Below are 108,680 nucleotides of genomic sequence, written 5' to 3' on the forward strand. Positions count from 1 at the left end.
GCCGAGGGTCGAGGCTTCCGGCGAGCGGCCCCACCGGTCCTGGAAGCGGACGACCGCGGCCTTTACCATAGCGTTCTGTCCCCCGTATTGAGGCTCGTCCCGCCGGTTGCGAAGCCGAGCCCGCCCGCCTGATCGAGAGCCGAGACGGGCGTGTAGCCATATTCCAGGACATCCGCCTTCGCGGCCTGATGGCCGAGGCAGAGCGCGACGGCGAAGTCGCCGTGCCGCTGGCCGCCGTCGGCGCCCTTGGTGCGCGCATCGTTCGGCACCATGGGGATGCCGCGAACCATCTGGATCTGCCGCAGGTCGCCCTTCAGGTCGACGTCGCGCGGGATGAGAAGCGTGCGGTCCTCGATCGCCGCCTTCATCGGCGGCATGTTATCCAGATACCAGGCCTGGCTCAGCATCACCGCCTCGATCGCCAGCGCGCCGTAGCGCTGGATGGCGTATTCGGCGAGGAACTGGCCGTTGCCGCGGGCGTCGTGGCGGCCGTTGCCGAAGCGAGGCAGGCGGTCGACGATCCAGAACAGCAGCTGCTCCTGCTGGCGGAACGGCACGTTGCGCAGCTCGACGACGAAAGGCACGCGCCGGACAAGATCGCGCTGCTCGACCACAGGCACGAACACCGAAAGATCACCCGATCGCCCGAAGTCGAAGCCGTAGTGATGGCGCAGCCGCCGGTCGAGGGCGTCGAGATGCGGCGCGACCGTCTGCTCGAGCCATGCCTGGACATAGGCAGCGCGCTCGTTGTCCGGCTTGAGTTCAAAACCGATGGGGCAGGAGAGACGAGAGACCGGCGCGTCCGCCACCATCACCGCCTCGATCTGCGCCGAGGTGAGATAGACGCCGGAGCCTTGGGCGGGGATGCAGTCGAGTTCCTCGGCCGCGCCGTCGCCGTAGAAGGCGCGGATCTCGGCACGGAACGTCGCCTCGGCTTCGGGCGACCATTCGCGGCTGCGGATCAGGCAGATGCGTTGATAGAGACCTTGCTCCAAGGCGTCGTCGAAGGTGCATCTTACGACGTTGCCTGGGCGGCGGCCTTCCCGGATCTCCTGGATCAGGAGGTTGTAGGGATTGTCGACACCGTTGTGCGTCGAGATGACGAGCACCTTGCCGCCCCAGATGAGCAGCGCCATCGCCGCCTTCAGCAATTCCTCGGCATCGTCGTGAAAGGCGAACTCGTCCAGGATGACGTAGCCCTGACGGCCGCGAAGCGATCGGGGCTTCGACGACAGGGCGACGATCTCGAAGCCGGAGGCAAAGGAGATCCGGAACGCCTGAATGGCCCGATCTTCGCCCCGCTCGCCCTCCTCGAGGAAGAGGAACTCCTGCACGGTCGACGACACGCGGTTGAAGGCTCGCGCCCACATGGCGCAGGTGTCGATGAACTCCCGCGCCATGTCGAGGTTGTAGCCGATATAGAGCGTGTCCATGCCGCCCGCGGTGCGCGTTGCGCCCGATGTGAGAACAGCATCAGCACCGACCCCCCAGGTGGCACCGATACGGCGGCTCTTGTCGACGACGGTCAGGGCAAAGAGCGACGTCGAAGCGAGGATCTGCTGCTGGTAGGACAGGAGCACGTCGGGGACGTCGAGATCCTTCAGGACATCCGGCATCACGGCCAGCGCCTCCCGGCGGTGCCTTGCCCACTCCGCTTCGGTGACGGGTGCCGTCATGTCTGGATTCCGAGGATCTTGCTCTTGATGTCGGCGACGGTCTCCTTGGAGAAGCCGCGCTCGGTCGACACGGCATCGATCGCGGCATTGGCCTTCTCGGTGAATTCCTTCTCGAACCCGCGGCGACCTTGCGTCGACAGCCCTTGCGCTGCCGCCAGGTCCTTCATCGCCCGCGCGATCTCCATGAAATCCTTCGGCACCAGATTTTCGCCCTTCTCGAGCAGCTTCAGGACGAGGTTCTTGATGACCTGCGCAATCGCCCTGACCATCTTGTCGTCATCCTCGGGACGCAGGTGATCGACCAGCGTGCTCGCGATCGCTCGCGTCCGCTCCAGATCTCGCGTCAGCTTTGCCAGTCGCACGGTGTGCCGGCTGAAGGCACCGCTGCTGATCGGGGCGATCCCCCGATCGGCGAGCCGCGAGTTGAACTCCTTGAGGATCGCCGCCTGCGTCATCGAGCGATCGCGCAGCTGCTCCATCGCCCAGTCGATGTCCGGATCGGCATCGTCAGGCAGGAGGTCGATCGAGGAAAGGCGCCCGCGTCCTGTCGCCATCGTAGCGTCCTCAGCGCCTGGACGGGCGCGCGATGCCCTCGATCGTGGTCACACGCTCGACGTGGCTCGCCCCGGCTTCGGTAATCTTGGCGATGACGAATTCGCCGACGCGGTCGAGCCGCACGGCGCCGAGATCCTCCATGACCCGAAGCTCGGTCCGCACCCATTCCTTGGTCTTGCGGTAGCCAAACGCTTTCAGCGTCGTCAGAAGCATCGTTTCGTTGAGGGTGTCGTCCGGCTGCTCGTGCAGTGCGCGCAACATGACGAGGCGGGCGTCCTGCCGCTGGTGTTCCGCATAGTCCATCATCGACCCTCGATTCGCTTGGCGCTCTGCCCCATCAGGAAATCGTCGATCCGCCCGACGCTCGCCGCCAGCGGCCGCATCCCCTCCGACAACACCCGGATGTCGCCGCCCATCCTCTCGACGAGCGTCCGCAGATCGGAGACCTGATCGGCGCTCGGCGAATGCTTGATCGTTTCCTCGACCCGGCCGATCCGGTCGCGCAGCTGCTCGAAGGTTGCCTGATGGATCTGCGCCACCCGCAGCCGGTCCTCGCTGATCCGATCAACCTGGCCCTCGATCTCGGCCCAGCGGTGGGCATCGCGCTCCAGCGCCATGACCCGGCCCTCGTTGCGCTGCGAGCGCTCGCCGGCCTCCTCAGCTTCCTTGCCGATCGTCCTCAGATCACGCACGATGCCGGACAGCTCGCCGAGGCTTGCCTTGAGCCCGTCGACGTCTTCCCGCTTGATCGCGGTCCGCTCCAGAGTCGAAAGGCGGCTGTCAAGCTTGTCGCTCTCTTCTTTCGACGCCCGTGAGCGAGCCGAATTGATCGTGAACACGAGGGCGGCGATCGCGACGAGCGGCGACAGCAGTCGAAGAGCGAGGTCATACCATTCCATCAAAGCACGCGAGCGTCAGGAGACCTCGACCGCGCTGCGCCGTTCCGTCTCCGGATCGACCAGCCAGTCGGTAAGCCGCGCCTCGATCATCTCGGCGAGCCGGTGGTCGCCCTGGTCGGTGATCCCGAAATGCTTGAGCGCCCCGGGCAGCTTCTGCGCCGCATAGCCGGCGGCGATCCTGATGGCTTCGTTCTTCATTGCGATCGGAATGCCGCCGGCGGCGCGGTCCTTCAGCTTCTCCGCCGCGTAGTCGACGGCCTTGGTCAGTCCCTGGTCGACGATCTTGCCGACCTCGCCGTTGATCTGCCAGCCGGTCTTCTTGCGGAACAGCGCGAAGGCCCAGGCGGCGAGCGCCGAGAGGAAAGCCAGCACCACCGGCACCAGGATTTCGATCATCGCCCCGGCAATCGGGCCGAGGTCGATCGGCGCTGGCGCAGCCGTCGCGACCTCGGCATGGGCGATGCCGGCGAGGACGAGGACCGCGAGGAGCGCGACCAGGCCGGCAAGGATCGCCCAGGACAGCCCGCCAGCGACGAGCCGCCAGAAGCGCGAGGCCGACAGGTCGACGGGGTCTGCGACGATCACCGTCGGCCGCGGGGCTGAAAGGAGCGCCCCGAGCAGGGGCGAGAGGAAAGCCAGAAAGCGCATGGGAGACCTTTCGAAGGCGGTTTGAAAGAGAGGCGAAGGGACCTGCGGGACGCGCCTAGCGCGTATCGCCGAGCGAACCGACCGAGGGAGCCGAGCCCTGCAGCGCCGGGTACTGCTTGATCGGATAGGTCTCCGGCCAACGGAAGGCGATGAACTTCGAGCGATCGAACGAAGACAGCGTGATCGCGTTCGACTGATTGCCGCCGAGCAGGATGATCTTCGACCCGTTGACGCCAGCCACCGGCCCGACATGGCCGGAGCTCGCCGACCAGCGAATGACGCCGATCGCCCCGACGATCGCCGGAACCTTGATGCCGAAGGTCGCCCAGCCCTGCGCCCAGAACGGGTTCGACGGCAGCGGCTCGTCCGGCAGTGTCTTCGCGATCGCGCTTTCGATGGCATCGCCGCACCAGGGCAGCTTGGCCGGGTTGCCGAGATACTTGCCGATCTTGAGGAATTCGATCAGCGACTTGTTGTTGCGGGTCTCGTGCAGGCCCATCCGGCGGTGAAGCTCCGCCATCCACGGCGGCATCGCCTCGATCGGGGGGACGCTATGCGTCCCGGTCGCCTCGGCAGGAGCGAGCTTCAGGGCCGTGACCGTCTCGCTGGTCGACGTACCCGTCACCCGGAGCCCGCGCGCTGCCTGAAACGCCTTCATCGCGGCGATCGAGTTCCGGCCCCAGTCGCCATCGACGGCGATGCGTGCGCCATGGGCGTTGAGCCGGGCCTGCAGCCATTTGATGAATGTCATCGGATTGCCTCTCGCGGATGACGATGAGGCCCGACCATGCGGGATGGGACGGCGGAGTATCAGCCGGGACATGTCCAGAGGGAGGGTCAGTTGCCGGGCGAGCCGAAGAGATCGGTCTGGCGCGGGTCGGCCTGGCGCCGGCGCGGCGGCCGGGCGGAGGGGCGTCGGCGAAACAGCTTCTCGACGCCGTTGACGCTGATTCCGAGCTTTCGGGCGATCTCGCGGTTGTTCAGATCAGCGGCGCGATAGTGTCTTGCCCGGAAGACGCGGGCAAGAGGGATCGAAATCTCGTCGCCGCCGAAGCGCTTGGCCAGCCGTCCGGCGACTTCGTCCCCGAGCTTCCCGGCGATCTCCGTGCCGGTCTCGCTCTTGGGCACGTAACGGCGCTCGCCGCCATAGGCCTCGACCAGGCGAATGAAGTCCTGAGGCCCGAGCAGCTCGATCAGCTCGTCTTCCAGCCGCTCGCTCATACGACCTCGCTTTCGGCGGGCCATCCGAACAGATCGATGTCGCGCTGAAAGGTCAGGCGCGAGCGGCAGGGGCGGATCCACTTGTTGAGGGGATCTGTGACCGCCCGGTCGAGCCGCCAGATCAGCCAGCAATAGGCCGTGAAGGTGCCGCCGTCCGGCTCCCAGCGCCCCTTGTGGCAGGGCGCCCGCTCGACGAACTGGGCGATCGTGTGCGGCGGATTGGTCTCGTAGACGAAGCGATGGCGGTTGATCCCGTCGAGCTTCACCGTCGGCATGTAGATCGCGACGCCGGTCCTCGCCCGCGCAAGCGCCCGGCGCAAGAAGGCGAGGAGCTTCATCCCGAAGGGCGGATTGGTGATGATCCAGTCGGGCCGGTCGATCCCGTCCCAGGTCTCTGGCTCCAGGAAGTCGCGCAGAGCGAAGTCGCCGCCGAGCCGATAGCCGTGATCATAGACGTCGCTGGCCCGGACCGTCCCGAAGACCTCCTGGAGCACATAGACCATGTGGCCCTCGCCGCAGGCGGGCTCCTCGACGCTGAGGTCCCGAAACGGCTTCGTGCCGAGGATCTCCGCGAACAGCGCCCGGGTCGCCCAGGGCGGCGTCGGGAAGTAGTCGAGCGAATCCGCCGCCTCGAGGCGCGGGCCGCCCACCGAGCGAGGGATCGCCGCCTGCGTCATGCGAAGCGCAGACCCTTCGAAGTCAGGATGATCCTGTCCTTCGGATCGTCAGGATTGGTGTAGACGAACCGCCCGGTCCAGCTACCGTCCTTGCGCTCCCACAAGCGGGTGGGGCTTTGCAGGTGGTATCCGGCGACGAGCCCCGCGAACTCCAGCTGCGCGGCGATCGGCGCGGCCTTGGTCTCAGGCAGGTCGACGATGCGGAGCTTGCGACGGCGTGCCATCAGACACCTGCCTTGCCGGCGCGGATCCGCTTTCCGAATTCGTTCATCACCGTGATCCATTCGGCGTCTGTCGGTTTTTCCGAGATCACCGGACGCTGCAAGACGCGCGAAACCTCGTGCCAGAATCCAGACATGTTCTCGTCGTCAGGGTTCGACTTGCGATACTGCGCGCGGGCGACCTTGTAGCCGTCCTGCGCGACGAAGCCTCTCCAAAGCCCCCGAGGCACCAACCACTCGACGCCCTCGCGGGCGCACCAGCTCTTCAGGGCCTCGATGATCGCTCGGCCGTCTGCCGCATCGAGGATCCACTCGGTGCGCTCGATCCCGGTCTGCCGGTTCACGAAGGCGAGCAGTGCGGAGTCGCGCCGGTCCTCGACTGCGCCAAGGTTCCACAGGTCTTTCCACAGCGCCTGCGCCTTCTTTGCGTAGGGGCCGGACAGGGGCCTCGCCGCCTTTCCGCGCCTCGTCGAAGCTGGCTTGAACCCCTGCCGCACGAACTCGTCGATCACCGCCTGGCGCTCGCGCTCGCTCATGTCCTTCGACGAGCGTTTGCCCGTCACCCGGACGAGCACGGCCCGATAGGTGTCGTCGTCGAGGCCGAGCTCGCGCTTGGCGACGTGCATCTTCGCCAGCGCGGTCACGCATCCTCTCCCTTCGCCTTGCCTGCGAAGGCGACGTTCACCTCGAAACGATCGTCGTCGACCTCGAAGAACCACTTTGCCCGTGCTCCCGGCACGGCCACATCGAGCTTGCGGACCCTCTCGGCCATCTCGACGATCTTGCCCGCGATGTTGAACGCGTCATCGACACTGAGGTCGGAATCGAAGGGGTCGCTCATCTCACACCTATCGCGTCGAGCTCAGCCGCGATCGGCGACGGAGCCTCAGGAGCTTCGGGAACTGCGGAGACTGGCGCCCAGCGGATCAGCACGCCGACGAACCAGCCCGCGGGCTGTTCGGGATCGGCATGCGTCTGGGTCCAGAACAGCTTCATCGAGCGCCAGCCGGCAAAGCCGTCGGCCTCGGCGAACCGATCCCTGTCGATGATCTCCTTGGCCTCAAATTGCGGGCCTTCGTCGAAGGAGATTGGGAACGTGCGTTCGTGATCGGCGCCGACGGCCGCCGAGATATGGCCGACGACGATCCGCTCATCTTCCACCGAGATCGCGATCGGATCGACCGAGAGGCACCGCCTACGGCCGATCAGCCGGCAGTGCCGGGTGCGCATGCCCTGGTAGAGCTGTAGCTCCTCGCCATACCGGGCATGACGCTTGCGCAGCCCCCGGATCGTCTGCCGCTTCTCGTCGGCCTCGATTGCGTCAACGAACCGCTTCTGGAAGGAATAGGCGACCATCAAGCATGGCCTCCGGCAAAGGAGGCAGGGTGAGCCGAAGGGAGGCCGCGATGGCAGATCCTGAGCCTGCATGTGTCCAGTTCGGCAACCACCGGATCGACGCGCGGCCCCACTTCATGCAGGTGATCGGCGACGGCAAAGTCATCCGACCAGAGCATTTCGAAGCCTTTATCCAATTCGCTGCGGACGTCTTCGAGAGCGGGGAAGAATTCACTTCCATTCGGCGACGAGTGCGCCTGTTTCCAATGCTGACCGACCGTTGGCGAAATCGGACGTTGGAAGACATCGAAGATCGCCTCTCGCCTATGCTCAGGCTGGTTTACCGCGAAGGTCACCGTCTGAGCTTCGAAAGTCAGCACGCCATCGAGACCGAGCGGGGCCGCGCCCTGGTCGTTCGCTTCGTCCCCGGCGTTTGGGATCTCTGCGACGCCGCCGAGGCCGCGAAAGGCAAGCTCTTCGCCTGGCCGGACGCCCCGAAAATTCCCCTGAAGGGCTGCCGCAAGAGAGACTGCGGTTGCTCCTGGACGGGCACCAGCCGCGCAGAGCGCGATGCCTTTCTTGCGCAGCAGGGCAAACGCGAAAGCTGAAGCGCTCATCTCGTCACCCCATCCGTCAAAAGCGCCGCTGCGAGGATCCGCAGCGTGCCGGGCGCCGTCACCACCCGCTCGTCGCCGGCGAGTACCCGCCGGGCGATCTCGCGGGCCATCTCGGCGGTGAAGCTCTGCTCAACCGTCTGCACGTCGCTTCCAGTTTCGACTTTGCAGACGTGGCAGACGCCGCCCTCATCGACAGCCACCGCCCGGCTACCGCCGCCCTTGGCGAGCGGCACCGCGGCGATGATCCGGGCTTCCGGAAGGGCGGTCATTTGGCACCGCCTTCCGACGACGCCGACGCGGCCTGCATTGCGGCCAGGCGGCGAGAGGCCGCGTTGACCCAGTTGCGCAGCAGGCCGGCATCGCCGCCGGTGCAGGTGGTCGAGATTCCGGCCAGGGCCAGACGGTAACCGTCGCCCGAGCCGGAGCGATAAGCAGCGCCTTCCTCGGCGACCAGATCGTCGATGATCTTGCGGTAGGCGCCCTGGTGGGCCCGCCAGCCTTCGTAATCGCTCATCGCCGGCACTGGGCCGACCTGTGCAAGCTCTTCGTCGATGCGGCCCATCAGGCCGGCGACTTTGACCGTGTCGATCGCCATCACCGCCCCCTCACGCGCTCGCCAGATCGATGGTGACGGCGCGCCAGGCGCCCTCCGGCGTGTCGCGCTCGTAAAAGCGGACATATTCCTTCGAGCCGACGGCCCGGGCGGCGTCGGCGATTGCCTGCATCGCTCGCTGCCAGCGCGCGTCCTCGATGTCCCAGCGCCGCAGCCGGTAGAGCTCGGTCCGGTTCACCTGGCCGGCCTTGTCGGTGTTGAAGGCACGCAAGACGATCGCCTTCAGCTCCGGCCGGGCGTCGGCCGCCCATTCGTTCAGGCACTCGTCGATCAGCTTCTTCGCGGTCTGCAGCTGCGGCCCGAACTCGATCAGGTCGGCGACCTGGACCTGCACTTTCAGGAGGCCGTCATAGGAGAGGAACGTCACGTTCCCCTTCGCGCCGCCCTTCTGGGCGCCATACTCCTGGTCGAGCACGGCCTGGAAGTCGCCGATGTCGGCGAACGTGTGGGCCTTGAACCGGGCGATCTGCGCGGACAGCTCCTGCGCGTGGCCGAGGATCTTGCGGACCATCTCGTCCTCGATCCGGTCCTCGGGCTTGATCATCTCCTCGGGCGTGAACCGCCCCTTGGAATCAGGCCAGAGCACCTTGCCGGCTGCCTCAATCGCGCCGGCAGGGCGGACCTTCTCCGGCTCGGTGGTTCCAGTTTCAGGGCGAGTGGCTGCGGTCGCGCTCATGCTGCGATGTCCTTCTGTTCGACGGTGGTTTGAAGAGCCTTCAGCGCTCGATCGAGCTGCTGCTGGGCAAAGCGCTCGCGGCCGCTGTAGCGGTCGCTTTCGAACTGCCGGTAGGCGGTGAGGACAGCACTGACCGGCTCGCGCATGGTCAGTGAGTGGATCTGCGCGAGTTCCGCCAGCTGTGCGGCCAGCGCCTGGACGCACGCCTCCAGCGCCGCGACGCGGTCGACCAGCGGTGTTCGGACGGGAACTTCGGCGCATCTCAGGCGGGGCATGATCGCGGCACCCATCGCCTCGAGCTCGTCGCCATAGCCGACGACGTTGTCGATCCGGCGCTCGATCGAGTGGATGGCGTGGCACACCGTCGAATCGTGACGGTTGATGCGGCGGCCGATCTCCACATTCGCTTCCAGTGTCAGCTTCCTGGCGAGATACATCGCCTCCTGGCGCGGCTTGGTCAGCGCCTTGGCTCCGCCACTGGCACGAAGGTCGTTGAGGGAGACGCCGCGCATTGCCGCGACCTCCTCCAGCACGATGTCGATGGCGTTCACGACACCACCTCTTCGCGCTGAAGGTTCCCCGCGACGATCTCGACACGCGCGTGGACCAGAACGGCGATGGCGGCCTCGATCGACGCGGCGGCTTCCTCAGCCTTGATCGGGACACTGACGGTGCCGATGATGCGCTTGCGAGTAAGGCGAACGATGCTCTCCGCCTCGAGGAGATGATCCACGCCGCGGCGCAGGATGGGCTTTCCCTGCGAAGGCATGATCGCGCCAGGGTTTGCTGGCTCGATCATCGGGCCGCTCCCGTCGCCGTGCTGGCGTAGCGCCGGGCGATCTCGGACATGGGGCGCGCGGCGGCGATACCGGCCCGGGTTCCCGTCTCCAGGTCGGCCGCGTCGATCTCGAAGCTCCGCAGGCGCTCGGCCAGGGCATCGACGGCGACGCCACCGAGGACGACGCCGGCGCGGTCATATTCGCCGAAGAACGTCCGCAGCTCGCGAATGCGCGCCGACAGGCGCGCGGGCTTCTTATCCATGGTCGGTTCCTTTCGTGGGCTTGGCCGAATGCTTGGAATGCGGGCAGCCGGATCGGCAGGCCCGGTGGATCGCGACGCGGAGCGACGACGTCGCGGCGAAGGGCTTGGCCTGCCAGTCGAGGCAGACGTCCCGGCGCATCTCGTCGAGGACGGGGCAGATCACGGTCTGCCGCATCAGCGCGCCGCGCACCCGCTCCTCGATGTTGGAGATCACCCCGGGATAGCTCTTCGACAGGACCTGGCTGACGGTCGAGCCGCCGACGCCGATCTTCTGGGCGGCGCCCTTCAGTCCCTGCGCGTCGGCGAGATCGGCAAGCTCCTCGACCCAGTCCGGCAGCGGCGTCCAGCGCTCGCGGGCCTTCGCAAGATGGCTCACGGCCGGTCCTCCTCGGCTTCGAGAGGGCTTTGCGCCTCGCGGCGGTTCTGGTCGAAGACCACTTTGGTCTTCAGGATCAGCGGCGCGAGTGGGCCGGTGTTCATGTCCGGTTTCAGCTTCCAGAGGCCGTGCTTGACTTGGGCGAGGTAGCCCGCCGCGTTCAGCCGCTTCAGGAAGGCCTTCGCCGTCTCGACCGTGACCGTGACCTCATCCGTCGCGGCGCGCAGCGCGAGATCCTCGGCGGAGATGCCGAGGCGGCTTTCGGGGCCGCGCAAGACGTTCCACATGTGCTGCTGGCCGCGTCCCTGGACCGCTTGTGTCCCGTCGCGGTTGATCCGCGGCGTCGCCAAAGGTCTCTTCAGGAGCCGGTAGAGCGGCTGCGGCCGCTTCCTGCCGGCATATTCCCGACATTCGCCGGTCTCCTCGGCGATGCCTGCCTTGACCAGCCGCTTGACGTAATCCGCGACGGTCGAGCGATCGGTGCGGTTCGTCCGCAGCCAGATGTCATAGACCGTGAAGTCTTCGCCCCCAGCGGCGAGCGACTTCATCACGGACCAGAAGAAGGCGTGGCCGCGCAGCACCGGCTTGCCCGGCGCCGTCTGGAATTCGAGGATCGCGCTCATTTCGCCGACCTCACCGGCACATGTGCCGTGTCGATCGGGCCCTGGTAGGTTTCGACGTCGAGCGTATCGGTGCCTGACCGGCGGGCGAACTTGCGCACGTCGTTGAGCGTGTTCACCAGGCGCTGCGTCCGCCCCTTCGTCTTGTCGAGGAATTGCTGCAGGAGCCCGTCCGAGAGATCGAGCTTCGGGCAGAGAAGCCGCGCCAGCGTCTTGGCGTCGTCGAGGTCGCAGGGCACCGCCAGCACCCGTTCGAGGACGCGGTTGTCCACCTTCTCGATCAGCGCCAGCTTGCTCGGCAGCTTCTCCTCGCCGATCAGGATCACCGGCACGCCGGCACTGTCGCCGAAATCGCGGGCGTATTCGACGAGGCCCTTGTCGAGGAGATAATCCGCTTCGTCGATGATCAGCGGCCGCATCGGGTCGCTGCCGAGGCGCTTGACGATCTCGAGATACATGTCGCCGCAGGTGCCGCGCGGGTTGTTCTCGCCGAGCTCGATCAGCAGCGACGTCAGGAAGATCTTCCGCGTCCAGCCGAACTTCACCTCGACATAGATTCCTTGCGTGTAGTTCTGGGCGTAGCGGGCGGCGAAGCTCTTGCCGTAGCCCGACGGGCCGCTGAACACGGCAAGGCTCGAGGAGTGCTGATCGCGTGATCGCATGGCGTCGATCAGCACCATCATGTTAACGACGTTCTTCAGTGGTGCCGTCGATCGGTTGACGTTTGCTGTCTGCATGTCCATTCTGGTCTCCGCTCTTGATAATGGGCCCCGGTTCGCCGGGGCTCTTTTTTTGCCGCCTGTTCAGCGGCCGTCCCGGTTCAGAAGCTGAGGGCGCTCCCATGCTCGGCGCTCATCTTCTTCATCACCCGGTATTCGGGGTCGTCGCGGTATCCCATCAGCCAGCGCGCATCCTCGGCGGAGATGTCCGAGCCGGCTTCCATGGCCGCCTCGATCGCGAGTGCGCGGCGCCAGCGGGTCTCGCGCGTCTCCAGCTGGACGACGGTCGCCGAGGGGCGTGAAGGCGCCTCGGCACCGAGATCGCGCTGGATCTGGTCGCGGATTTCGGCCGCGCGTCCTTCGAGCGGCTTCTCTGCCTTCGGCTTGCGCGTGCCGTGCTCGGCCGCCGCCAGTGCCGCGGCGATCTGCGGGGTCGTATGGGTGACCTCAGGCTTCGGCAGGGGGGTGACGTTCGACATGTCGCGGATCGCCACCTCCAGCGAGCGCTCGTGCAGGGCCGGCCCCTTGGCGATGTCCTTCGAGGCTTTCCGGATCGGCGCCGTCTGCTCGCGCAGATACTCAGCCTGCAGTTCCTTCTTCGCCTTCAACCGGGTCTTCATGTCGATGCCGGCGATCGCCCCGCAGATCGCTTCGTCGAGGAATCGTCCGTCGGCAGGATCGAAGAGCAGGATGCGGCCGACGTCGTTCGGGTCGCGGCGCACGAACACCTGCCGCCCGGGCAGTATGGTGCCGCTTTCTGCCTGGTAGAACTCGTCCTCGATCCGGACACCGAACTTGGTGACCTTGCGCAGCCCGTCCTTTCCGGCGACCGGGGAGAGCAGAATGTCGAGGATGCGAGGATCCTTGAGGCGGCGGACGGTGTGATGGCTCGTTGCGGCCACCTCGAACGGCGTCTTGCCGCCGAGCCCGGAATGCGGGCTGTGCTGATAGTCCGTTTCGGCCCACCGATCACAGATCGTCTGCAGCTCGGAGCCGGACAGCTTCACGTCGAAGATCGCGGCATCGTCCTCCTGCCGCCGCTTGGCAAAGCTCTTGCGATTTTCGATGACTTTCCGGTCGGCGACCGAATGGCCGACATACCCGGGAAGGGTCGCAACGAGGCTGTGCTGGAAGGTCTTGATGACCCGCTCAACGAAGCCTTTCTGCTCGGGAGCGTAAGGGTCCGACGGGGTCAACGTAATATCGAGGGCTGCCAGGAGCCGTTGCGTCGCCACGGCCATGAAGTCGGAGCCGTTGTCGCACTTGATCTCTTCCGGCACGCCCCATGCAAGGATGGCGCGGCGGATCAATAGCCCGACGGCCTCGGCCGTGGGCGTCCGCGAGATGTAGAAGAGCGCCCGTCGGGTCGCGATGTCGATGCAGGCATAGACCGTCTGCCGACCGTCGGTGCAGATCTGGTCGACCGGCGAAGCATCGATCTGCCACATCTGGTTCGGGTCGGTGACGTATGCGAGGGAGCTTGTTCCTGACATCTTCATCGTGGACCGGAAGGCGTCGGGATTGGTGATCATCAGGAGTTCGGCCCGGTGCGCTTCCTTCTGCACCTTCAGGAAGTGCTGGAAGGTGCGGACGGGCGGCACCGCAATGGCCTTTGAAACGCCCTTCGAAACGGCTTCGAGCGAGTCGCCGAACTGACCTCTGACCTGCTTTCGGACTTCCTTGGCCGAAAGGTGCGGCGCATGCGCGATCAGCCCGAGGATGAAGAGCTTCACCGCACCGTCGTTTGCCGTGTCGAGGACGCCCTTGCCCTTGCGGGCCGCGGCTCGATCGACGGCGAGCCGCTGACCGCCTTTCTTCGCTTCCGCCTGCCAGCGCTCCAGCGAGCGCTGTGTCAGCTTCGGGACGAGCTCGACGATCCAGTCCTCGATGGCGAGCGAGCGGTTATTGTATTTGCGCACGAACTGATCGTGCGCGCCGTAGTGGCCGAGCGTCAGGCCTTTGCGGAACGACTGGAAGTGCTTGACGATGGCAAGCCGGGCGTCGCGGCGGCGGGCGGCTCGCTCCGTGACCGCATCCGACCGGGACGCCTCGTCGTTCGCGGCAGGCGGCAGATCGACGAGACCGATCAGCAAGTGCCGACGCTTGTATTCGATCTGCGCCAGCGTCGGCAGGATGCGGCAATGGTACTCCATCCCGCCCCCGCGCCCTGATCGGGGTCGCGCAAAGGCCGGGTGGTCGTTCCAGAATTCGCGTTCGGCGAGCTTCTGAATCGCACGTTCCGTCGAACCAATCTGCGGCAGGTTCTCCGCCGCAATCTCGCGGGCCGTCAGCCATTCCTTCATGACCGCGCCTCCCGCCGTGCTTCGACGAAGGCGCGGATGCCCGCCTCGTTGGGCTGCAGCCATTCGAGCGTGGCGAGGACCGCCTCCATCTCGTCGACGTGCCGGTCGGCCTCGACCTGGCGCATCTTCCGGGTCGCGACGAGGCGCGGATAGACCCTGCGCCGCTGGGTGATTTCGCGCCTCACGCAGGCGATCTGGCTGGCGAGCGAGAGCTTCATGTCCGCGCCCTCGCTTTGGCCTTGAGGGTCGCCATCCGGGCGTCGAGCAGCCGCTGGTGATCCTCGATCTGTTTCATCTCGATGATCTCGACATACTTCTCCTCGACCACCGCGTAGCCGAACAGCGAGGGCACGAAGCCCAGCGCCTCGTAGCCCTTGGTCTCAGCGATGAGGGCGATGAAGGCGTCGAGCGGGATGCGGTTCTCCTCCGCCGATTCCGACGCCCACTTCTCGATCGAGGTTTCGGAGACCGGGCGGCCGAGCCTCGCGGTCAAAAGCTCCGCCAGATGCCGGCGCGTCATCCCGGATTCCTCGCGCGCGTCCTGCGTCGTCCGGCTGACGACCCGGGCGATCTGCGAGGCGAGCGAGCCCCGGCCGGTCACCTCCGGTCCGAACCCGACCGAGACGGGCTCGGGCGCGGCAAACAGGTCGCGTGTGTGGGTGTCGCGCCGGCGGCTCATCAGGCGGCCCGCCCGCGCTTGGCCGCGCGCTTGGCGAGCCACGCATCGATGGCGTCGGCGTTCATCTCGAAAAACGCCTCCTTCTCGGGCGCCTGCAGGCGGACGAAGCGCTCGTAGATCCGCTGATGGGCCGCAACCGGCTTGACGGCAGGGGCGTGGTCGATGATTGCGATCGCGCCTGCGATCGTGTCAGTCTTCGGATCGTCGGCGAGGAGGACGTCCGCGATGGCCTTCTGGCGCCAGGTCGTTTCGTCCGCGAGAGCCAGCAGCTCCTTTTGGCTCGATGCGATCCGGTGAAAGGCAATCCGGGCGCGGACACCTTGGTCGATCTTCCGGGCCACCTTCAGGTGCCTGAAGAGCGTCTTTTCGCCCAGTTGGAGAGCCGCCTGAGCGGCGTCCGACCAATTCACTGTCATCGTGACAGTAAACTCCGCCAGAGCCTCGTCCGAACCGCCGTCGATGACCTCGAGCTTCGGCTTCGGGCCCCGCTTTGCCGCCCCGTGCGCCGCCTTGTACAGGTCGCACCAGGCCGACACGGTGACCGCACGATCGAGCGCAGTCAGCTCGCCCTGCAGCATGTGCCCTTTGATCTCGGCGAGCCGAACGGCGGCATCGTCGGGAAGCGCCTCCTCCGGCTCGATGCGCGCCTCGATCTCGCTCCAGCCGAGCTGCAGCGCCGCCGCGATCCGGCGCGCGCCCTTCACCAGCTTGAAGCCGTTCCCGCGGGCGACGACGCGGATGGCGTCCGTCTGGCCGTCCCGGGCGAACTCCTCCGCCAGAACGCTCACCCATACGGGGTCGAGGGCGCGAAGCCGGCCTTCGGTCTCGATCGAGGCGAGGGAAATCATCGAATGCTTCGTCATGCGGTCAGTCTTTCTGGCGTGGTGAAGAGGTCGGGATCGGCTGCGCCGTCGCTGGCGATCGCCGCGGTGCGCAGGGTGAGTTTGGCGGTGGTGATCATCCGCTTGCGGGCCTGGAGCACCGTCGTTCGGACGTGACGGGCGGAGGCTCTGGGATCGACGGCGAGTTCCGGTGCGGCCATCTCCAGCACCGCCGCCGGATGGCGACGGGCGAAGGAGGCACAGGCGCTGAGGAACTCGCTCGCCGTCATGAATCGGGCGCCCGAAAAGCCGGACGGCCCGCCGAAGCGAAACCGGCCGCAGTTCTGGAGGAAACACGGGTAGCCCCGCCGCCCCACCACTTACGCAGGTGGCGCGTTTCCCTCATAGTCGACGCGCAAACAACCGAACTAAAGAGGGAAGACGTGAAAAACGAAACTGAGCGTAAGGTGGCCTCGGAAGCGCGATTGCTGGCGATCGAGACTGCGATCCGCCTCATCATTGAACAAGTTGAGGCGTTGTCGGATGGAGAGCCGTTCCGGGAGAGGTCCAGACAGCGTGCCGATGAAGTCGCCGTTTGGGTGTCTGAGAGGGCTCGCGCTGACCTCCTCAATCCGGCGTCCGAAGAATTTTGTCTGCGGTTGCTGGAAGCGATGAGAATCCATCTGCGCGATTTGTTCGATGCCGAGAGATCAAGCACCGACGCACCCTGATATTTGGATGCCCTGCCGGACAGCTTCTCGGACGTATGTCTCGATGATTGCGCACTGCTTGGCTCTCTCACCGATTGACAGATCATCCCGCTCGTCTAGCAACTCGAGTTCGATTTTTGCTGCCAGATCGGCACGACGACCGAACAAGTGCCATCCGCAGCGCCGTTCGCGGCAGATGGCACCCCAGACGTGAACCTCTCCGTCGTGCCGGATGCGCACATCGAGGTTGCCCTTCGAAAGAGCGTAGTTTCGGATCATCCGGTCCGTGATCTTCGACATCACGCAGCGTCCTTTGCTGAGAGGCCGACAAGCGCCGCCTCGATGTGAATGAGGGTGTCGTGGCCGACCGCAGCCTGCAGCCGCTGGCGAAAGACCGCGTCGAGGATCGCCGGCTGACCGGCATCCAGCGCCGGCGCCAGATGAGGGCGCTTGATCGCCCCCTCTCGGACCAGCAGGCAGTAGCGGTTGAAGCTCGACGAGCTGATCGGCGGAAGCCCAGCAGCGCCGAGCAGCCGGTTGAAGTCAGCCAGGATGTCCTGCTGCGTCATCCGGTGATCGACGATGCGATCGAACGCCCACTGCACGGCGTCGAGGCCGGAATCGGGGATCAGCTCGACCTTGGAGAGCCGGCGGGTCATAGCGCGCGATCCCTCCAGACCAGCGCGAGCCCGAGGGCGATCATGCCGAGCCCGTAGGCCATCGCCAGCATGATCATCTCCGGCCTGGTGACGGCCGTGGTTAACGCCGACAGCCAGCTCATGCGGATGCCCTTTCGCTGGCAGGCGCCGCCTTGCGCTTTTGCCGGGACGTGGCGGGATTTTTCGGGTTAGGTTTGGCGTGGCTCGAACGCGAACGGACGAACATGTCCGCCGGAAACAGCGTGTCGAACGGGATCTGGAGAGCGGCCGCGATGGCGTCTGCGCCCTTGCGGCTGAGGCCCATCAGGGCGTGCCGGCAGGCGCTATCCGGCAGACCGGCGTCACGCGCGATCCCGGACAGGGACATGCCACGCGAATGGACCTCCGCCTTGATCGAATGGCGGTTCCATTCGGATGGCGGCCTGGCAGCGTCTCGCTTCATTCGGGCTCCTCGGGAGAGGCTGGCTGGCAGGCCGGCCTTTTTCTGGGGTGGATTTAACGGTTAGTGACACGGAAATTCGCACGTTAGTACGGTTAACGCAACCGGTTTTCGTGGAATTATCCGTTTCGGAGTTCCGATACGCGCAAACCTACGCGAAAGGCGAATTTCCTCTGAGTTCTCAGGGGGTTGACGCGTTTCGCGTGCGTTTCCGGAACTCCGAACAGCATTCGGAGTTCGCAGTTGTCTACGTTTCAAGATCGGTTGGCGGAGCTGATTGGGGGTGATCGGCAGAAAACTGCGTTTGCCCGAAAGGTCGGCATCTCTGAGGGGTCTGTCAGGCAGTACCTTGAAGGCTCGCTTCCGAGACTGGATGCGCTTGTTCAGATTGCCGAGCGCGCTGGCGTCTCAGTAAATTGGCTCGCGACAGGCTCCGGACCGAAGGAGGCTGCCGAATCGACGCGTGACTCGTCCGCAATTTCGAGTCATGGTCCGACCGGAACACAACAGGAACAAAGCAGACCGCCCATGCTGCAAATCGTTGATACTGAGGCCCTTCAGGAAGGAGCGTTTGTCCTCATTCCCCGCATGGATGTCCAAGCTTCGGCGGGATCGGGCCGGATCGCGCATTCCGAGACGGTGGACGCTTTCGTAGCGTTTCAGGAGGCGTTCCTGCGCTCGATCGGCGTCAATCCGGCCTTCGGCACCATCCTGCCGGTCTCAGGCGACTCAATGTATCCAACCCTCTCGGACCAGGATCAGGTCCTGATCGACACATCCATCGACCACGTCGTCGACAACGCCCTCTATGCCGTCGTTTACAGCGATCTAGTGCTCGTGAAGCGGGTGCAATTGATGCGGGATGGGTCGATCATTCTGTCGAGCGACAACAAGTCTGCCGGCTATGTCGACGAGCGCGTCGAGCCGCACGAACTGCCAAGCCTGCACATCGTCGGCCGGGTGAAGGCGCATCTGCGCTATATGTGAGAAAATCCGTCGAAACAAAAAAAACGATAATTTTGCATGCAGACGAAACTAAGTTACCACTCGGGAACATCTAGTTCGTAATGCATTTTAGCATGATATCTCATGTGTTCCTGCGTTGCAGCTTTGATAATCAGCCGATGCGTCTCCGGGTAGGCTATAGAAAGCTCCGTCACCAATCGCAGGCGTCCTTTTTCTTCAATAACAAAGCAGTCTCCATACCTGTCGTTACTCCACCGTGCCAGAGCGCGAGCCGGCGCTTTCTCAAAGGACTGCAAATCGTATACAGCAGTTGGAACAGACCGACGCTGACTGCTATTGAGAGAAATATATTCCTTTGCGGTATTAATATCTATTGGAATCGCATTGTCAGCAGCTGCAATCAAATCCTCGCTAGTATGACCTGGAGGAAAATGTAGCGTTACATCCACACCCATATCAACTAAAGCTGCTATAAGCGGCTTGAAGTCCAGATCTCCTGTGACCAAAGTTAAACTAGAAAATAATCCTTTACTGGCGGCATTCATGGCATCAACGGCGAGTTGGACATCAACCATCTTTTGCTCGTTGCCCCGTGTCTTTCGATGCTTCATATCTCCTGTTCTGACATGGCAAGCAGGCTCTCGCTCGATCGCACTCAGTTCATCTCGCTTTGGTCTTACACGCACTGCGTAGGCATTTTCGTCTTCATCTGCGCGTTGAACGGGTACCGCATCATAGTAGAAGACTTTCTGGTGTCCTTCTCGTAAACGACTCCAATCCACTTTGATGACTGCACGATCAAAATATATACTTGATATATCTACTAAGGCATGCCTGAAGCTCTCCGCGTCTACGAAAAGGTAGCTGCTCTGCTTACGGTCATGCGGGTTGTAGAGGGGCATTCTTTGGCTACCCGATGTGTCACGAAACGCGGACCACAACATGACTCGGCGGAGGAATCGACACAACCTCCAGAAGTCCATTCGCCGAACCGCCGCCATTTTGAAACTTGCGCCCGAATCCTCAATCCACGCTATCTCTACGCCACTCTGATCTTGCGCGTCGCCGCCACGAACGACGCTCTGCCGCCACTTTGATGTTGCGCGCCGGTCGCGGTTATCCCGTCGTCTGCCGCGTCCATGTCCCCGCAGATCAGCCCTTTGCGACGGTTATTGACGGTTTCCCACGGGGCTTTCCACATCCGCCATGTGTTCTTGCGCGTTACACCATGTGCCATGTTCCCACGGAAGTTCCCAAATCTTCGACACGACGACGCCGTCCCGCGGAGCGGGCGCGAACCATCGTCCCCTATATGAGCCGGCACGGACAGGGGTGGCGCTTTGCCTTCCGACTCCCAGCTGAGATCAGTGATACAATCAACCGCACCGATTCTCTCAGTGAGAGGCGGAGCGGCCTCCTTCGGATCAACTGCGGTCCGATGACCAGACGGGACGCTCGATCAATCGGTCCAAGGTTGGCTGCGATCTGCCGCGATTATTTCGCTGTTGCAATCGCAGAACTGGAGGCGTTGCATATGCAGGCGGAGGGAACGGAGCATGTCCCGAAGATCGACGATCTTCCCGCTCGGGAGCGACAGATCGTGGAACGAGCAATCGGAGGCGCGCACGCTGCCTTGGCGGCTATCGCAGCCGGTAAGTTCAAGTCAACGATCCCGGCCCTGACCGGCCTGTTGGACCGCGCTAAGGCGCTTGAACTGCTATCTCGAACCGATCCCGCAATGGCGCCCGCTCTCCTGAACGGGGCATCGGACCTTGTCGGAGACCTTGCGAGCAAGTTCGGATCTTCTCATCGGGACCAGGCAGTCTCTGCATCGTCGCAGACTTCGGGTTCCACTTCGCAATCGAACGATCTAGTGGAGAAGGATAAAACACGAAATCGACAAACCAAGACGAAAATGATGCCGACTTTTTCGCAGGCTGCGGGGCGCTACCTGTCGAAGCACCGTGAAGATGGCAAGATGGGTGAAAAAGATGTGCGTCGGTACGAGAAAATACTCAACGCTTTTACACGTTTGTATGGGGATCGGCCTATCGACCAATACGAGACAGATGATCTCGACGATTTTCTTGATCTGATTGAGAACGTCCCCCTATATACCGATCTTTCAAAAATCACTCTGGATGAGCGTGGAGAATTTGTTGTTCCACCGGCCAGCCATGTTAAGACATTGAGCGCAGCGTCAATTGTCTCGACCCTTGCTCCAATACGTTCGGTCATGTCGAGTGAATGTCGGAAGCTGAGGATTACAGATCCTTTTGCGCCCGTTCGCTACGATCGTCCGAAGGCAAACGCTCCATACCGCCCCCTCAAAGTCGACGTCATCAACCAGGCTATCCATCTTGGGGTCGAGCGCAGAAACCTCCTGTCGTCTCTTATGATCCCGCTCTCCATTCTGACTGCTAGACGTATCGGCCTTCTATGTTACCTCAATGCGAGCTGGCTTGAGAAGACCGGCGACTATTACATCGTCCGACCTACGCGTGAAGTAGACTTACCTAATGGCGAAGGCCGGGTACCGGTTAAGACGGACGAAAGCCTAATGGCATTCGCTTTGCATCAGTATCTGGTCGAGCGCGGTATTGTTCAGTTCATGAATGAAACTAGCTTCCTGTTTCCGGACATCCTGACTACTGAGAACCCTGCCGCGGCAGCTTCCAAGAGAATGAACCGGATCCTTCGCTCCGCTGGGGCCGGAGGCCGCGCAGTTGGCGAGACATTCCACTCGATCCGCACGAGGGCAATTACGCATTATCGGCGCCACGTTCCCGATGCGGTACGTATCCAGGCCGGTCACGCCGCCGCTGATGTCCACGAGAGTTACGATTGGGCCGAGGTGACGCCGGAGCTCGTACCAAGAGTCGCAACCTGTCCTTTGCCGGAAGGCATCTCCTTCGATCCGATCGGCGCGTGGGACTTTTCCGTTTTAAAGAAGCTTGCCGCTGACGAACCGAGAAAGCAGACGTTTACCGGTTATAGAAGAGGAGTGCGGTGAGGCAAAGTCGATCGTCGTTCAAGGTGTTTAGCCGATATACTATCATGCTTCGGCCTTCTGTCAGTCCGATGATATATGGACACGGCGACGGCGCTCCAGCTGCTGGAGGGCCTCGACATCGTCGTCGCCAGGTGGACGCCGCCCAAGGCAACCTCGCCTCGCTGGCCCGTTTCCACAGGGGCGCCCCGATGGCAGGGCGGACGCATCTGCAGCACGCCCTTGCTGGTAACCTTTGGCTACAAGGCGGCCGTCTGGCTGTCTGCCTTCGACCGGCATGCCGAGAGGCTGGAGGAGATCCTGCGGCGGCTCCTCGTCGTCCCGGCGGCGATCGCCGAGGTGCTGGACCTCAGACATCCGGCGATCACTTGGCATCCGATCCGCCATACGCCACCGAAGTCGTCCAGCTCTTCGCCCACGTCTCCGCGAGCCTGCTGAATTGTGTTTCGGCGCAGTGATGGGACTCCGGTCAATGGTCAGCTCCGCTGATATTTCAGATCCTTATTTGAGGGACCCCACGCCGATCGGCGCCGAAACCCTTGCCGATTCACACTTCAACAGGACCTACGAGGAATTCGGCCTCTTCGCCAAGGCATTCAGCGACCTCTTCGAAAGACTACATGAATACAAGGACGAACTCAAAAGTCTCATCACAGACAGGTTCCACTTCATCGGAAACGCTGAAAACCGAATTCCGTCGGCGTAGGAGTATATGATGATGGACCAACACTCCGGTTACATGGGCTGGATGCCTCTTGGCATGGGGCTGTGGGGCCTTCTCGTCGTAATCATCCTTGTCTTGGTATTCGCGGCGCTGGTGAAATACCTGCGCCGCTGACAGCCATGGCTCAGAAGATGCCGCTCGCTTTCTGGACCTCGCGGACATAGGCGACGATGTCGGCGACTTCCGCAGACTTACGGCCTCAAGCGGCAGCAAATTCCCAAGGCCCAGTGGTGGGCTTGGGCGCCCTGCGTCCCTGCAATCGGGAATGACTGCCTTTGCACAAAGCAGACACCCGTCGTGCAAAGCTCAGACGGGAAGGCTCACCTCATCAACCGGCCAGCAAGGGTCCCGCCGCCGCCAGTACACGCTCCCGCACCGCTGCCCCAAGCGGGAGGATCGGCCGCGGCGGCTCCATTTTTCCGAGGCCAAGGAGATTGAGGAGCACGTACATGACGCGTAGGCTTCCGAAGGTCCTAAAGACCTCCCAAAGCGGCGACAGCTCGGCATCGATGCGACGTGCGTCCTCGGCATTGCCCGCCCGCGCAGCGCGAGCGAGGGCAACGACCGGAGCGGGCAGCATGCCGCCGAGGACGCTGTAGAAGGCATCTGCCCCAGCCAGTAGCGCATCCGCGGTACCCCAGTCGCCGCTGTAGCCGACCGCAAGCGCCGTCCGGGCGCGCAGGGTAGTGATCTCGCCCGCGTAGTCGCCGTCCGAAGGCAAGGGCATCTTAACGGCTTGGATCGTGGAAAGGCGGGAGAGCCGCTCCAGGAGATCGAGGCCGAAGGTGAAGTGGGTGGTGCCAGGATTGTTGTAGATGCAGAGCGGCAAGCCGGAGGCGTCCGTCACGGCCCGGTAATGCTCGAAGGCTTCGCCCTGCGTCAGGGGCGTGTAGGAGACCGGCGCCATGAGGAGCGCGTCGGCGCCTGCGGCCTCGGCGTCCCGGGCCAGATCCCGCGCCCAATCCGTGCGGAGCGCCCCGACGCCGACGACGAGCGGCACGCGCCCTCGTACGCACTCCACTGCGGCTTCGACCGCCCGGAGCCGCTCGTCTCGTGTCAGGTAGGCGTAGGTGCCGGTCGAGCCGAGGAGGCCGATTGAGTCGACGCCCGCCTCGCACAAGCGGTCCAGAAGCCTCGCGAGCATCTCGACATCGACGCGCCCGTGTTTGTCGGCGGGCGTGATCGGGAAGGCGCATAGGCCGTGGAAGGGAGAAGGACCGGGCATAGTCGGCTCCGTTGCAATGATCATTGAGATAGGAGCGGCGGATTGCCCGCAAAGTAGACTGCGCGCACGCCCTCGGACCAGCGCTGGGCGCCGTCATGGACGAGGAGTAGATCGGGGACGGTCATCGGTGGGGTCAGCCTAACTGGTTGAAAGTGCCGAGCACGAGCGAGGCCGCAAGCGTCAGCATGACGATGCCGACGCCGGCGTCGAGGATGCGCCAGGCAGCGGGGCGTGTGAAGACCGGTTGCAACAGGCGCGCACAATAGCCGAGTACCGCGAACCACGTGAAGCTCGCCATCGCTGCCCCCAAGACAAAGACCGGGCGCAGCGCTTCCGGCTGCGCCGATCCTGCCGTTCCCATGAGCAGGACTGTATCGAGGTAGACGTGCGGGTTGAGGAACGTGAAGGCGGCACCCGTCGCCATGGCGCGACCGAGCGACAGACCGCCAGTTGCCGCGACCGCCATCGCACCAGGCGATGCCGTCCGGCGAAGGGCGGCGATGCCGTACCATGCGAGGAAGGCTGCGCCGCCTAGGGCCAAGACCGTCGTCAGCTGCGGAGCAGCCGACAGGAACGCACCGACACCGCCGACGCCCGCAGCGATCAACAGGGCATCGGACATCCCGAAGAAGAGGACGATGGCTCCGACATGCTCTCCCCGCAGCCCCTGTCGCAGGACGAAGAGGTTCTGGGCGCCGATCGCCATGATGAGCGCGGCCGAGAGCGCGAAGCCGGACAGGAAGGGTGGGAGAAGGTTCATCATGATGGTGTTCGTGCGCGTCAAGCGACGCGAAGTAAAACTTGTTCTCCTTAGCGTGATGAAGCATTGCTTCATTCATGCTGGACTATTCCGCCCTTGCCGCAGTCGGCGCCGTGATCCGCGAGGGGAGCTTCGAGCGGGCCGCCTTCGCGCTTGGCATTACGCCATCCGCCGTCTCGCAGCGGGTCCGGGCGTTGGAGGAGCGGCTCGGCGCGATCTTGGTCGTGCGTGGTCAGCCCTGCCAGCCAACCGATCTCGGCCGCATCCTCTGTGCCCATCTCGACCGGGTGCGACTGCTGGAGTCCGATCTCGCGCCCGATCTCTTCCATGATGCCGGGACCGAAACTACCCGCGTCGCTCTGAAGGTGGCGGTGAACTCCGACAGTCTCGCGACATGGTTTCCGCTGGCGGCGACGGCATTCGGGCAGTCGACAGGCATCCCGCTCGACCTGACGCTGGATGACGAGGCGCACACGGCCGACCGACTTCGCTCGGGCGAAGTCCTGGCTGCGGTGACCGCCGACGCGAAGCCGGTTCAGGGATGCCGGACGTTCGCGCTTGGCGCGCTGCGTTATGCCGCCTGCGCGAGTCCAGACTTCGTAGCGCGATTCTTTGCTGACGGCGTGAACGCAGAGGCGCTGTCGAGGGCACCCTGCTTGCGCTTCGACCGGCGCGACGGACTACAGCGGCGTTGGGCCAGGGAGACGCTCGGCATCGAGTTCGACGCCCCGACCTACACCGCCGCGTCGACACATGCCTTCCTCGATCTCGCGTTGGCGGGACTAGCCTGGGGCATGCAGCCGGTTACGCTCGCAGAGCCGCATGTCGCCGCCGGGCGCCTCGTCGAGCTTAGGCCTGGCGCGCGGATCGACGTACCGCTTCACTGGACGGTTGCCCGTCTCCCAGTAGCATCTCTCCGCCATCTCACTGAAGCCGTGCGCACAGCGGCGCATGCGGCGCTAACCTGACACTTCATGTGCACGATGCTTGTCCCGCTTCGAAGCCGACCGTCCCCTCGGCACCGGATCAGGAGTAGTTTCTGCCTGTTAGAGCGGTCCGAAAACGGACTGACTCGGGTCCGCCTGGAACTTCTCAAGGCAGCCCTGCGAGCAGAAGAAATAGGCCTTCCCGTCTGCCTTGGCTCGATATTCCGTAATGTCTGCATCGACCGTCATTCCGCACACGGGGTCGGTGACCTCGCCTGACGGGCCCTCGGCGACCTCGTGGTCGCGGCACCGATGGTCGGGCCCATGCCGATGCCCGGAATGGTCGTGAGGAGCGGAATGTGTGGGTTTTTGAAACGATCCGGACATGTCTCTTTTCCCGATTCGGAGTGATCGGGCAAACGTGCGCCTTCCCACCGTTGGAGGGTCAAGGCCCAAGGTGTCCTTCTCGTCACAAAGGCGGTTGCAGCCCAAATAAGAGGAAAACGCCTTGTGAATCGGCGCCGGGGTTCGACGCCAATCGGCGTGGGGGGCACGCTGGTAAGCGTCTGAAATAGCAGCGGAGCGTATTATGAACCGGGGTCATGGCGTCGCGCCGAACCACAGGAGAACGCACATTCCGTTCACTCTGCTGAACGCCCGCTCCCAACAGGGCGGCTAGCGTTCGCTTCATCTAAGCTAGCAGGCAGATACCAGCTAGCTAGAGACTGCCAGCAGGCAGATGGCAGCTAGCCAGCTTCTAGCCAGCAGCCTGCCATTCTCATCCATCGGGCACGCTTCTTACTTTCATGGAATCGGTCAACGCTCCGAGGACGATCAACCAAGGAGCAGACACTATGCAAGTGCTCGCATCCGTTTCATTCAAAGGCGGCTCCGGCAAGAGTACGATAGTGCTGGCGCTGGCCAGCGCCTTCGCCGACGCTGGCGCGCGCGTTCTCGTCATTGATGCCGATCCCAATGCGCCGCTCATGCGCTGGTCGCACATGGCCGGCCGGCCCGATACGATCCGCGTCCTTCCTGCCCTGGATTCCGCTCAGCTGGAGAAGGCCGCCCAAGGTGGACGAGCCTATTTCGACGTCGTCATTATCGATTCGGAAGGGAGCCGCCGCTCACTGGGAATGCAGTCCGCCGTGCTCGCCGACGCCGTTCTGGTTCCCTGCCGTCTGTCGGTCCTCGACGCTATTGAGGCGATCGGCGTCGACATTCTCCTGAGGTCGACGACGGGGCGCTCCACTATTCCGCTGGCCTATGTGCCCTCGGCGACCACCATGCTGTCCTGGCGGGAGAGAACGGCCCGGGACGCCCTGGAGCAACTCCAGCAAATGCAGCGGCCGGTCCTTCCCGGTCTTCCGGACAGGGCGGCGCATCGGGCTGTTTGGTCTTACGGCGGGACGGTGCATTCCCTGGACGATGCCGCCGTGTCGGGCCTGCCGAGCGCGCGGGCCGATGCGGAGGCCCTCGCCGCAGCCGTGATGACGAAGCTCCTCGACCGGGGCTCACACATGGAGATGCGTCATGGCTGAGGACAGAACCTCCAAGGGCGCTGGGCACCAGCATCCCGATGCCCGGCTTGATCTTCTGCAGGCAGCACGCGCGTCCCTCGGCCCCGAGTTACACCGGATCGGCTTGCCGCCGGCACAGGCAGCCAGACAGCACGCGGAATCACCTCCGCTGCTCGACGGGCGAGCCTTGCGCCGAAAGGGCCGGACGGAGCAGTTGAACATCCGGATCACGCCGGAGCTCAAAGCCGCCTTGATCGGGAAGGCCGCCGATTGTGGCATGACGATTGCCGATCTGGTCATCCTAGCCCTGGAGAGCAGCCTCGGAAGCGGAGATATCAAGCGGTAGCTCGCGATCTCACTGGGACTTCGTCCGCCAGTGATCTGACCCAGGCATCGAGCGGAGGACGCCTCAAGCAAGAATGCCTGCCCTATTGCAGATCGTTTCCCGCGGGCACGCCGAGGCGATACAGGCGCGAGAGGGTGCGGCCCCAGGTCAGCGATCGATCGACGTGCCAGAGCGGCGAGGTCATCACGAAGCCAGGCCCGCAGTCGGGATGACCCTCGACATGCCCAGCCATCCTGAATGCCGGCTCTGCCACAAGCCCCCAGCCGGTCAGAAGCGGAGCCTCGGAAAGCTCGGTCTCACTCGGTCCCTGGCCGGCGGCGATGCGGTCAAGATCGTCAGCAAGCGCGCGCAAACGGCGGGTGAGGTCGGCCGTTACCTGCGGCGGGATAAAGGGCAGCATCATGGCCCTCCTCTATCATTGATGGTTCTGATGGCGACCCGGCGAGGTGTCTCGCCCGCCGGGTTGAAGGTGGAACTGGGATCTACGCCTGATCGGAGGCTCGCGTGCCGGCGGGTCTGTCCCCGCCGATCAGGACAGAGGTTGGCGACGTGCCTCGCAGGCGTAGGTTCCGGCCCGGTGCTTTCCCGTCTTCGGTGCGCTTCGCGGCCTGTCGGGATACCGCCTCCTTCATCCCGGCCTCTCGATCCGGACCCTCCGGGCCGGAATTCCCGAGCTTTGCCTCCTCGGCCCCATCGATGATCGCTAGCACCTCGGACGGCTCCAGCACGCTTTGCCGCATAAGCGCGTCCGCCAGACGCATCACCGTCTCCCTTTCGGCCATGATGACCGCCTTGGCGCGGGCATAGGCTGCGTCCAGCATCGCGGAAATCCGCCGCCGCAGATCTGGGTCCCCCCCAAGGCGCGCGAGCGCCACGTCTTGCGCCTCCCACACCAGACCGCCGTCATCCCCAAGCCCCAGCCCGGTCTCGATCGAGAGAGCGAGCATCGTGGCGCGGGCCAGGTCGCTTTCCTCGCTCCCGCCCGATCCCGCGCTCGGAGCGCCCAGGATCGCTTCCTCGGCGGCGCGCCCGGCCATCAGCATGATCACATGCCGCCGGAGATCCTCCTTCGATGGGAAGGCAACTCCTGCTCCGCCACGCATCGCGATATATCCCCCGTGCGGCTGATCGATCGCCAGCGTGATGTCGCTCGCCCCTGTCTCGCGCATGGCGACGATGGCATGACCTGCCTCGTGCATCGCCTCGATGCGCCGCGCCTCCTCGGGCCGGCGGGGCCGCTCTTCGGCAATCGCCGCCGCCAGATCGTCGATTGCAAGCGGCCGGCGCGCCCGCCGCGCGATCCGCTCGGCGCGCCGCACGTAGGCCGCCACATCAGCGCCCGTCGAGCCAAGACACTGCCGTGCGACGCCCCGAAGGTCTTCTTCAGCCAGGGCGTCGCTCAAATGCGAGCGCAGGATCTGCTCGAGGGCGGGGACATTCGGTAGGGGAATGGTGATATGCCGATCCAAACGGCCGGAACGCCGCAGGGCGGGATCGATACGGTTGGGATGGTTGGTTGCGCCGACGATGACGACGCCCTCGCCGGAGCAAACTCCGTCGACGAGCTCCAAGATGTTGTTCACAACCTGTTCCCAATACTCGACGTGTTCACCCGTGAGGTGATCGCGCCGGCCGATGCCGTCGAGCTCGTCCAGGAAAAGAATCGCAGGCGCCTTCGCCCAGGCTTCCTCGAAGACCGCCTTCATCTTGCCTAGGACCTGGCCGAGGTGGCCGTCGCCCTGCTGCCACTGCGCTACCGAGGAAGCGATCAACGGTACACCGCAGGTTCGAGCCAGAGCCTTGGCATAAGTAGTCTTGCCGGTTCCCGGTGGGCCGGACAGCAGCAGACCTCGATCTACCGCGCTCCAGCCAATCCGTCCGGCCTTCCAGTCGGCAAGATCGCGGGCGAGATCAAGGCCCCAGGCGCGCGCCGGACCGTAGCCCGCGAGTTCTTCCAAGCGTGGCCCGGACGAGGCATGTTCTCCAGAGCCGAGACGGGCGGCGGCCAGACGCTCCAGGCTTCTGACAGCCTGCGCCGCCGAGACGCCCGGCCGTCCCGCGAGCGCCAGATCGGTCAGGGTCAGGACCTTCGCCTGCCCAGCGGGAAGCCGGCGGACGCGCCGGACATTCAACACATTGCGCAAAGTGGAACGGATGGTCTCCGGATCGAGCTCCGGCAGGATTGCGTCCATCTCGGCATAGGGACTTGCCGCATCGGCGAGATCACTCTTGCCTCGGCTGGCGATGACGATCACCGGGGCAGCGCAGGCGAGTGCCGAGGCGATCAGAACGGATGGACCATTTCTTTCCGCCTTGCGGCCCGGCTTGGGGGCCTCCTCCGTCAGAATGATCACTGCGGTCCGGGCGGTCCGGCGGAAGAACCCGCGCAGATCCGCGTTGCGGAACGGCTGATGGCGATCGGGCGAGAGTACACCGTTGCTGGCGAAACGCGCCATGCGCTCGGCAATCGCCTCGGGGTCGGCGGCGCGCAGCAGAAGCACGGGGGCGCCGCAGGCGAGCCGGTCCAGGATGGCGGGCGCTGGCAAGGCGCGGCCGAGCAGCAGCGCCACGGCGACATCATCCGCTGCAGGCGGGATCACGGCTGGCGCCGGCTGAGCATCGCTGCTGGCGGACGCGACGGGCCCATCCAGCAGGCCATCGTCGTCCTCATAGGAAGCAGTGAACGTAAGCACGGCTCTTTTGCCCTGGCACGCCCACAGGCGCCTGACGAGCTCGCGCCCGGTGGGCGTCACCGCCGTGCCGGTCTTCGGCAGCGCGGGCGCCGGCTTGGAGCGAGCCTGCTTTTTCGACGCGTGTGGCTCCGTGAGCCCGCGCTTGCCGGTGGTCTGCTTCGGGGGGCCGGAAATCGGGCGCTTGGTCATGTCGATCTCCTGTCGGTGGAGGAATTCAGGGACTGCGAGTTGCCGATCATTGCGGCCGGGCGGGAAGCGGGCGGACTGGCGTCCGGCAGTCGGTGCTGGCGGGCGAGAAGGAAGCAGGCGACAACCTGCGCGGCGGCATCACCGCTGGCGAGCAGGCGGCGGATGAGCCTGTCCGCCGTGGCGACATCCAGCCGGCCGGAGCGATGCGCATGCAGCGCATAGGCGATCAGCAGGACGGGAGGTGTGGGAATGACAAGACCCGCCTCAGCCGGTTCACTCTCTTCGGGTTGGACCGGCTTGCAGCGCAAGGCGGGCCTGCCGGAACGGATCAGGTGCAGGGGGATGATGGTCATCACCGGACCCTCCCGAAGGAGCAGACCGCCCCGCTCGCCGCCATGGCCCGCCGCTCGGTCGGGCCGACAAGCCGCGCCGGCAAGGTGACGGCCGGGAAGTTGGAGCCCGCTTCCTGCCCTGCATCTCCGTCGTCTGGCTCCGTCTTGGGCGCCGGCCGCGGCCGGGAAAGGGCGACGATCGAGGCCGCCAGCGGCCCAAGCTGGGCGGCGAGCATTCTGCCAAGGATCACGTCGAAGGCATCGAGTGTCTGCCGAAGCGGCACGCCAAAATGCTCATCCAACTTGTCCGGGCCGATCGTGCGGGTGGGATCAGCGCCGGTGCGCCCATATCGGTCGATGATGCCGTAGGAGACAGTGGCGACATCGTAGCCGATGCCGCGCAGGGCGCTCGCGCCGGTCAGCGCCGCCCCGCGGAGCAGGTCTAGGACCCCCTTGCATGAGGAAAGGGCGGCCGCTCCCCTCTTGGAATCGTAGAGCATAGCGTGGCGGTGTTCCTTCTCGATCACCACCAGATCGACGATGAAGCGCCGGGCGATGGCCTCCTCATGCGAGAGGAGGACGGGATGATCGTCTGCGTTCTGCCGGATGATATCGGCGGCCGTCCGGGTGATCGGCATCTCGACCTCCCTCAGGACCACGAGGCGCTCGTCCGTCCTGAGGCCTTCTGCGATGACGACCGGGATCGCCTGACCGGCCCGGGTGGTGATGGAGCGCGTGATCGAGCCGATGGTGGAGAAGGCGCCGAGCACGGCATCGTTGGGCAGGGCCATGGCTGCGCAGACCGCCTCGGCAACGATGCGGTTGGCCTCGCTTTCAAGGAAATCCGAAAGGCTGATCGGGAGCTTGCCCGGTCCGGAGTCGTTGACGTCGCCCGAGCAAGCGGGCTTCTGAATGCTGGACATACAAGGTCTCCATGCCCGGCCGTGAGCCAGGTCAAAGGGGAAAAATTGGAGGGACGCGTCGCTGAAGATCGGGGCGCGGCGTAACGCGCCCCGGTCACTCAGGCGGATGCGATCAGCGGCGGCTGACGAGCATCCCGATCTCGTCGGGGATGGCGTCGATGAGACCGACCATGACAAGCCGGGGGACGAGATCGCTGTCGACGTAAATACCGTCCGGCGTGGTGAGCCCAGCGGCGGGCAGGGTCAGAGTGCCGACCCTGTGAAGAGTGGCCATGAGCCATCGGCTGGCGCGAATGTTCGCGCTCGAGAAAATCGGCCCGAACGCCTGCATCGGGCCGAGCGACGGAGCGCGATCGGTGATGGCCACCATCGTGGTCGCGGGCGCATCGGTCACGGAGGCGGCGAGGCCGGCGGTCGAGTCCAGCACGGGCGGGATCGCCCGATCCGAAAGAGCGGGCGCGCAGAGGCCGACGGAGCCGTCGGGTTGCCGCAGTGTCGGCGCCACCGGCGCCGCATCGCCCGGATCACCCGAAGCCCGGCATTCCGGAGCCGGGACGGCCGAAAATTTACGGGAACTGAAAAAGTCATTGCGCGGAGTCTCCGCGCGCGCCATCAGGGGCGTAGCCATGCTGATCTCCTTACCCGAGTCAGTGTGGTCAGGCTGCTGGGAGAGCGCCAACTCTCCCGGTGGCCGCTTGTCTGGCGGTCACCTGCATCCGGCTTATCGCCGCCGGGACCATCCCAAGCGGTAGACATCAATCTAGAACTGTCACGCCAGCCGAAAAAGAGCGTCACCTCGGCAACTGTCGGTATGCTTAATATCTGATGTCTTCGTCGAATCCGACCTTGACGGAAGTGGGCGTGTCCCGGTGCGTGTTAAATCTCTAGCAGGCTGCTGAAGAACGCGACAATTCAGCGCGACATGAGATGATTTTTGCGGTTTGGAGGCTGTTGCTCGTCTCGACGCAAGGGCCATAGCCTGGATCGCTCGTCCATTCCCTTCAAGATGGGGCACTTTGGTGCTGTATCGGCCAAAATGTCCCGTTCATCTCGGTGTCTGGGCCAGGAGCTTGGGGATCCGGACGAGGTTGTAGGCGATGGCGGCGAAGGTGAAGACGGCCTCGACCCTGGCTTTCGAGCGGACCTTCACCTCGGGATAGCCGGCCTGGGCCTTGATCCATCCGAAGACCTCCTCGATCCGTTTGCGGCAGCGCTGGCTGATCTCATAGCCCGAGTGGCGGGTGGTGCGTCCGTCGACGGCTGTCTTGCGGACTTTGCCGGTCGCCGATACCGAACCGTTGACGGCGATGTGCGGTGTCACGTTGCGGCTGCGCAAGTGGCCGATGAAGTCCTTGACGTCATAGGCCTTGTCGGCGCCAAGCGTGATCCGGAGCCCTTTGGTCCTGCGTCGATCGCGCATGGCGAGGGTGGCTTCGCGCTCGGCCGTTCCGGTCGCGTGGGTGAGCGTCGCATCGACCACCAGGCCGTTGCGGTTCTCCATCAGGGCATGGCCCATGAAGCACAGCCGGCTCTCGCGGCCAGCACCCTTGCGATACAGCCTTGCGTCCGGATCGCTTAAGGAGGCGTGGGTGTCGTTGGAGCGCGTCTCCTTCCTGAAGTTGCGCTCGCCGTTGCGGCCCGGCGCCGGTGGCTCGCCCGAGCCATCCTTCGGACGGAAGCTCTTCATAGACGCCCACGCCTCGATCAAGGTGCCGTCGACCGAGAAATGATCCGAGGACAAAAGCCGCTTGACCGGGGCAAGGTCGAGAAGGCCGCAGAGAAAGGCCCGCGCCACATCGCTCTCCAGAAGCCGGTCGCGGTTGTGGGTAAACACCGTCGCATGCCACACGGACGCATCCATCGACAGGCCGACGAACCAGCGGAACAGAAGATTGTAGTCGATCTGCTCCATCAGCATCCGCTCGGAGCGAACCGAAAAGAACGCCTGCAACAGCGTCGCCCGCAGCAGCATCTCCGGCGGGATCGAAGGCTGGCCCGTCCCTGAATAAAGCGCGTCGAAGCGCGAGCTCAGCCCTTCGAGAACTTCATCTGCCAACGCCCGGATCGGCCGCAACGGATGGTCGAGCGGGACGCGCTCCTCGAGGCGGACATAGCTGAACAGTTCATCCGACCGATCCTCGACACCACGCATCGCTTCACCTCGCAAAAGCCTCAAGCGAGTGAATCATTCTACAGCCGCGATCGCCAGCGACTTTTGCAGCAGCCTGCTAGAGGCGGCGTTGCCTACCCTGAGTACGGCAACTCAGGGAGTCAGCTCCACTTTCGCGAGCACAACGTCGCGAAGTAGAGAAGCACAATTCCGCTTGCTTGGGCAGAGAGGCTGTGGCGAAGGCCTTCGCCGACGTTCAGGAGAGCCTCAAGCGTTTCTGACGCGCCGCCGGGTTCTGCGGCGAGCCTGGGAACTTGGTGATCCTCACGGCCTAGAGGGTGATCCTGGGAGGCAAATCCGTTCGCTTGCTTCTTCGGCTTCATGGCGGCGATTTGACAATCAGCCAAGAACAACATCGCCTACCCCGGTCGAGCCAAGCCATTCGTGGGAAAGCGTGTCCGCCCCTGCCACTTGGCGATCAGCGTGGCAATGCCCGACTGGTGGTCAAGAGTGATCTTGAGGGCGGCGACGACGTCGCGAAGGGTCTGCGCTTCGTGCGATTCATCCATCTCTAGGATGGCGTGCGACACCGCCAGCCCGTCGTATATGACCGACGCCAGTTCCTTTAAGCGCCGATCCATCTGGGCGTGTTTTTCTTCCGCGGCTTTGCGGCCCTTTTCCAGTGACTTCGATCGCTCGGACAGACGTACACGCAACATCTTTTCAGAGATCTCACGTCCGGAAAGCTCCTGCTCGCGCACCGTGAAAGCTTCAGCCAAAGCCTGACCCTCTGCTTCCCGGCTGACAATCGCCGCTTCGCGATCCGCCAGGTCCATCTCCCATTGTTCCAGTTTGATACGCTTTCGTCTCATCTCCTCATCGAATGCAGTGCGCTCGGCATCCATGGCTGCCTTCCTTGCAGCGAGGTCCGATTTCTCGCGCTCGTGACGACGGTAGACTACGGGCTTCAAATGCCGTGCTGCAGTTATCTCGCTCGGAATCCCGCGTCGAAGACCGAGCGGGGCGCAAACCTCGCCGATCCAGTCCTGCAGGGCACTCAGCTGATGGCGCTTGCCGAAGTGGTGGCGGGTGCTGACGCACGTCTGTATCTTATGCTTTGTCCGCTTCTTGTAGAACGGGACGATGAAGACGCTGAGGTGCGGCGTCGCTTCATCGAGATCAAGCCGCCAGCAGGCGATATTCCATTCCTGTCGTTCTGATACGGCGAGAAGGATCGTCATCGCCCAGATATGGATGCGCTCCGGATTGATCCTGCCCATGGTCTCAACCGTCTTCTCTCCGGCTCTTTCGCGCACGGCGCACCAGCGCTCGACAAGGCTGGCTGGCAACGCCTCACCGCCACCTTCATTGCGCTCCTCGTCCAGCCAGCGATGCCGCCATCCCGCGTTCCGGCACAGGGAATGGTACCGCGTTTGCAGCGCCAGCACCTCCTCTGGGGCGAGAAGGGGTGGAAGGGGCGCGGCGAAAAAGTCGGACGATACGGTGAAGAGGAGTTCCGAACCAATCATCGCGTTCTTCGGCCGCGCCGCGCCAAGCTGGACAGTCGTTTCAATCAGGCAACCGCCGACATCGAAGGCCGAGATTGCCACATCCTTTGCGTTCAGCTTCGGACCTCCAGCGAGAACCAGGGCGGAGCGGTCCCGATCGCAGTGCCGAAGGTCGTAGTCGCCCTGCCGTCGTCCATGCATCGAACAGTGACCTGCATGTGCACGGTCGCGAACCGGTTCATGGCGGCAGGAAACAAAAAGCGGATCGCTCACGGATCGGGTCCTTGATTGGTCGCGACCCATTTTCGCTGCGAACTTGAAAGTGACACGCGAAAAATCGCGCTCTCCGGAGGAAGGCCTCGCGAAAAAGCGCAAGTATGTTTAGGCGATTTTTTTCGCGAAGTGAACCGCACCGACTTTCCCAGAGACCAGTTGGCTTGAATCCTACGAGGCGATCGGGACCGCCTCAAGCTTTGCTTAGTAGGCAGCTTCCGCCTCGGCGGGCGGGGCGTTACCGATCGGCTCGAGCAGTTGGCGGTTGTTGATGGAGTGGACAGAGATGGCTCGGTTTATCTGAACAGCCTCGGCGGTTTGATAAGTGGATCGTCTGCCAAGTTTATACGAAGATATCCGTCGCCGCTTTCTCGCGGGGCGAGACGCTGATTCGGCAGTTTCTCGAAGACGCTCTCTGCCTCGGTCCGGTGCGGCTACATCGCGGCGAAGGCGGACTGGATCGAAGAACTGGTCGACCTTCAAGTGGCCACGAACTCCGGAGGGCCGAGCGTGCTGGCTGCCGAGATCGTGCCGCTTGTTCTGTCGGACGCAAGCTATCGAAGGCATATCGCGGCACTGCGCACCCGTTTGGCGAAGAAACGCCGCGAGGCCTCTGCGCTTCTCGCTTCCCTGGAGATCGAGCCGTGGATCGAACCTGCTGGCGGCTTCTATCTCTGGTGCCGTTTGCCGGGAGATGTCGATTCATCGGATCTTGCTCGTGCAGCCCCTGCCGATGACGTCGTCCTGGCGCCCGGAAATGTGTTCAGCGCCTCGCAGACGGCTGCGGAATGGATGCGTTTCAACGTTGCTCAACTAGCCGATCCAAGATTGCCGAGCCGCCATCGACGGGCGATCACATCCGTGAGGGCGGAAGGCAACGACAGCAACTGTGAGAAGTGATTCGAAAAACGACCGTCGCCTTCCCGCCTGATCGAGCTATCCGCGGGGCGGTCGCGATGAGGCGGAAGCACTGCGTTGGCCTTTCCGCGGCGGAGCTAAGAAGCCGCCATTCCGCACACGAGCAAGGGCGACATCTTCGCCCGCAGACCATCCGTGAAATCTCGGCCGCGTTCCGTTGTGGCATTTTCACTACATGTCTTCGAATAGGCGCAACCGAGAGGCCTTGCACAGCGCAACCATCGTCAAATGACGACTGCCGCTCGATATTGCTGGCAGGTAACCTTCGGGCAATGGTCGAGATGACGGCCTGTCTGCAGGCCCGGACGTGGTGGACTGGGGGCTGTCCATCACTTGCGGGTCTTCGGGCCACGGGGGTGAGAGATGGCTGACAATTGGACGCGTCTGCAGTCGGTGACCACACATGCCCTCCGGCAGGGGCAGAGGTGGTCGGGAGCCTCGACGCCCATTGCGGAGCTCGGCTGGGCGGTCGCCGCCGCTGGTGGCACCCATCCCGCGGGTGACCGCCGGATCGGGCGCGTCTCGCTACTGCTCTGCGCCACCGCGATGACCACTCTCGGGCTGCCCGGCCCCCACCACGCCGCCGCTCAAGTAGTCGTCAATCAGAGCGGTGCCAATGGCCCCAACGGCGCCAACGTTTTCGGCGATGCGGATGGTGACAACGGGTTTCCCGGCAAGAACGCGACGTTCAGCAACTCTAACGCGCAGACCACCGTCGGCTCCGCCGTTGTCGGAACGGCCAATGGCGGCCGTGGCGGCGACGGCGGCAGCGTCGTCCAGATCACCATCATTCCACCGGAGGTGAAGATCGACGGTGGGAATGGCGGCAATGGCGGGGCCGGCGGCACGGTCGATGCGACCAATACGGCGGTGCTGAACACGACGGGCAACAACGGGACGGGCATCGTCGCCGAGGCGAACGGAGGCAACGGAGGCGACGGTGCGTTCGCCTTCTCGCTCTTCGGCACCGACGGTGGTGTCGGCGGGACCGGCGGAGCCGGCGGGACCGCCACGGTGACGACCACCGCCACGAGCCAGGTCATGACGCTCGGCTTCCTGGCGAACGGCATCACGGCGAATGCCAGCGGCGGCAACGGCGGCGACGGCGGCTTTGGCGGTGCGATCGGGTCTGGTGAAGGCGGCAATGGCGGCAATGGCGGGTCCGGCGGGTCGGCGTCGGCAGTCAATGCCGGCGGGATCTCCACGCAAGGGGCCTTCGCCAAGGGCATGCTGGTGCGCTCCGCGGGCGGGGTCGGCGGCGATGGCGCCGACGGCTTCGGCATCGTCTCCGGCGGCGGCAATGGCGGCATACCGACGCTGGGCGGGCCGGCGAACGGCCAGAATTCCGGCACCATCGTGACCCGCGGCGACTACGCCAGCGGCATGGTGGTGCAGTCGGTCGGCGGCGGCGGCGGCAGCGGCGGCGGCGCCTTCGGCGTCTTCAGCGGCGGCGGCGCGGGAGCCAATGGCAACAATGGTGGCTCGGCGACGGGCACCAACACCGGAAACATCACCACGAACGGCCTCGCCGCCATCGGCATGCTGGTCGAATCGGTCGGCGGCGGCGGTGGCGACGGCGGCGGTGCGATCGGATCCGTCGCGCTCGGCGGCAAGGCCGCAGGCGGCGGCAATGGCGGCAACGTGGTCGCCAATGTCGGCGGCACGATCCGCACCGGCGCCGATGGCAGCGGCGATGGCGCCCACGGCGTTCTCGCCCAGTCGGTCGGCGGCGGCGGCGGCAACGGCGGCTTTGCCGTCGGCGTCGGGCCGGTCGCGGCGGTCGGCATCGGCGGCGGCGGCGGAACCGGCGGCAATGGCGGCACCGCCGCGGTCGGGCAGGCGTTCGCCGGAGGCTTCGTCGAGACCAACGGCCGCTCGGCCATCGGCGTTCTGGCGCAATCGGTCGGCGGTGGCGGCGGCAATGGCGGCGGCGCCTATACGATCAATCCCGGCGTCGCGGTCTCGATCGGCGGCGACGGCAACGCTGGCGGCAACGGCGGAACGGTGACCTACAATGTGTCTGACCTTTCCGTGACCACCCGCGGCGCCGATTCGGCCGGCATCCTCGCCCAGTCGGTCGGCGGCGGCGGCGGCAATGGCGGCTACAGTCTCGCCGTGTCGGGGCTCGTCTCTGTTGGCGTCGGCGGTGCCGGCGCGGCCGGCGGCACGGGCGGAGCGGTGGCCGTGACCTCGGGCGGATCCGTCGAAACCTTCGCGGCGCGTTCCGCCGGCATCCTCGCCCAGTCGATTGGCGGCGGCGGCGGCAATGGCGGTTCGACGCTCGACGTCGGCACCGGCGTCAATATCGGTATTGGCGGCAAGTCCAGCGTCGGCGGTTCCGCGGGCACGGTCGACGTCGTCAACGCTGCCGCCATCACCACCCACGGCGTCCAGTCGCACGGCATCTTCGCCCAATCGGTCGGCGGCGGTGGTGGGTCCGGTGGCTATGCGATTGCCGCAGGGCTTGGGCCGGCGGTCTCGATCGGCGGCAGCGGCAACGGCGGTGGCACCAGCCAGAAGGTGACGGTAGAGAATTCCGGAGCGATCGTGACGGAGGGCGACCTTTCGGTCGGCATCCTCGGCCAGTCGATCGGCGGCGGCGGCGGCGACGGCGGCTTCTCCTTTTCGGGCGGCACCACGGTCGGCGTGTCGGTCGGCGGCTCGGGTGGCGGTGGCAATAACGGCGGCGTCGTCGAGATCACCAACGACGCGAATATCGCGACGTCCGGCGGCCTCGCCCACGGCATCCTGGCCCAGTCGATCGGCGGGGGCGGCGGCAATGGCGGATCCGCCGGTTCGGTGGCGGTCGGGCTTGCTGCAGTATCAGTGTCGGTTGGCGGCTTTGCCGGCGCAGGGCGCGACGGGAATACTGTCGCCGTCGACCATTCCGGGAATATCTCGGTCGCCGGTGCCGGTGCCAAGGCAATTCTTGCCCAGTCGATCGGCGGCGGCGGCGGCAATGGCGGCGATGCGACGTCGGTCGCGATCGCCGGCAACTACTATCCCTATCCGGCCGGCTCGCTGTCGGTCGCCGTCGGCGGCAAGGGTGGCAATGGCGGCGCCGCGGGCAATGTGACGGTCGACGCCGACGGCATCATCGCCGCAGATACCGGGTCAGAGGCTTCGGGCGGCGTGGTCGCCCAGTCGATCGGCGGGGGTGGCGGCAATGGCGGACGCTCCACGACTCTCTCCGGCAGCGTCAGTCCCACCGTCAGCATCAATCTCGGCGTTTCGGTGGGCGGCGCCGGCGGTGCCGGCGGGACCGCCGGCACGGTCCGCGTCAATACCGGCCTCGCCACGGCCAGCGAAATCCGCACGACCGGCAACAATGCGGCCGGCATCCTCGCCCAGTCGATCGGCGGCGGAGGCGGGACGGGCGGCGATTCCTTCGCCGGCGCCGGCGGCTTCGGCGGCAGCGTCACGGTCAGCGCCGTCGTCGGCGTCGGCGGCAAGGGCGGCACCGGCAACACCAGCGGCGCCGTCCACGTCGTCAACGCTGCGACCGTCAAGACGTCCGGTGACATGAGCAACGCCATTCTGGCCCAGTCGATCGGCGGCAGCGGCGGCAGCGGCGGCTCTTCGAGCGGCAACACCGGCAGCATCAACACCGGCAGCGGCGTCAACGTCACCGCCGCGGTGTCGATCGGCGCGTCGGGCGGCAGCGGCAACCACGGCAACACGGTGGAAGTGCGCAACTCCGGCAAGCTTACCACCACCGGCGATATGTCGGCCGGCATCGTCGCCCAGTCGATCGGCGGCGGCGGTGGCATCGGCGGCGACAGCTCTGCCAAGGCCTATACGGTCGGCAGCGGCGACGGAACCAACATCAACGCCAATGTCTCGGTCGGCGGCAAGGGCGGCGCCGGCAGTGACGGCCGGAAAGTGACGGTGGACAATTCCGGCGCCATCGCGACCTCGGGCTACGCGTCGAGCGGGATCACCGCTTTGTCGGTGGGCGGCGGCGGCGGTGCCGCGGGCGCGGCGGCGGCGGCCGATGAAGCGGTGCTCGGCGGCGGCAGCGCGACGGTCTCGCTCGGCGCGGCAGTCGGCGGCGGGGGAGCGGCAGCGGGCGACGGCGGCGAGATCTCGCTCACCAACCGTGCCCTGATCGTGACGGACGGCGAGGATTCCTACGGCATCAGCGCGAGCTCGATCGGTGGCGGCGGCGGCTTCGGCGGCGCGGCCTCGGCCGGCGCGGACGCCGATTATGCATTCGGTGGCGCCGTGGGCGGTATCGGCGGCGCGGCGGGTTCCGGCAAGCTGGTCGAGGTGATCAACACCGCGAGCGCGGGCGTGTGGACGAAACAGGATCGCTCCGTCGGCATCTTCGCCCAATCGGTGGGTGGCGGCGGCGGCGTTGGCGGGGCGGGCGCCAGCACCGGCAGCAGCGGCGACACCGTCGAGGTCAAGTTCGCCATGGGCGGTATCGGCTCGAGCGGCGGCAATGGCGGGCAAGTCCGCATCACGAACGATGGCTTCGTCTTGACCGACGGCACGAACGCCCACGGCATCATGGCGCAATCCGTCGGCGGCGGCGGTGGCAATGGCGGCGCGTCGGCGGCGTCCGCCGGCGGCGCCGACGTCGCGGTCGCGCTCAGCCTCAGCGGCACCGGCGGCAAGGGCGGCTTCGGCGATTTCGTCCAGGTGACCAACGGCGCGGGCGGCAATGTCGTCACAAACGGCAACAACGCCTATGGCATTTTCGCCCAATCGGTCGGCGGCGGCGGCGGCACAGCCGGCGCCGGATCGACGGAAACCGGCGACGGCGAGCTCGGGGTGAGTCTTACCATCGGTGGGCTGGGCGGCTCCGGCAATCGCGGCGGCAACGTCGCAGTCGACAATGCCGGGCAGATCGTGACGGCCGGCGCCCTGTCGCACGGTATCTTCGCCCAGTCGGTGGGCGGCGGTGGCGGCGCTTCGGGCGTCGCATCGAGCACGTCCAAGGCTGACATGAAGATCGGCGGGCAGGTCGCGCTGCCGGCCGGCGACGGCGCCAATGGTGGCGTGGTGACGGTCGACAATTCCGGCCGGATCGATACCACCGGCAACGGCGCCCTCGGCATTTTCGCCCAGTCGGTGGGCGGTGGCGGCGGCTTCGGCGGCGTCGTCTCGGACGAGGCATCGGGCGACAACTCCTACGGCCTGCAGCTCGGCGGCTTCGGCGGGCGCGGCGGCGACGGCGGCGACGTCTCCGTCGATGTGTCCGGCACCATCGTCACACGGGGCGAGCGGGCCCATGGCGTCGTCGCCCAGTCGGTGGGCGGCGGCGGCGGCTATGGCGGCGACGCCAACGGCAAGGCGGGCGTCTCCCTCGGCATCGGCGGTCTCGGCGGCAATGGCGGCGACGGCGGCGACGTCAGCGTCATCCGGTCCGGCACGATCCTCACCACGGGCAAGGACTCGATCGCCATCATCGCCCAGTCGGTCGGCGGCGGCGGCGGCATCGGCGGCGCCGGCTTCGGCCGGTTCGGAGCCGACGACGACGGCAACGGCCCGAACGCCATCGGTTTCAATACGCCGGGCGGGTCCAAGGGCACCGGCGGCAGGGTGACGGTCGTCCAGACCGGCGCGATCGAGACGATGGGCGATCGCGCCCACGGCGTCGTCCTGCAGGCGGTCGGTGGTGGTGGCGGCCTCGGTGGGACGGCCTCACTGGCGATGGACCAGTCGGCGGCAGGAACGGCAGGCGGCGTCGGCGATGCGGCGGCCGTCGACGGGACGGTCAACAGCAGCGTCGTCGTCCGTGGCGACAGTGCCTATGCCCTGTTCGGCCAGAGTGCGACCGGCAACGGCAATTCCGGCAATGTCAGCCTTGAAGCCAGGGACAGCCTGCTGGCGCAGGGCGCAGACTCCATCGCTGTCTACGGCGAGAGCACCGCCCGTGGCAGCAAGGGCGACATCAAGATCGACCTCGGCGGCGCCTTCACGGTGGGCGGTTCGGGCACCGGCTCCGCCGCGATGCTGGTCGGCGGCCGGAACAACGTCCTCACCAACCACAGCCTGCTCTTTGCCTCCGGCGTGGTCATGTCGACGAACGACGTCCTCGCTTCGCGGTTCGGCGACTTCAGCGCCCTTGCGATCACCGGCACCTCCGGCAACGACCAGATCGAGAACCAGCGCACGGCGACGACGCTCGGCCGCATCATCGGCAATGTCGACCTCGGTGGGGGCACCAACGGCTTCCACAACCATGAGCTCTCCTCGGTCATCGGCCTCGGGGCGCTCGATCTCGGCGGCGGCCTGTTCGTCAATGACGGGCTGATGAGCAACCGCGGCATCGGCACGGTCGCATCGGTCGCCGTGACCGGCGGCTTCACCCAGAGCCTGACCGGCGACCTCGTGACGGACATCGATCTCGACAACCAGACGACCGACCGCCTGGCGCTCACGGCCAACGGCCAGTTCGCCGGCGAGGCGCCGCTGAACTTCGTGTCGATCGACAAGCTGTTCGAGGCCTATACCCTGGCGACCGGCGCTGCCATGGTGAATGCTGGACTGATGCCGACGACGCTCCACCCGACGGTCGGCTTCGACTTCAAGACCCGCGTCGACAACGGCACGGATCTCGTTCTTTACGCCGACAAGCCGACCTTCCTGTCGCTCGCCAAGGATCCGGCGTCCGGGACCAAGGATCCGGGCGTCTACCAGATGGCGAGCTATCTCGACGCCGTCGAGGCCGCAAAGAGCCCTGACAATCCGCTGGCCCGGCTGCTCAATATGCTGCGCTTCCTGCCGAACGAGAAGGAGCTCGGCGACGCTTTGACTCGGCTGACCCCGCATTACGCGGTGCACAGCTTCGAGATGGTCAACCGCTCGGCGGACACGGTCCAGCAGATGGCCCGCGCCTGCACCGAAATGCCTTCGGCGCTGGCGCCGGACGGCAAGCCGTGCGTCTGGTTCGACGCCACGCCGAACATGACCTACACCCGGGACACAGGCTCCGGCACGACGATGCGCGACGACAAGGACGAGAGCTACTCGCTCGGCGCCGTCTACGACATTGACGAGAACTGGGGCTTCGGCCTCGGCGGAGGCTGGACCGACTTCAAGTCGCGCATCTCCTACGGCGGCGAAACTCTCTCGGACACGGCGGGCGACGCCTGGCAGGCCTACGCCATCGCGAAGTACAAGAGGGATCGGTTCTTCGCCGACCTCCTCGTCGGCGGCGGCACGGGCAATTTCTCCGGCGAGCGCGATACGTCGCTGGCGCAGGTCGGTTATATTCCCGGCGAAACGCTGGGCGGTGTCTACCTGCCCGAGATGCTGCACGATGGCATCGGCAATTCGGTCACCTACGACCAGGACACCAAGCTGTTCGGCGCCTCGCTGCGGCTGGGCTACACCCAGCCGATCGACATCGCCTATCTCCGTCCGACGCTGCAGTTCGATGCCCGCTGGCTCGAGGCCTCCGGCGAAGAGAGCGGCTCGATCGCCGCGTTCACGTTCGACGGCAGTTCGAACAGCTATTTTGCGGCGACGCCGGGCCTGGAGATCGGCGTGGACATCCCGATGAGCGAGACGGTCGCATTGCGCCTCACGGCCAATGGCGAAGTCTCGTTCTCCAATACCGACTGGGAGATCGAGGGGCAGTTCAAGGCCGCGAAGGGCCTCGGCGCGGCTCCCCTGACGCTGACGCAATCGGTCGACTCGCCGCTCTATCGCGTTGGGGCGGGCGTCGACCTATTGACCCAGGCCGGCTTTTCGATCGGCGTGCGCTACGATGGCGTGTTCGGCGACACGGTCGAGGCGAATTCGGTCAGCGGCGGTCTGAAGATCAATTTCTGACCGGCGCTCCATCGCCGTGAAACGACCGATGTTTGCAGGTGCCGGAATAACGCGCTTTTCATGGCGCTGGCCCCGATCGCGCCTCGTCGCGGAACCGGAAATGCGACTGGCGAGACGCTGGCTGGATGCCGACCTCATCGGGATGCGCGTGGAGGAAAGACGATGAGGATCCTGCGTGTCGTGACCGTCGTCCTGACGCTTTTTCCGGCCCCCCTGGCCCTTGCACAGGGCGATAAGGCCGGAAAGACCGTCACCCTGCCGGGCGGGGCGTCCTCGATCGTTGAATCCTACCAGGACTGGTCGGTCAACTGCCGCGTGACCGGGAACGCCAAGCTCTGCCGCTTCTCGCAAAAGCTGGCGAACCAGGAGAACGGCCAGTCGCTTCTGACGATCGAATTTCAACCGGTTGAGGCCGGCGTGCTGTCGGGCGCCATCGCACTGCCGTTCGGCCTGCGGCTCGCCGAGGGGATCCGGCTGTCGGTCGACGGCAAGGAGGCCCAACAGACTTTCACCTTCAGCACATGCCTGGCGATCGGTTGTCTGGTGCCGATCCGCCTCGGCGCCGCCGAGGTCGCCACGCTGCAGGCCGGAATGAAGCTCGAAATTCTCGCCATTGCGCATGATTCGGGGCAGCGGCTGAGCTTTCCGGTTTCGCTCCTGGGTTTTTCCACCGCCGCGTCGCGAACGGCGACGCTGGCAGAGCCGTGACACGGATCGACCCATAGTCCGGAGCCGGATCGTGCCATCTCGGCTTCGCCTCATCTGCGGGACAGTCGAGAGCCGGTCAATTCGCCCAAACAGCGGCAGGTCCAGCCATCCGATAGACGTTTCCGCCTGAGCCGATGCCGGCTGGTTGCGGCGTCTACCGCGGCGTCGTCATCCAGCTCTCGAGCCGGCCGTTGCTTGTCCCCTCATTCGAAATATCGTTCCGGCCGGAAAGCGGTTTAACAGTCAGTCTGAATATGTGGTAACCTGCGATGTCTTGCCTATTGGGTGTGGATGGTGCGAAATGTGCAACGGTGCAAGAATCCATGTCAGTTGCCAGGATAACTTTCTTTCGGTGGTGTGGCATGCAGCAGACGTGGATCGGCGGGTCGCCTACGACCGTGACGGCAAGGTGACTGAGCGAGGAGAACTCGGAGCGCTCGATCTTCGAGCGGATGCGCGATCGGCGGAAAATGTAATCCCGCTAAAGCGCCGCGCGCGTCCTCGGTCGCAAGAATCGGCCCGGCGGAGTCCCTAGCGTGATTCCCGGTGCCACATGCGCGCCGCTCTGTCCGAACTCAGAAATCGCATCTACGATGCCGTCTTCGAACCCGGCCTCTGGCTGGAGGTGTTGAGAGAGACGGAAGATCTGAGCGGTGCCGCCGGCAGCAGCATGACCGTCTATGAGGCGGGCGTTCCGTTGCGCCACGTCTCGACGGCTCTCACCTCACCTCTCTTGGATCGGTTCATCGGCGAAGGGCTCTGGCGGACGAGTTGCGGTATCGATCACTCCCACCGGCCCCCAGCCAGCGGCTTCGTTCGGATTGCCGGCCGCCATCCCTCCGAGTTCCTTGCATTCGACGCACAGCACGCCTTGTGGGCCGAGAGCGGTCTCTCCATTCAGGTCGAAGCCATCATTGCGATGGCGAACGATCATCTCCTCGCCGTTACCTTCGCTTGGAGGAAAAGCGAGGCAACTGTCTCGCAGTCTTATCTCGATACCCTTGCGAGCGTCCATCCCGATCTTGTGAGAAGTGTTGGAATGGCGGTTCGGCTTACCCTGGAAGCTGACCTCCAGAGCCTGGCGACCCTGGCCGGGCTAGGCGTTCCGGCGGCTTTGCTGACGGCATCCGGTAGGATCTGGGCGGCCAATGGCCTCTTCGGCGCTCTCAACAACCTATTCGCTTTGCCGTCCTCGGAACGACCGAGGGTGCTCGACCGGGTCGTCGACGCGCTGCTCCACAGCGCGCTCGTCGAGCTTCTTTCGCCCAATGGCGCCGGTCAGGGGGAAGGGAACGTCCGATCCGTTGCTGTCCCCGCCACAGAGAGCCGTCCACCGACCGTGATGCACCTCGTCTTGCTGGCTTCTTCGAAACCGGCCTTGTTCTCTTTCGGCCGCGTTCTCCTTCTCGTATCGCCCTTGTCGCGGTCTGATCCGATAATGTCGCCGGCCATTGTGTCAGGTCTCTTCAACTTGACCCCCTCAGAGGCCAAGCTGGCGCTTTGGCTGGCAACGGGAGGTTCTCTTAAGGCTGGGGCGGCACGGTTTGGCATCACCGAAAAGTCTGCCCGCACCTATCTCGAGCGCATTTTTCGCAAAACCCGAACGGCCAGCCAAGCCGAACTAAAACTCTTGTTGAACAGTGGACCAATATCGAGGCTTTGCAGGAATATTTAGAGTCGCCTCTCTATTGTCGGTCTCCATCGGCCCGAATGGCCGAAGAAGAAGGATCGAAGATCGTCAGCATGGATAGTACGGGCCGGCAGCGGAACATCAGCTTCGGCGTGATGTTCAGAATGGAGCTGCCGTTCCGCACTCAACCCGAAACGAACCGCCAGCTTCGCGGTATCGCCGGAGAAAGCTTGTCACACGGCTCTCGACCTGAAATCGGACATTCGCCTGAGCAGGGGGCGGAGCCGAGAGTCTGCCCTCCACTAGCTTCGATTTGATCGAGACGGCTCGGATCACCGCACCGTGCGGAAGGTCTCGCGGACATGCTCGATGAACGCCTTCAGGTGTTCCATTGCCGCGAAGTGACCGCCGCGCTGCGCCTCTGCGAAGACGCGCAAATCGGCGAAGCGGCGCTCGGTCCAGTGGCGTGACAGGCGCATCTGCTCGCCCGGGAACATGCTGACGCCCGCTGGAAGCGGCACCGCGACGGACGGCATTCCGTTTACCAGCAGCGCCGCCGCCTGATTGGGCGCGCGCAGATACTCGAACGACTTGGGCTCGCCGAGCGGCACTGGCTCAGCCCTTGGCTCGGCCATCTCATGGTCAGCCGGCAGGAAACAGCGCGCCCGCTCCTGACCGCAGCGAGATGATGCAGCTGCCGTCCTCGGACAAGATCGTTTTCGTCTCTGGAGCGCCGCCCGTGGGGGCGGAGAAGGCGCGCAACTGTGGGGACCGCCAGTTCACGGCGCGGCTCAGCATCGTCATGAGAACGTTGCGTTCGTCTTCGATAATCTAAAGGCGGACTGTCCTCGTCGACCTCGGCTACAACGTCCGCCGCATCCTAGCCTGGCTGAAGCTTTTCGACGCCTTCATCTGCGATGCGATCATCAGCCTATTCGGCCCCGTGAAACCACCGTCGCCGCTTAACGAGCCTTCTTCACGGATGGCCGATGATCAACGAGCGATCGGGGCGCCCTTCAACGCGGCGCGAGTGGGAACATTTTTCAATGTTCCCACTCGCGCCCGCCTCGATGTCACTCCGGCTTTGAGGTAGCGACGTTCTCCGGCCAGATGATCTGGTTCTTGCCGCCCTGGATCTGGGCGACCGGAACCGGGATGAAATCCGGGCCCGACTGCACCGCATGGTCCTCGGCGAACTTGGCGCGGCCGACGACGCAGTCGTAGTCGGTCTGGCTGAGCTTCTCGGCGATGGCCTTCGGATCGGTGCTGCCCGCCGCGTCGATCGCCCGCAGCGCGATCTCCATGGTGCAATAGGCGTGGGCGGTGCTGTAGGTGCCGGGATTGCCGAACTCGGCCTCGACCTTGTCGCTGAACGCCTTGTGCTCGGGGTTGAGTTCGGAGCTGAAGGTCAGGGCGGCCCAATACATGCCCTCCGCGATGTCGGCGGCCTGCTGCATGAACTCCGGCTTGGTCGGGTAGTAGATCGCTAGATGCGAGCCTTCCAGCGCCTGTTCCTTCATCTGCCGCACGAAGGCGACGCCGGAATTCGGCACTGTGAAGACCGAGACGATCACGTCGGGCGCGGCGTCGCGAAGCTTGGAAAGCTGGGGGTAGAAGTCGGTCGTCGCGGGCGGCACGGTCTCCGTCGCCGCGACGGTCCAGCCGTCCGCCTTGAAGAGGTCGCCGATCTTTTCGGCATTGGCGATGCCGTAGTCGGTGTCCTCGACGACGAAGGCGATCTTCTTGTCGCCCGGATCGACGGTCTCGTTGGCGAAGGCCCAGTCATAGAAGTCGTGAACGGCGGTGCCGTAGCCGTCGCTGTTCCAGTTGCCCTTCCAGTAGAGCTGGTAGCGGTCCGGATCCGCCTTGACCTTGTCGGCGATCGCCGAGCTGACCGGCTCGGCGCTGAGGATCGGCAGGTTGTACTGCGGCGCGAGTTCCATCAGCGCCAGCGTCACGTGGCTGTGCAGCGTGTCGCCGATCAACATGTTGATCTTGTCGCGGGTGATCAGCCGCTGGGCGGCGCTGATGGCGACCTCGGGCTTGCCCGAGGTGTCCTCCATCATGAAGGTCACCTTGGGCGGGTTCTTCGTGACGTAGTCGCCCTTGCCCTCGTTCCACTCCTTGACCGCCAGTTCCAGGCCCTGGCGATGGTCCTTGCCGGTGTTGGCCGCAGGACCGGTCAAGGGACCGACGGCGCCGATCGTGACTTCGAAGTCCTGTGCCGACGCTGCGCCTGCGAGAAGGCTCGCGCCTATGATGCCTGCCGTAAGCAGGCCGCGGACTGCTGGAATCGTCATGCTGTCTCGTCTCCATGTTGCGATATCGCGATTGGGATATCCGGCTGCCAGGCGGCGGGGCGTCTTTCGTGACCGGTCTTGTTCAGGCGGCCTCCACCGGCTTCGATGCGGCCTCCGCGCGCTTGCGCCAGGAGGCCGGTTTCAGTCCGGCAAGGCCGGTCGGCGCAACGAAGACGAAGACGACGATGAGCCCGCCATAGAGCAGCATCCGATAGTCGCCGAAGTCTCGCAAAAGCTCGGAGGTGGCGGTCAAAAGGAGCGCGCCGTAGATCGGGCCGAAGAAGCGGCCGACGCCGCCGACGATGATCATCGCCAAGAGGCTGATCAGCATGTCGGGCCCCGCGACGGAGGTCGGCGTCAGGATCAGGACGTAATGGGCGTAGACGGCACCGCTGAGCCCGACGATCGCGGCGCTGACGCCGAAGGCGAAGAGCTTCCAGGCGGCGAGCTTCACGCCGAGGCTCTCGGCCGCCGCCTCGGCGTCGCGGATGGCGAGGAAGGTCAGGCCCGACCGGCTCTTCAACAGTATCAGAAGCAGGAGATGGACGCCGACGAACATGACCGCCGCGACGGCGAAGGAGCCGAAGGCGTTGCCGAGGCCAAACTCGATCGACGTCCCGCCGATCGAAATGGGATCGAAGGGCGGAATGCCCCAGAAGCCGAGTTCACCCCTCGTGATTTCCTTCAGATTGCTGAGGACGAGGCGGACGATCTCCGCGAAGGCCAGTGTCACGATCGCCACATGCGGCATCGAGCGGATCCTGAGGATCGGAAAGCCGATGACGATACCGGCGATCGCGGCGATGACCGCCCCGAGCCAGATGGTGATCCAGGGACTGACGCCGAAATAATGCGACACCAGCGCCGAGGCATAGGCGCCGATGGCGAAGAAGGCGTGATGGCCGAGGGTCTTCAGCCCCAAAATGCCGAGGGTGAGATTCCAGCCCGTCGCGAACACCGCGAAGATCAGGAACAGCGTCAGGACGTGCAGGACGTAGTCGTCGAGCGGCAGGAACGGGACGACGACGAGCAGCAGCGTCCAGATCAGGATGCTGCGATACGGGTGCCCTCCGAAGACTTCAAGCATCGTCCGTCCTCCTCACGCGCCGCGCCCGGCAAAAAGACCCTCGGGCCGGGCCGTGATCACGGCGATCAGAAAGGCGAAGGCGATGACGTTGCTCCATTCGGACGGGACGAAGGCGACGCTGACGGATTCGATCAGGCCGAGCAGGAAGCCCGCCGCGACGGCACCTCCGAAGCTGCCGAGGCCGCCAAGAATGACCACCGCAAAGCCCTTCAGGAGATAGGACACCCCCATCCACGGATTAACGGTGATCAGGGGCGACAAGAGGATGGCGCCGGTGCCGGCGAGGCCCGCCGAGATGGCGAAGACGATGGTGTGAACGTGCCCGGCCGGAATGCCAACGGCGAGGGCTGCCTCCGCATCCTGCGCCGTCGCCCGGACGATACGGCCGAGCTTGGTCCGGTAGAGGATCAGGCCGCAGATCCCCATCACCGCGAGCGCGACGACGAGGATGGCGATGCGCTGCCATGGCATGCGCACCTCGCCGATGACCGCGACGCCATGGAAGAAGTATGGCACGCCCTGATACTGCTCGCCCCAGATGAGCTGGGCGCCGCTCTGCAGGAAGATCGACAGGCCGATCGTCGCGGCGATGACACTGAAGGCCCAGTCCTCCCGCTTCATCAGCGGGGCGATCGTAACTCGCTGGAGCAACGCGCCGAACACCATGATGAGGACGATGGTGGCGATGGCGGCCAGAATCACCGGCCAGCCGAGCGTGACGGCGAAAAGAAGGATGAAATAGCCCGCCAGCATCAGAAGCTCGCCATGGGCGAAGTTCAGGACGCGCGTGGTGCCGTAGATGAGCGCCAGTCCCGAACCGATCAGCGCGTAGATCGACCCGCTGATCAGCCCGTTGATCAGGGTTTCGATGAGGTGTGTGCCGCTCAAGCCGCCGCCTCCCGAACGCCGAGATAGACGCGCTTGACCTCGGGATGTTCAAGCATTTCCTCGCCCGATCCGCTGAGCACCACCCGGCCGCTCTCCAGGAGGTAGCCGCGATGGCTGACGGCGAAGGAGAGCTTGGCGTTCTGCTCGTTGAAGAGGATCGCGACACCTCGTTCGTTGATGGTTTTCATGATCGCAAGGACGTTCTTCACCATCGCCGGCGACAGGCCGAGGAACGGCTCGTCCATCAACAGGATCTTCGGGTCGGCCATCAGCCCTCGGGCGATCGCCACCATCTGCTGCTGGCCGCCGCTGAGCCGGCCCGCCGTCGCCTGCAGATGCGGCTTGATCTCCGGCAGGATCTCCAAGACCCAGTCGTAGGTTTCCTGCGCTTCGGCAGCTTTCCGCACGTACGCGCCGAGCATGACGTTCTCTTCCACGCTCATGCGCGGAAACAGCCGCCGGCGCTCCAGGACGATGCTCATGCCGCGCTGCGGCCGCACGGTGGCGGGCTTCGCCTGCAATTCCTCGCCATTCAGCGAAACGACGCCTGACGACGGCTTCTTCAGCCCCATGGCGGCTTTCAGGACAGTGCTCTTGCCGGAGCCGTTCGGTCCCATGACGGCCACCATTTCGCCGGCGCCGACGCTGATCGACACGTCCCAGAGGACGCGGGTCGCGCCGTAATGGACATTCACCCGTTCAAGCTGCAGCATCGATGTCGCCCAGATAGATGCTGCGGACCGCATCGTGCCCGGCGACCTCTTCCATGCCACCGGTGACCACCAGCTCGCCGCGATTGAGGAAGACGGCGTCGTCGGCGAGGTCGAGCAGCACTTCCATATTGTGCTCGACGACGACGATGGTGGTTCGGCGTTCTTCTCGCAGACGGCGGATCAGCGACAGCAGTTCCGGAATGCTCGGGCGATCGACGCCGCCCGTCACCTCGTCGAGGAGGAGGAGGCGCGGATGCGTCGCCAGGGCGCGGGCGAGTTCCAGACGCTTGCGCTGACCGGTGCTGAGCACCCTGGCGGGATCCTCCGCCTTGGCCGTCAGACCGACGAAGTCGACATAGGTCGCCGCCTCGTGGCGCGCTTTGGCCATCGAGGCGCCCTTGGTCGCGAGGGCGACCATGACGTTCTCGATGACGGAGAGGCCGCCAAAGGGCTGGGTGATCTGGAAGGTCCGGGCGATGCCCGAATGGCAGCGGCTGCTCGGCGACTTCGTGCTGATATTCTCGCCGAAGAAGCGGATTTTCCCCGCCGTCGGCCGCACCGCGCCGGAGATGGCGTTGAAGAGCGTCGTCTTACCGGCGCCGTTCGGGCCGAGGATCGCGGTCGTCCGCCCCTCCTCGATCGATAGGGAAACGTCGTTCAGCGCAAAGATGCCGCCGAAGGCCACCGTCAGTTGCTCCACCCGCAGAAAATCAGCCGCCATCCACCATCCTCGCCCATGGGTTGGCGGAAGGCTAGTCGGCGGATGGATCGTAAGCAAGTCTGCCGAGCCACAAAATGCACAGTCCTTCATCAATAGCGTTGGCTGTCGATTTTTTGCCCTCGCTCGCCCCGTCGATCGTTGACGCAAGGCGGATCGCCTGCCTATTCAAGGAGGTGCGAGTTTCGACCTTGCGTTCCCCCTTTGCCTCTCGCTGCGAGTTCTGCGCCCATGTCTCTCGATCCTAAGCTGCGCCAGGACATCCTCGATTCGGTCGAGGCGGGCTTCGAAGAGCAGATCCGTTTCACCCAGAAGCTCGTGTCCTTCCCGTCCACCCGCGGCGGCGAACACGCCATCCAGGATTTCGTCTTCCGCGAATACAAAAAGCGCGGCTATGCGCTCGACCGGTTCTCCATGGACCGCGACGCAATCCTCCGCCATCCGGGCGGCTCTCCCTGGTCCGACGAGCATTCCGACGCGCCGATCGTCGTCGGGATTCATCGTCCGCGCGAGGAGAAGGGCCGCTCGCTGATCCTGCAGTCGCATCTCGACGTGGTCCCGGCCGGGCCTGCCGGCATGTGGGAAAGCCCGCCCTTCGAGCCACGGATATCCGGCGACTGGATGTTCGGGCGAGGCGCCGCCGACATGAAGGCGGGCGCGGCGGCAAATGTCTTCGCCATGGACGCCCTCGCCCGTCTCGGCCTGCAGCCCGCTGCCACGGTCACCATCCAGTCGGTCGTCGAGGAGGAATCCACCGGCAACGGTGCCCTGATGGCACACCTCCGCGGCTATCAGGCGGACGCCGTGCTCGTTCCCGAGCCGGAGGACGAGATGCTGGTGCGCGCCAACACCGGTGTCCTGTGGTTCCAGGTCGAGGTGAGTGGCCTTCCGGTGCATGTCCGCGAGATGGAGACCGGCACGAACGCGATCGACGCGACATACCGGCTGATCGCGGCGCTGCGGGAGCTAGAAGAAGCGTGGAACGCGCGCCGGCACGAGCACCCGTATTTCGACGATCTGGCTCACCCGATCAATCTGAACATCGGCAAGATCGAAGGCGGCGACTGGGCCTCTTCGGTCCCCTGCTGGTGCCGCATCGACTGCCGCATCGCGATCTATCCGGGGACCCGTGCCGCCTCCGCGGCCGAGGACATCCGCGGCTGGCTCGCTGCCTTTGCCCACGGCGATCCGTATCTGTCCAACCACCCGCCGCAGGTGACCTTCAACGGCTTCCACGCCGAAGGCTATGCGCTCGAGCCCGGGTCGGATGCCGAGGCCGTTCTCGAACGAGCCCATGTCGCCGCAGTCGGCGAACCGCTCAAGAGCTTCACCACGCCCGGCTATCTCGACACCCGCGTCTACGCCCTCTACGATCGGATTCCGGCGCTGTGCTACGGCCCGGTCTCGCGCAACGTCCACGGTTTCGACGAATGCGTCCGCCTGTCCTCGGTCAAGCGGATCAGCGGCGCTATGGCCCTGTTCATCGCCGAATGGTGCGGCACAGAATCAAAGTCGTGACGTCGGCGCATCCCGGGGGATCGTCCGCCGGCAAATGCGGCGCAAGGCCCGGATAGACATGGCTCTGACGCCGAATTTCGGCCGACGCGGAAAAATTCGGGTTGACTACGGTCACGCGTGGCCATGTTGAAGGATCGAGATCATGAGCACCATCCGCACCGTCGAGGAACTGCGTTCTGTCTACAAGCCGGCGCTCGAGCGGTCCCTCCAGAAGGAAATGAAGTCTCTCGACAAGCACGCCAAGGCGTTCCTGGCGATCAGCCCGTTCCTTCTGATCGGCTCCAGCGCTCCCGGCGGGCGCGGCGACGTCAGCCCGAAGGGCGACCAGCCAGGCTTCGTCTGTGCCCTCGACGACAAGACGATCGCCATCCCCGATCGGCCGGGCAACAACCGGCTCGACACATTCGAGAACATCCTCGGTAATCCGCAGGTCGGCCTGATATTCCTCGTTCCCGGCATGAACGAGACGCTGCGAATCAACGGGCGGGCAGAGCTGCGCACTGACGCTGATCTGCTGGCGATGTTCGAACATCAGGGCAAGCTGCCGATCAGCGTCGTCGTCGTCCACGTCGAGGAGGTGTATCTCCACTGCGCCAAAGCCTTCATGCGGTCCGGGCTGTGGGATCCCTCGACCTTCATCGAACGCGGCAGCTTCCCGTCCTTCGGCGCGATGCTGAAGGATCAGATCGCGCTTGAAGAACCGGTCGACGAAATTGATCGAAACCTAGCTGAGCGCTACAAAGTGACCCTCTACTGACACTTGTCGCACTGAAATAAAGCACCTATTGGTTTAAATCGAGCACTTTGAACTCGCGATTTCTAACTGTAATGATTTCATCCGGATCGGCTCTCAAGGCGAGGTGCTTTGGTTCGCTCGCAGACCAGCCGGTCCACGCGCCGCCCGGAGGAGAGATCCGCCAACACGGCGTCGATCGCGGCTGCCTGATCAGGGGTGAGAACATGGCCGAAGCGAGCGGCAAGGCGCTCGAAGCGCGCCGTCTCGGGGACGAGCTTCGGAGCCTTGCGGGCATGCCTGTCGTGGACCGCGTCGACCAGCTTTTCCGCAGTTGTCCGGATCGCCCTGTCGAGCTTGGCGCGGCGCTCGCCCAGCGCTCGCCCTTCAGCCGGTCGAGCGTCACGGCGCAAGCGTCGCCGCCATAGCTCCACAGTGCCTCGATCTCGGTGGGCCGGGACCATCAGCGTCGCATCGCCCTCGTAGCACAGCCGCAGGGCATCGTGGGGCGTTCCCTCCGGCAGCGCGATCTCCTCGATGCCTTCCAGCAGTCCGATGCCGTGGTCGCGGTGGATCACCGGTTCGCCGATCCGAAACATCGGGCCGGCAGGCGCAGGACGATCGATGCCGGCCGCCGGCTGCCAGACCTCGGCGCGGCTGCCGAGGAGATCGGCCGCCGCGATGACGGCAACGTCGCCGGCCGAGGTCGCGAAGCCATGATCGAGCGGCAAGTCGAGGCTGAGAAGGCTGCCGGGGTCGGACGCCGTCGCCTCGCGCCAATTTGCGACCGGGCGGGATGCTCGGCCGAGCAGACGCTCGGCCCGTCGGCGGAAGCTGACGAGACCCAGGTCGGGCCGGCAAGGACGATGCGACCGCCGGCCTGCAGCCGGTCTTCGACAAAGCGGCGGAACCCGCGCTCGGCGTTCCGACCGGTGCAGAATCGCGGCAGGCTTCGTTCAGCGACGGGGGCGGCTGCGGTGGAGGGCATGCCGACGGTCGCGATCGTGCGGGCGGCCAGGGCCTCGTCCCAATTCGTCTGCGGCAGGAAGACATAACGCCAGCAGGTCGGCGGCAGTGGCTCCCACCGGCTCCAGGGCGGCGAACAGCCGGCCCTCGGCCTCGAGGCCCGCAACGGGCGCATCGTTCATGTCATGGCTCGGTCGGAGGTCGAAGGAGGGTTCTGCGGAGACAGTGCCGCCCGCCGCCGGTTCGCACGGCGGCGGGCGGCCGATTTCCCGACCCGTCCGGCTTAGAGGGGATCAGCGGGAGGATGTCGCGCCGGCGGCGTCGAGCTCGAGGAACCGGCGGGTCAGCTTCGGGATGTTGTCGCGCACCCAGGTCGCCATCGCCTCCTCTTCGGCGAGTGACTCCTTCAGTAGCGTGATGGTGGCGGCATGGGGCGTCGCCTCGGCCATGGTGATCAGGCCGATATAGCTTGCCGCCTCGAAATTCTCGAAGGCGAGGTTGGCGAAGCTGTTCTTCAAGACTTCGTCGCCTGCGATGACATGCCCCAGCGCCGCCATGTTGCCGCTAAGGGACAGCGCCGCGTCCTTCAGGTTGGAATGGGACTCGCCGAGCGAGGAGAGAATCTCCTCGACGCGGCGGATCTGCGTTTCCGTCTCGCCGCGGTGCATCCGCAGCCGCTCGGACAGGTCGGGATAGCTCTTGAGACGGTCGAGTTGGCGGTCGATGAGGGCAAGCGCCTGGTTCTCGACCGCATGGACGTCGCGCAGCCCCACGATGAAGTGGGAGGTGGCGCTTTCGCTCACTGTGGTTGCCATCTGTGCTCCTCGTTCGGCAGGGTGCTGGCGGCCGTCTGTCGGCAAGCCGGCACCAACAACGATCTGCGCAGAAAGCGTTCAGTGCGCCCTCTCGTTCCGGCGGCACGAGGGGGAAATCGTCAGCCTGCCACGAGACTGGGCGCCGCCCGCGGCGACAGGCCGCACCCGCAGTCGGGGAGCTGCGGGGCTTCAGGCGCCCGAGGCGGCAAGCGCCGGCACGAAGGGAAGCGTCCGCAGGCGCTTGCCGGTCGCGGCGAAGATCGCATTGCCGAGGACTGGTGCCGCCGAGACCGTCGCCGTCTCGCCGATGCCGCCAGGGTCCTCGGTGCTCTTCACGATATGCACCTCCACCGGGATGCTCTCGTCCATCCGCAGCTGGCCATAGTCGTAGAAGCTGGTCTGCTGCACGCGCCCTTCCTCGATGGTGATGCCGTTGTAGAGCGCCGCGGAAAGCCCGAACAGCAGGCCTCCCTCGATCTGCGCCTCGACGGTGTCCGGGTTGACCACGTGACCGCAATCCACTGCGGCCACGGCGCGTTTCAGCTCGACCGCGCCGTCCGGGGTGACGGCAATGTCGAGGACCACGGCGATGTAGCTTCCGAAGGAGTGATGCAGGGCGACGCCGCTTCCCACGCCTTCCGCCGCCTGTCCCTCGCCCCACTTCGCCTTTTCGGCCGCCAGCTTCAGGACCGCCGCGGCCCGCGGGCTGTCCTGCAGGAGCGCCATGCGGTAGGCCACCGGGTCCTGCCCGGCCGCAACCGCCAGCTCGTCCATGAAGCTTTCGACCACGAAGACGTTATGGGTCGGTCCGACGCCCCGCCACCAGGTCACCGGAACCGGCGGATCCTCTCGCACCCAGTCGACGAGGAAATTCGGGAAAGCGTAGGGGGGCTCGGCCGCCCCTTCCACCGCGTCGGTGTCGAGGGCTCCCTCCGGCAATCCCACCGGCAGGTAGCTCCCGAGCACCGACCCGCCGGTGACGTGGTCGATCCAGGCGACGGGTTTTTTCTCTTCGTCGAGCCCGGCGGCGATGCGATCGAAATAGGCGGGGCGATAGAGATCCTGACGAAAATCCTCCTCCCGCGACCAGATTACCTTGACCGGATAAGGCAGAGCCTTGGCGATCGCGGCGGCCTGGGCGACATAGTCGGCTTCCAGTCGGCGACCGAAACCGCCACCGATCAGATGGTTGTGCAGGATGACCTTCTCGGGCGGGATGGACAGGACCTGCGCGGCGGCCGACTGGGCGGCCGTGGGAACCTGCGTGCCGCACCAGATCTCGCACTCGCCGTCCCGCACGTGAACGAGGCAGTTGACCGGCTCCATCGTGGCATGCGCCAGGAACGGCAGCTGATAGGTCGCCTCGACCCTCGTCGATGCCGACGCGAAGGCAGCCACGGCATCGCCGACCTTCTTAGCCAGAACCGGCTTCCCGGTCTTCGACGCGTGCTCGAGGTCCGCGAAGATCTCCGTGGTCGTCAGATCCGCGTTCGGGCTGTCGCCCCACTGGATGTCGAGGGCTCCCAGCCCCTGATAGGCTGCCCAATAGTGGTCGCCGACGACGGCGACCGCCCGATCCAGCTTCACCACGTCCCGCACGCCGGGCATGGCCCGCGCCGCAGTCTCGTCGACGCTCTCCAGCTTGCCTCCGAAGATCGGACAGGCGAGAACAGTGGCGACCTTCATTCCCTCGACCTTGGCGTCGATGCCGAAGACCGCTGTTCCGTCGGTCTTCGAGGGTCCTTCCACACGAGCCGCAGGCGTGCCGATGAGCTCGAACTTCGCCGGATCCTTCAGCGTCACCTCGCCCGGCAGAGGCAAGCCGGCCGCATCCTCCACCAGTTCGCCATAGGTCGCTGAGCGATTGCTGGCTTGATGGCTGACGGTGCCGCGCGACGCTCGGCACGCGGCAGGGTCGACTCCCCAGCGGTTGGCAGCGGCCTGGACGAGCAGCGTGCGCGCCGCCGCCCCCGCCTGGCGCAGCGGCGTCCATGTCGCACGGATCGAGGTGGAACCGCCGGTGGACTGGGACTGCAGGATCGGCTGCTTGTAGAGTTCCTCGTTCGGCGGCGCCGGAAGAACGCTCACCTGGTCGAGCCCGACCTCGAGTTCCTCGGCGATCAGCATGGCTTCCGCGGTGTGGATGCCCTGCCCCATCTCGATGTTCGGGATGATGAGCGACACGTCTCCCTCGGCGCCGATGCGCACGAAGCCCCCGGGCGCGAAGCCCTGGAATGCGTCGCCGGTGTCGTCGCCAGCGACGTTTCGCTGGATGGAGAGGAGGCTCGGCTCCTCCCCGCCCTGTGCCCAGACCTTCCTGCCGAGCGGCGAGGCCGCGAAGGCGATGGTCAATCCACCGCCGAGCAATCGACGCCGGGTGAGGCGCAGATCGGTCGTCGGAACGCTCTTGTGAAATGCGGCTGCAAGGGACTCGCCCATGGTTCGATTCCTCCTGTCAGGCCTTGGCGGCGGTCTTGATGGCTGCACGAATGCGCGGATAGGTCCCGCAGCGACAGATGTTGCCCGACATGGCCTCGTCGATCGCGGCGTCGTCGGGCGCCGGATTGCTCTCGAGCAGGGCGGTGGCCGACATGATCTGGCCGCTCTGGCAGTAGCCGCACTGGACGACCTGATGCTCCAGCCAGGCCCGCTGGATGCGCTTGCCGACATCGCTCCGGCCGACCGCCTCGATCGTCGTGATCGCCGCGCCACCGACCGTCGATGCCGGCGTGACGCAGGAGCGCACCGCCTCGCCGTCCACATGGACCGTACACGCGCCGCACTGGGCGACACCGCAGCCGAACTTGGTTCCCGTCATTCCGACGACGTCCCGCAGCACCCAAAGGAGCGGCATGTCCTCGGGAACGTCGACACTGTGGCGTTCGCCATTGATGGTAAGATCGATCATGGGGCCTCGCGACTTATTCGGCAGCGGATGTCTGAAACTTGGAGACATTCAAAAACATGGTGCTGCTCGGCGCTTGGCAAGTGAACGATCCGTCAAGTCACGGAGGCGACTAACGACTTTGCGCGATGAGCCGAAGATCGCGGCGCGGGACGAAACCTTGTCTACGGCAAGGCAAACCATGGAAGGATGGCGTCTCCGTCCGGGGGCCGTCCGCTGCGCCTCCGAGGCGGCATGCTCAGGTCGTTGCGATTGAGCGATTTCGCGATCTCTCGTCGGGCGCAGGTGAGAAGTTCGGCTTCAACGTTTCGGCGATTGCCGGGATGATGCTCGGGACACCGAAGCAATCCGCGCCCGGCGCTAGCCGTTCATCCTTATTGCGAAGAGAAACCCTTTCCTGCCCAACGACCACCAGCTTATCCCTAACGAGAAATACATCGTCCCTGACAGGAGCAGGATCCATGGCTGGCACACTTGCCGCAGGCGGAGCGCATCGCTCTGGGCCGACCACACACATCTTCTGGAGCCCCCATGCAGATCCAGGCGACCGTCATGGAACGTCCTGACGGGACGCTGAGCAATTACAAGATCTCGATCGAAACAGTGGAACTCGAAGGCCCGCGCGGCGACGAGGTTCTCGTCAAAGTCATCGACGCTCGAACGCGGGGCGAGCCTGCCGCTCATCATCGCGCTCTATCGATGGTTGTGCCGCTATTTTCCTTCGCGTGGACTTCGACCGGAAGTCAGCGCTTCGGCCACTGCCAACGCGGAACATCGACGCCGGACGCGCCGGTTTCGCCGAAGGATTTCTCGAGGTGTATCTCGGTCGCATCGCCCTCGTTGCGGATCGCGCGGATCAGCGGTTCGCTATGGCTGACGAGAACGACCTGCCCGTGGTCGGAGTCTTGGCCCACGAGCCGCGCCAGAGCCGGCATCAGCGAGGGGTGGAGGCTTCCTTCCGGCTCGTTCAACTCCATCAGTTCCGGCGGGCGCGGTGACAGGAGGGCTGCGACGAGCAACAGGTAGCGCAACGTCCCGTCCGAAAGCTCGGCGGCGCTCAGCGGACGCAGCAGCCCCTTCTGGCTGAGCCGGAAGCCACCGAGATCGTCGGCATCGGTCTGCAGCCGGGAGCCAGGGAAGGCGTGTTCGATCGCCTCGTTCAGGGCCTCCCGATCCCCGATCGCGCGGATCGTCGCAAGCGCGGCGGCGAGGTCGGCGCCATCGCCCGCCAGCACCGGCGTGTAGAGGTCATGACCTGTCCGCGGCGTGCCGGGGCGCCCGATCGGTGCGCAAAGCGTCGTCATGAAGCTATTTTTCAGCTAGCTGAACATAAAGTTCACGATATGACACCCGCTCTCTCGCAGGTAACTCAAATGATGGAAACCAGATTTCTACGTCTGATGAACGAGCATCTGACATAAATCCTCATGATGTCGCGGGCGATCCGAATATGTATGCCCGATTATTCCTGCATCATCTGGCATGATGTATTACTTGATCGGATCCCAACCCGCATCCGAGAGACGGATGGATTGGCTCCGTCTTCCAAGATAGCCACGTTCGATCTGCTGGTCGAATAGTGGACTTTGTAAGGACTTTGCGGAGGAAGCACAGGCCCCAAGAGAGAAGAGAACACACCACTCGGCTGCAATAAGATCCGTGGTCATCGGCATATATGACTCAGGAAGTCGACTATGAAAAATCTTAAACTATCGAAACCCTAAAGGAAGAGCCTGCCAATCACAAACGAAAGTCGAATTTTCTATCAGTTCCTCCTGGAACGGAGAATCCTGCGGTCGAGGGATCTGCTGCGCTCAACGAACCTCTCCGTCGCGGACATCGCATCAAGATGCGGGTTCCGCAGCGTGCCGCAGTTCGAGGAGGCGTTCCGACGCGCCATGGGGGCTCGACCCATCCGATACCGGGCTGATCTGGGATAGCGCGTCGAGCGCCGTTCGGCGCGCCACCGGCACAGGCGGGTTGCCGCGAGCAGACCGGCACGGAAGACCTCGTCGCGGTGGCTCGCCGAAGTCGACCACAGAGGCGGCCAGCCGCATCTCGATAGCCTCGGCAGGCAAGTCCGGGTTGCCGGCCCTGAGCAGGATGAGCGGGCGGGGCGAATGAGGTGCCGCTCGGCTCTGGCGCAATGATGGGACCCCGGTCAATGGTCAGCTCCGCTGATATTTCAGATCCTTATTTGAGGGACCCACGCCGATCGGCGCCGAAACCCCAGCCGATTCACAGCCAAAGCGCAGCCATCTCTTCGGTCTGCTACATGCCCTCCCTAAGCAGCCTCTTCGTTCACTCCCTTTGGCACACCACCTCGATGTTGTTGCCATCAAGATCGAGGACGAAGGCGGCGTAGTAGGACGGATGATATCGGGCGCGGATGCCGGGCCGACCGTTGTCCCGGCCGCCGGAGGACATGGTCGCCGCGTAGAAGGCGTCCACCGTGGCCCGATCGAGCGCGGCGAAAGCGAGATGAACACCACCAGGCGCGGGCTCGCCGTCGTGAAGCCACAGGCGCGGATATCCGTCGCTTCCCAGGCCATGCCGCTTGGTGCCGCTCGCCGAATGGTCCGGCGAAACCGACACGATGCAGGCCACGCCGAGGGGTCCGAGCGCCGCCTCGTAGAACGCCTTGGCCGCATCCGCGTCGGAGACCGGGATCTCGACATGGTCGATCAGCATGGGGCTTCCTCCGTCGCGCAAAGAACGACTTTTCCCGAGAGGCTGCCGGATTCAAGGTAGCGGTGCGCGGCCTGGACCTCAGTCAGTGGAAACGTGCGGTCGATGACCGGCCGCAGCGCGCCTCGGCGGACCGCCTCGCGGATGTAATCTTTAGCGACGGCAAAGCGCTCGGCATTCTCCGTCACCTCGAACAGTTCTGAGAAGGTCAGCGTCCTACGATCGAGCGCGATCAGGGGGAGATTAACCCGGGCGGCTTTGAAATCCGGAGAGCTCTGCGCGCCGTAGGATATGATGTGGGCGCCTTGGGCGGTAGCGCCGATGCATTCGGTGAGCATGTCGCCACCCACCGCCTCGATGACGAGACCGACTCCGGCTCCCCCGGTGATCTCCTTGACGCCCTTGGCCAGATCACCGGCCGAGCGCGTGACGATGACCGCGGCGGCGCCGCCGGCAAACAGCGAAGTCTCTGCGTCCTTGCGGCGGGTGGTGGCAATGGCGCGGAGCCCCAGATCGCGTGCCATCTGCAAGGCCATCAATCCCACTGCCGAGGTGGCGGCCGTTACCAGAACCCATGTTCCGGCGGGCAGATCGTGGCGCGCCATCATGTTCCATGCTTGCAAGGCCGCCATCCAAAGGCCCGCCTCCTCCGCCGACGTCAGTTCCGCGATGGCGGGCGCGACCGCGTGAGCGGGCATATTGGCATTCGTCGCATAGGTCCCCGTCCCCATGACGGGCGAGACGACCGGGAGAACCGCGACCCGGTCGCCCGGCGCAACATGACTGACGTCGGCACCGACGGCGCTCACCACGCCGACGGCTTCGTTGCCCATCGCTGAGGGGAAAACGGGCGCGACAACGTAGTGGTCGCGCCGCATTAACGCGTCGAAGCGATTGGTGCCGACGGCAAGGATCCGCAACTGCACCTCGCCTCGACCCGGCTCCGGGAGATCGAAGGGTTCGAGCTTCAGGACCTCGGGACCGCCGAGCTCACGATAGACAACGCGTTGGACAGTGGACATGAAAACCTCGATGGGAGTGAAGCCGACGCAGATCGCTTGGCGCGGCAAGACTGGAAAGGGATATGGAGGGACCCCAGGGCACCGGGGCTGCTTGAACCCGGCTACGCCGAGGACGCTGGCTGTCGGTTCGTCGGCGCTGATCGATGCCGGACGTACATCCTCCCGGCGAGTTTAGCGGGCCTCAGACCTGCGAGGCACCGCCGTCGGCAAAGAGCTCGGCGCCGTTGACGTAGCTGGCCGCGTCGCTGGCGAGGAAAGCCACCGCGCGTCCGATCTCCTCCGGCTCGCCGATGCGGCCGATGGTGCTCTGGCCGTTGAGGAAGCTGATCGCGGCTTCGGCCTCTTCGGGTGTCGGAAACATGTTCCGCAAGGATGGGGTGTTTACCGGGCCGGGGCTGAGGAGGTTGATGCGGATGCCGCTTCCCTTGATGTCGAGGACCCAGGCTCGGACGAGCGCGCGAAGGGCGGCCTTGGTTGCGCCGTAGACGCTGAGCCCCGGGCCCGGACTGATCGATGCGGTCGAGCCAACGATGACGATCGAGCCGCCCGGGCGCATCAGAGGCAATGCGTGCTGGACGGTGAACACCACGCCCTTGACGTTGGTGTCGAAGATCCGGTCGAACGATCCTTCCGTGATCGATCCCAAAGGCTCCAGCTCTCCCTTGCCAGCGTTCGCGACCAGGACGTCGACGCGACCATGCTCGGCGCCGACCTGCGAGAACAGTCGGCTCAGGTCCTCCAGCTTCGAGACGTCCGCCTGCACCGCGGCGCTCATCTCGCCAAGCATGGCGACAGCTTCGTCGAGTTCCTTCTGGCGCCGACCCGTCACCACGACGCGGGCTCCCTGGCTCACCAGCTCCTTTGCAATGGCGAAGCCGAGGCCCGTCGCCCCGCCCGTCACGACGGCGATCTTTCCTGTGAATGTCATAAGTTCGTTCCCGGTACCGGAGGCATCATCGCCGCCATTCATGTAGCGAACGCTATATGGACGACAATGCGCTGGCAAGCGTTTTATTTACTGGTCACTACATAAAAGAGACCATATCGGCTTGTGCGTCGGTGTAGCGACCGTTATATCTCGGCTTCGAAACGGAGGCTTTCATGGAGGCACAGAAGCGCAAGCGGCGACCGGCGTTCGATCGTGAGGAGGGTGTCGCCAAGGCGCAGGCACTCTTCCACCGACATGGCTACGACGCCGTCAGCATCGCCGATCTGACCAAGGAGCTCGGGATCAACCCGCCGAGCCTCTACGCTGCCTATGGCAGCAAGGCCGAACTCTTCGAGCGCGCGATGAAGCGGTACTCGTCGCTACGTGCATTGCCGCTCGACAAGCTGCTCGCACCTGGGCGCCCGCCTGCCGAGGCTTTGAGCGCGCTCCTCGTCGCCAGCGCCCGTCAGTATGGTGGCGACGCGGTCCTCAAGGGTTGCCTTGTCACGGAGGGAATGCGGGCAGACGACGAGACCGCGCGGCGGATGGCCATGGAGCTGGGCCGGGGCGCGATGGATGCCATCCATGCCTATGTGGCGCTCCATCACCCGATACGCGCCCGGGAAATCTCAGACTACGTCCTCGTGACCATGCGCGGCCTGTCGTCCTTCGCGTGCCTTGGCATGTCGCAGAAGCGATTGGTCGAGGTTGCGCGAATGGCAGGACGCACCCTGAATGGCGAGTTCCAGCACGTTGATGTGGCGGCAGACGCCGGTTAAGCGCTCAGCGTCATAGGTCGGTGACCCTCGTCCCTGGGATGGTCTCGGCAAAGCCTGCTCCGAACGCCGTGACCGGGGTCTGGAAGCCGGGTTCGTGTTCGCCCGCCAGCACCCGCCGGGCCGCCTCGACCGCGGCCAGCGGCGTGAAGGAGTAGCCGTTCAAGGTCTCGATCTTGGATCGGGTGACGATCCCGTCGGCTCCGGTGACCTCGGCAACCGCTCGCGCCCGGTGCGCATCCCGCTCCTCTGCGCTTGGTCCATCCGGCAACAGCGAGAGATCACCCTCCGGGAAGGCGTCGCCCGACACGTGCACGAACATCTCGATGTTCGGGATGCCGGTCGAGTGCCAGGCCGTCACGAGGTCGCCGAACGAGAGCGGGGCGCAATCCACCGGGCCATCGCCGAAGTCGAAGGTGGCGAAGGCGGTGTCGGCTTTCGGCACGAGCGCGCCGTCGACGCGGGCCATCAGCCCGGCGCCGACGATCTCGCCCGCGCTCACCGCCGAGCCGCGCGACATGGATCCAGCAACCTGAAGCGCGATCCGCAGCCGCTGCGGCCTTTCCACCCGTCGCATGACGTGTGCCGCGAGACAGTCCGTGGGCACCACGTCCCAGCCGACGCCCGGAAGCAGCATGGTGCCGACGGTCGCGGCGACGTCTCCTAGGGATTCGGCCTGGCGATAGACGTTGATCTCAGCGGTGATGTCGAGGTAGTGCGCGCCCGCCTTCATGCAGGCGCGCATCAAAGGTTCCGCGGTCCTGGCGAAGGGGCCGGCGCAGTTGAGCACGACGTCGCAACCCGCCATGTGCCCGGGAAGGCTATCCGGGTCATCGAGCGTGAAGACCCGGTGGGCGACGCCGAGCGCGGTCGACGCCGCAGCGAGTTTTGCCGGGTCGCGTCCGGCGATCTCGAAGTCGAGCCCGACAGCTTTTGCCCGCTCGGCGGCCAGCAGGCCCGTGTATCCGGTGGCGCCGTAGATCAGCAGCTTGGTCATGGTTCACTCCTATCCGGCGCGCCCAGAAGGTCAGCGCGGGTTGCTGTTCGTGCAGGTCGAGAGTCTGGTTGGTGCCAGGGCGAAGCCCGAAGGCTGGGGCCAGCGAACCGATGTCACTCGAGATCGGCATCGATGCGGACGATGAGCCCGTCAGGGTCGACTGACAGGTCCAGGATGCCGATCTCGTGGCCGAAGTCGCCGGTGAAATCGACCCGCACCCGAGCCCGATCCTTGCGGACGGCCTCGACCGACAGAAGGGTTGTGACGGTGTGGTACCCGACGAAGAACTGCGTGAGGTAATCGCGGATGCCGGAGTGACCATCGAAGCGATGGCCCGTCGAAGGATCATCGATCACCGCATCCGGCGTGAACAACGCCAGGGCCTTGTCGACGTCAAAGGCGTTCGTTGCCTCGATCAGCGCATCGGCAAGCCGATGCGTCGTGCCGTCCTTGATCATGGATTGAGCTCCGACTGCTGCCAGCTCTTGTGGACGAACTCGAGGCTGTAGCCGTCGGGATCGAGGACGTTGGCGGCGTAGTAGCGGGGGTCGTAGTAGAGCCGTGAAGAGGGCATACCGTTGTCGGTCGCCCCGGCCGCCATCGCCGCCGCATAGGCGGCATCGACCGCGGCGTTGGACTTCGCGACGAAGCCGACATGGGCGGCCCGCCCCTCGACAATCCCTGGGCGCAGCCAGAAGAAGATGCGGCCGTCGCAGCCGAACCCCTTCAGGTCGGGATGCCCGGGCGGACCGTCAGCGCCGTCGTAGTCGACGCGATCCGTAATGCCGAGCGGCGCGAGGGTCACGGTGTAGAAGGCGATCGAGCGGTCGAGATCGCTGACCGAGATGAAGACGTGATCGAGCACGGGGCTCTCCTGCGGCTGAGGTTGTACGGGTGGATCAGATGACGTAGCCGCCGGCGACCTCGATGGTCTGGGCGTTCACCCAGGCATTGTCGTCCGAGAGGAGGCTGGCGATCATCCGACCGACGTCGTCGGGCTCGCCGACCCGGCCGAGTGCGGTTTGTCCGGCGAGGAGCGCCTCGAACTCGTCGTTCAAGCCGCCGCCGAGGTCGGTGCGGACGGCGCCGGGCGCGACAGCGTTGGCTCGGATACCGCGGTCGCCGAACTCCTTGGCCATGTAGCGGGTCAGCACCTCGAGCCCGCCCTTGAAGGCGGCATAGGGCGCGACGCCGGCGGTGGCGACGCGGTTGGTGGCGCTGGTCAGGTTGACGATCTGCCCGCGCGCCATCAGCGGCAGCAGCGCCTGCGTCAGGAAGAAGGGCCCCTTCAGGTGCACGTTGAACAGGCCGTCGAATTCGGCCTCGGTCACGGTCTCGATCGGGTTGTAGAGGCCGTAGCCCGCGTTGTTGACCAGATGATCGAAGTCGGCACGGTCCCACGTCGCCGACAGCGCCTCGGCCACCTGGTCCCGGAGGCAGGAAACGAAGCGGCGTCAGAGACGTCGAGCTTCAGCGCCACGGCCTTGCCGCCCTCGGCTTCGATCGCCCGGACCACCTCGTCCGCGCCGTCGGGATGGCTGTTGTAGGTGACAATGACACCCGCGCCGCGCCGGGCGCAGTTGAGGGCGGTACTCCGGCCGAGGCCGCGGCTGGAGCCGGTGATGATGGCGATCTTCATTGGTGTTCTCCGCGTTGTCCGTGGCTTTTCTCTACTGCCGCCACGGACAGGAGGTCGCGCCCGATCCTGTCCGGTTCTTGCCTATTCCTGCTTTCCGGGTTGCGCGCCCGGTCGCCGCCTGCAAGTCTCGGGGCATGGAAGATCGCCTGAACGAACTGCGCGCGTTGGCCTCGCATGCCGAGAACAGAAGAACCGACACGGGCATCCCGCGCGTTGCCATGGTGCAGGGAAAGATTCCCGAGCACGAGCTCGCCGCCGTTTACGACCCGATGGTCAACCTCATCCTCCAGGGACGGAAGTCGATGACGATCGGCGACCGCACGCTGGACTATGATCCAGCGAGCTACTTCGTCATGTCCATCGACCTGCCGGCGGTGGGAGCGATCCACGCGGCGGCGACGGGCGAGCCCTACCTTGCGGTCAGCCTGACGATCGATCCGCACGTGGTCGCGGGCATGCTGGCGGACGCACCGCCCCTATCCCTTGCCAACCTGCACGTCGGCGGCTTCTCCGTTGCCTCGGTAACGCCCGATCTGCTGGACGCCTGGGAGCGAATGCTGCGCCTGATGAGGGTTCCGGGCGACATTCCGGTTCTCGCCCCTGCCTACGAGCGGGAGATCCTGTATCGGGTCCTGCAAGGGCCACACGGCGCGATGCTGCGCAACATCGCCATGCCGGACACTGCCCTGTCCCGCATGCGCCTCGCGATCCAGTGGATCCGGGGCAACTTCCGCAGCCCGATGCGCGTCGAGGCATTGGCAGACATGGTGGCGATGAGCGCTTCCTCCTTTCATCGGCACTTCAAGGCTGCGACCGCGATGAGCCCGCTCCAGTTCCAGAAGCAGATCCGGCTGCTCCATGCCCGAACCATGCTTATCGGTGGGGCCGAAAGCGCCGCCGCGGTTGCCTTCGAGGTCGGTTACGAGAGTGCCTCGCAGTTTAGCCGAGAGTACGCGCGGTTCTTCGGCCTTCCGCCGTCCCGTGACGCCTCCAAGGTTCAGAGCGAACTGGGACGCTCATCCTGACATCCAAGCTGCGGGGCCCCGTCCTGACCGCGTGTCCTCAACTCTGCAAGGCGCGGCGACGAACTTATTATAGTGACCGCTAAAAACTTCTTGACCGCGGCACGCAACGTATGTAGCAATCGCTATATCAGCCGTTCCGATCGGCGAACGGGGTTGTCACACGCAGACGTCTGCGCGGCGCCCGTCTGACTCGACCGCGCCTTAGGCGCCACGGTTCCAGCATCATCAAACTCGGAGGCGGTCAGCATGTCGACCGAACAGATCGGGCGCGACTTCGCCGCCCCGGGCAACCGCGCCCTGGCCCTGGCCACGATCCTGGCGGCTCAGTTGATGCTTCAGATGGACTTCCTGATCGTCATTGTTGCGCTCCCGCGCATCCAGGCGGACCTCGGGTTCACACCCGCCGGGCTCTCCTGGGTGCCGAACGCCTTCGCATTGGCGTTCGGTGGCCTTCTGCTGCTCGGCGGGCGTCTCGGGGACATGTTCGGTCAGGTGAAGGCTTTTCAGGCCGGCCTTGCCGTCTTTGTCCTCGCGTCCCTCTTGGGGGGGCTGATCCAGGCCCCGTCCATCCTCATCCTCGCCCGCGTCCTACAGGGTGTCGGCGCCGCTCTTGCCGGGCCAAGCGTCCTGGCGCTGATCACGGTCATGGCCCGTGATGAGGCCGAACGGAACCGAGGTCTGGCGCTCTTCATCGCGGTGTCTTCAGTCGGCGCATCGGCGGGGCTCATCCTCGGAGGTGTGCTGACCGACCTCGCATCCTGGCGCTGGTCCCTCCTCATCAACGTCCCGGTCGGCGCCGTTGTCCTGGTGATGATCCGTTACCTGGTGGCCGAGACCGTCACCAAACCCTCGCGTCTCGACTTCGGCGGAGCCGCGACGGCGACGCTCGGGTCGGTGGCCCTCGTCTATGGTTTCATCAACGCGGCGGACCGGGGCTGGACCTCCTTCGGCACCGCGCCCTCGTTCGCGGTTGCCGCGGTGATGTTCGTCGCTTTCGCATCCATCGAGAGGCGCGTGTCAGAACCGCTCCTCGATCTGGCCCTGCTGCGCAGCCGACCAAGAATGGCCGGAATCGTCGTCATGGCCCTGATCGTCGGCATGCACTTCTCGATGCTGTTCCTCATCGTCCAGTACCTACAGCGGGTACTCGGTTTCGGGGCGCTCGCGGCTGGCTTGGCCTATCTGCCGCTGACGGCGACTGTTTTCGTCGTCACTCACTTCATTCCGAAGCTGATCGTCCATTTCGGCGCCCGCCTGCTGCTTATGGCGGGAAGCGTGCTTGTAGCCTTCAGCTTGGCCTGCTTCGGGCTCGTCGGCGACGGCAGCCGTTATTTCCCGGCGATCATCATCGCGATGATCATCCATGCGGTCGGCATTGGCCTGGTCTTCGCTCCCGGTACCGTAGCCATCATGGAGGGCGTACCGGGCGAGCAAGCCGGCACGGCATCCGGCCTTCTCCAGATGGACCAACAGATCGGCGGGGCACTCGGCATCGCCGTCATCGCCGCGGTCTATTCATCGGCGTCTGTGCCCGGAGAGTTCGTTCCAGGCTTGTGGGCTGCATTCAACGTCGGGGCGGTCGTCTCGCTGGTCGCGGGACTCATCGCCTGGAAAGGCATTCCCCCCAAAAAGGTTTGTCCCGGCCTCTTGGTCCCCGGCTGAAAGCCAGCGGTGGCTCTCCAAAGCTGACCCCGTAATCCATCCCCGAAAGGAAAAATCTATGTCCACGTCCGCCAAGAACTCGATCGGAATCCTTGATCGTCTGGAGATCGAGAACGCCGTTCACCGCCTCCTATCCACATACGTGCACCTGCTCGACGACGGAAAGTTCGATGAGGTCGCGGAGTTGCTCCAGCACGCTGAGATGGGCATCCCCGGGTCCTCGGGGAAAGGTCGCGACGGGATTGAGCAGTTCCTGATCAACGGCGTCCGGAGGCATGCTGACGGGACGCCGCGAACCTGGCATTCCGTCTCCAACGTCCTGATCGACATCAGCGAGGGTGGAAAGCGGGCGAAGTCCGTCAGCTACTTCACCGTCCATCAGGAATTGGAAGGCTTTCCATTGCAGCCGATCTGCACTGGGCGATACGTCGATCAGTTCGAGGTCATCGAAGGCAATTGGGAGTTCGTGAAGCGGTCTGTCGAGCCTCGGCACTTCGGCGAGCTGCGCTTCCACGTTGTCTAGTCCTAGGCGTCGCAGCTCCGGGAGAGCGAGAAAGCGAATGACCAACAAGAAGCAGGCGCTCGTGACGGGCGGCAACAAGGGCATCGGCTTGGCTATTGCCAAGGGTCTTGCAGAGACCGGCATGGCCGTTTGGTTGGGTTCCCGTGATCGGGGCCGCGGAGAGGAAGCTGTCGCGGGACTCAATGCACAGGGTCTCGATGTGAGGTTGCTTGAGATCGACGTCGCCGACGATGCCAACGTGAAGCGTGCGATCGCGGAGCTCTCGTCCGAGGTCGATGCCCTCCATGTCTTGATCAACAACGCAGGCATTATCATCGACACGGCTTCGCCACCGAGCGAGGTCCGGATGGAGGACATCAAGGCTACGTTCGAAGTAAACTTTTTGGCCCCATCCGGGTGACCCAAGCCGTCGTTCCCCTTCTGAAGGCTGCCGATGACGCAAGGGTCGTGATGATGGGAAGCGGCGTCGGGTCGCTGGCGCTGATCACGGATCCAACCTCTCTCGACTCCAGCGTCAATTTCCTCGACTACACAGCTTCAAAAGTGGCGCTCAACGCCGTGATGGTATCCTTCGCAAAGGAGCTGGAGCCTTTCGGCATCAAGGTGAACGTCGTGGAGCCCGGTCATGTCCAGACCGACCTGAACGGCAACAGCGGAATTTTGACGCCGGATGAGGGCGCCGCTACCGCTATCAGGATGGCGTTGATCGGACCCGATGGTCCGACAGGCGGATTCTTCGGGAGCCATGGCCGTCAGCCGTGGTGAGACCACCGGCCGCGACCTCGTCGAATACGACCGCTGGGTAGAGATGCAGGCCTCAATGTATGCCGGTCCCGGCGGCGAGATCGTCGCCTGGCACCAGGCGCTGACCTCCGACATGGTTTTCAACCAGCCGGTGGTGCACGAGTTCAGTGCCGTCACCGTGCCGACCGTGCTGATGATCGGCGAGAAGGACAACACCGCCATCGGGAAGAACCGTGCACCGGCGGAACTGAAGGGCCAACTCGGCAACTACGCCGTTCTCGGCGCCGACGCCAAGGCCGCGATCCCGGGAGCGCCGCTCGTCACCTTTCCGGAGCTCGGCCATTCGCCGCAGGTGCAGGACCCAGAGCAGTTCAACGCTGCCCTCCTCGAGGCCATGGCGACCCTCGGCGGGCCGCGCTGACCAGCGGCTGCACGCAAAGGAGGGACAGCCTTAGTCCGGATTCAGACAACCTCGTCCTGTTCGGCCAGGCCTGCGGTGTGGGTCAAGCGTAAAGTCCTTACGTCCCTAGCCGGGGGAGCACCAAAAAGTCTGCGATACTCCCGACTGAACTGGGTGGCGCTCTCGTATCCCACGGCCAATGCGGCACTCCCCGCATCCATCTCCTCGCTGAGCAGGAGCCGTCGCGCCTCGTGAAGCCGCAGATGCTTCTGGAACTGCAAGGGGCTCATCGATGTCATCAGACGGAAATGGTGATGCAGTGTTGAAAGCCCCATGTTTGACAGCTCCGCCAACTCCTCGACCCGCAGTGGCGCCTGGTAATTCTCGCGAAGCCAGATAACGGCCCGCGCGACGCGGTTGCTCTGGGTGCCGATGCGAACGATTTGCCGCAGACGGCTGCCGGTTGGACCAGTCAACACGCGATATAGAATTTCCCGTTGGATGAGATCTCCAAGGATGGGTATGTCGGCCGGAGTCGCGAGAAGGTTGACCAAGCGGGCAAGCGCATCGAAAAGTTGAGGCGTTGCGGGACCAACCGCCATTGCCGAGCCCGGAGCAGCGGGAGCCTCCTCAAGATCCGCGTCGGTGATGATCTGCTTGGCGACCGCAAGATCCAGCTTGAGCATAATCGATACATAGGGCCGCTCCGGACTGGCTTCGGCAACCTCCGTAATTGTCGGGAGGTTTACCGCCGTCAGAAGAAATTGCGACTCATCATAATGATACGACGAGTTGCCAAGCACGATATTCTTGCTGCCCTGCACGATCACTGCAAGTGATGGACTGTAAAGGTACGAGGTTGGCGGCACAGGTTGACGCCGCTGTATCAATGTCAGACCCGGTACCAAAGTCTCCAGATCCTCTCTGCCAGCAAGAGCCGCCAGTATATTTCTGACAACCTTCGCGCGAACAGCGTGAGTGTTCAGGCAACTGGTGCTCTTGGCGATGACCCGCCTCTGTTCCATCAAACGCTTCTCCCGCTGTGGCCATATGCGCCGATCAAGACCGCAGGTTCGCGGAATTTTCGGCGCCTCAGACGAATAGGCAAGAACCAGGCAGGATCATGCTAACGGTCTCGCCGGCGATTGCACACCCTGCGGCTGGATTTGGACATCAGCGTCAAGGAGTCGAGTGATGCAGGGGAGACTTGAGGGAAAGGTCGCCATAATCACCGGAGCGGCCCGCGGCATCGGTGAAGGGCATGCCGATCTGTTTGCGGCAGAAGGGGCCCGCGTCGTGGTCGCGGACGTTCTGGAAGAGCTTGGCGAAGCGGTCGCCGCGCGCCTGCGCGAAGAGGGCCGGCAGGCGATCTACCAGAACCTGGATGTCACCAGCCCGCGCGCGTGGACGGACACGGTGGCAGCCGCCGTCCAGCACTTCGGCAAGCTCACGACTCTCATGAACAACGCAGCGATCTTTAATGCTTCCGGCCTGGAAACCACGACGCTCGATGACTGGAACAAACTGCTGGCGGTAAACCTGACCGGCCAGTTCCTTGGCATGAAGATTTGCATGCCCGAACTGCTGAAGACCGGCAATGCAGCCATCGTCAACATCTGCTCGTTGTATGGCCTGATCGGTACGCCGAGCTTCACTTCGTACCACGCCTCAAAGGGCGGGGTGCGAATGCTCAGCAAGTCGGTGGCGATGGAATACGTCAAGCGCGGCGTGCGCGTGAATTCGGTATTCCCGGGGGATACCGGAACTCCGGCGATGGAGAATCTGACCGAGGAAGAAAACGCCAAGGTTCTGGCATTGGTGCCGATGGGCGTTGCGGGCAAGCCGCTCGATATGGCGTTCGGCTCTCTCTATCTGGCATCTGACGAAGCGCGCTACCTGACAGGCTCCGAAATTGTCATCGATGGTGGCTGGAGCGTGCCCTGAGCCGGCCGGCGGCGCTTCTCGATCAAGCCCCCAGCTTTGTACGTCGGGCTCCAGCCGACGCCGACCAGCGCGATCTCCTAAAGCTTTGGCGAAGAGTTATCGCGGTGAATCAAGATCCATCAATTGGATCGAGACGATGGACACCTTCCAATCACCGTCTCCATCAACGCTGATCAGCGAGGAAGACATGCACTTTAATATCAACGGTATCACTCACGATGTCGGAACCCTGGACATCAGGGTGTCGCTCCTGGATCTGTTGCGCGATCACCTTTCGCTCCATGGGACCAAGAAGGGCTGCGACCAGGGGGCCTGCGGGGCTTGCACGGTCCTGGTCGATGGACAACGGATCAATTCTTGTCTGGCGCTCGCCGTTCAATACGAGGGACGCCAGATCACGACGATCGAGGGCCTGGGAGAGGCAGACAACCTCCATCCGCTCCAGTCGGCGTTCGTTGCCCATGACGGCTTACAGTGCGGCTATTGCACGCCAGGTCAGATTTGCTCGGCCGTCGCCATGGCCGCGGAAGTCCGGCGGGGACTGCCAAGCTATGTCACCGCCGACCTTTCCGGAACCGAGCAAGTTCTGACATCCGACGAACTGCGTGAGCGGATGAGTGGGAATCTGTGTCGTTGCGGCGCGCACAACGGCATCGTTGCCGCCGTGCAAGATGCTTACGGACGAGGAGCGATCTGATGCGCGAGTTCACCTATCTGCGGGCCAGCAACGTCGCAGCGGCACTAAATACCGCCCGCGCCGACGGCGGCTCGCGCTATCTCGGCGGCGGTACGAACCTCGTCGATCTCATGCGCGAGAACATCGAGACACCCGACACGTTGATTGACGTGTCTTGCCTATCTTCCGCGATCACTGTCGATGACGATAGCCGGATCATGATCGGCGCGGCGGCCACGAACACAGCGGTCGCCGAGCACCCGCTTATCCGCCAGCATCATCCGATGCTCAGTCGTGCCATCCTGAGCGGTGCATCGGGACAGATACGCAACATGGCGACGGTCGGCGGCAATCTGTTGCAACGCACGCGCTGTCTTTATTTCTACGACGATGCGGCGCGCTGCAACAAGCGCTTGCCGGGCGACGGCTGCGACGCTGTCGATGGTTTCAATCGCATGCACGCGATCTTTGGCGCGACGCCGTCCTGTGTTGCGACCCATCCATCGGACATGTGCGTGGCGCTCGCCGCTCTGGACGCAGTCGTCCATATCAAGGGGTACGATGGGGCGCGCACCGTGCCGTTGGTCGATTTTCACCGGCTGCCTGGAGAAAGCCCTGACGTCGAGACCATCCTCGCCGATGGCGAACTGATCACTGCCGTGGAACTGCCTCCGCCACCCCCTCGGGCGATAGCGACCTATCGCAAAGTCCGCGATCGCGCGAGCTATGCGTTCGCACTGGTCTCCGTCGCGGCCCTTATTCAGGTCGAGGACGGTCGCATCGTCAGCGCGCGGTTGGCGCTGGGCGGCGTGGCTCATAAACCTTGGCGCGCGCATCTGGCCGAACAGGTCCTCGAGGGCGCTCCGGTGAACGCAGCCACCTTTGGCACCGCGGCCGCAGCGGCGATCGCCGATGCACGCGCCCTCAAGGACAACGAATTCAAGATCGAGCTTGCGAAGAACACGGTCTTCGCGGTCTTGACCCAGTTGGGAGACAGGACATGAGTGACTTGGACAAGGCGCAGACGTTTACCCGCAAGAATTGGAAGCCGGGCGAGACCTTCGATCCGTTGATCAGCAAGCGTGGCGCCGTCGGGACGCAGGTCGTCCGGATCGATGGCCCCCTCAAGGTCGCTGGTGCGGCACCGTTCGTGGCCGAAATCGAGGTGGAGGGCATGGTCTATGCGGCAATCGCCCATAGCACCATCGCGCGCGGCCGCATCGACACGCTCGACGTGACCAAGGCCGAGGCTGCGCCGGGCGTGGTCCTGGTTATGACCTTTCGCAATGCGCCCAGAATGGCGCCCACGCCGCTCTATCTGACCCAACCTCTGGCGGCAGGGCCCAACACGCTGCCGGTCATGCAGGATGACGCTATCCATTGGAACGGTCAGGCGATCGCCATAGTCCTGGCCGAAACCCAGGAACAGGCGACCTACGCCGCGACACTCATCAAGGTCACCTATGTGGAAGAGACCGCTCGGTTGTCGTTCAACGACGGAAAGCCGAACGCACGCGTGCCTGAGACCATCATCGGCGAGCCTTCGACAGTCACGATCGGTGATGCCGAGGCTGCCCTCAGCGCGGCCCACGCGAGCGTGGATCACGTCTATCGCTCGCAACGCCTTGCGCACAGCGCCATCGAACTGCACGCGGCCACCGTCCGCTGGAAGGATGGCTGCCTCGTCGTCCGCGATACCACACAGATGGTCAATCACACCCAGTGGACCTTGGCGCAGGTGTTCGGCATACCCCCTGAAAAGGTGCGGGTCTCCTCGCCGTTCGTCGGCGGCGGCTTCGGGGGCAAGAGCCTTTGGGATCACCACATCCTGGCTGCCGCCGCATCGAAGCTCTGCGGGCGGCCGGTGCGTATCGCCCTATCCCGCGAAGCGGTCTACCGCCTGGTCGGTGGTCGCACCCTGACGGAGCAGCGCGTCGCCCTTGGTGCGCGCGGGGACGGAGCACTGGACACGTTCATCCACGAAGGAATTGCCGCCGGCACGCCACACAATGATTGGCCCGAGCAGTTCAGTCTCGTGGGGCGGCAGCTTTATGCGGCCGACACGTTCAAGATTGGTCAGAAGGTGGTCGACCTCGACACGCTCGCCAACACCTACATGCGCGCGCCGGGCGAGAGTGTCGGCACCTTCGCCACCGAAAGCGCCGTCGACGAGCTCGCCGAAGCCCTGCACATGGATCCGATCGACCTGCGGCTGCGGATCGAGCCTGATAAGGAGCAGACCTCCGGTCGGGCGTTTTCCTCCCGCAATCTCCTCAAGGCCTATGAGCTCGGGGCGGAGCGGTTCGGCTGGTCCGGGCGCAATCCGAATCCAGGTCAGCGCCGCGACGGCGAATGGCTGATCGGCATGGGCTGCGCCAGCGCCACTCATCCCTACTATCGGCTTCCCGGTGGCGCGGCGCGTATCCGGCTGACCGCGGATGGCCGCGCCACCATTCAAATGGCCAGTCACGAGATGGGCATGGGGACCGCCACGGCTCAGGTCCAGATCGCCGCCGACCGCCTGGCTCTGCCGATGGACAAGGTCAGGTTCGAATATGGGGACACGGACTTGCCCCCGGGAACCATGGCGGGTGGTTCGTCACAGACGGCCTCGATCGCCGCGGCGGTGATCGCCGCCCACGAAGTTCTCGTCACCGAGCTGTTGAGGCTGGCGGGAAATGACTCGCCACTGGCGGGCTTGGCCACCGATGCTGTGGAATCCGCCGATGGTGGCCTGCGCGCCATTGGCGATACAGCCCGGCACGAGACCTATGCTTCGATCCTGGCACGGGCCGGACGCGACGAACTGGCCTGCGAGGCCAACGCCGCCGACCCGACCGAGTACCAAAAGTGGGCAATGCATTCCTACGGCGCGCATTTCTGCGAGGTCCGGGTGAACGCCTTCACCGGCGAAACCCGGGTGTCGCGCTTCGTAAGCTGCTTTGACGTCGGACGGATCATTAACCCGCAGACTGCTTCCAGCCAGTTGCGGGGCGGCATTATCATGGGTTTGGGCATGGCCCTGACCGAAGAGGCGCTGTTCGACGAGCGAAGCGGACGTATCATGAATCCCTCGTTGGCCGAATATCACATTCCTTCCCACCTCGACGTCCCAGAGATCGACGTCTTCTGGACGGGGATACCCGACCCCTATTCACCGCTCGGCGCACATGGCGTCGGCGAGATCGGCATCACCGGAGTCGGGGCAGTCGTGGCCAACGCCGTGTACAACGCCACCGGCGTGCGCGTGCGCAATCTACCGATCACGCTGGACAAGCTGATCGGACGTTTGCCGATACCCGTGTGATGGGGTGCCCGAACGCAGGCTTCACGATGACGCCGGACGCAGGCGCGGCGTTGTCGTTCTCACGTAAGGCCCTGGCCGACTGACATTGGCTTCGACACCACCATGTTTTCCCATCGATATCGAGATCGATGGGCGGCCGGGGCGGCGCAGGCTAAGACCCAATCCGCTCTGACTAAATGTACGGCTGGACTGTGGGAAAGACAGACTGGCGCCCTAGCCGCAGAGATGGGTGCAGTCAGTTGCTTTTCGCAATCGACTTGCATGTCTGCTTCCTCGCGATCAGCTTTCGAACTGGAGGTTCCGCACAGACACACGGTTCCGAAAATAACTTCTGATTGCCAGTACGGGGCCGAAACCGGACCGGCAGGTTTCAGACGAAGACGCCGGGAAGCAGCCGTTCCGCTCACGACCCATTCCGGACCTTCGCCAATAGTCTCCGCCATCCTGGAAGCAGCCGTGCACCCATTATAACAAGCCGCTGATTACCCAACAGACCCTCGCGCCGCAGGGTGCTGATTGAGACCGAGGCGATTGCGACAGCGTTCCTTGTCAGCGTGCAGAAGCGAGGCTGCATCGAAGACAGTGGGCCACCGTCCGGATGACTCACATCGAGAGATGAGGCGCCGAAGCTTATTAACCCGGACCTCCATGTCCTCATGTACGTCGAGCGTCCCGGCGAAGCCGCCGTTCCGGTCGTAGAGGTAGATCCCGGCTGAGTGGTCGATCGTGTAGTCACCACCTCCAGTTGTAACCTTCTTCCGATAAGCCTTAAAGGCTGAGAACGCGCGATCAACCTCGGCTTCCGATCCCGTAAGGCCGACGATCCTCGGATCGAATGACTGGAGGTAGCCGGTGAGCACCCCGGGCGTGTCCCTCTCGGGATCCCCGCTGATCGACACTACCTGAAGCTCGTTGGCTTGCTCTCCGAGGTCGTCGAGGAGCACCGACAGTTCACCGAGCGTCGTCGGGCAGATATCGGGGCAATGCGTGAAGCCGAAGAACACCGCGACGGGCCTGCCCCGAAAATCCGACCATGTCCTGGGCTTTCCGTCCTCATCCACCAACGAGAACTCACCACCGAGGGGCGTCGCCGATCTCGTATCGGCGGTGGGTGCATGTTCGTAGCCCGGTGACGTCCAAGCCGCTCCGACGAGGGCTCCCGCGGTCGCCGCGACAGCGACCCAAAGCCAGCGTCGAGCCGAGCGCAGTGTCATTGCCCGTGACCCTCGTGAGTGGCAGCCGCACCGGCTCCGCCGAAGCCCTCGACCGAGAAGCGGACGGGTACGGTTCCTGCATGCTCGAACAGCAGTGTGCCTTCGAAGGAGTTGTCTCGGACGATCGGCTCCTTTAGGTCGAGCAGCATGATGTGCGTTCCCCCGGAAGCCAACGCGACCGTCGCACCCGGTTCGATGAGTATCCCGTCCTCGACCGGACGCATCCGTGCGACGCCGTTCTCCACCGACGACTCGTGGATCTCGAATCTGCCCGCGATCGTTGCCGAACCGCCGATCGGTCGGTCCGCTCGACTTCCATCGTTGGTGACGGACAAATACCCCACTCCGACTTTCGCGGTCGGCGGGGTCGCTCGGGACGACGGATGGTCGATCGTCAGACTTCCGGCTTTGAACTCATGTGCCGTGGTGGGGCCGACAATGCCGAGGCTGAAGGCCGTCGCGGTCGCGATATGCATCAACCTCATTTGGGGTACCGCGCGAAGACGGTGGAGGTGCCGTCTCGCGCTAAGAGGAGCACCTCGTAGGGTTCGTCGCTCTCGCCCATCCCGGGACTGCCGGCAGGCATGTCGGGAACGGTGAGACCGATCACGTCGGGCCTCTCGGCGAGGAGCCGTTTGACCTCCGCAGCCGGAACGTGCCCCTCGACGACGTAGCCGCCGACGAAGCCCGTATGGCATGAGGTCTGGCCCGGCTTCAGCCCCGCCTGCATCTTCTTGGCGTAGAGATCCGCCATCGCCAGGTTCTCGTTCTCAACCTCGAACCCGGCCTCCTCGAGATGCTTCATCCAGCCGATGCAGCACCCGCATCCGGACGTCGAGAACATCTCGACGTTCTCGGCCGCTAGGACCGACGTGGACAGAAGGGCAAGCGCGCCTGCGAGGAATGTCGTCCGCTTGGACATCATCGGTTCGTCCTTTCGTTTGTCGTCAAATCCAGCGCCGGACGGCGCTTCGGTATTTTGCATAGTCGGGGCCGAACGAGCGCTGGAGGAAGCGCTCCTCGTCGCGGACCTGGATCTCGCACGCGATCCAGAAGGCGATCGCGCAGGCGATCATCGGCGGGGTAGGCACCGCTATCGCAAATCCGGTTCCCATCGCGAGCATTCCCAGAAACACAGGGTTACGGGACAGGCCAAATAAACCCGTCGTGACCAAGGCATCGGGCGCCGTCTCCGGCACGCCCACACGCCAGCGCCGCCCCATGTCACCCTGGGCGAACAGCGTCAGCGCCAGCCCGGCAACGGCCAGCGCAAGCCCGGCGATGCGGATGACCGCGGCTTCGCCGACAAGGGGCGAGAGGTAGGCCGACGCGTATCCCGAGGCATGGGCTCCGAGGGCTAACGCGGCACCGATGATCGAGCCGGCGAAGAGCAGCCTGGCGAGCCGTTGCCGGAGGCTTGCGCCAAAGCCGTAGGCCCGGCCGCCGATCAGGGACGATGTCCGGCGAGTCGCGACGGCGAGCCACGCCGCGGTGACGGCGAGCACGATCAGCGGTCCATATCGAAGAAGAAAGTCGGTGGCTTCGCTCATGACGGCCTCCAGCCGAGCAGCCGCATGGCGTTGGCGGTTACGAGAACGGTCGCGCCGGTGTCGGCAAGGATCGCGGGCCAGAGGCCGGTAATCCCGATGATGGTGGTGACGAGGAACACGGCTTTCAGTCCCAGCGCGATGGCGATGTTCGTCCGGATGTTCGCCATGACGCTCTTCGACAGGGCGATCATGTCGGGGATATCCTTCACCCGTCCGTGGAGCACGGCGGCGTCGGCCGTCTCAAGCGCGACATCGGTCCCGCCGCCCATGGCGATGCCGATGTCGGCTGCCGCCAGTGCCGGCGCGTCGTTGATGCCGTCGCCGATCTTGGCGACCTTGAAGCCCTCCGCCCGGAGTTCACGGACGATGCGTTGCTTGTCCTGCGGCAGGAGTTCCGAACGCGCCTCGATCCCAAGACCCGCGGCCACGGCCTCCGCGGTGCGCCTGTTGTCGCCGGTCAGCATGATGGTTCGGATGCCGCAGGCCTTCAGGCTCGCAAGCCCCTCCATCGCGTCCGGGCGGGCTTCGTCGCGCATGGCGAGGTAGCCCGCGATCGACCCGGCGACGACCACGACGGAAACTGTCTTGCCCTCGGCATTCAGCGCCGCGATCGCGTTCTCCTGATCGGCGGTAAGCGCCGTCCGCCGGGAAGCGGCCCACGGCGATCCGAGGAACACCCGCTCTCCGCCGACGCTGCCCTCGACGCCCTCCCCGGAAACGGCGTTCGCGTTGAAGGAGGGAGGGATTGGTACCTTGTCGGCCTTCGCCCGGCCGAGGATCGCCATAGCCAGCGGGTGGCTCGAACCCTTTTCGAGGGCCGCGGCCAAGGACAGCACTTGATGGGACGAGCGGCTTCCTCGAACTATGTCGGTGACGACGGGCTTGCCCGCCGTGAGTGTACCCGTCTTGTCGAAAGCGATGACGGTGATCGTGCCGAGGCTTTCCAGTACCGACCCACCCTTCATCAGCAGACCGCGACGGGCACCAGCGGAAAGTCCTGCGGCGATGGCGGCGGGCGTCGAGATCACCAGCGCGCATGGGCAACCGATCAGCAGGATGGCGAGGCCCTTGTAGATCCACTCGCCCCAGTCACCACCGAAGACGAGCGGCGGGACGATGGCGACGAGGGCACCGACGACAAGCACGGCCGGGGTGTAGACCTTCGAGAAGCGGTCGATGAAGCGTTCGGTCGGCGACTTCGATTCCTGGGCTTCCTCCACGAGGCGGACGACGCGGGCGATCGTGTTGTCGGACGCTGCGGCCGTTACCCGCACCCGGAGAACCGAGCCCGCGTTGACTGTGCCGGCGAAGACAGGATCTCCTACAATTTTCCGCTTCGGGACGCTCTCGCCGGTGACAGGCGCTTCGTCGACCTGGCCGGATCCTTCCACTACGCAGCCGTCTGCCGGGATACGATCCCCGGGACGGACGAGAATAGTGGAGCCTACAGCAAGGCTTTCGGCCGGAACCTCCGTCGTCTGACCGTCCGTCTCAAGGAAAGCCATCTTCGGCACGAGAGCAGCGAGGCTTCGGATACTCGTCCGGGCACGGCCCGCCGCGACGCCCTCGAGCATCTCGCCGACAAGGAACAGGAGCACGACCATCGCGGCCTCCTCCTCGGCGCCGATGAAGACGGCCCCAATCGCGGCGATGCTCATCAGCGTCTCGATCGAGAAGGGCGTGCCGAAGCGAGCGGCGGTGATCGCTCGCCAGGTCACCGGTACCAGACCGATCGCGAGTGCGGCCAAGAAGGCGGGACGCTCCAGAGATGGAACGAGGTTGCCGAGGACGTAGGCCGCCAGGAGCGCGACGCCGCAGGCCGCCGTCAGCCGAGCCTTCCGCGTCCGCCACCAGGGCAGGTCAGCGTCTGTTGGACGGGCTTGCGATCGGCTGGCGTCCGCCTGCGCATCGTCCTGCCCCCGACCCTCGCGGTCGGCAGATCCCGAGTTGCGCTCTCCCGCGGGCTCAACTCCATACCCGAGGTTCCGGACCTGTCTGATCACCGCAGACCCTTCGAAGCTTTCGGCGTGGCGGACCCTTACCGTTCCGGCGGACACGGAAACGGCTACGTCCTCGACTCCCGGGATTCTTCGGATGGCGGTGTCGACCTTGTTGGCGCAAGCCGCGCAGTCCATGCCGGTTACGCGGTAGCGGCTCTCGCCCGTTGTCGCGCTCATGGTGCTCTCCTTGCGTCGTCGTCGACGCAGGCTTACTTCCTCAAGTGGCTAGAGGAGCAAGAGGCAAAATGAGGAAATCGGTTCCGATCGGCACGGCATCGAGGGAAAGCGGGATCAAGGTTCCGACCATCCGTTACTACGAGGAGATCGGCCTCCTGCCTTCACCTCCGCGGACGGAGGGCAATCGGCGCCTTTACGACGAGAGCGACCTTCGCCGCCTACGCTTCATCCGTCATGCGCGCGAACTTGGATTCGACATCGATCCGATCCGTCAGCTTCTGGCCCTGTCCGGTCACCCGGCACGGTCCTGCGAGGGCGCTGACCAGATCGCGAAGGCACACCTTGCCGACATCGACCACAAGATCGCTCGACTGACCTCCTTGCGAAGAGAGGTCGCCAGGATGACGGACTGCGAAAATCATTCGGTCTCCGAATGCCGGGTTATCGAAGTGCTCGGCGACCACGGCGAGTGCATTTCAGAAACGCATTGATCGGCTGATCTGATGAAGGAGCGGGCGGCGGCGTGAGTGCTGAGGCGCAGCAAGCCTTCGCCCTTATCAGGCGACGCGGGTTCCTCAGACCCGAGACGCCGGGATGACGAAGCTGGATGGGTGCGAGCTGAGGTCGCGCGACGCAAGTCCAAGAAGCCACTTGGTCTGCTCGTCCATCTCGGCTCCAGCGGCGAGAAGTCGAAGCTCCCGTCCGATCCCTTCGGGATCCTCTATCGGTGCCGAGGCTAGTCGAAGAACCTTCCGGATAATGTCGGCCTCAATCTTACTAGTCGAAGGCGAGATAGCGATTTTGCCAAGTCTATAAAGGACGTGTCCGAGGGACAGGGATGCGAGCGCATCATCGACCGCCTTAACGTCTGCCCGCGACCTGATGGCCATGCTGAACACGAGAAATCGAAGCCGGGCGAGATGACGCTCCGCCATCGGCGTGGCGGCGCGGATCGAGATCGCCGCGACCTCTTTGCGGATCGAGGTTCGAATGCGTCCCCGGCGACGCCCAACGTCCATGGGGATCAGCCAGCGATACGATACATAGCTAAGCGCAATGCCGCTCAGGAGCATCGCCTCGATTCCGACGAGGACAGACGGCGCTCCCGAAGCCAGGTCGACCGGACGCGCCAGCACTGCAAACAGCATGTTGAACGCGAGGCCGACGAAGGCGGTGCCTCGTGCGGCTTGCACCATGGCCGCCGCGAACACGATCGGCACGGCAAGAGCGAGCGATATCCAGCCGCTCGCAACATTCGGGACAACTCCCTCCCTCCAGAGAAGCGCCGTTGCCGCGGCGCAGAGGCCGCCGATGAAGACTTGGCGTACGGCCGGAACAGGCTCGTCCGCCGCGGCGAACAGCACTGTAAAAATACAGGTCCCCAGCACGAGGTATCGAAGCGGATCCCAATCGATCATTGACCAGGCACCGCCCGCGATAAAGACAGCGAGAGCGCCCCTCACGACGGCGAGGCGCAGGCCGGCGACATCCGGATGCGCCATTGTCGGTCGGGGAACGACCTGACCTTCCGGCGCATCGAGCCGTGCATATCCGTCGGCGAGCCGACCCAGCAGGATTCGCATCTCGCCGATCACCGGGGACATCAAGGGGTCCGCGGCTTCTAATGCGCGAGCGGCGGACGCGATTGCCCGAACATCCAGTCCGTTTCCGGCCCTCAACTCGACAGCGGCCCGGAGAAACATCTGGCGAAGGTGCGCGGTCGCCGCGTGTCCGGGTGCCGACGGTGGTGCTTCTCGAGCGCGGATCGCGCGCGCCATGACGATCAGGTCCAAAAGGAAGGCGAGCAGCGTGTTGAGGTCGCGCAACTTCCTGCGTCCCGCAAGGGACCCCGCGGCGGCATCCTCCGCGGACGCCTCCAAGGTCGCCAAAGCCAAGAGGAAGTCTCGTTCAATCGCGGACTTCCCCATCCCGGGGCTGCCGAGAGCTGCCGCAACGAGGTCCAGCGCGTCGGCTGTCACGGCACGGGCACGATCCGGGATGCTCGGTCCCGATTTGGGTGACCCTAGAGCCATGCTTACCAGCAGTGACGCACCGATCCCGATGAGGTTGTCGGCACCACGAGCAAGGGCGAAGGTCCACGGGTCGATTTGCGTGCCGAGCGTCAGCGAAACAATGACCGCCGATGTCAGGCCGCACAGAACAGCGCCATAGGCCCGCTGATGACGCATGGCATTCGCGACGCCGCAGCACGTAGCGATCCAGACCGCCAGGCCGACAAGGGATGCAGCAGGGTTTTGCGCCCCCATCAGGACAATCGCCGCTCCGATCGCCGCCCCCAGAAGGGTGCCGACGAGCTGGGCGGCGCACCGCTCCACCAAAAGTCCCCGCGGCGGCTGTCCAATCATCCAGACCGCCATCGCCGCCCACCAGGGATTCTGGAGCGACAACATGGATGCGAACGCCATCGCACCTGTTGAAGCGACCGTGAGGCGGATGGCGGTCGCACGAAGGGCGGGATCGGTTACGAACGCGCGGAGCACCTTCAAACTAGCACCGTCTCGGCTGTTTCATGATCAGGGCGCTCGCGGACCGTTTGGCACCAGGGAGACCGCCTGTGTAGTTCCTCGGGCAGCTTTCAGGTCTCTGCATCATCGCCTCTGTCGTGCTATCGCGCAGTCGAAAGGTGATCGGCAATCCATCGCTCGACGTCGGCGTGCCGAGGCTTCCAGTCCCATGCCTTGGCGTGGACGCTGCGGACGCGGCTGTTCGAGGCCAGCGAGTAGAGCGCCCTTTGCTGTCCCCATCGGGCGACCGCCGCCTCGATCGTCATCGAGACCGGCTGGCCGAGCCCCAGCGCGTCGGCGATGGCCCCCGCCATGTCCCGGAAAGAAGCCTCGCCGCTTTCGACGAAAACGAACGTCCCGGCCGGAGCTCCGTCCAACGCGCGTAGATAGAGGTCCACCACATCCGCGATGTGGACAGTCGACCAGCGATTGAGGCCCCGCCCGATGAAGTGGGCCCTTCCCGTCTCGCGTGCCTGGTCGAACAGAAGCGGAAGCTGAACGCTTCTCGCCTTCGGCCCGAGCGCGTCGCCGAACACAAGGGCGTTGCAGAGGACGACGGATCGTACCTCCGGCACCGACAGGATGGCCCGGTCCAGCTCAACGCGCGCCCCCTTATCGGCGGCAGGCGGCGGCATGTGGTCCTCGTCGAAGACGGCTTCGCTCGGTTCGCCAACCGCGTGATCGGCAACGATGCTGATGCCGCTGGTGTGGAGCAAGGCCTTCCTCGAACCGGCGAGCGCCCGTAGCAGCGCGTCGACGGCTTCCCGATCGTCACTACTCGCCGCGTTCACGACGGCGTCCGCCGCCTGGGCCTCGTCTGCAAGCAGGTCGAGATCGGCCAGCGTCCCGTGGACCGGGACAATGCCGCACGCCTCGCAGGCCGCGGCCTTCTCGGCGGAGCGGACCAGCCCTCGAACCTGGTGGCCTCGCCTCACCGCCTCGGCGGCCACGGAGCCGCCAATGAAGCCGCTTGCCCCGGTCACGAACAGTCTCATTTTCGGGCTCCTCGACGGGGGCGGCCTGTCAGGCAGGCAGCTTTCAGGATCAGGCGGCGATGTCGTCGTGAAGGGGAACTCCGGTCCTCTCCGACATCCTCCGGCGGTAGGCATCGACCGCCGGAGGGTATGAAACGTCCCGGACGATGGACATCGCCCGCAGGTGGGCGAAGAGATGAATGTCGTCCTCCGAAAGCTCGCCATTGACAGCTTCCGGCGAGCGCACGAGCGGCTCCAGTTGGCGGAGATGCGCGTTCGCCGCGGCCACGAGCGCCTCGGTCTCGGCCAGCCTGCCGGCAAAGGGGCCGATGGCCTTCTCCTTGTTGGCCGTGAAGAAGGCGCGCGCCTCGTCCGTGGCGAACTCCGCCAAGGGTGCAGCAGCCCAGCGCGGCATTGCCAGACGGTACAGCGTCTCGGATCCTTCCTCGATCCAACGGGCGACGTCCGGGTTGGTCGGTCCCACAAGGACGCGAGGCTCCGTCATGGCGTCGACCGCGCGGACGATGTCCATGCTCTCCGGTGTGTATCGCCCATCGTTTTCGAGGATGGGCGCCATCTTCCGCCCGATCATCCGCTCGGGTGTCGCGGCGTCGTCGTTCGCCATCACGACGAGCTCGAAAGGCAGGTCCTTCAAGCCGAAGATCGCCTGTGCCTTCACGCAGAACGGACAATGGTCGTAGACGTAGAGCTTCATGCGTTGTCTCCTGTGGTCATTGCAGACCCGCACCGTTCGGGGCCGGCGGGGGACCCGGGAGACGGTCCGATGAAGCGTCTCCCGGGCATCGTCAGCGTGTGAAGCCGTCGAACAATGTCATGTAGATGGCGCCGAACCCGTCCAGCGTCGCGCGGATCTCGGGCGTGGTCGATCCATAGACGAAGAGCTGCTCGATCGTCACGAGTTCGAGGAAACGCTCGGCGAACGGCGCGAACGTATCCTTGAGGTGCCCCAGGAGGTCGGGGGTGCGGTAGCGCTCGACGATGTGCGCCGCTGTCTGGTCGGCGTTGACGCTATACTCGTAGCTGAGCGTGCCCGGCTCCTGGCGCGTCGCGGACACGATCCGGCCGACCAGCTCCTCGAACGTCTCGAAGTTCGCGGGATCCAGGGTCAGGTGGTAGATGCAAACGGTCTCGTCGGTCATGTGAGCTCTCGATTTCAATTGGTGGAATGGTCCGGCAGGACGGGCGCTATGCGCGTCCGCTTCCGGAGGCTTGTCGTGTCTCAGTTCAGGTACCGGGCCGCAGGCGACATCGGACTTCCGCGCTCGCGCTCGGCGCAGCGGAAACTGGCGGCGCTCGACGGGTCGCCGCCCGTGTACTCGGGAAACTTCGGATAGGCGCAGATCGGCCGTTGGGCCTGAGGCTCGGCCTCGTTGCCCCCTTGCCCGTATCGTGTTCCCAGAAGACTGGCGGGCGCCGTGCCGTCCTCCACCCACCGCACGAGGGACATGAGGCCGTCGGCATCGGGGTCACTCGGCACCACCGAGGAGAAGGGCTGCCCGAAATCCGTCGCGCCGGCCCCCCCGAAGCAGTGGCCCATGCCGGGTACGAGGAAGAGGCGGAGGAACTCCTGCGTCAAGGCAAGGCCGCCGCGGGCGGTGACGGCGCGCTCGTAGTAGTTCACGACCTCCTGGAAGGGGACGGCCGGATCGGCAAGCCCCGTGTAGATCATCGCCTTCCCACCCCGGCGGCGGAAGTCGTTCAGGTCGACGCCGTTGGTGTTCAGCCGCGAGGACAGGAGCGCGTCCAGGCGGTCGACGTCGCGGTCGAAGTCGAAGGATTTCGTGTCAAAGCCCGCCCCAAACGCCCATTTGAAGAGGTAGAACTGCTGGTCGGGCCAAGCCTCGGGATCGCCTTGGAGCGAGGGGCCGAGGGGCTGGTCCTCGCTGCCGGGCGTGAGGCCGGATAGATCCGCTCGTGCGTTCGCGGGTTGACGGCGCCCGCGTAGAGCTTGTGGAGCGCCCCGACCTGCGGCTCGGTGAGGCATTGGTCACCCGCCGCGCCCGGCTCGCATCTCGGGAGCGTCTCCGGGTCGAAGCGGCATTGCCGGGGATCGGTGAGGAACGCGTCGCCGGAGGCTCCGCCATCCTTGCCACCGCACTGGTCGATCACCGCCTTCGACACCATCGCAAGGCTTGCAGGCGAAAGGCGGCTGCTAGGCGTCTCGTTCAGTGCGTTGTAGTTCCACAGGAATGACGTAGCGACATGGGTCCGGTTGTTGCCGGGATCGCCGGCGAGCACGCCGTCGTAGTCGTCGGGATATCGCAGCGCCGATCCAAGTGCCTGCTGGCCGCCCGTCGAGCAGCCCTCGAAGTATGAGCGGAAGGATTCGGACTTGTAGAAGGCGCCGACAAGGAGCTTGCCCACGCAGGTCATCTCATGTGTCGCGCGGTGGCCGAAGTCCGTCCAGCGCTCCGGATGGTCGACGGTCAGGTTGATGTCCGGCGCCGTACCGAGGTCGGTGTTGGCAACGGCGAACCCCCGCCGCAGCCCCTCGATCATGCCCATGCCGTAGGCGATCGATCCCGCCCCGCCGCCGTTTCCCGTGCCGAGGAAACGGCCGTTCCAGCTTTCGGAGGGCAGCCAGACCTCGATGCCGATTTTGGAATCAGGTGTCGGTGTCACGATCGCTTCGACGCGGCAGAAAGGGGGCATCTTGGCCGCCCGTTCGGCGAGATCCGGAGCGTAGGATGCTGGAGGCGGAGTGAACTCCCCTGCACCTACAGCGGACACCGACACGATCGTGGCCCCGGGTACCGGAAGACCCGTGAGGTCGTTGCAGACCGACGGAGCCGGGTCAGCGGCGTCAGCCGATGGGATGCCCGGGAACACTGCACTCAACGAAAGCCCCATCGCCAGAAGGGTCGGGATCCTCATCGGCCTTGTCCTCTTGCGTGAGGCGGGCGGCGGACGTTGCCGCAGCCGCCGCGTTCAAGCCAGACGAGGGCACGCCGACCCTCGCCAGACCTTTGGGAGTCGCATAGCGGGCACGGAAGCCCGCTCCGTTCCTAAGTGCTCGGCGCCGCGGTGGGTTCACCGAACAACTTGCCGGCGCCGGCCCAATCGCTCGGCGCGACGTCGTCGAAGATGACGTAGATGTAGTTCGCGTCAGTCCCCGTGTTGCGGACGATGCTCTCCGTGATCTCCGCGGCGACCTTTTGCTTCTGACCGTGGTCTTTACCCTCGAACCAGCTTACCCGTACGACCGGCATGATCCCGTCTCCATGAATGTTCCGCCGCTCTCCGTCGGCGGACGCCGAAGGCCCGAGACAGGCAACCGCAATATACTGTATCCTTGCGGCGCTTAAAGGCGCTTACAATCCATTCTGAGTAGCGCCACGAGATACTGTGGAGGCTTGCCATGAACGAGATCGAACCGTTGTCGGGCATCGGCGTCTTCGTGGCCGCAGCTCGGGCGGGAAGCTTCACGGGGGCCGCCGAGCGCCTCGGCATTACCAAGTCCGCGGTCGGCAAGACCATTGCCCGCCTCGAAGCGCGACTCGGATTGAAGCTGTTTCATCGGACGACGCGGAGCAACAAGCTGACTGTCGACGGCGAGGCCTACCTTGCCGCCTGCGCCTCCGCTCTCGACGAGATCGCGGCCGCGGAAGCCGCCCTCACGTCGGCGAACACCGTCCTCACCGGCCGGATCCGCATCGACATGCCGGTCGCCTTCGGGCGGCGCGTTCTCCTGCCGATCTTCATTGACATCGTGCGTCCGCATCCGGAACTCACGCTGAGCTTGACCTTCACCGATGCTCTCACGGATCCCTTCCAGGACGATGTGGACCTCATGATCCGCTTCGGCGCCCTCAGGGACTCGAGCCACCTCATCGCGCGGCACCTAGCCGACCAGGATCGGGTCATCTGCGCCTCTCCAGGCTACCTCGAGACGCATGGACGTCCAAAGGAACTGGCGGACCTTCGCGGGCACCGCTGCATCGTCGGCTCGCCCAAGGGTCCGCCGCTGGCCTGGGTGGTTCGCGAGGACGGCACGGTGAAGCGCTTGTCGCCTCCCGCCACGCACCAGGTCAGTGACGGCGAGGCCATGGTCGACGCGGCCGTCGGCGGGCTTGGCATCTGCCAGCTTCCGGCCTCCCTGGTAAGGCGCCACGTCGAAAGTGGCGCGCTCGTGCCGTTGCTCGAAACCTTCTCGACCGTTCCCGTCGAGGTGCACGCACTATGGCCGCGACAAGCGCACCTCAGTCCCCGGGTTCGTTACGTCGTGGACCAGCTTGTCGCGCGCGCTGCCGCAGGCGAGCTGAACTAAGCCATCAGGGCAGGACGACGATCTTCCCGCCCGCTTCGTCGGCCTCCATGCAACGGTGCGCCTCGGCGATCTCGTCGAGGCGGACCACGCGGCCGACCTTGACGGGCAGCATACCCATCTCGACCTCGTCCACGAGCCTTTGAAGGGGCATCGCCATGAACTCCTCCACTCCGCGGCTGTAGGTGGTCAAACTGACCGCCGTCGGGATTGCCGTCATCGGCTCGAAGGCTTCGAGCGTCCAGCGATCACCGACCATCCCGCTCATACAGACCGCCCCGTGGCCTTGGCGCACGCGAGCGAGTCGAGAAGAGTGGTTGTGCCCACGAGTTCCAGCACCTTGTCGACGCCGTCCGGGAATGCGTCGCACACCTGTCCCACGATTGCGCCGTCGTCGATGAACACGCGGCTCGCGCCATGGAAGCGAAGGAGGTCTTCCCGGTCCGGACGTCGCGTGGTTGCGCAGACGATTGCGCCCTCCGCCTTCGCGATGGCGGCAGCGCCCAAGCCGACGGAGGTCGTGCCGCCGCGGATGAGCAGGATCTCGCCGGGCCGCAGGCGCAGCGCCACGAAGAGCGAACCCCAAGCCGCCTGGAGCATCTCCGGCAGCGCCCCAAGCGTCTCCCAGGGCAGGTTGGTCAAGAACCGCCGCTCCATCCATGACCGTCCGGCCGAGGTCGCGGATCGCCGACAGGTCGGGCATTGGGAGGCCGATCTTATCATCTGCAAGCGCGCTCGCCCGGTTCTCGTCCTTCATGAGCGAAAGACCCGTGTGACGCTCGCCACGAGGCTCAATGGAAGGACCGCCGCCGAAACCATCGCAGCGATGACCGCCGTCTTCCGGCGTGTCGCTCCCGGCCTGCGCTCCTCGGTGACGTTTGATAACGACACCGACTTCGCCCGCCACCGCCTCCTCGACGACCTGTTCGGCATGTCGACCTGGTTCTGCGACGCCTACGCTTCCTGGCAGAAGGGCGGCGTCGAAAACGCCAACGGACGATTGCGACGATGGCTGCCCAGATGGCTCGATCTCGACACGCTGTCTAAAGCCGATCTCCAGGACGCCATCGTCAGTCTCAACACCATTCCGAGAAAATGCCTCGGCTTCATCACGCCCTTCCAGTCCCTCCTCCAGGAACTTGGCAAGGACGTCAGAATCCGCTCCTCATGAGCATGTTGCGCTTCGCGCTGGAATCCACCCGCAGCGATCCGGCGCCTCTTCTTCCCCGCATTCGTCATCTGCTATGCGCTGACGAAGGATCGTACACCCGTCGTCGACGCTACGTGGTGGTCGACGCGGCAGTCAATCGTCGCCACCCTCGTTGGGGTGCTCGTCTCGGCGGTCGGTCTTTCCTGGATGATCCTCGCGGCTCCGGCAAACCTGCCGCAGTTCATGAGCAGCGACCGCGACGTCGGCGCGCTCTGGCAATACGTTCCGGTGCTGTCGCTCATTCTCTATGCCACAGGTCTAACGCTACTCTAGCTCCGACGCAGATCTCTTCTCGATCTCTGGCTGATGGTCGTCCTCTCGACGCTGGCGATCGAGATCATACCCTTGTCCAATGCCAGCGGCGGAACACGTCTCACGCTCGGCTGGTGGGCGGCGAGGGTCTATGGACTGACCCCGGCCAGCATCGTCCTCATCGCCCTTCTATCCCAAACGACGACGTTGCAGTCGCGGCTCGAAAGCTCGATCGCCGCCGAGCACCGAATGCGCGAGGCGAGACTGACCGCGATGGAGGCCCTTGCGGCCTCGATCGCCCACGAGATTAACCAGCCTCTGGCCAGCATGGTAAACAATGCCGATGCCGGCCTGCGATGGATCGGCAAAGCGCCGCCGGACATTCTCGAAGCCGAGCAGGCGCTGAAGCGCATCGTCAGCGACGGTCACCGGGCCGGGACGGTGGTCTCCAGCATCCGTTCCATGTTCAAGAACGGCGCGCGCCAGCGTATGCCGCTCGACCTCAACATCGTCATCGACCGTGCCATCGCGCAGGTCCGTCCTGAGGCAAGCCTCAAGCGTGCCAGGATCGAGTCCGCACTCGAGGCGGGGCTTCCCCCCGTATTCGGAGCCGAGGCTCAGTTGCAGCAAGTCCTCCTGAACCTCATCAGCAATGCGCTGGAGTCGCTGCGCACCGTCGATGGCGGCGGGTCCCGAATCGTGCGCATCACATCGCGGTCGCTGTCCTCGGGAGAGGCTGGTCGCCATGTCGGACACGAGCGCAGGGCTCGATCCCGGCTTTCGGGACAGGATTTTCGAGCCCTTCTTCACGACGAAGCCCGACGGCATGGGAATTGGCCTCGGAATCTGCCGCTCGATTGTCGAGGCCGAGGGAGGCAGGCTATGGGTTGAGGCGAACGAGCCGCGGGGCACCGTGTTCTCGTTCACGCTTCCAGCCATGATGGCTCGCGATATGGCGACGTCGGAAAACCTGTCGTGATCGAGAGGGAGTCTACCCTGTCCGCACTCGTTTTCGTCATCGACGACGATCCCTCCATCCGTGCCTCCTTGACGAGCCTTCTGCGCTCGGTCGGACACGAGGTGCTGAGCTTCGAGACGACGGAGCAGTTCCTCGGTGCCGAACGGCCGGATGCACCGGCCTGTCTCGTCCTCGACGTTCGCCTGCCGGGGACAAGCGGGCTGAAGTTCCAGCGGGCACTGGCGGCGTCCGATATGTCGGTCCCGATCGTCTTCATCACCGGCCATGGCGATATCGAAATGTCCGTCGCCGCGATGAAGGGCGGCGCCCTCGAATTTCTCATCAAGCCGTTCCGCGACCAGGATCTTCTCGACGCGGTCCACAAGGGGCTCGAAACCGATCGGCTTCGTCGGGAGAAAGCGGCAACGCTGACCGGACTGTGGGAGCGTTATGCCTCTCTCACGCCGCGGGAGCAGGAGGTCATGGCCTTTGTCGCGGATGGTCAGATGAACAAGCAGATCGCCCATGCACTCGCCTTGAGCGAGGTGACGGTCAAGGCTCACCGGGCGCAGATCATGCGCAAGATGCAGGCAAAGTCGCTGCCCGATCTCGTTCGGATCGCGGACCGGCTGAACGCGTCGATCCAAAAGGCGTAGTTCCACGATATCAAAGGATCATTGTTTCGACCCGCAGCGACGGTCCATCCTTCGGCTGTCGCATCGCTCCGGTGCGTCGATACAATCGGTCGGCCGATAGAGTCTCAGTCCGGTTCGACACATCCAGGCATGGCTGGAGAGGCCTTGATCGTGATCGTCGACGACGATGCTTCCGCTCTGGAGGCGGCCCTTGGACTGGTGAGATCGCTCGGCTTCGAGGTCAGGGGCTATCGAAGCGGCCGGGAGTTCCTAACCTCAGGCTCTGTCGAGGAAACTCGATGTCTCGTCGTGGACTGGCGAATGCCCGGCATGAACGGCCTCGAACTGCACCGTACGCTGACAGAAGCCGGCCATACGATAGCGACCGTGCTCGTGACGGCCTTTCCGGAGGAGGGAGCAGTCCGGGCGCAGGCCGAGAAAGTCGGTATCCGGTGCATTCTCAGCAAGCCGCTCGAAGCGGATGTCCTTCACGCCTTCATTCGCAAGGCCCTCGCCGACTAACGGGTGAGAGATCCGCCCGAAACCGACGTTGAACACAAAGCTCGTTCCCCAAGGAGATGGCTGTGCCCCACATCACAACGCACGACGACGTTGAAATCTACTACAAGGACTGGGGTCCGAAAGACGGGGCTGTGGTCATCCTCAGCCATGGCTGGCCCCTTTCCTCCGACAGCTGGGAATCGCAGGCGCTCTATCTGGCCGATGCCGGCTATCGCGTCGTTACGCATGATCGCCGCGGCCATGGGCGTTCCAGTCAGCCCTGGCACGGCAACGACATGGACCATTACGCGGACGATCTTGCAGCGGTGATCGACACGCTGGATCTCCAGGATATCTCGCTTTTCGGCTTTTCGACCGGCGGCGGCGAAATCGCGCGCTATGTCGGTCGCCACGGCACGAGGCGCATCGCCAGGCTTGGCCTGATCGCCGCGGTTCCGCCCTTGATGCTGAAGACGGAGGCCAATCCCGGTGGCTTGCCGATCGACGTATTCGATGGCATCCGAGCGGCCAGCATCGCCGATCGCTCCAAGCTTTACCAGGACATTGCGTCGGGCCCGTTCTTCGGCTTCAACCGGCCGGGCACGACGCCTTCCAAGGGCATGATCGACAGCTTCTGGCTGCAAGGCATGATGGGTGGGCACAAGAACACCTACGATTCCATCAGGGCTTTCTCGGAGACGGACTTCACCGAGGATCTGAAGAAATTCGATAAGCCGACGCTGATCGTCCACGGCGAGGACGACCAGATCGTACCGATCGACGCTGCCGGCCGGGCGTCGAAGACGCTCGTCCCGCATGCCGAGCTGAAGGTCTATCCCGGCGGACCGCATGGGATCACCGACACCCATAAGGACCAGCTCTGCCGGGACATGCTGGCGTTCATGAAATCCTGATGCCTCGCTGACGGCCCGGGCGCCGCGCGCCGCGCCGATCCTCACATCACTCAGCCATCCGGCCTCCTCCTTCGAGGCGACTGCCGGAACGCAATGCCATTGCCGACACGGACCACCCACATTCCGAAAAGGACCTCTTTGCGATGCCCATCTCCGCGACGCCCACACCCGGTAAGACACTCGTTTCGCCGACCGACCACGTACTGATCATGATCGACTTCCAGTCGCAGATGGCCTTCGCGACGAAGTCGATCGATGCCGTTCTGCTTCGCAACAACGCCGCGCTCATCGCCAGTGCCGCAGCGGGTTTCAAAGTCCCGACGATCCTGACCACGGTCGCCGAGAAGAGCTTCTCCGGGCCGATGTTCGACGAGATCACCGAGGCCTTTCCGGGCCAGCCGCTGCTCGACCGCACGTCGATGAATACCTGGGAAGACGCCGGCGTGATCGATCACCTCAACACGCTCGGTAAGACCCGCGTCGTCTTCGCGGGCCTCTGGACCTCGGTCTGCATCGTCAGCCCGGCCCTGTCGGCGATCGATCAGGGCTTCGAGGTCTATGTCATCGCGGACGCCTGCGGGGACGTGACGGACGAGGCGCATGACCGGGCGATGGATCGCATGGTGCAGGCCGGCGCCCGGCCGATGACCTCGCTCCAGTACTTGCTCGAGTTGCAGCGCGACTGGGCGCGCACCGAGACCTACGACATGACGACCGGCATCGCCAAGAAGCTGGGCGGCGCCTACGGCCTCGGCATCATCTACGCCAAATCGATGTTCAACGCGCACGAGGGATGATCGGTTGAACGGGTGGGCGGACATCTCCGCCTGCCCGTTCCCATCGATCCCCGAACGAAGGAGAGCGGAATGAAGATCTATCTCATGGCACTTGGCGCGGGGCTCCTCGTCGGCGCGATATACAGCCTCATCAACGTGCGCTCGCCTGCTCCTCCGGTGGTAGCCCTCGTCGGCCTCCTCGGTATCCTCGTCGGCGAGCAGATCGTGCCGGTGATACGGGAGATGGTCGCCGGTCGATCGGCCCTCTCCTACCTTCATCTCGGATCCCGCCCTCACATCTTCGGATCCCTCCCCCATGGGCCCGCTCACGCTGCGGCGACGGTCTCGCCCGTAAAGGAGACTGGCGCAGGGGCGTCGTCATGACGGCGCGCTTCACAAGGCGCTCGACGCTGGTGGGAGCCGCATCGCTCTTCGCTGCCGCGCCCTTTCTCGAAAAAGCCCGGAGCCAGACCATGACCGACGGCGACGTCATCATCCTCAACGTCAAGATCACGACGCTCGACCGCGCCAACCCCCGCGCCGACGCCGTCGCCATTCGCGACGGACGCTTCCTTGCGGTCGGGACGGGAGCGGAGGTTCGCGCGGCCGCGCCCGATGCCGAGATCATCGACGGCGGTGGGCGGCGTCTCATACCTGGCCTCATCGACAGCCATATCCACGTCATCCGCGGCGGGCTGAACTACAACATGGAGCTGCGCTGGGAGGGCGTTCCCTCGCTCGCGAACGCGATGGCCATGCTGAGGCGGCAAGCAGAGAAAACGCCGGCGCCACAATGGGTGCGCGTCGTCGGCGGCTTCACAGAGCACCAGTTCGCGGAAAAGCGTCTGCCGACCCTGGAGGAGATCAACGCGGCAGCGCCCGAAACCCCGGTCTTCATCCTCCACCTCTACGACCGCGCGCTTCTCAACCGCGCGGCGCTCCGTGTCGTCGGCTATACCAAAGACACACCGAACCCACCGGGCGGCGAGATCGTGCGCGATGCTTCGGGCGAGCCGACCGGTCTTTTGCTGGCCCAGCCGAACGCGACGATCCTCTACTCGACGCTCGCCAAGGGACCCAAGCTGTCACCGGAGTACCAGCTGAATTCGACGCGCCACTTCATGCGCGAATTGAACAGGCTCGGCATCACCAGTGTCATCGACGCCGGCGGCGGCTACCAGAACTATCCCGACGACTACGAGATCATCGAGAAGCTCCATGCCGACGACGAGCTGACCTTGCGCATATCCTACAACCTCTTCACGCAGAAACCGAAAGAGGAGCTGTCGGACTTCTCCAGCTGGTCCAAACAGGTGGCGCCCGGCGAGGGTGACGACACCTACCGCCACAACGGGGCCGGCGAAATGCTGGTTTATAGCGCCGCCGATTTCGAGGATTTTCGCGTCGAGCGGCCGGAAATGCCCGCGAATATGGAGGCTGATCTCGAGCCCGTGATCCGGCTCCTCGTCGAGAACCGGTGGCCGTGGCGGTTGCACGCGACCTATGACGAGACCATCACGCGCGCCCTCGACGTCTTCGAAAAGGTGAACCGCGACGTTCCTTTCGGGGGTCTCCATTGGTTCTTCGACCATGCCGAGACGATCAGCGAACGCAACATCGACCGGGTCGCGGCGCTCGGTGGCGGCATCGCCGTGCAGCACCGCATGGCGTTTCAAGGCGAGGACTTCGTCGAACGCTACGGGGCGAGAGCGGCCGAAACGACGCCGCCGATCGCGAAGATGCGGGCAGCGGGCATTCCGGTTGGCGCCGGCACGGACGCAACGCGCGTCGCGAGTTACAATCCATGGGTCTCGCTTTCCTGGCTCGTGACGGGACGCACCCTCGGCGGCCTGCGTCTCTATCCCCCGACGAACCGGCTAGACCGCGAAACGGCACTCAGGATGTGGACGACGGAGAACACTTGGTTCTCCAACGAAGAGGGCAAGAAGGGGAGCATCAAAGCCGGCCTCCTCGCCGATCTGGCCATCATCAGCGACGACTTCATGGAGGTCGCCGAAACAGAGATCCCACACCTCCACTCGGTCCTCACGATGCTCGGCGGCAAGATCGTCCATGGCGAGGGCGACTTCCTGCCGCTCGCGCCGGCGCTTCCCGCGCCGATGCCGGACTGGTCCCCGGTCGCAACGTTCGGCGGCTATCCCCGGCGGGCCTCGAACGAGGCTCTTCGCATGGCTGCGAGTTGCGGCTGCGCCAATGCCTGTACCCTGCATGGCCACGCTCATGCCGCAGCGCTCGGCGCCAACGTGCCGACCTCAGATGCCCGCAGTTTCTGGGGGGCCTTGGGTTGCGGATGCTGGGCGGTATGACCACACCCGCACCGATCGCCGCGCTTCTCGGCAACCGAGCTTTCATCAGGGCCGCGGTCACGCTCCTGACGCTGCCCTACTGGTCGAGTGGAATTCGCAAGCTCTTCGACCTCGACGGCGCGCTCGGTGAGGCGAGGAATTTCGGGCTCGAGCCAGCGGCCCTCATCGTCATGGCGACGATCCTCGTCCAGATCGGCGGCTCGCTGCTTCTCGTCTTCGGGCGAATGGTATGGCTGGGTGCCGGTGCGCTCGGGGTCTTCACCGCTGCCGCGACGGTCGTAGCCCATGCATTCTGGACTGTCTCCGACCCGATGGAGCGCTTCCACGCGACCAACACCTTCCTCGAACATGCCGGGCTCATCGGCGGCCTGATCCTCGCGACGATCATTGTGGAAACGCGAGAGGCCCTCGCATGACCGATGCGACCGTCGCTCCTATCGCCCCAGTTGCCGACGATGTCTCGCCGCTGCGCCAGCCGTTGTTCCGCGCCCTTTGGATCGCCACGATCGTTTCCAATGTGGGGACGTGGATGAACGATGTCGGAGCGGGATGGCTCATGACGTCGCTGTCGAGCGACCCGTTGCTCGTCGCACTCGTGCAAGCAGCGACGACGCTGCCGATGTTCCTTTTGGCGCTGCCAGGCGGGGCACTTGCCGACATCGTCGACCGGCGGCGGCTCCTCATCGGTGCGCAGGTCTGGAGCCTCATCGCTGCGACCTGCCTTGCCGTGGTGGTCGCCCTGGGTCTGACAACCCCTGCGATCCTCCTCGCCCTCACCTTCGCCATTGCGGCGGGAGCGTCGCTGAGCGCGCCGGCCTTCCAGGCGATCGTGCCGGAACTGGTTCCCGCAAAGTCGCTGCCCGACGCCGTGTCGCTGAACAGCCTCGGCATCAACATCGCGCGCGCCATAGGACCAGCGCTCGGCGGCGTCGTCATTTCCCTGTCCGGTCCTGCCTCCGTCTTCGCGCTGAACGCCGTCTCGGTCGTCGGCGTGATGTTCGTGCTCTACCGATGGAAGCGGGTTTCCACCGCGACCAAGTTGCCGCCGGAGCACTTCTTCGGAGCACTGCGCGCCGGCGCGCGCTATGCCCGACACTCTCCGTCGCTCCAGATCGTTCTCGTGCGGAGCATCGGCTTCTTCCTCTTCGCAAGCGCCGCCTGGGCACTTCTGCCGATCATCGCGCGCCGAGAACTCGGCCTTGGGCCCTCCGGCTATGGCGGCATCCTCGGCTGCATGGGCGCGGGCGCGATCGTCGGCGCGTCGGTGTTGCCGGTCCTTCGCAAGCGCCTGTCGCCGAACGGGCTGACGATCGGCGCCACCGTGATCTTCGCGCTGGTGACCTTCGCTCTTTCGCAGGTTCGGGGCTTTGCTTCCGCCGGTATCGTCATGGCCTTTGCCGGCCTCGCCTGGATTGCCATGCTGTCGTCCTTGAACGTCGCGGCGCAGCTGGCAGCGCCGTCCTGGGTAAAGGCCCGCGCGCTTTCGGTCTATCTCGTCGTCTTCCAGGGCGCGATGACCGCCGGCAGCATCCTGTGGGGCTTGCTCGCGGCGCGCACGGACATTCAGACGACGCTGACGGTCGCGTCCATCCTGATGCTCGCAGCATTGCTGCTCGTCGTCTGGTTCCCGATCGGCGGCGGAACTAAAGCGGATCTGACGCCGTCCCGCCATTGGGTCGAGCCCGATGTCGACGACACGGTCGGAGCCGATCGGGGGCCTGTCATGATCATGGTCGAATACGCCGTCGATCCCGCAAGGGTCGCCGAGTTCACGATGGCGATGCACCGCCTTTCACGCGTCCGCAAGCGGGACGGCGCGATGCGCTGGGAGTTGTACGAAGATGCGACCCGGCCCGGCGTCATCGTCGAGACCTTCGTGGTCGAAAGCTGGCTCGAGCATCTCCGCCAGCATGAGCGCGTCACAAAGGCCGATCGCATCGACCAGGATACCGTCAGGGCCTTTCACATCGGCGCCGACCTCCCCATCGTGCGCCATCTTTGGGCCCCGAAACTCGCACCCATCCATGCCGCATCGGAGACGAGATCATGACCTGGACCCCTTGCCCCGATCCCGTGATCGGTGACCGCGCCACGACGAACGCGATTGAGACGCTCATCATTCCCCGTGCCGTCGACCTCGGCGAGATGGTGGTACGCCGCGCGCTGCCGTCGACGAAGCGGCAGATGGTCGGGCCGTTCATCTTCTTCGACCAGATGGGTCCCGCCGAATTCCTGACCGACCAAGGCATCGACGTGCGACCGCACCCGCACATCAATCTCGCAACGCTTACCTATCTCTTCCAGGGTGAGATCCTGCATCGTGACAGTCTCGGCACGGAGCAGGCGATACAGCCGGGCGCGGTGAACTGGATGCGGGCCGGCCGCGGCATCGTTCATTCCGAGCGGACGGCGGAGGAGCGCAAGCGCAATGGCCAGCGGCTCTTCGGCATCCAGACCTGGATGGCGCTTCCAGAGGCCCAGGAGGAATCCGATCCGGCCTTCCTGCATATCGGCGCGGATGCTCTCCCTGTCGTCGAAGCGGACGGCGTGACTGCGAGGCTCATTGCCGGTCGTGCCTTTGGCGAAGTTTCTCCTCTGAAGACCGCTTCCGAAACTCTCTACGCGGACGTCGTGCTTGCCGCGGGCAGCAAATTTCCCGTCGATGCGGCCTATGAGGAGCGAGCGCTCTACACGTTGAAGGGTTCGATCGAGATCGGCGGCGACGTCTTCGAGGCCGGCCAACTCGTGGTTTTGCGAGCGGGCGACGCGATCACGGTTTCCGCTCTCGCGGATGCACAGTTCATGCTGTTCGGCGGCGCTCCGATGGAGGGGCCACGCTACATCTGGTGGAACTTCGTCTCGTCCCGCCTCGAACGCATCGAGGCGGCAAAGGAGGAATGGGCAAGAGGCCGCTTCGATACGGTGCCCGGCGACGAGGCGGACTTCATCCCGTTGCCGACACTGCGGGACGCTCCGAAGCGCGCGACGGGCGGTGTGGTCTATCCCTGACGTGTCACGGATCGCATGCCTTGTCACCGACATGCGCATGGCCGGGATGAGCGGATAGCCCAGCCCATCGGTGACGGGGCCTTCCGAAGACACCTCCACATCTCCTGCAGCGCGTTGCGATGATGTCCCAAGGGACTTCAACCGAAGGAGAATGACATGAAGGTTCTGATTGGTTTGACGTCGCATGACCAGCTCGGCGACACCGGTCGCAAGACCGGCTTCTGGCTCGAGGAGCTCGCCGCTCCCTATTATGTGTTCAAAGACGCCGGCTACGAGATAACGCTCGCCTCGCCAAAGGGCGGCCAGCCGCCGCTCGATCCCAAGAGCAACGAGCCCAACTTCCAGACCGACGACACCCGCCGTTTCGAGGCGGACGACGAGGCAGGAGAGGCACTGGCAAGCACGGTAAAGCTTGCCGACGTTTCGGCGAACGACTTCGATACGATCTTCTATCCGGGCGGTCATGGTCCGATGTGGGATCTGGCCGAGAGCAGCGACTCTCGCGCCCTGATCGAGAGCTTCCTGGCAAGCAACAAGCCGGTCGCTTTGGTCTGCCACGCTCCAGGCGTGCTGCGGCATGTCGAGACCCCAGAAGGTCGCCCCCTGGTCGAGGGGAAGAAGGTGACCGGCTTCACCAACACCGAGGAGGCCGCCGTAGGCCTGACCGAGGTCGTTCCGTTCCTCGTCGAGGACGAGCTAAAGGCCAAGGGCGGTCTCTACTCGAGCGGCCCGGACTGGGGTCCGTATTTCGTGCAGGACGGTCTGCTGATCACCGGCCAGAATCCGGCGTCGTCCGCCAGCGCCGCGCAGCGCTTGGTGGAGGAACTCAAGGCTTCGGCATGAGCGCCTACTTCGTCTACATCCGTGGGCGCTGCAAACTGCCGCTTAGGAAAGCGGCGGTCCCATCGCTCCGTCCGAGCCATGCGCGTGAGGGCTAATAGAACGGGTTTGACTGACGAACCGGAAAGAATTGACGATGTCCGAGGGAATAGAGAACAAAGTCGTCTTGATCACCGGTGGTAGCACCGGACTAGGGGCTGAAACCGCCCAGTTGCTCGCGGCGCGCGGTGCCATGGTCGCGGTGGCGGCCCGCCGGAAAGACAAGCTGGATGAAGTCGTCGCCGGGATCGAGGCGCTGGGCGGCACGGCCAAGGCTTACGCGCTTGACGTGACCAACAAGACGCAGGTCGAGGCAGTGGTTGCAGGCGTCGTCGCCGATTTCGGCCGACTGGACGTGCTGGTCAACAACGCCGGCCTGATGCCGATCCGTCCCATGTCGGAGGTGAATACTGAGGAATGGGATCAGATGATCGACGTGAACCTGAGAGGTGTCCTCTATGGCATCGCCGCGGCACTCCCGCGATTCCTGGCGCAGGAGAGCGGCCACATCATCAACCTGAGCTCGGTCGCAGGGATCAAGGTGTTTGCCCCGGGTGGCACCGTCTATTCGGGCACCAAGTTCGCCGTGAGCGCGATCTCCGAAGGCCTGCGCCAGGAGGTTGGTGACAAGGTGCGCGTCACCTCTATTGAGCCGGGCGCCGTCGACAGCGATCTCAAGCTCGGAACATCCGGCGCCGCCACGGACTCAGTGCTCGACTTCTACAAGCAGGCGATCCCCGCCTCCTCGGTCGCGCGCGCGATCGCATTCGCGATCGAGCAGCCGGCGAACGTCGACATCAACGCCATTGTGCTGCGGCCGACCAGCCAGCAGTACTAACCCGAAATAGGCGCGCTTGGCGCCCGGTGGAACGATCGGAACGCAAGATGGCGGTGATGTCGATAGTTGTCCCCCGCGTGGAGACCCCCACACCCATGGCGCCCGTCCCGCCGTCGGGCGGTCGCCCTGACCGAAACGTCACCGCCTGACCGCTGTGGCATGCCGTGCGCACGGCAAGGAAACCCAGCACGGAGAGCAGAAATGAAGGTTTTCATCATTGGTATCGCCGGCGGCGTCGGTCGCCGGGTCGCAGCGCTGCTCGCGGAGGCCGGCGACGAGCCGACCGGCCTCGTTCGGAGACCAGAGCAGGCTGAAGCCCTCGGGGCGAAAGGTATCCGTACGGCGCCGGGCGATCTGGTGGCTATGTCGGTCGATCAACTGGCTGAGGCTATGCGTGGCTGCGATGCCGTCGTTTTCAGCGCCGGTGCGGGTGGCAAGGAGAACGACGAAGCAACGACCCGCATCGATGGGGACGGGCCGGGCAAGCTGGCCGCGGCAGCGAAGATCGCCGGGGTTCATCGCTTCATCCTCGTCTCGGTGTTCCCCGAGGCGTGGCGCGAACGGCGCATGGATGCGTCGTTCGAGCACTACATGGTCGAGAAGAAGAAGGCGGAGACCGAATTGGTCCTGACCGGCCTGGACTGGCTGATCTTGCGCCCCTCAGCCCTGACCAACGACAGTGGTACCGGCCGGGTCGATCTGGGGCTCGCGAAAGTCCATGTCGAGATTACCCGCGACGACGTCGCTGCGGTGATCGTGGGGCTCCTGCGAACACCGGGACTCAATCGACTGATCCTGGAAGTGACCGGTGGAGCGGTAGAGATCGGAGAAGCGATCGGCGCGCTCGCGTCGTCGTCGACCCAGGCGGGTCGGAGGTAAATCGATGACCTCAGGCGATGATCCGCGCCGCTCCATCCTCGCCATGCTGGCTGCAGGACCGATGAGTTCGGTCCTTCCTGCGATTTCTCTCCCCATCTTGGTATCTGATGTCCCCGGTCGGATGAAGAAACAAGCAAGATCGGCACCTCGAGGGCAGTCCCGGTGCCGCACGGCACTCAAACAAACCCTAAGATTAAGGCTCTAGACGCTGCGTCTTATGTACCGCAGCCGGGCAGTCGTGGCTCAGAAGCGGACTTGGGACTACAGCAACTGGCGCGCCCCCTGCACCCCCTCGGACCTATGAACAGACAGGAGTTCATCATGGCCAAGCTTGCTGCAATTGCTGCAATTGCGACCGCACTTTTTTCGGGTATCGCAATTGCCGAACCGGCCAAGCCGGCGATCGTGCTCGTCCACGGCGCGTTCGCCGACTCCTCGAGCTGGAATGGCGTCGTCGCCCGCCTGAAAGAAGGCGGCTACACGACAGTTGCGGTTGCGAACCCGTTGCGGAGTGTTTCAAACGATGCACGCGTGGTCTCAGACGTCGTCGCAAGCATCGGTGGGCCGGTGGTCCTCGTTGGCCATTCCTATGGTGGCCAAGTCATCTCGAACGCCGCGCAAGGGCACGAAAACATCAAGTCCCTGGTCTATGTGGCGGCCTTCGCGCCGGATGCCGGGGAGGCTGCGGCAGAACTGGCAAGCAAGTTCCCCGGTGGGACGCTCGGCGAAGCACTTGCGCCGCCGGTCGAGCTCTCGGACGGTGGGGTTGTTCTGTACATAGATCAGACGAAGTTCCACGATCAGTTCGCGCATGATGTTCCAGCCGAAACAGCTGCTCTGATGGCAGCCGGTCAACGGCCGATCGCCGAAGCCGCGCTGACGGAAAAGTCCGGCGAACCGGCCTGGAAGTCGCTGCCGTCGTACTTCGTCTATGGCGACGGCGACAAGAACATCCCCGCCGAGGCGCTCGGGTTTATGGCCAAGCGAGCTGGCTCCAGGAACACGGTGGTTGTCGCGGGTGCGTCGCATGTCGTGATGGTATCGAACCCACAGGTCGTCGCGGACCTGATCGAGCAAGCAGCCAAGCAATCCTACACGATCGGCTGAATCACACCACGGTGTCGGACAGGGCTGCAGACCAGGTCGAACTTCGTCAAACCACGATCGAGTCTCCCCATGGCTCAGCTTCAACCCTATCTCGTGTCGCTATCAGTTGGTCTGGCCATTGGCTTGATCTACGGCCTTGTCTCGGTCCGTTCGCCAGCCCCTCTGATCATCGCCCTGCTCGGACGTCCGGGCATGCTTGTAGGTGAGGCCAGCGTCCAGTGGCTGAAGGGCCATACGAACCTCGTCCAAACGGTCCGACACGAAAGATCCTTCGCCCTTCGACGCGCCAACGAGGCAGCCAAGACAGGCGACGTCGCCTGAGGCGCGTCGATCATCGTTCACATCATCCGGAGAGCGGATGCCGATGTCCACCAAACTGGTCGTTGTGACCGGTCGCAAACCCGCCGAACCGGCCGTCTGTGAATCGGCGCCGGGGTTCGACGCCAATCGGCGTGGGGGGCACGCTGGTAAGCCTCTGAAACAGCAGCGGAGCGTATTATGAACCGGGGTCATAGCGTCGCGCCGAACCACACTGCACCTCCTCGTCGGGATTGAGGCTGATCGCGCCGGAGCGGTCTTGCCAGTTTTCAGCCGCGGATCGACTTGGCCTGGAAGGTCGGCGAAGCCCTTGGCAGACACACCGATGCCGTGTCGGCGCGCCAGACTTGCCGAGGTGATGAGACCGCTCGTTCGGATTGCGTTGCCGTTCGTCTGGCCCAGATCGTGTCGGCCCGTCTCCTGAAGACGGCGCGGAGGTGGTCAGCTCGCCTTGGCTGCGGCCGTGCCGGATGCCTGGTCTGCGGTTTCCGGTGCCTGGGCGCGAGCAAGCGCCGCGAGAAAGCGTTCCATGAGGGGCGAGTCACCGAAGCGGCGATAGTTGCGCTCGGAGGCGATGGACAGCGCCGGATTTTTCGCCCGCAACCTGTCCATCGCCGCGCGAGCCTCGTCCAGCCGCCCGAGATCGGCCATCAGGGCGCTCCAGATCAACAGGCAGTTCGGCTCGTCCGGCGCCGTCAGGAGGCACTCCGCCAGAACCGCTTCCGCCTCGTCTGTCTCGCCCGCCGCATAGAGCGCTTGGCCGTGCACGGCGATGTAGTATTGCGGCGCGAGCGGATGCAGCCGTCGCGCCCGCTCGGCATTGTCGACGGCGTCCGCGTAGCGGTCAAAACGCACCTGCGCCTTGGCCAGCGCCATCAGGCTGTCGGGATCGTTGGGGTTGAGTTCCACCGCACGGATGCCAGCCTGCATCGCCTCCCGATAATCGCCTTTCGCGGCGAGGCCGAAACTCAAGATCTGGTAGCCGGCCGCCAGATTGGGTTCGAGCCGGATGGCCTGGCGAGCCTCGCTCAGTCCGGTTTCGATCTCCAGCGTCGCCGCCCGCCCGGTCAGCCCGTCCACGGCGTCGACGATGTAGGTTTTGCCCAGCTCTGCGCGTGCGGCGGCATAGCCGGGATCGAGTTCCAGGGCCCTGAGAAGCAGGGCCCGGGACGCCAGAAGCGCATCGCCGTCCGAGGAGCCGTGGCGGTATTGGGTGCGGGCCCTGAGGACGAGGTCGTAGGCCTGCAGGCTCTCCGTCGGCCGCTCGGCCACCGCCGCCACTTCCGACTGCCGGACATAGGATCCTGCATGGGAGACGATCTCTGCCGCCAGATCGGCCTGCAGGAGGAAGACGTCGTCGACGCGCCTGTCGTAGCTGCTCGACCACAGATGCGCGCCGGTCTTGGTCTCTACCAGCTGGGCGACGACGCGGAGCTGGTCGCCGGCCCGTCGCGCGCTGCCCTCGACGATGTAGTCGGCACCGAGCCGCCGGCCGAGCTCGCGCACGTCGGCGGCCTGGCCGCGCACGGCGAAGGTCGAGTTCCGGGCGATCACCTGCATGTCGGAGTAGCGCGCCAGCGCGGCGATGACGTCCTCGGTGAGGCCGTCGACGAAGTACTGGTCGTCGGCCGCCTCCCCCATGTCGTCGAAGGGCAGCACCGCGATGGTGGGGCGCTGCTCGCGCGCCGTACCGGAGATCCGCAGCACGTTGTCGAACGTGCTGCTGGCGAAGGCCGACAGCCAGGGCCGGTCGAGAAAACCCACCGCCACCAGCGCCAGCGCTGCCGCACCGGCCAGATAGGCGGGTGCCGCGCGCCTGGCACGCATTGCAGGCAGCCAGCGGCCGACGCCGGAGGGGCGATCCAGCCTGACCGCATAGACCTCGAGAGCCTCGGCGATGTTCTTGGCGCGGCGCCGACCGACGCGGCGAAAGGATTCGGCGCGATTGCGGTCGGCGCTGCGAACCACGGCGGCGCTGACAAAGATCCCGCCCGGCTCGGCCATTTCCTGGACCCGGACGGCGACGTTGACGCCGTCGCCGAACGTGTCACCATCGGTTTCGATGACGTCGCCGAGATTGACGCCGATCCGCAGCTTGAGGGGATGTTCGGCAAAGCCCGCCTGGATCTCGATGGCCGCGTCCAGAGCGTCGTTGACGCTCGGAAACGTCGCCAGGAAGCCGTCGCCGGTGTTCTTGAAGCTGCGCCCGCCGTGTCGCGAGAGGGCCGGCTCGATGATGTCGCAGAAGGCGCCCTGCAGGGCGGCATAGGTGCCGGCCTCGTCCGCTTCCATGAAACGGGTATAGCCGACGACGTCGCCGGCGACGATGGCGGCAAGCTTTCGCTCCATCTGCGCACCCTGTCGTTCAGAGGCCGGGCCTCGGTCTGCCAATCGTGTGCTTCTTATGGTGGCGATCGCAGACGGGATCAAATGACCTTTTCTTGCGGGCCGGACGGTCGATTTCAACAACCGACATCGCGCTTAGTGTCGGTCGAACGGAACATTTCGTCACGGCCCCTTTCCGAAAGAAATCACCTCGTTTGGAGATCATATCCTAGTGGTCGATGTGGGCGGAATTCGGCCGGCCCCGGCGCGCCGTTTTTGGGGACTGGTCGCAGGCGTGGTCGGCTGGACCGAGAAGGACCGGTCCGGTTACTGCGACATCCGGGCCGGAGGCGATGGCCGACTGTGGCCAAGCTCGCGCCTCAGCGTGGCGCGCAACTGCGCGGCGTCGTCGCTCGGCGTTAGGTTGAAAAGCCGGCGATAGTCGCGATTGAACTGCGACAGGCTTTCATAGCCGACGTCGTAGGCCACCGACGAGATGGTGCTCGCCCCCGAGAGCCCGCGGCGCGCTTCCTGCAGCCGGACCCGCTTCTGGAACTGGACGGGCGACATGGAGGTCACCGCCTTGAAGTGGCGGTGGAAGCTCGGAACGCTCATATTCGCCTGCGCGGCGAGATCCGGAATGCTCAGCGGCGCGGCGTAGTTTTCACGAATCCAGGCGGTCGTCCGTCCGATCCGGGCGGCGTGGCCGTTGGCGAAGGCCAATTGGCTGAGCAGCGGGCCATGCTCGGTGTGCAGCAGCCGCCAGACGATCTCCCGCCGGATCAGCGGCGCCATCACCTCGATGTCCCGTGGCCGGTCCAGGAGTGAGAGCAGCCGGATCAGCGGGTCGAACAGTTCCCGATCGAGCCGATATTTCGCTGCAACGAGATTGTCCGGCGCCTTGGGGCGGTGTCGCGCCTGCTCGCGCAGGAGTTCGGCGACGACGGCCGGATCGATATCGAGATGGATCGCCAATATGGCGCAGACGGGCTGGCCTCCGTCACCTGCGAGGTAACCGGGACGTCGACGGCGCACAACAGAGACTCCCCCGCAGCGTAGTGGAATGGATTCTCGCCGACCATCATCTCCTTCACGCCGCGCCCGACTAGTCCGAAGGAGGGCTGGTAGATCGAATGGCCGACGTCGGACGGCACGTCCGTGCGGCCGACCTTCAGCCCGTCGATCGGTGTCACGTAGTCGTAGCGGGCATGGCGCTCGATGACGCTCAGGAGGTCGGAGAATGTTGGTTGCACCATCGGAGCCAAGCGTCCTCAATCGGGTGATTGGATCTTCGAAACTCGTGCCTGAAACCCTGTGTGCTGTCGGTCGGCATCGGGCCCAACACCTTGTTTCAATTCATCATGGAACGGCGCCGGGCACTATACACATTCTATCAGCAGCACGCCCTGTCCGCTCAAACGACAAATTGGCCGCAACTCCTCATCGCCCCGCCGCAGGCTCCACTGAGTGGCTGCCGGCTGATCCATAGATGGGATGGTCCCCGTCATTTGTTGCGATGTATTCGATTTTCTTGCGAGCTCGCCGACCGGTAAACTTCGGGCGATGCCCGTCCGTCACGATGCCGCCCTCAGCGAGCCGCCGTCGATGTCGTCCGGCGGCGGTTCGCGCTGATCGGCTGCCGTTCAGGCGGCCGTCTCTGCTGCCCGGTTCAAGGCGGCGACGAGCGCTTCCGCCGCCTCGGTGGAAGAGGCCGGGTTCTGTCCGGTGATGAGCTTGCCCTCCACCACCGTGTGGACGCCCCAGTCCTTCACCTTGGAGTATACCGCGCCGAGGCTGAGGAGTTCGTCCTCGACCAGGAAGGGGACGACCTTGGTCAGGCCGACCGCCGCTTCCTCGCTGTTGGTGAAGCCGGTCACGCGGCGGCCATCGACGAAGGGCGAGCCATCGGCGTTCTTGACGCGGTGCAGGACGCCCGGAGCGTGACAGACCAGCGCGATCGTCTTGCCGGCCGCGACGAAGGATTCGATCAGGCGGATCGAAG

General features: G+C 64.8%; 114 protein-coding genes and 6 pseudogenes. 45 read left to right on the forward strand and 75 right to left on the reverse strand.

What is annotated here, in order from left to right; genetic code table 11:
• Window positions 1-62: 62 nt before the first annotated feature.
• The 12 genes from ATO4_RS15775 to ATO4_RS15830 all read right to left on the reverse strand — a co-directional run bounded on the left by ATO4_RS15775 (window position 63) and on the right by ATO4_RS15830 (window position 7,253).
• Window positions 63-1,676 (reverse strand): hypothetical protein, encoded by a 1,614-nt coding sequence (locus ATO4_RS15775; protein WP_083592498.1) that lies wholly within the window; start codon window positions 1,674-1,676, stop codon window positions 63-65.
• Complete coding sequence (locus ATO4_RS15780; RefSeq protein WP_083592499.1) at window positions 1,673-2,230, reverse strand: phage protein Gp27 family protein; 558 nt, start codon at window positions 2,228-2,230, stop codon at window positions 1,673-1,675. Before ATO4_RS15780 ends, ATO4_RS15775 begins: the two co-directional genes overlap by 4 nt.
• A gap of 10 nt (window positions 2,231-2,240) precedes the next feature.
• Window positions 2,241-2,537, reverse strand: coding sequence for a hypothetical protein (locus tag ATO4_RS15785; RefSeq protein ID WP_210191080.1), 297 nt, complete (start codon window positions 2,535-2,537; stop codon window positions 2,241-2,243).
• A complete protein-coding gene (locus tag ATO4_RS15790) occupies window positions 2,534-3,130 on the reverse strand; it encodes a hypothetical protein (protein WP_083592501.1) in 597 nt (198 codons plus the stop codon). The genes ATO4_RS15785 and ATO4_RS15790 overlap by 4 nt, the downstream gene beginning before the upstream one ends.
• Window positions 3,131-3,145: 15 nt before the next feature.
• Window positions 3,146-3,778, reverse strand: coding sequence for a hypothetical protein (locus ATO4_RS15795; RefSeq protein ID WP_083592502.1), 633 nt, complete (start codon window positions 3,776-3,778; stop codon window positions 3,146-3,148).
• A 55-nt stretch (window positions 3,779-3,833) separates the two neighbouring features.
• A complete protein-coding gene (locus tag ATO4_RS15800; protein ID WP_176223017.1) occupies window positions 3,834-4,529 on the reverse strand; it encodes a peptidoglycan-binding protein in 696 nt (231 codons plus the stop codon).
• Window positions 4,530-4,615: 86 nt separating this feature from the next.
• Window positions 4,616-4,999, reverse strand: a complete 384-nt coding sequence (locus tag ATO4_RS15805) for a hypothetical protein (RefSeq protein WP_083592504.1) — start codon at window positions 4,997-4,999, stop codon at window positions 4,616-4,618.
• Window positions 4,996-5,676: a hypothetical protein gene (locus ATO4_RS15810; RefSeq protein ID WP_083592505.1), complete on the reverse strand. Its 681-nt coding sequence runs from the start codon at window positions 5,674-5,676 to the stop codon at window positions 4,996-4,998. Before ATO4_RS15810 ends, ATO4_RS15805 begins: the two co-directional genes overlap by 4 nt.
• Window positions 5,673-5,900, reverse strand: a complete 228-nt coding sequence (locus ATO4_RS15815; protein WP_083592506.1) for a hypothetical protein — start codon at window positions 5,898-5,900, stop codon at window positions 5,673-5,675. The genes ATO4_RS15810 and ATO4_RS15815 overlap by 4 nt, the downstream gene beginning before the upstream one ends.
• Window positions 5,900-6,541: a regulatory protein GemA gene (locus tag ATO4_RS15820; protein WP_083592507.1), complete on the reverse strand. Its 642-nt coding sequence runs from the start codon at window positions 6,539-6,541 to the stop codon at window positions 5,900-5,902. The genes ATO4_RS15815 and ATO4_RS15820 overlap by 1 nt, the downstream gene beginning before the upstream one ends.
• A complete protein-coding gene (locus tag ATO4_RS15825) occupies window positions 6,538-6,738 on the reverse strand; it encodes a hypothetical protein (protein WP_083592508.1) in 201 nt (66 codons plus the stop codon). The genes ATO4_RS15820 and ATO4_RS15825 overlap by 4 nt, the downstream gene beginning before the upstream one ends.
• On the reverse strand, window positions 6,735-7,253 hold the full coding sequence (locus ATO4_RS15830) for a hypothetical protein (protein WP_139802484.1): 519 nt from the start codon (window positions 7,251-7,253) through the stop codon (window positions 6,735-6,737). Before ATO4_RS15830 ends, ATO4_RS15825 begins: the two co-directional genes overlap by 4 nt.
• Window positions 7,254-7,303: 50 nt before the next feature.
• On the opposite strand from ATO4_RS15830, the gene ATO4_RS15835 reads away from it, so the two are divergent.
• Window positions 7,304-7,840: a hypothetical protein gene (locus ATO4_RS15835; RefSeq protein ID WP_139802485.1), complete on the forward strand. Its 537-nt coding sequence runs from the start codon at window positions 7,304-7,306 to the stop codon at window positions 7,838-7,840.
• Window positions 7,841-7,845: 5 nt separating this feature from the next.
• Here the strand turns inward: ATO4_RS15835 and ATO4_RS15840 are convergent, their stop codons facing one another.
• From ATO4_RS15840 to ATO4_RS15905, 14 genes are all read right to left on the reverse strand, one after another.
• The gene (locus ATO4_RS15840) at window positions 7,846-8,118 is read right to left on the reverse strand and encodes a hypothetical protein (protein WP_083592511.1); all 273 of its coding nucleotides are present in this window, start codon (window positions 8,116-8,118) and stop codon (window positions 7,846-7,848) included.
• Window positions 8,115-8,444, reverse strand: a complete 330-nt coding sequence (locus tag ATO4_RS15845) for a hypothetical protein (RefSeq protein WP_083592512.1) — start codon at window positions 8,442-8,444, stop codon at window positions 8,115-8,117. The genes ATO4_RS15840 and ATO4_RS15845 overlap by 4 nt, the downstream gene beginning before the upstream one ends.
• Before the next feature lie 10 nt (window positions 8,445-8,454).
• A complete protein-coding gene (locus ATO4_RS15850; protein WP_083592513.1) occupies window positions 8,455-9,138 on the reverse strand; it encodes a DUF3164 family protein in 684 nt (227 codons plus the stop codon).
• Window positions 9,135-9,689, reverse strand: a complete 555-nt coding sequence (locus ATO4_RS15855) for a helix-turn-helix domain-containing protein (protein WP_083592514.1) — start codon at window positions 9,687-9,689, stop codon at window positions 9,135-9,137. The genes ATO4_RS15850 and ATO4_RS15855 overlap by 4 nt, the downstream gene beginning before the upstream one ends.
• Window positions 9,686-9,937: a hypothetical protein gene (locus ATO4_RS15860; protein ID WP_139802486.1), complete on the reverse strand. Its 252-nt coding sequence runs from the start codon at window positions 9,935-9,937 to the stop codon at window positions 9,686-9,688. Before ATO4_RS15860 ends, ATO4_RS15855 begins: the two co-directional genes overlap by 4 nt.
• Window positions 9,934-10,179 carry a hypothetical protein gene (locus ATO4_RS15865; protein ID WP_083592516.1) on the reverse strand — a complete coding sequence of 82 codons (246 nt, stop codon included), beginning with the start codon at window positions 10,177-10,179 and terminating at the stop codon, window positions 9,934-9,936. The genes ATO4_RS15860 and ATO4_RS15865 overlap by 4 nt, the downstream gene beginning before the upstream one ends.
• A complete protein-coding gene (locus ATO4_RS15870) occupies window positions 10,172-10,555 on the reverse strand; it encodes a transcriptional regulator (RefSeq protein ID WP_083592517.1) in 384 nt (127 codons plus the stop codon). The genes ATO4_RS15865 and ATO4_RS15870 overlap by 8 nt, the downstream gene beginning before the upstream one ends.
• Entirely contained in the window at window positions 10,552-11,178 is a 627-nt protein-coding gene (locus ATO4_RS15875; RefSeq protein WP_083592518.1) for a hypothetical protein, read from the reverse strand. Before ATO4_RS15875 ends, ATO4_RS15870 begins: the two co-directional genes overlap by 4 nt.
• Window positions 11,175-11,918: an ATP-binding protein gene (locus tag ATO4_RS15880; protein ID WP_083592519.1), complete on the reverse strand. Its 744-nt coding sequence runs from the start codon at window positions 11,916-11,918 to the stop codon at window positions 11,175-11,177. The genes ATO4_RS15875 and ATO4_RS15880 overlap by 4 nt, the downstream gene beginning before the upstream one ends.
• 77 nt (window positions 11,919-11,995) lie before the next feature.
• Window positions 11,996-14,197 (reverse strand): DDE-type integrase/transposase/recombinase, encoded by a 2,202-nt coding sequence (locus ATO4_RS15885; RefSeq protein ID WP_083592520.1) that lies wholly within the window; start codon window positions 14,195-14,197, stop codon window positions 11,996-11,998.
• Window positions 14,194-14,415: a hypothetical protein gene (locus ATO4_RS15890; protein WP_083592521.1), complete on the reverse strand. Its 222-nt coding sequence runs from the start codon at window positions 14,413-14,415 to the stop codon at window positions 14,194-14,196. The genes ATO4_RS15885 and ATO4_RS15890 overlap by 4 nt, the downstream gene beginning before the upstream one ends.
• Window positions 14,412-14,876, reverse strand: coding sequence for a hypothetical protein (locus ATO4_RS15895; RefSeq protein WP_083592605.1), 465 nt, complete (start codon window positions 14,874-14,876; stop codon window positions 14,412-14,414). Before ATO4_RS15895 ends, ATO4_RS15890 begins: the two co-directional genes overlap by 4 nt.
• Window positions 14,876-15,739, reverse strand: coding sequence for a ParB N-terminal domain-containing protein (locus ATO4_RS15900; RefSeq protein WP_083592522.1), 864 nt, complete (start codon window positions 15,737-15,739; stop codon window positions 14,876-14,878). The genes ATO4_RS15895 and ATO4_RS15900 overlap by 1 nt, the downstream gene beginning before the upstream one ends.
• Window positions 15,736-15,987, reverse strand: coding sequence for a hypothetical protein (locus ATO4_RS15905; RefSeq protein WP_139802487.1), 252 nt, complete (start codon window positions 15,985-15,987; stop codon window positions 15,736-15,738). The genes ATO4_RS15900 and ATO4_RS15905 overlap by 4 nt, the downstream gene beginning before the upstream one ends.
• A gap of 153 nt (window positions 15,988-16,140) precedes the next feature.
• Between ATO4_RS15905 and ATO4_RS15910 the strand changes: the two genes are divergently transcribed.
• A complete protein-coding gene (locus ATO4_RS15910) occupies window positions 16,141-16,428 on the forward strand; it encodes a hypothetical protein (protein WP_139802488.1) in 288 nt (95 codons plus the stop codon).
• Here the strand turns inward: ATO4_RS15910 and ATO4_RS15915 are convergent.
• The 4 genes from ATO4_RS15915 to ATO4_RS15925 are packed head-to-tail and all read right to left on the reverse strand — an operon-like array spanning window position 16,408 to window position 17,508.
• Complete coding sequence (locus ATO4_RS15915) at window positions 16,408-16,707, reverse strand: hypothetical protein (RefSeq protein WP_083592525.1); 300 nt, start codon at window positions 16,705-16,707, stop codon at window positions 16,408-16,410. The two genes, ATO4_RS15910 and ATO4_RS15915, sit on opposite strands and share 21 nt — an antisense overlap.
• The gene (locus ATO4_RS15920) at window positions 16,707-17,066 is read right to left on the reverse strand and encodes a DUF3486 family protein (protein WP_083592526.1); all 360 of its coding nucleotides are present in this window, start codon (window positions 17,064-17,066) and stop codon (window positions 16,707-16,709) included. The genes ATO4_RS15915 and ATO4_RS15920 overlap by 1 nt, the downstream gene beginning before the upstream one ends.
• Window positions 17,063-17,188 carry a hypothetical protein gene (locus ATO4_RS28720; RefSeq protein ID WP_280940503.1) on the reverse strand — a complete coding sequence of 42 codons (126 nt, stop codon included), beginning with the start codon at window positions 17,186-17,188 and terminating at the stop codon, window positions 17,063-17,065. The genes ATO4_RS15920 and ATO4_RS28720 overlap by 4 nt, the downstream gene beginning before the upstream one ends.
• A complete protein-coding gene (locus tag ATO4_RS15925; RefSeq protein ID WP_083592527.1) occupies window positions 17,185-17,508 on the reverse strand; it encodes a helix-turn-helix domain-containing protein in 324 nt (107 codons plus the stop codon). The genes ATO4_RS28720 and ATO4_RS15925 overlap by 4 nt, the downstream gene beginning before the upstream one ends.
• Window positions 17,509-18,033: 525 nt before the next feature.
• Here ATO4_RS15925 and ATO4_RS28425 point away from each other — a divergent pair.
• Window positions 18,034-18,492, forward strand: a complete 459-nt coding sequence (locus tag ATO4_RS28425) for a S24 family peptidase (RefSeq protein ID WP_083592528.1) — start codon at window positions 18,034-18,036, stop codon at window positions 18,490-18,492.
• 53 nt (window positions 18,493-18,545) lie between these two features.
• Here the strand turns inward: ATO4_RS28425 and ATO4_RS15935 are convergent, their stop codons facing one another.
• Window positions 18,546-19,373 carry an NYN domain-containing protein gene (locus ATO4_RS15935; RefSeq protein WP_176223020.1) on the reverse strand — a complete coding sequence of 276 codons (828 nt, stop codon included), beginning with the start codon at window positions 19,371-19,373 and terminating at the stop codon, window positions 18,546-18,548.
• A gap of 536 nt (window positions 19,374-19,909) precedes the next feature.
• On the opposite strand from ATO4_RS15935, the gene ATO4_RS27205 reads away from it, so the two are divergent.
• From ATO4_RS27205 to ATO4_RS28725, 4 genes are all read left to right on the forward strand, one after another.
• Window positions 19,910-21,484, forward strand: coding sequence for a hypothetical protein (locus ATO4_RS27205; protein WP_139802490.1), 1,575 nt, complete (start codon window positions 19,910-19,912; stop codon window positions 21,482-21,484).
• A 75-nt stretch (window positions 21,485-21,559) separates the two neighbouring features.
• On the forward strand, window positions 21,560-21,919 hold the full coding sequence (locus ATO4_RS15945) for a hypothetical protein (protein WP_083592531.1): 360 nt from the start codon (window positions 21,560-21,562) through the stop codon (window positions 21,917-21,919).
• Between the two features lie 34 nt (window positions 21,920-21,953).
• Window positions 21,954-22,187: a hypothetical protein gene (locus ATO4_RS15950; protein WP_083592532.1), complete on the forward strand. Its 234-nt coding sequence runs from the start codon at window positions 21,954-21,956 to the stop codon at window positions 22,185-22,187.
• Between the two features lie 9 nt (window positions 22,188-22,196).
• Window positions 22,197-22,319: a hypothetical protein gene (locus ATO4_RS28725; protein WP_280940504.1), complete on the forward strand. Its 123-nt coding sequence runs from the start codon at window positions 22,197-22,199 to the stop codon at window positions 22,317-22,319.
• Window positions 22,320-22,533: 214 nt separating this feature from the next.
• Here ATO4_RS28725 and ATO4_RS15955 read toward each other — a convergent pair whose 3' ends face one another.
• The gene (locus ATO4_RS15955) at window positions 22,534-23,430 is read right to left on the reverse strand and encodes a dihydrodipicolinate synthase family protein (RefSeq protein WP_083592533.1); all 897 of its coding nucleotides are present in this window, start codon (window positions 23,428-23,430) and stop codon (window positions 22,534-22,536) included.
• A gap of 133 nt (window positions 23,431-23,563) precedes the next feature.
• Window positions 23,564-24,193: a LysE/ArgO family amino acid transporter gene (locus tag ATO4_RS15960; protein ID WP_083592534.1), complete on the reverse strand. Its 630-nt coding sequence runs from the start codon at window positions 24,191-24,193 to the stop codon at window positions 23,564-23,566.
• A 74-nt stretch (window positions 24,194-24,267) separates the two neighbouring features.
• On the opposite strand from ATO4_RS15960, the gene ATO4_RS15965 reads away from it, so the two are divergent.
• From ATO4_RS15965 to ATO4_RS15980, 3 genes are all read left to right on the forward strand, one after another.
• On the forward strand, window positions 24,268-25,158 hold the full coding sequence (locus ATO4_RS15965; protein WP_083592535.1) for a LysR family transcriptional regulator ArgP: 891 nt from the start codon (window positions 24,268-24,270) through the stop codon (window positions 25,156-25,158).
• Window positions 25,159-25,970: 812 nt separating this feature from the next.
• Window positions 25,971-26,657, forward strand: coding sequence for a ParA family protein (locus tag ATO4_RS15975; protein ID WP_176223021.1), 687 nt, complete (start codon window positions 25,971-25,973; stop codon window positions 26,655-26,657).
• Entirely contained in the window at window positions 26,650-26,982 is a 333-nt protein-coding gene (locus ATO4_RS15980) for a hypothetical protein (RefSeq protein WP_083592538.1), read from the forward strand. The genes ATO4_RS15975 and ATO4_RS15980 overlap by 8 nt, the downstream gene beginning before the upstream one ends.
• An 82-nt stretch (window positions 26,983-27,064) precedes the next feature.
• Here ATO4_RS15980 and ATO4_RS15985 read toward each other — a convergent pair whose 3' ends face one another.
• From ATO4_RS15985 to ATO4_RS16020, 7 genes are all read right to left on the reverse strand, one after another.
• Window positions 27,065-27,385 (reverse strand): DUF6634 family protein, encoded by a 321-nt coding sequence (locus tag ATO4_RS15985; protein ID WP_083592539.1) that lies wholly within the window; start codon window positions 27,383-27,385, stop codon window positions 27,065-27,067.
• 79 nt (window positions 27,386-27,464) lie between these two features.
• Window positions 27,465-29,864 carry an AAA family ATPase gene (locus ATO4_RS15990; protein ID WP_083592540.1) on the reverse strand — a complete coding sequence of 800 codons (2,400 nt, stop codon included), beginning with the start codon at window positions 29,862-29,864 and terminating at the stop codon, window positions 27,465-27,467.
• Window positions 29,861-30,217 carry a hypothetical protein gene (locus tag ATO4_RS15995; protein ID WP_083592541.1) on the reverse strand — a complete coding sequence of 119 codons (357 nt, stop codon included), beginning with the start codon at window positions 30,215-30,217 and terminating at the stop codon, window positions 29,861-29,863. The genes ATO4_RS15990 and ATO4_RS15995 overlap by 4 nt, the downstream gene beginning before the upstream one ends.
• Window positions 30,217-31,119 carry a hypothetical protein gene (locus ATO4_RS16000; RefSeq protein WP_083592542.1) on the reverse strand — a complete coding sequence of 301 codons (903 nt, stop codon included), beginning with the start codon at window positions 31,117-31,119 and terminating at the stop codon, window positions 30,217-30,219. Before ATO4_RS16000 ends, ATO4_RS15995 begins: the two co-directional genes overlap by 1 nt.
• A gap of 112 nt (window positions 31,120-31,231) precedes the next feature.
• Window positions 31,232-31,747, reverse strand: coding sequence for a hypothetical protein (locus ATO4_RS16005; RefSeq protein WP_139802493.1), 516 nt, complete (start codon window positions 31,745-31,747; stop codon window positions 31,232-31,234).
• Window positions 31,748-32,164: 417 nt separating this feature from the next.
• On the reverse strand, window positions 32,165-33,271 hold the full coding sequence (locus ATO4_RS16010; protein WP_083592544.1) for an IS5 family transposase: 1,107 nt from the start codon (window positions 33,269-33,271) through the stop codon (window positions 32,165-32,167).
• A gap of 377 nt (window positions 33,272-33,648) precedes the next feature.
• A complete protein-coding gene (locus tag ATO4_RS16020) occupies window positions 33,649-35,010 on the reverse strand; it encodes a plasmid recombination protein (RefSeq protein ID WP_139802494.1) in 1,362 nt (453 codons plus the stop codon).
• A gap of 393 nt (window positions 35,011-35,403) precedes the next feature.
• Between ATO4_RS16020 and ATO4_RS16025 the strand changes: the two are divergent.
• The 4 genes and pseudogenes from ATO4_RS16025 to ATO4_RS16040 form a co-directional block, all read left to right on the forward strand.
• A pseudogene (locus ATO4_RS16025) lies at window positions 35,404-35,910 on the forward strand (aminotransferase class I/II-fold pyridoxal phosphate-dependent enzyme); the annotation flags it as partial.
• Window positions 35,911-36,291: 381 nt separating this feature from the next.
• Window positions 36,292-43,713 (forward strand): autotransporter outer membrane beta-barrel domain-containing protein, encoded by a 7,422-nt coding sequence (locus tag ATO4_RS28730; protein ID WP_280940505.1) that lies wholly within the window; start codon window positions 36,292-36,294, stop codon window positions 43,711-43,713.
• A 180-nt stretch (window positions 43,714-43,893) separates the two neighbouring features.
• A complete protein-coding gene (locus ATO4_RS16035) occupies window positions 43,894-44,421 on the forward strand; it encodes an invasion associated locus B family protein (protein WP_176223023.1) in 528 nt (175 codons plus the stop codon).
• A gap of 553 nt (window positions 44,422-44,974) precedes the next feature.
• Entirely contained in the window at window positions 44,975-46,096 is a 1,122-nt protein-coding gene (locus ATO4_RS16040; protein WP_083592550.1) for a helix-turn-helix transcriptional regulator, read from the forward strand.
• Between the two features lie 287 nt (window positions 46,097-46,383).
• Here the strand turns inward: ATO4_RS16040 and ATO4_RS16045 are convergent, their stop codons facing one another.
• Window positions 46,384-46,662 (reverse strand): hypothetical protein, encoded by a 279-nt coding sequence (locus ATO4_RS16045; protein ID WP_176223024.1) that lies wholly within the window; start codon window positions 46,660-46,662, stop codon window positions 46,384-46,386.
• Between ATO4_RS16045 and ATO4_RS28435 the strand changes: the two are divergent.
• Window positions 46,660-46,811 (forward strand): annotated as a pseudogene (locus ATO4_RS28435) (type IV secretory system conjugative DNA transfer family protein); the annotation flags it as partial. The gene ATO4_RS16045 and the pseudogene ATO4_RS28435 sit on opposite strands and share 3 nt — an antisense overlap.
• Before the next feature lie 313 nt (window positions 46,812-47,124).
• On the opposite strand, the gene ATO4_RS16050 reads toward ATO4_RS28435, so the two are convergent.
• From ATO4_RS16050 to ATO4_RS16070, 5 genes are all read right to left on the reverse strand, one after another.
• Window positions 47,125-48,351: an ABC transporter substrate-binding protein gene (locus ATO4_RS16050; protein ID WP_083592551.1), complete on the reverse strand. Its 1,227-nt coding sequence runs from the start codon at window positions 48,349-48,351 to the stop codon at window positions 47,125-47,127.
• Between the two features lie 82 nt (window positions 48,352-48,433).
• Complete coding sequence (locus ATO4_RS16055) at window positions 48,434-49,438, reverse strand: branched-chain amino acid ABC transporter permease (RefSeq protein WP_083592552.1); 1,005 nt, start codon at window positions 49,436-49,438, stop codon at window positions 48,434-48,436.
• 12 nt (window positions 49,439-49,450) lie between these two features.
• Window positions 49,451-50,326 (reverse strand): branched-chain amino acid ABC transporter permease, encoded by an 876-nt coding sequence (locus ATO4_RS16060; protein WP_083592553.1) that lies wholly within the window; start codon window positions 50,324-50,326, stop codon window positions 49,451-49,453.
• A complete protein-coding gene (locus ATO4_RS16065; RefSeq protein ID WP_176223025.1) occupies window positions 50,323-51,039 on the reverse strand; it encodes an ABC transporter ATP-binding protein in 717 nt (238 codons plus the stop codon). The genes ATO4_RS16060 and ATO4_RS16065 overlap by 4 nt, the downstream gene beginning before the upstream one ends.
• Window positions 51,026-51,760, reverse strand: a complete 735-nt coding sequence (locus tag ATO4_RS16070; RefSeq protein ID WP_176223026.1) for an ATP-binding cassette domain-containing protein — start codon at window positions 51,758-51,760, stop codon at window positions 51,026-51,028. Before ATO4_RS16070 ends, ATO4_RS16065 begins: the two co-directional genes overlap by 14 nt.
• 228 nt (window positions 51,761-51,988) lie before the next feature.
• Between ATO4_RS16070 and ATO4_RS16075 the strand changes: the two genes are divergently transcribed.
• Both ATO4_RS16075 and ATO4_RS16080 read left to right on the forward strand, forming a co-directional pair.
• Entirely contained in the window at window positions 51,989-53,275 is a 1,287-nt protein-coding gene (locus tag ATO4_RS16075) for an ArgE/DapE family deacylase (RefSeq protein ID WP_083592556.1), read from the forward strand.
• A gap of 142 nt (window positions 53,276-53,417) precedes the next feature.
• Entirely contained in the window at window positions 53,418-54,032 is a 615-nt protein-coding gene (locus ATO4_RS16080; protein WP_083592557.1) for a pyridoxamine 5'-phosphate oxidase family protein, read from the forward strand.
• A gap of 77 nt (window positions 54,033-54,109) precedes the next feature.
• Here the strand turns inward: ATO4_RS16080 and ATO4_RS16085 are convergent, their stop codons facing one another.
• From ATO4_RS16085 to ATO4_RS16130, 8 genes are all read right to left on the reverse strand, one after another.
• The gene (locus tag ATO4_RS16085) at window positions 54,110-54,607 is read right to left on the reverse strand and encodes a CarD family transcriptional regulator (protein WP_139802496.1); all 498 of its coding nucleotides are present in this window, start codon (window positions 54,605-54,607) and stop codon (window positions 54,110-54,112) included.
• 660 nt (window positions 54,608-55,267) lie between these two features.
• Window positions 55,268-55,789, reverse strand: coding sequence for a ferritin-like domain-containing protein (locus ATO4_RS16090; protein ID WP_083592559.1), 522 nt, complete (start codon window positions 55,787-55,789; stop codon window positions 55,268-55,270).
• Between the two features lie 189 nt (window positions 55,790-55,978).
• Window positions 55,979-58,228: a xanthine dehydrogenase family protein molybdopterin-binding subunit gene (locus ATO4_RS16095; protein WP_083592560.1), complete on the reverse strand. Its 2,250-nt coding sequence runs from the start codon at window positions 58,226-58,228 to the stop codon at window positions 55,979-55,981.
• Between the two features lie 16 nt (window positions 58,229-58,244).
• Window positions 58,245-58,697 carry a (2Fe-2S)-binding protein gene (locus ATO4_RS16100; protein ID WP_083592561.1) on the reverse strand — a complete coding sequence of 151 codons (453 nt, stop codon included), beginning with the start codon at window positions 58,695-58,697 and terminating at the stop codon, window positions 58,245-58,247.
• A gap of 740 nt (window positions 58,698-59,437) precedes the next feature.
• On the reverse strand, window positions 59,438-59,929 hold the full coding sequence (locus tag ATO4_RS16110; protein ID WP_245308778.1) for an AAA family ATPase: 492 nt from the start codon (window positions 59,927-59,929) through the stop codon (window positions 59,438-59,440).
• Window positions 59,930-60,995: 1,066 nt separating this feature from the next.
• Entirely contained in the window at window positions 60,996-61,385 is a 390-nt protein-coding gene (locus tag ATO4_RS16120; protein WP_083592564.1) for a VOC family protein, read from the reverse strand.
• Window positions 61,379-62,404 (reverse strand): zinc-dependent alcohol dehydrogenase family protein, encoded by a 1,026-nt coding sequence (locus tag ATO4_RS16125; RefSeq protein WP_083592565.1) that lies wholly within the window; start codon window positions 62,402-62,404, stop codon window positions 61,379-61,381. Before ATO4_RS16125 ends, ATO4_RS16120 begins: the two co-directional genes overlap by 7 nt.
• A gap of 181 nt (window positions 62,405-62,585) precedes the next feature.
• Window positions 62,586-63,374, reverse strand: coding sequence for an SDR family oxidoreductase (locus tag ATO4_RS16130; protein WP_245308779.1), 789 nt, complete (start codon window positions 63,372-63,374; stop codon window positions 62,586-62,588).
• Window positions 63,375-63,505: 131 nt separating this feature from the next.
• Here ATO4_RS16130 and ATO4_RS16135 point away from each other — a divergent pair, with 131 nt between their 5' ends.
• A complete protein-coding gene (locus tag ATO4_RS16135; protein ID WP_083592567.1) occupies window positions 63,506-64,111 on the forward strand; it encodes a TetR/AcrR family transcriptional regulator in 606 nt (201 codons plus the stop codon).
• Window positions 64,112-64,121: 10 nt separating this feature from the next.
• Here ATO4_RS16135 and ATO4_RS16140 read toward each other — a convergent pair whose 3' ends face one another.
• The 4 genes and pseudogenes from ATO4_RS16140 to ATO4_RS16155 form a co-directional block, all read right to left on the reverse strand.
• Window positions 64,122-65,105: a saccharopine dehydrogenase NADP-binding domain-containing protein gene (locus ATO4_RS16140; protein ID WP_083592568.1), complete on the reverse strand. Its 984-nt coding sequence runs from the start codon at window positions 65,103-65,105 to the stop codon at window positions 64,122-64,124.
• A gap of 113 nt (window positions 65,106-65,218) precedes the next feature.
• The gene (locus ATO4_RS16145; RefSeq protein ID WP_083592569.1) at window positions 65,219-65,563 is read right to left on the reverse strand and encodes a nuclear transport factor 2 family protein; all 345 of its coding nucleotides are present in this window, start codon (window positions 65,561-65,563) and stop codon (window positions 65,219-65,221) included.
• The gene (locus ATO4_RS16150) at window positions 65,560-65,970 is read right to left on the reverse strand and encodes a VOC family protein (protein ID WP_083592570.1); all 411 of its coding nucleotides are present in this window, start codon (window positions 65,968-65,970) and stop codon (window positions 65,560-65,562) included. Before ATO4_RS16150 ends, ATO4_RS16145 begins: the two co-directional genes overlap by 4 nt.
• 34 nt (window positions 65,971-66,004) lie before the next feature.
• Window positions 66,005-66,744 (reverse strand): annotated as a pseudogene (locus ATO4_RS16155) (SDR family oxidoreductase).
• 134 nt (window positions 66,745-66,878) lie between these two features.
• Here ATO4_RS16155 and ATO4_RS16160 point away from each other — a divergent pair.
• From ATO4_RS16160 to ATO4_RS16180, 5 genes and pseudogenes are all read left to right on the forward strand, one after another.
• Window positions 66,879-67,769, forward strand: a complete 891-nt coding sequence (locus tag ATO4_RS16160) for an AraC family transcriptional regulator (RefSeq protein WP_083592607.1) — start codon at window positions 66,879-66,881, stop codon at window positions 67,767-67,769.
• 246 nt (window positions 67,770-68,015) lie between these two features.
• Window positions 68,016-69,431 (forward strand): MFS transporter, encoded by a 1,416-nt coding sequence (locus tag ATO4_RS16165; protein ID WP_083592571.1) that lies wholly within the window; start codon window positions 68,016-68,018, stop codon window positions 69,429-69,431.
• A 58-nt stretch (window positions 69,432-69,489) separates the two neighbouring features.
• Window positions 69,490-69,954 (forward strand): nuclear transport factor 2 family protein, encoded by a 465-nt coding sequence (locus tag ATO4_RS16170; protein ID WP_083592572.1) that lies wholly within the window; start codon window positions 69,490-69,492, stop codon window positions 69,952-69,954.
• Between the two features lie 37 nt (window positions 69,955-69,991).
• A pseudogene (locus ATO4_RS16175) lies at window positions 69,992-70,719 on the forward strand (SDR family NAD(P)-dependent oxidoreductase).
• Entirely contained in the window at window positions 70,700-71,119 is a 420-nt protein-coding gene (locus ATO4_RS16180; protein WP_083592573.1) for an alpha/beta hydrolase, read from the forward strand. The pseudogene ATO4_RS16175 and the gene ATO4_RS16180 overlap by 20 nt, the downstream one beginning before the upstream one ends.
• Window positions 71,120-71,160: 41 nt before the next feature.
• Here ATO4_RS16180 and ATO4_RS16185 read toward each other — a convergent pair whose 3' ends face one another.
• Window positions 71,161-72,123 (reverse strand): AraC family transcriptional regulator, encoded by a 963-nt coding sequence (locus ATO4_RS16185; protein WP_083592574.1) that lies wholly within the window; start codon window positions 72,121-72,123, stop codon window positions 71,161-71,163.
• Window positions 72,124-72,292: 169 nt separating this feature from the next.
• Between ATO4_RS16185 and ATO4_RS16190 the strand changes: the two genes are divergently transcribed.
• The 4 genes from ATO4_RS16190 to ATO4_RS16205 all read left to right on the forward strand — a co-directional run bounded on the left by ATO4_RS16190 (window position 72,293) and on the right by ATO4_RS16205 (window position 77,025).
• Window positions 72,293-73,042: a glucose 1-dehydrogenase gene (locus ATO4_RS16190; RefSeq protein WP_083592575.1), complete on the forward strand. Its 750-nt coding sequence runs from the start codon at window positions 72,293-72,295 to the stop codon at window positions 73,040-73,042.
• A 187-nt stretch (window positions 73,043-73,229) separates the two neighbouring features.
• Window positions 73,230-73,739 carry a 2Fe-2S iron-sulfur cluster-binding protein gene (locus tag ATO4_RS16195; RefSeq protein ID WP_083592576.1) on the forward strand — a complete coding sequence of 170 codons (510 nt, stop codon included), beginning with the start codon at window positions 73,230-73,232 and terminating at the stop codon, window positions 73,737-73,739.
• Window positions 73,739-74,722, forward strand: coding sequence for a xanthine dehydrogenase family protein subunit M (locus tag ATO4_RS16200; RefSeq protein ID WP_083592577.1), 984 nt, complete (start codon window positions 73,739-73,741; stop codon window positions 74,720-74,722). Before ATO4_RS16195 ends, ATO4_RS16200 begins: the two co-directional genes overlap by 1 nt.
• The gene (locus ATO4_RS16205) at window positions 74,719-77,025 is read left to right on the forward strand and encodes a xanthine dehydrogenase family protein molybdopterin-binding subunit (RefSeq protein ID WP_083592578.1); all 2,307 of its coding nucleotides are present in this window, start codon (window positions 74,719-74,721) and stop codon (window positions 77,023-77,025) included. Before ATO4_RS16200 ends, ATO4_RS16205 begins: the two co-directional genes overlap by 4 nt.
• 482 nt (window positions 77,026-77,507) lie before the next feature.
• Here ATO4_RS16205 and ATO4_RS16210 read toward each other — a convergent pair whose 3' ends face one another.
• Genes ATO4_RS16210 through ATO4_RS16230 form a run of 5 tightly spaced genes read right to left on the reverse strand, consistent with a single transcriptional unit; the run spans window position 77,508 to window position 81,966 of the window.
• Complete coding sequence (locus ATO4_RS16210; RefSeq protein ID WP_083592579.1) at window positions 77,508-78,239, reverse strand: SCO family protein; 732 nt, start codon at window positions 78,237-78,239, stop codon at window positions 77,508-77,510.
• Window positions 78,236-78,715 carry a copper chaperone PCu(A)C gene (locus tag ATO4_RS16215; RefSeq protein ID WP_139802497.1) on the reverse strand — a complete coding sequence of 160 codons (480 nt, stop codon included), beginning with the start codon at window positions 78,713-78,715 and terminating at the stop codon, window positions 78,236-78,238. Before ATO4_RS16215 ends, ATO4_RS16210 begins: the two co-directional genes overlap by 4 nt.
• A gap of 5 nt (window positions 78,716-78,720) precedes the next feature.
• The gene (locus ATO4_RS16220) at window positions 78,721-79,164 is read right to left on the reverse strand and encodes a DUF411 domain-containing protein (protein WP_083592581.1); all 444 of its coding nucleotides are present in this window, start codon (window positions 79,162-79,164) and stop codon (window positions 78,721-78,723) included.
• A 22-nt stretch (window positions 79,165-79,186) separates the two neighbouring features.
• Window positions 79,187-79,789, reverse strand: a complete 603-nt coding sequence (locus tag ATO4_RS16225; protein ID WP_083592582.1) for an isoprenylcysteine carboxylmethyltransferase family protein — start codon at window positions 79,787-79,789, stop codon at window positions 79,187-79,189.
• The gene (locus ATO4_RS16230; RefSeq protein WP_083592583.1) at window positions 79,786-81,966 is read right to left on the reverse strand and encodes a heavy metal translocating P-type ATPase; all 2,181 of its coding nucleotides are present in this window, start codon (window positions 81,964-81,966) and stop codon (window positions 79,786-79,788) included. Before ATO4_RS16230 ends, ATO4_RS16225 begins: the two co-directional genes overlap by 4 nt.
• Window positions 81,967-82,034: 68 nt before the next feature.
• Here ATO4_RS16230 and ATO4_RS16235 point away from each other — a divergent pair, with 68 nt between their 5' ends.
• Entirely contained in the window at window positions 82,035-82,457 is a 423-nt protein-coding gene (locus ATO4_RS16235) for a helix-turn-helix domain-containing protein (RefSeq protein WP_083592584.1), read from the forward strand.
• Between the two features lie 84 nt (window positions 82,458-82,541).
• Here the strand turns inward: ATO4_RS16235 and ATO4_RS16240 are convergent, their stop codons facing one another.
• The 6 genes and pseudogenes from ATO4_RS16240 to ATO4_RS16270 form a co-directional block, all read right to left on the reverse strand.
• Entirely contained in the window at window positions 82,542-84,467 is a 1,926-nt protein-coding gene (locus tag ATO4_RS16240; RefSeq protein ID WP_245308785.1) for an FUSC family protein, read from the reverse strand.
• Window positions 84,468-84,592: 125 nt separating this feature from the next.
• Window positions 84,593-85,486 carry an NAD(P)H-binding protein gene (locus ATO4_RS16245; protein WP_083592585.1) on the reverse strand — a complete coding sequence of 298 codons (894 nt, stop codon included), beginning with the start codon at window positions 85,484-85,486 and terminating at the stop codon, window positions 84,593-84,595.
• Window positions 85,487-85,535: 49 nt separating this feature from the next.
• Window positions 85,536-86,180 (reverse strand): glutaredoxin 2, encoded by a 645-nt coding sequence (gene grxB / locus ATO4_RS16250; protein ID WP_083592586.1) that lies wholly within the window; start codon window positions 86,178-86,180, stop codon window positions 85,536-85,538.
• A gap of 91 nt (window positions 86,181-86,271) precedes the next feature.
• A complete protein-coding gene (locus ATO4_RS16255; protein WP_083592587.1) occupies window positions 86,272-86,625 on the reverse strand; it encodes an antibiotic biosynthesis monooxygenase family protein in 354 nt (117 codons plus the stop codon).
• 80 nt (window positions 86,626-86,705) lie between these two features.
• Window positions 86,706-88,360: pseudogene (locus ATO4_RS28440) on the reverse strand (tannase/feruloyl esterase family alpha/beta hydrolase).
• A gap of 131 nt (window positions 88,361-88,491) precedes the next feature.
• A complete protein-coding gene (locus ATO4_RS16270; protein WP_083592590.1) occupies window positions 88,492-88,695 on the reverse strand; it encodes a 4-oxalocrotonate tautomerase family protein in 204 nt (67 codons plus the stop codon).
• A 149-nt stretch (window positions 88,696-88,844) separates the two neighbouring features.
• Between ATO4_RS16270 and ATO4_RS16275 the strand changes: the two genes are divergently transcribed.
• On the forward strand, window positions 88,845-89,753 hold the full coding sequence (locus tag ATO4_RS16275; RefSeq protein WP_083592591.1) for a LysR family transcriptional regulator: 909 nt from the start codon (window positions 88,845-88,847) through the stop codon (window positions 89,751-89,753).
• A gap of 4 nt (window positions 89,754-89,757) precedes the next feature.
• Here ATO4_RS16275 and ATO4_RS28445 read toward each other — a convergent pair whose 3' ends face one another.
• Both ATO4_RS28445 and ATO4_RS28450 read right to left on the reverse strand, forming a co-directional pair.
• Window positions 89,758-90,018, reverse strand: coding sequence for a zinc-binding dehydrogenase (locus ATO4_RS28445; protein ID WP_245308780.1), 261 nt, complete (start codon window positions 90,016-90,018; stop codon window positions 89,758-89,760).
• Window positions 90,015-90,392: a zinc-binding dehydrogenase gene (locus ATO4_RS28450; protein ID WP_245308781.1), complete on the reverse strand. Its 378-nt coding sequence runs from the start codon at window positions 90,390-90,392 to the stop codon at window positions 90,015-90,017. The genes ATO4_RS28445 and ATO4_RS28450 overlap by 4 nt, the downstream gene beginning before the upstream one ends.
• On the opposite strand from ATO4_RS28450, the gene ATO4_RS16285 reads away from it, so the two are divergent.
• The 16 genes from ATO4_RS16285 (at window position 90,283) to ATO4_RS16365 (ending at window position 104,356) form a co-directional block, all read left to right on the forward strand.
• Window positions 90,283-90,921: an IS30 family transposase gene (locus ATO4_RS16285; protein WP_245308782.1), complete on the forward strand. Its 639-nt coding sequence runs from the start codon at window positions 90,283-90,285 to the stop codon at window positions 90,919-90,921. The two genes, ATO4_RS28450 and ATO4_RS16285, sit on opposite strands and share 110 nt — an antisense overlap.
• A 345-nt stretch (window positions 90,922-91,266) precedes the next feature.
• Window positions 91,267-92,103 carry a histidine kinase dimerization/phospho-acceptor domain-containing protein gene (locus ATO4_RS16290; protein WP_083592592.1) on the forward strand — a complete coding sequence of 279 codons (837 nt, stop codon included), beginning with the start codon at window positions 91,267-91,269 and terminating at the stop codon, window positions 92,101-92,103.
• An 84-nt stretch (window positions 92,104-92,187) separates the two neighbouring features.
• Window positions 92,188-92,826 carry a response regulator gene (locus ATO4_RS16300; protein WP_245308783.1) on the forward strand — a complete coding sequence of 213 codons (639 nt, stop codon included), beginning with the start codon at window positions 92,188-92,190 and terminating at the stop codon, window positions 92,824-92,826.
• A gap of 150 nt (window positions 92,827-92,976) precedes the next feature.
• Window positions 92,977-93,327 (forward strand): response regulator, encoded by a 351-nt coding sequence (locus ATO4_RS16305; RefSeq protein WP_245308786.1) that lies wholly within the window; start codon window positions 92,977-92,979, stop codon window positions 93,325-93,327.
• 56 nt (window positions 93,328-93,383) lie between these two features.
• Window positions 93,384-94,220: an alpha/beta hydrolase gene (locus tag ATO4_RS16310; protein WP_083592594.1), complete on the forward strand. Its 837-nt coding sequence runs from the start codon at window positions 93,384-93,386 to the stop codon at window positions 94,218-94,220.
• A 149-nt stretch (window positions 94,221-94,369) separates the two neighbouring features.
• Window positions 94,370-95,017: a hydrolase gene (locus ATO4_RS16315; protein ID WP_280940506.1), complete on the forward strand. Its 648-nt coding sequence runs from the start codon at window positions 94,370-94,372 to the stop codon at window positions 95,015-95,017.
• Between the two features lie 69 nt (window positions 95,018-95,086).
• Window positions 95,087-95,380 carry a XapX domain-containing protein gene (locus ATO4_RS16320; RefSeq protein WP_083592596.1) on the forward strand — a complete coding sequence of 98 codons (294 nt, stop codon included), beginning with the start codon at window positions 95,087-95,089 and terminating at the stop codon, window positions 95,378-95,380.
• 89 nt (window positions 95,381-95,469) lie between these two features.
• Window positions 95,470-97,323, forward strand: a complete 1,854-nt coding sequence (locus ATO4_RS16325) for an amidohydrolase (protein ID WP_210191084.1) — start codon at window positions 95,470-95,472, stop codon at window positions 97,321-97,323.
• Window positions 97,320-97,739: a DoxX family protein gene (locus ATO4_RS16330; protein ID WP_083592598.1), complete on the forward strand. Its 420-nt coding sequence runs from the start codon at window positions 97,320-97,322 to the stop codon at window positions 97,737-97,739. Before ATO4_RS16325 ends, ATO4_RS16330 begins: the two co-directional genes overlap by 4 nt.
• On the forward strand, window positions 97,736-99,373 hold the full coding sequence (locus ATO4_RS16335) for an MFS transporter (RefSeq protein ID WP_083592599.1): 1,638 nt from the start codon (window positions 97,736-97,738) through the stop codon (window positions 99,371-99,373). The genes ATO4_RS16330 and ATO4_RS16335 overlap by 4 nt, the downstream gene beginning before the upstream one ends.
• Window positions 99,370-100,332, forward strand: coding sequence for a pirin family protein (locus tag ATO4_RS16340; RefSeq protein WP_083592600.1), 963 nt, complete (start codon window positions 99,370-99,372; stop codon window positions 100,330-100,332). The genes ATO4_RS16335 and ATO4_RS16340 overlap by 4 nt, the downstream gene beginning before the upstream one ends.
• A 156-nt stretch (window positions 100,333-100,488) precedes the next feature.
• Window positions 100,489-101,175: a type 1 glutamine amidotransferase domain-containing protein gene (locus ATO4_RS16345; RefSeq protein ID WP_083592601.1), complete on the forward strand. Its 687-nt coding sequence runs from the start codon at window positions 100,489-100,491 to the stop codon at window positions 101,173-101,175.
• A 133-nt stretch (window positions 101,176-101,308) separates the two neighbouring features.
• Window positions 101,309-102,049 (forward strand): SDR family oxidoreductase, encoded by a 741-nt coding sequence (locus tag ATO4_RS16350; RefSeq protein WP_083592611.1) that lies wholly within the window; start codon window positions 101,309-101,311, stop codon window positions 102,047-102,049.
• Window positions 102,050-102,250: 201 nt separating this feature from the next.
• Complete coding sequence (locus tag ATO4_RS16355; RefSeq protein WP_083592602.1) at window positions 102,251-102,928, forward strand: SDR family oxidoreductase; 678 nt, start codon at window positions 102,251-102,253, stop codon at window positions 102,926-102,928.
• Window positions 102,929-103,249: 321 nt separating this feature from the next.
• Window positions 103,250-104,035, forward strand: a complete 786-nt coding sequence (locus ATO4_RS16360) for an alpha/beta hydrolase (RefSeq protein WP_083592612.1) — start codon at window positions 103,250-103,252, stop codon at window positions 104,033-104,035.
• A 69-nt stretch (window positions 104,036-104,104) separates the two neighbouring features.
• Entirely contained in the window at window positions 104,105-104,356 is a 252-nt protein-coding gene (locus ATO4_RS16365; protein WP_083592603.1) for a DUF1427 family protein, read from the forward strand.
• Window positions 104,357-104,794: 438 nt separating this feature from the next.
• Here the strand turns inward: ATO4_RS16365 and ATO4_RS16370 are convergent, their stop codons facing one another.
• From ATO4_RS16370 to ATO4_RS16380, 3 genes and pseudogenes are all read right to left on the reverse strand, one after another.
• Window positions 104,795-106,702, reverse strand: coding sequence for an adenylate/guanylate cyclase domain-containing protein (locus tag ATO4_RS16370; RefSeq protein ID WP_083592604.1), 1,908 nt, complete (start codon window positions 106,700-106,702; stop codon window positions 104,795-104,797).
• A gap of 303 nt (window positions 106,703-107,005) precedes the next feature.
• On the reverse strand, window positions 107,006-107,653 hold the full coding sequence (locus tag ATO4_RS16375) for an AraC family transcriptional regulator (protein ID WP_210191082.1): 648 nt from the start codon (window positions 107,651-107,653) through the stop codon (window positions 107,006-107,008).
• A 668-nt stretch (window positions 107,654-108,321) separates the two neighbouring features.
• Window positions 108,322-108,680 (reverse strand): annotated as a pseudogene (locus ATO4_RS16380) (type 1 glutamine amidotransferase domain-containing protein); the annotation flags it as partial.

The sequence above is a fragment of the Aurantimonas sp. 22II-16-19i genome (assembly GCF_002088275.1).
In the GTDB taxonomy this organism is placed as follows: domain Bacteria; phylum Pseudomonadota; class Alphaproteobacteria; order Rhizobiales; family Rhizobiaceae; genus Jiella.

Excerpts from the sequence above, each read along its gene's own strand:
- ATO4_RS15775 (WP_083592498.1), bottom strand. The coding sequence starts at position 1,676 with ATGACGGCACCCGTCACCGAAGCGGAGTGGGCAAGGCACCGCCGGGAG.
- ATO4_RS15780 (WP_083592499.1), bottom strand. The coding sequence starts at position 2,230 with ATGGCGACAGGACGCGGGCGCCTTTCCTCGATCGACCTCCTGCCTGAC.
- ATO4_RS15785 (WP_210191080.1), bottom strand. The coding sequence starts at position 2,537 with ATGATGGACTATGCGGAACACCAGCGGCAGGACGCCCGCCTCGTCATG.
- ATO4_RS15790 (WP_083592501.1), bottom strand. The coding sequence starts at position 3,130 with ATGGAATGGTATGACCTCGCTCTTCGACTGCTGTCGCCGCTCGTCGCG.
- ATO4_RS15795 (WP_083592502.1), bottom strand. The coding sequence starts at position 3,778 with ATGCGCTTTCTGGCTTTCCTCTCGCCCCTGCTCGGGGCGCTCCTTTCA.
- ATO4_RS15800 (WP_176223017.1), bottom strand. The coding sequence starts at position 4,529 with ATGACATTCATCAAATGGCTGCAGGCCCGGCTCAACGCCCATGGCGCA.
- ATO4_RS15805 (WP_083592504.1), bottom strand. The coding sequence starts at position 4,999 with ATGAGCGAGCGGCTGGAAGACGAGCTGATCGAGCTGCTCGGGCCTCAG.
- ATO4_RS15810 (WP_083592505.1), bottom strand. The coding sequence starts at position 5,676 with ATGACGCAGGCGGCGATCCCTCGCTCGGTGGGCGGCCCGCGCCTCGAG.
- ATO4_RS15815 (WP_083592506.1), bottom strand. The coding sequence starts at position 5,900 with ATGGCACGCCGTCGCAAGCTCCGCATCGTCGACCTGCCTGAGACCAAG.
- ATO4_RS15825 (WP_083592508.1), bottom strand. The coding sequence starts at position 6,738 with ATGAGCGACCCCTTCGATTCCGACCTCAGTGTCGATGACGCGTTCAAC.
- ATO4_RS15830 (WP_139802484.1), bottom strand. The coding sequence starts at position 7,253 with ATGGTCGCCTATTCCTTCCAGAAGCGGTTCGTTGACGCAATCGAGGCC.
- ATO4_RS15835 (WP_139802485.1), top strand. The coding sequence starts at position 7,304 with ATGGCAGATCCTGAGCCTGCATGTGTCCAGTTCGGCAACCACCGGATC.
- ATO4_RS15840 (WP_083592511.1), bottom strand. The coding sequence starts at position 8,118 with ATGACCGCCCTTCCGGAAGCCCGGATCATCGCCGCGGTGCCGCTCGCC.
- ATO4_RS15845 (WP_083592512.1), bottom strand. The coding sequence starts at position 8,444 with ATGGCGATCGACACGGTCAAAGTCGCCGGCCTGATGGGCCGCATCGAC.
- ATO4_RS15850 (WP_083592513.1), bottom strand. The coding sequence starts at position 9,138 with ATGAGCGCGACCGCAGCCACTCGCCCTGAAACTGGAACCACCGAGCCG.
- ATO4_RS15860 (WP_139802486.1), bottom strand. The coding sequence starts at position 9,937 with ATGATCGAGCCAGCAAACCCTGGCGCGATCATGCCTTCGCAGGGAAAG.
- ATO4_RS15865 (WP_083592516.1), bottom strand. The coding sequence starts at position 10,179 with ATGGATAAGAAGCCCGCGCGCCTGTCGGCGCGCATTCGCGAGCTGCGG.
- ATO4_RS15875 (WP_083592518.1), bottom strand. The coding sequence starts at position 11,178 with ATGAGCGCGATCCTCGAATTCCAGACGGCGCCGGGCAAGCCGGTGCTG.
- ATO4_RS15880 (WP_083592519.1), bottom strand. The coding sequence starts at position 11,918 with ATGGACATGCAGACAGCAAACGTCAACCGATCGACGGCACCACTGAAG.
- ATO4_RS15885 (WP_083592520.1), bottom strand. The coding sequence starts at position 14,197 with ATGAAGGAATGGCTGACGGCCCGCGAGATTGCGGCGGAGAACCTGCCG.
- ATO4_RS15890 (WP_083592521.1), bottom strand. The coding sequence starts at position 14,415 with ATGAAGCTCTCGCTCGCCAGCCAGATCGCCTGCGTGAGGCGCGAAATC.
- ATO4_RS15895 (WP_083592605.1), bottom strand. The coding sequence starts at position 14,876 with ATGAGCCGCCGGCGCGACACCCACACACGCGACCTGTTTGCCGCGCCC.
- ATO4_RS15900 (WP_083592522.1), bottom strand. The coding sequence starts at position 15,739 with ATGACGAAGCATTCGATGATTTCCCTCGCCTCGATCGAGACCGAAGGC.
- ATO4_RS15905 (WP_139802487.1), bottom strand. The coding sequence starts at position 15,987 with ATGACGGCGAGCGAGTTCCTCAGCGCCTGTGCCTCCTTCGCCCGTCGC.
- ATO4_RS15915 (WP_083592525.1), bottom strand. The coding sequence starts at position 16,707 with ATGTCGAAGATCACGGACCGGATGATCCGAAACTACGCTCTTTCGAAG.
- ATO4_RS15920 (WP_083592526.1), bottom strand. The coding sequence starts at position 17,066 with ATGACCCGCCGGCTCTCCAAGGTCGAGCTGATCCCCGATTCCGGCCTC.
- ATO4_RS28720 (WP_280940503.1), bottom strand. The coding sequence starts at position 17,188 with ATGAGCTGGCTGTCGGCGTTAACCACGGCCGTCACCAGGCCGGAGATG.
- ATO4_RS15925 (WP_083592527.1), bottom strand. The coding sequence starts at position 17,508 with ATGAAGCGAGACGCTGCCAGGCCGCCATCCGAATGGAACCGCCATTCG.
- ATO4_RS28425 (WP_083592528.1), top strand. The coding sequence starts at position 18,034 with ATGCTGCAAATCGTTGATACTGAGGCCCTTCAGGAAGGAGCGTTTGTC.
- ATO4_RS15935 (WP_176223020.1), bottom strand. The coding sequence starts at position 19,373 with ATGCCCCTCTACAACCCGCATGACCGTAAGCAGAGCAGCTACCTTTTC.
- ATO4_RS27205 (WP_139802490.1), top strand. The coding sequence starts at position 19,910 with ATGACCAGACGGGACGCTCGATCAATCGGTCCAAGGTTGGCTGCGATC.
- ATO4_RS15945 (WP_083592531.1), top strand. The coding sequence starts at position 21,560 with ATGGACACGGCGACGGCGCTCCAGCTGCTGGAGGGCCTCGACATCGTC.
- ATO4_RS15950 (WP_083592532.1), top strand. The coding sequence starts at position 21,954 with ATGGTCAGCTCCGCTGATATTTCAGATCCTTATTTGAGGGACCCCACG.
- ATO4_RS28725 (WP_280940504.1), top strand. The coding sequence starts at position 22,197 with ATGATGGACCAACACTCCGGTTACATGGGCTGGATGCCTCTTGGCATG.
- ATO4_RS15955 (WP_083592533.1), bottom strand. The coding sequence starts at position 23,430 with ATGCCCGGTCCTTCTCCCTTCCACGGCCTATGCGCCTTCCCGATCACG.
- ATO4_RS15960 (WP_083592534.1), bottom strand. The coding sequence starts at position 24,193 with ATGATGAACCTTCTCCCACCCTTCCTGTCCGGCTTCGCGCTCTCGGCC.
- ATO4_RS15965 (WP_083592535.1), top strand. The coding sequence starts at position 24,268 with ATGCTGGACTATTCCGCCCTTGCCGCAGTCGGCGCCGTGATCCGCGAG.
- ATO4_RS15975 (WP_176223021.1), top strand. The coding sequence starts at position 25,971 with ATGCAAGTGCTCGCATCCGTTTCATTCAAAGGCGGCTCCGGCAAGAGT.
- ATO4_RS15980 (WP_083592538.1), top strand. The coding sequence starts at position 26,650 with ATGGCTGAGGACAGAACCTCCAAGGGCGCTGGGCACCAGCATCCCGAT.
- ATO4_RS15985 (WP_083592539.1), bottom strand. The coding sequence starts at position 27,385 with ATGATGCTGCCCTTTATCCCGCCGCAGGTAACGGCCGACCTCACCCGC.
- ATO4_RS15990 (WP_083592540.1), bottom strand. The coding sequence starts at position 29,864 with ATGACCAAGCGCCCGATTTCCGGCCCCCCGAAGCAGACCACCGGCAAG.
- ATO4_RS15995 (WP_083592541.1), bottom strand. The coding sequence starts at position 30,217 with ATGACCATCATCCCCCTGCACCTGATCCGTTCCGGCAGGCCCGCCTTG.
- ATO4_RS16000 (WP_083592542.1), bottom strand. The coding sequence starts at position 31,119 with ATGTCCAGCATTCAGAAGCCCGCTTGCTCGGGCGACGTCAACGACTCC.
- ATO4_RS16005 (WP_139802493.1), bottom strand. The coding sequence starts at position 31,747 with ATGGCTACGCCCCTGATGGCGCGCGCGGAGACTCCGCGCAATGACTTT.
- ATO4_RS16010 (WP_083592544.1), bottom strand. The coding sequence starts at position 33,271 with ATGCGTGGTGTCGAGGATCGGTCGGATGAACTGTTCAGCTATGTCCGC.
- ATO4_RS28730 (WP_280940505.1), top strand. The coding sequence starts at position 36,292 with ATGGCTGACAATTGGACGCGTCTGCAGTCGGTGACCACACATGCCCTC.
- ATO4_RS16040 (WP_083592550.1), top strand. The coding sequence starts at position 44,975 with ATGCGCGCCGCTCTGTCCGAACTCAGAAATCGCATCTACGATGCCGTC.
- ATO4_RS16050 (WP_083592551.1), bottom strand. The coding sequence starts at position 48,351 with ATGACGATTCCAGCAGTCCGCGGCCTGCTTACGGCAGGCATCATAGGC.
- ATO4_RS16055 (WP_083592552.1), bottom strand. The coding sequence starts at position 49,438 with ATGCTTGAAGTCTTCGGAGGGCACCCGTATCGCAGCATCCTGATCTGG.
- ATO4_RS16065 (WP_176223025.1), bottom strand. The coding sequence starts at position 51,039 with ATGCTGCAGCTTGAACGGGTGAATGTCCATTACGGCGCGACCCGCGTC.
- ATO4_RS16070 (WP_176223026.1), bottom strand. The coding sequence starts at position 51,760 with ATGGCGGCTGATTTTCTGCGGGTGGAGCAACTGACGGTGGCCTTCGGC.
- ATO4_RS16075 (WP_083592556.1), top strand. The coding sequence starts at position 51,989 with ATGTCTCTCGATCCTAAGCTGCGCCAGGACATCCTCGATTCGGTCGAG.
- ATO4_RS16080 (WP_083592557.1), top strand. The coding sequence starts at position 53,418 with ATGAGCACCATCCGCACCGTCGAGGAACTGCGTTCTGTCTACAAGCCG.
- ATO4_RS16085 (WP_139802496.1), bottom strand. The coding sequence starts at position 54,607 with ATGTTTCGGATCGGCGAACCGGTGATCCACCGCGACCACGGCATCGGA.
- ATO4_RS16090 (WP_083592559.1), bottom strand. The coding sequence starts at position 55,789 with ATGGCAACCACAGTGAGCGAAAGCGCCACCTCCCACTTCATCGTGGGG.
- ATO4_RS16095 (WP_083592560.1), bottom strand. The coding sequence starts at position 58,228 with ATGGGCGAGTCCCTTGCAGCCGCATTTCACAAGAGCGTTCCGACGACC.
- ATO4_RS16100 (WP_083592561.1), bottom strand. The coding sequence starts at position 58,697 with ATGATCGATCTTACCATCAATGGCGAACGCCACAGTGTCGACGTTCCC.
- ATO4_RS16120 (WP_083592564.1), bottom strand. The coding sequence starts at position 61,385 with ATGCTGATCGACCATGTCGAGATCCCGGTCTCCGACGCGGATGCGGCC.
- ATO4_RS16125 (WP_083592565.1), bottom strand. The coding sequence starts at position 62,404 with ATGTCCACTGTCCAACGCGTTGTCTATCGTGAGCTCGGCGGTCCCGAG.
- ATO4_RS16130 (WP_245308779.1), bottom strand. The coding sequence starts at position 63,374 with ATGAATGGCGGCGATGATGCCTCCGGTACCGGGAACGAACTTATGACA.
- ATO4_RS16135 (WP_083592567.1), top strand. The coding sequence starts at position 63,506 with ATGGAGGCACAGAAGCGCAAGCGGCGACCGGCGTTCGATCGTGAGGAG.
- ATO4_RS16140 (WP_083592568.1), bottom strand. The coding sequence starts at position 65,105 with ATGACCAAGCTGCTGATCTACGGCGCCACCGGATACACGGGCCTGCTG.
- ATO4_RS16145 (WP_083592569.1), bottom strand. The coding sequence starts at position 65,563 with ATGATCAAGGACGGCACGACGCATCGGCTTGCCGATGCGCTGATCGAG.
- ATO4_RS16160 (WP_083592607.1), top strand. The coding sequence starts at position 66,879 with ATGGAAGATCGCCTGAACGAACTGCGCGCGTTGGCCTCGCATGCCGAG.
- ATO4_RS16165 (WP_083592571.1), top strand. The coding sequence starts at position 68,016 with ATGTCGACCGAACAGATCGGGCGCGACTTCGCCGCCCCGGGCAACCGC.
- ATO4_RS16170 (WP_083592572.1), top strand. The coding sequence starts at position 69,490 with ATGTCCACGTCCGCCAAGAACTCGATCGGAATCCTTGATCGTCTGGAG.
- ATO4_RS16180 (WP_083592573.1), top strand. The coding sequence starts at position 70,700 with ATGGCCGTCAGCCGTGGTGAGACCACCGGCCGCGACCTCGTCGAATAC.
- ATO4_RS16185 (WP_083592574.1), bottom strand. The coding sequence starts at position 72,123 with ATGGAACAGAGGCGGGTCATCGCCAAGAGCACCAGTTGCCTGAACACT.
- ATO4_RS16190 (WP_083592575.1), top strand. The coding sequence starts at position 72,293 with ATGCAGGGGAGACTTGAGGGAAAGGTCGCCATAATCACCGGAGCGGCC.
- ATO4_RS16195 (WP_083592576.1), top strand. The coding sequence starts at position 73,230 with ATGCACTTTAATATCAACGGTATCACTCACGATGTCGGAACCCTGGAC.
- ATO4_RS16200 (WP_083592577.1), top strand. The coding sequence starts at position 73,739 with ATGCGCGAGTTCACCTATCTGCGGGCCAGCAACGTCGCAGCGGCACTA.
- ATO4_RS16205 (WP_083592578.1), top strand. The coding sequence starts at position 74,719 with ATGAGTGACTTGGACAAGGCGCAGACGTTTACCCGCAAGAATTGGAAG.
- ATO4_RS16210 (WP_083592579.1), bottom strand. The coding sequence starts at position 78,239 with ATGACACTGCGCTCGGCTCGACGCTGGCTTTGGGTCGCTGTCGCGGCG.
- ATO4_RS16215 (WP_139802497.1), bottom strand. The coding sequence starts at position 78,715 with ATGCATATCGCGACCGCGACGGCCTTCAGCCTCGGCATTGTCGGCCCC.
- ATO4_RS16220 (WP_083592581.1), bottom strand. The coding sequence starts at position 79,164 with ATGATGTCCAAGCGGACGACATTCCTCGCAGGCGCGCTTGCCCTTCTG.
- ATO4_RS16225 (WP_083592582.1), bottom strand. The coding sequence starts at position 79,789 with ATGAGCGAAGCCACCGACTTTCTTCTTCGATATGGACCGCTGATCGTG.
- ATO4_RS16230 (WP_083592583.1), bottom strand. The coding sequence starts at position 81,966 with ATGAGCGCGACAACGGGCGAGAGCCGCTACCGCGTAACCGGCATGGAC.
- ATO4_RS16235 (WP_083592584.1), top strand. The coding sequence starts at position 82,035 with ATGAGGAAATCGGTTCCGATCGGCACGGCATCGAGGGAAAGCGGGATC.
- ATO4_RS16245 (WP_083592585.1), bottom strand. The coding sequence starts at position 85,486 with ATGAGACTGTTCGTGACCGGGGCAAGCGGCTTCATTGGCGGCTCCGTG.
- grxB (WP_083592586.1), bottom strand. The coding sequence starts at position 86,180 with ATGAAGCTCTACGTCTACGACCATTGTCCGTTCTGCGTGAAGGCACAG.
- ATO4_RS16255 (WP_083592587.1), bottom strand. The coding sequence starts at position 86,625 with ATGACCGACGAGACCGTTTGCATCTACCACCTGACCCTGGATCCCGCG.
- ATO4_RS16270 (WP_083592590.1), bottom strand. The coding sequence starts at position 88,695 with ATGCCGGTCGTACGGGTAAGCTGGTTCGAGGGTAAAGACCACGGTCAG.
- ATO4_RS16275 (WP_083592591.1), top strand. The coding sequence starts at position 88,845 with ATGAACGAGATCGAACCGTTGTCGGGCATCGGCGTCTTCGTGGCCGCA.
- ATO4_RS28445 (WP_245308780.1), bottom strand. The coding sequence starts at position 90,018 with ATGAGCGGGATGGTCGGTGATCGCTGGACGCTCGAAGCCTTCGAGCCG.
- ATO4_RS16285 (WP_245308782.1), top strand. The coding sequence starts at position 90,283 with ATGAGCAGGATCTCGCCGGGCCGCAGGCGCAGCGCCACGAAGAGCGAA.
- ATO4_RS16290 (WP_083592592.1), top strand. The coding sequence starts at position 91,267 with ATGGTCGTCCTCTCGACGCTGGCGATCGAGATCATACCCTTGTCCAAT.
- ATO4_RS16310 (WP_083592594.1), top strand. The coding sequence starts at position 93,384 with ATGGCTGTGCCCCACATCACAACGCACGACGACGTTGAAATCTACTAC.
- ATO4_RS16320 (WP_083592596.1), top strand. The coding sequence starts at position 95,087 with ATGAAGATCTATCTCATGGCACTTGGCGCGGGGCTCCTCGTCGGCGCG.
- ATO4_RS16325 (WP_210191084.1), top strand. The coding sequence starts at position 95,470 with ATGACCGACGGCGACGTCATCATCCTCAACGTCAAGATCACGACGCTC.
- ATO4_RS16330 (WP_083592598.1), top strand. The coding sequence starts at position 97,320 with ATGACCACACCCGCACCGATCGCCGCGCTTCTCGGCAACCGAGCTTTC.
- ATO4_RS16335 (WP_083592599.1), top strand. The coding sequence starts at position 97,736 with ATGACCGATGCGACCGTCGCTCCTATCGCCCCAGTTGCCGACGATGTC.
- ATO4_RS16340 (WP_083592600.1), top strand. The coding sequence starts at position 99,370 with ATGACCTGGACCCCTTGCCCCGATCCCGTGATCGGTGACCGCGCCACG.
- ATO4_RS16345 (WP_083592601.1), top strand. The coding sequence starts at position 100,489 with ATGAAGGTTCTGATTGGTTTGACGTCGCATGACCAGCTCGGCGACACC.
- ATO4_RS16350 (WP_083592611.1), top strand. The coding sequence starts at position 101,309 with ATGTCCGAGGGAATAGAGAACAAAGTCGTCTTGATCACCGGTGGTAGC.
- ATO4_RS16355 (WP_083592602.1), top strand. The coding sequence starts at position 102,251 with ATGAAGGTTTTCATCATTGGTATCGCCGGCGGCGTCGGTCGCCGGGTC.
- ATO4_RS16360 (WP_083592612.1), top strand. The coding sequence starts at position 103,250 with ATGGCCAAGCTTGCTGCAATTGCTGCAATTGCGACCGCACTTTTTTCG.
- ATO4_RS16365 (WP_083592603.1), top strand. The coding sequence starts at position 104,105 with ATGGCTCAGCTTCAACCCTATCTCGTGTCGCTATCAGTTGGTCTGGCC.
- ATO4_RS16370 (WP_083592604.1), bottom strand. The coding sequence starts at position 106,702 with ATGGAGCGAAAGCTTGCCGCCATCGTCGCCGGCGACGTCGTCGGCTAT.